99 protein-coding genes and 11 tRNA genes (2 of these 110 running past the window's edge) are annotated in these 115,343 nt (G+C 42.9%); 53 read left to right on the forward strand and 57 right to left on the reverse strand.

The annotated features are described in order from the left end of the window. Together J8M00_RS18660 and J8M00_RS18665 are read left to right on the forward strand one after the other, a co-directional pair. Window positions 1-1,551: the 3' portion of a serine hydrolase gene (locus tag J8M00_RS18660; RefSeq protein WP_211012023.1), read on the forward strand. It extends 12 nt beyond the left edge of the window; only the last 1,551 of its 1,563 coding nucleotides appear in the window; its start codon lies beyond the left edge, outside the window; it ends in the stop codon at window positions 1,549-1,551. Window positions 1,552-1,647: 96 nt separating this feature from the next. Then, window positions 1,648-2,565 (forward strand): histone deacetylase family protein, encoded by a 918-nt coding sequence (locus tag J8M00_RS18665; protein ID WP_211012024.1) that lies wholly within the window; start codon window positions 1,648-1,650, stop codon window positions 2,563-2,565. 5 nt (window positions 2,566-2,570) lie between these two features. Here the strand turns inward: J8M00_RS18665 and J8M00_RS18670 are convergent, their stop codons facing one another. Further along, window positions 2,571-2,873 (reverse strand): hypothetical protein, encoded by a 303-nt coding sequence (locus tag J8M00_RS18670; protein WP_211012025.1) that lies wholly within the window; start codon window positions 2,871-2,873, stop codon window positions 2,571-2,573. Between the two features lie 77 nt (window positions 2,874-2,950). On the opposite strand from J8M00_RS18670, the gene J8M00_RS18675 reads away from it, so the two are divergent. After that, on the forward strand, window positions 2,951-5,467 hold the full coding sequence (locus J8M00_RS18675) for an EAL domain-containing protein (protein ID WP_211012026.1): 2,517 nt from the start codon (window positions 2,951-2,953) through the stop codon (window positions 5,465-5,467). Here the strand turns inward: J8M00_RS18675 and J8M00_RS18680 are convergent. The 12 genes from J8M00_RS18680 to rsmD form a co-directional block, all read right to left on the reverse strand. Next, on the reverse strand, window positions 5,443-6,255 hold the full coding sequence (locus J8M00_RS18680) for a DUF2797 domain-containing protein (RefSeq protein WP_211012027.1): 813 nt from the start codon (window positions 6,253-6,255) through the stop codon (window positions 5,443-5,445). The genes J8M00_RS18675 and J8M00_RS18680 overlap by 25 nt on opposite strands. Window positions 6,256-6,447: 192 nt before the next feature. Beyond that, on the reverse strand, window positions 6,448-7,731 hold the full coding sequence (gene purD / locus J8M00_RS18685; protein ID WP_211012028.1) for a phosphoribosylamine--glycine ligase: 1,284 nt from the start codon (window positions 7,729-7,731) through the stop codon (window positions 6,448-6,450). Between the two features lie 14 nt (window positions 7,732-7,745). Continuing rightward, the gene (locus J8M00_RS18690) at window positions 7,746-8,576 is read right to left on the reverse strand and encodes a class I SAM-dependent methyltransferase (protein WP_211012029.1); all 831 of its coding nucleotides are present in this window, start codon (window positions 8,574-8,576) and stop codon (window positions 7,746-7,748) included. A gap of 101 nt (window positions 8,577-8,677) precedes the next feature. Beyond that, entirely contained in the window at window positions 8,678-10,264 is a 1,587-nt protein-coding gene (purH, locus tag J8M00_RS18695; protein WP_211012030.1) for a bifunctional phosphoribosylaminoimidazolecarboxamide formyltransferase/IMP cyclohydrolase, read from the reverse strand. 259 nt (window positions 10,265-10,523) lie between these two features. Next, complete coding sequence (gene fis / locus J8M00_RS18700) at window positions 10,524-10,814, reverse strand: DNA-binding transcriptional regulator Fis (protein WP_010374122.1); 291 nt, start codon at window positions 10,812-10,814, stop codon at window positions 10,524-10,526. 15 nt (window positions 10,815-10,829) lie between these two features. Next, window positions 10,830-11,801, reverse strand: coding sequence for a tRNA dihydrouridine synthase DusB (dusB, locus tag J8M00_RS18705; protein ID WP_023397466.1), 972 nt, complete (start codon window positions 11,799-11,801; stop codon window positions 10,830-10,832). A gap of 278 nt (window positions 11,802-12,079) precedes the next feature. Next, a complete protein-coding gene (gene prmA / locus J8M00_RS18710) occupies window positions 12,080-12,955 on the reverse strand; it encodes a 50S ribosomal protein L11 methyltransferase (RefSeq protein WP_211012031.1) in 876 nt (291 codons plus the stop codon). A 190-nt stretch (window positions 12,956-13,145) separates the two neighbouring features. Continuing rightward, entirely contained in the window at window positions 13,146-14,987 is a 1,842-nt protein-coding gene (gene rpoD, locus J8M00_RS18715; protein WP_211012032.1) for an RNA polymerase sigma factor RpoD, read from the reverse strand. Window positions 14,988-15,090: 103 nt separating this feature from the next. Beyond that, window positions 15,091-16,848, reverse strand: a complete 1,758-nt coding sequence (gene dnaG / locus J8M00_RS18720) for a DNA primase (RefSeq protein ID WP_211012033.1) — start codon at window positions 16,846-16,848, stop codon at window positions 15,091-15,093. A 76-nt stretch (window positions 16,849-16,924) separates the two neighbouring features. Next, window positions 16,925-17,371, reverse strand: a complete 447-nt coding sequence (locus tag J8M00_RS18725; RefSeq protein WP_211012034.1) for a GatB/YqeY domain-containing protein — start codon at window positions 17,369-17,371, stop codon at window positions 16,925-16,927. Between the two features lie 21 nt (window positions 17,372-17,392). Next, window positions 17,393-17,608, reverse strand: coding sequence for a 30S ribosomal protein S21 (rpsU, locus tag J8M00_RS18730; protein ID WP_010362466.1), 216 nt, complete (start codon window positions 17,606-17,608; stop codon window positions 17,393-17,395). Window positions 17,609-17,772: 164 nt separating this feature from the next. After that, window positions 17,773-18,369 carry a 16S rRNA (guanine(966)-N(2))-methyltransferase RsmD gene (gene rsmD, locus J8M00_RS18735; RefSeq protein WP_211012035.1) on the reverse strand — a complete coding sequence of 199 codons (597 nt, stop codon included), beginning with the start codon at window positions 18,367-18,369 and terminating at the stop codon, window positions 17,773-17,775. A gap of 287 nt (window positions 18,370-18,656) precedes the next feature. Here rsmD and ftsY point away from each other — a divergent pair, with 287 nt between their 5' ends. From ftsY to J8M00_RS18770, 7 genes are all read left to right on the forward strand, one after another. After that, window positions 18,657-20,726: a signal recognition particle-docking protein FtsY gene (gene ftsY / locus J8M00_RS18740; RefSeq protein ID WP_211012036.1), complete on the forward strand. Its 2,070-nt coding sequence runs from the start codon at window positions 18,657-18,659 to the stop codon at window positions 20,724-20,726. A gap of 82 nt (window positions 20,727-20,808) precedes the next feature. Then, entirely contained in the window at window positions 20,809-21,513 is a 705-nt protein-coding gene (gene ftsE / locus J8M00_RS18745) for a cell division ATP-binding protein FtsE (RefSeq protein WP_211012037.1), read from the forward strand. Further along, complete coding sequence (ftsX, locus tag J8M00_RS18750; RefSeq protein ID WP_211012038.1) at window positions 21,510-22,496, forward strand: permease-like cell division protein FtsX; 987 nt, start codon at window positions 21,510-21,512, stop codon at window positions 22,494-22,496. The genes ftsE and ftsX overlap by 4 nt, the downstream gene beginning before the upstream one ends. A 232-nt stretch (window positions 22,497-22,728) precedes the next feature. Beyond that, the gene (gene rpoH, locus J8M00_RS18755) at window positions 22,729-23,592 is read left to right on the forward strand and encodes an RNA polymerase sigma factor RpoH (RefSeq protein WP_211012039.1); all 864 of its coding nucleotides are present in this window, start codon (window positions 22,729-22,731) and stop codon (window positions 23,590-23,592) included. A 133-nt stretch (window positions 23,593-23,725) separates the two neighbouring features. Further along, complete coding sequence (locus tag J8M00_RS18760; protein ID WP_211012040.1) at window positions 23,726-24,430, forward strand: 1-acylglycerol-3-phosphate O-acyltransferase; 705 nt, start codon at window positions 23,726-23,728, stop codon at window positions 24,428-24,430. 5 nt (window positions 24,431-24,435) lie between these two features. After that, on the forward strand, window positions 24,436-24,771 hold the full coding sequence (gene rraB / locus J8M00_RS18765; protein WP_211012041.1) for a ribonuclease E inhibitor RraB: 336 nt from the start codon (window positions 24,436-24,438) through the stop codon (window positions 24,769-24,771). A 152-nt stretch (window positions 24,772-24,923) separates the two neighbouring features. Next, the gene (locus J8M00_RS18770) at window positions 24,924-26,177 is read left to right on the forward strand and encodes an HD-GYP domain-containing protein (RefSeq protein ID WP_211012042.1); all 1,254 of its coding nucleotides are present in this window, start codon (window positions 24,924-24,926) and stop codon (window positions 26,175-26,177) included. Here the strand turns inward: J8M00_RS18770 and J8M00_RS18775 are convergent. After that, window positions 26,137-26,460 (reverse strand): hypothetical protein, encoded by a 324-nt coding sequence (locus J8M00_RS18775; RefSeq protein ID WP_211012043.1) that lies wholly within the window; start codon window positions 26,458-26,460, stop codon window positions 26,137-26,139. The two genes, J8M00_RS18770 and J8M00_RS18775, sit on opposite strands and share 41 nt — an antisense overlap. Window positions 26,461-26,715: 255 nt before the next feature. Between J8M00_RS18775 and J8M00_RS18780 the strand changes: the two genes are divergently transcribed. After that, on the forward strand, window positions 26,716-27,981 hold the full coding sequence (locus J8M00_RS18780; RefSeq protein ID WP_211012044.1) for an outer membrane protein transport protein: 1,266 nt from the start codon (window positions 26,716-26,718) through the stop codon (window positions 27,979-27,981). A 49-nt stretch (window positions 27,982-28,030) separates the two neighbouring features. On the opposite strand, the gene mutS is transcribed toward J8M00_RS18780, so the two are convergent. Continuing rightward, the gene (gene mutS / locus J8M00_RS18785; RefSeq protein WP_211012045.1) at window positions 28,031-30,610 is read right to left on the reverse strand and encodes a DNA mismatch repair protein MutS; all 2,580 of its coding nucleotides are present in this window, start codon (window positions 30,608-30,610) and stop codon (window positions 28,031-28,033) included. 22 nt (window positions 30,611-30,632) lie between these two features. On the opposite strand from mutS, the gene J8M00_RS18790 reads away from it, so the two are divergent. Next, window positions 30,633-31,124, forward strand: a complete 492-nt coding sequence (locus J8M00_RS18790; RefSeq protein ID WP_211012046.1) for a CinA family protein — start codon at window positions 30,633-30,635, stop codon at window positions 31,122-31,124. Between the two features lie 65 nt (window positions 31,125-31,189). Continuing rightward, on the forward strand, window positions 31,190-32,239 hold the full coding sequence (gene recA, locus J8M00_RS18795; protein ID WP_023398896.1) for a recombinase RecA: 1,050 nt from the start codon (window positions 31,190-31,192) through the stop codon (window positions 32,237-32,239). Window positions 32,240-32,346: 107 nt separating this feature from the next. Here recA and trmL read toward each other — a convergent pair whose 3' ends face one another. Continuing rightward, window positions 32,347-32,811: a tRNA (uridine(34)/cytosine(34)/5-carboxymethylaminomethyluridine(34)-2'-O)-methyltransferase TrmL gene (gene trmL, locus J8M00_RS18800; protein ID WP_023398897.1), complete on the reverse strand. Its 465-nt coding sequence runs from the start codon at window positions 32,809-32,811 to the stop codon at window positions 32,347-32,349. A gap of 262 nt (window positions 32,812-33,073) precedes the next feature. On the opposite strand from trmL, the gene J8M00_RS18805 reads away from it, so the two are divergent. Continuing rightward, window positions 33,074-33,970, forward strand: a complete 897-nt coding sequence (locus J8M00_RS18805; RefSeq protein ID WP_284136792.1) for a cation diffusion facilitator family transporter — start codon at window positions 33,074-33,076, stop codon at window positions 33,968-33,970. Here J8M00_RS18805 and J8M00_RS18810 read toward each other — a convergent pair. From J8M00_RS18810 to J8M00_RS18820, 3 genes are read right to left on the reverse strand one after another with little or no spacing between them, the layout of a single operon-like run. After that, on the reverse strand, window positions 33,925-34,881 hold the full coding sequence (locus J8M00_RS18810; RefSeq protein ID WP_211012047.1) for an alpha/beta fold hydrolase: 957 nt from the start codon (window positions 34,879-34,881) through the stop codon (window positions 33,925-33,927). The genes J8M00_RS18805 and J8M00_RS18810 overlap by 46 nt on opposite strands. Continuing rightward, window positions 34,881-36,251 (reverse strand): ATP-binding protein, encoded by a 1,371-nt coding sequence (locus tag J8M00_RS18815; RefSeq protein WP_211012048.1) that lies wholly within the window; start codon window positions 36,249-36,251, stop codon window positions 34,881-34,883. Before J8M00_RS18815 ends, J8M00_RS18810 begins: the two co-directional genes overlap by 1 nt. A 1-nt stretch (window position 36,252) precedes the next feature. Next, the gene (locus tag J8M00_RS18820; protein ID WP_211012049.1) at window positions 36,253-36,939 is read right to left on the reverse strand and encodes a response regulator; all 687 of its coding nucleotides are present in this window, start codon (window positions 36,937-36,939) and stop codon (window positions 36,253-36,255) included. A 302-nt stretch (window positions 36,940-37,241) separates the two neighbouring features. On the opposite strand from J8M00_RS18820, the gene J8M00_RS18825 reads away from it, so the two are divergent. Continuing rightward, on the forward strand, window positions 37,242-37,730 hold the full coding sequence (locus J8M00_RS18825; RefSeq protein WP_211012050.1) for a Spy/CpxP family protein refolding chaperone: 489 nt from the start codon (window positions 37,242-37,244) through the stop codon (window positions 37,728-37,730). A 39-nt stretch (window positions 37,731-37,769) separates the two neighbouring features. Here the strand turns inward: J8M00_RS18825 and J8M00_RS18830 are convergent, their stop codons facing one another. From J8M00_RS18830 to J8M00_RS18855, 6 genes are all read right to left on the reverse strand, one after another. Continuing rightward, on the reverse strand, window positions 37,770-38,843 hold the full coding sequence (locus tag J8M00_RS18830) for a PAS domain-containing protein (protein ID WP_211012051.1): 1,074 nt from the start codon (window positions 38,841-38,843) through the stop codon (window positions 37,770-37,772). Window positions 38,844-39,060: 217 nt separating this feature from the next. Further along, window positions 39,061-40,323: a hypothetical protein gene (locus J8M00_RS18835; RefSeq protein WP_211012052.1), complete on the reverse strand. Its 1,263-nt coding sequence runs from the start codon at window positions 40,321-40,323 to the stop codon at window positions 39,061-39,063. Between the two features lie 314 nt (window positions 40,324-40,637). Next, window positions 40,638-40,874 carry a helix-turn-helix transcriptional regulator gene (locus J8M00_RS18840; protein WP_023398905.1) on the reverse strand — a complete coding sequence of 79 codons (237 nt, stop codon included), beginning with the start codon at window positions 40,872-40,874 and terminating at the stop codon, window positions 40,638-40,640. A 701-nt stretch (window positions 40,875-41,575) separates the two neighbouring features. Beyond that, entirely contained in the window at window positions 41,576-43,441 is a 1,866-nt protein-coding gene (gene dxs, locus J8M00_RS18845) for a 1-deoxy-D-xylulose-5-phosphate synthase (RefSeq protein WP_211012053.1), read from the reverse strand. Window positions 43,442-43,554: 113 nt separating this feature from the next. Then, window positions 43,555-44,442 carry a (2E,6E)-farnesyl diphosphate synthase gene (gene ispA, locus J8M00_RS18850; protein WP_211012054.1) on the reverse strand — a complete coding sequence of 296 codons (888 nt, stop codon included), beginning with the start codon at window positions 44,440-44,442 and terminating at the stop codon, window positions 43,555-43,557. Window positions 44,443-44,446: 4 nt separating this feature from the next. Continuing rightward, a complete protein-coding gene (locus J8M00_RS18855; protein WP_023398908.1) occupies window positions 44,447-44,689 on the reverse strand; it encodes an exodeoxyribonuclease VII small subunit in 243 nt (80 codons plus the stop codon). 246 nt (window positions 44,690-44,935) lie between these two features. On the opposite strand from J8M00_RS18855, the gene pomA reads away from it, so the two are divergent. The 3 genes from pomA to J8M00_RS18870 all read left to right on the forward strand — a co-directional run bounded on the left by pomA (window position 44,936) and on the right by J8M00_RS18870 (window position 47,359). After that, window positions 44,936-45,703 (forward strand): flagellar motor protein PomA, encoded by a 768-nt coding sequence (pomA, locus tag J8M00_RS18860; RefSeq protein WP_023398909.1) that lies wholly within the window; start codon window positions 44,936-44,938, stop codon window positions 45,701-45,703. 3 nt (window positions 45,704-45,706) lie between these two features. Then, on the forward strand, window positions 45,707-46,642 hold the full coding sequence (locus tag J8M00_RS18865; RefSeq protein ID WP_211012055.1) for a flagellar motor protein MotB: 936 nt from the start codon (window positions 45,707-45,709) through the stop codon (window positions 46,640-46,642). Between the two features lie 186 nt (window positions 46,643-46,828). Next, window positions 46,829-47,359 carry a hypothetical protein gene (locus J8M00_RS18870; RefSeq protein ID WP_211012056.1) on the forward strand — a complete coding sequence of 177 codons (531 nt, stop codon included), beginning with the start codon at window positions 46,829-46,831 and terminating at the stop codon, window positions 47,357-47,359. A 49-nt stretch (window positions 47,360-47,408) separates the two neighbouring features. Here the strand turns inward: J8M00_RS18870 and J8M00_RS18875 are convergent, their stop codons facing one another. The 3 genes from J8M00_RS18875 to putA all read right to left on the reverse strand — a co-directional run bounded on the left by J8M00_RS18875 (window position 47,409) and on the right by putA (window position 53,672). Beyond that, a complete protein-coding gene (locus J8M00_RS18875) occupies window positions 47,409-48,284 on the reverse strand; it encodes a hypothetical protein (protein WP_211012057.1) in 876 nt (291 codons plus the stop codon). Between the two features lie 134 nt (window positions 48,285-48,418). Next, a complete protein-coding gene (locus J8M00_RS18880; RefSeq protein ID WP_211012058.1) occupies window positions 48,419-49,618 on the reverse strand; it encodes an aromatic amino acid transport family protein in 1,200 nt (399 codons plus the stop codon). A gap of 250 nt (window positions 49,619-49,868) precedes the next feature. Next, a complete protein-coding gene (gene putA / locus J8M00_RS18885; RefSeq protein ID WP_211012059.1) occupies window positions 49,869-53,672 on the reverse strand; it encodes a bifunctional proline dehydrogenase/L-glutamate gamma-semialdehyde dehydrogenase PutA in 3,804 nt (1,267 codons plus the stop codon). 279 nt (window positions 53,673-53,951) lie between these two features. On the opposite strand from putA, the gene J8M00_RS18890 reads away from it, so the two are divergent. The 7 genes from J8M00_RS18890 (at window position 53,952) to J8M00_RS18920 (ending at window position 62,646) form a co-directional block, all read left to right on the forward strand. Continuing rightward, a complete protein-coding gene (locus J8M00_RS18890; RefSeq protein ID WP_023398915.1) occupies window positions 53,952-54,440 on the forward strand; it encodes a winged helix-turn-helix transcriptional regulator in 489 nt (162 codons plus the stop codon). A 315-nt stretch (window positions 54,441-54,755) separates the two neighbouring features. Beyond that, the gene (locus J8M00_RS18895; RefSeq protein WP_211012060.1) at window positions 54,756-55,082 is read left to right on the forward strand and encodes a 2Fe-2S iron-sulfur cluster-binding protein; all 327 of its coding nucleotides are present in this window, start codon (window positions 54,756-54,758) and stop codon (window positions 55,080-55,082) included. Further along, complete coding sequence (locus J8M00_RS18900) at window positions 55,069-56,472, forward strand: NAD(P)/FAD-dependent oxidoreductase (RefSeq protein ID WP_211012061.1); 1,404 nt, start codon at window positions 55,069-55,071, stop codon at window positions 56,470-56,472. Before J8M00_RS18895 ends, J8M00_RS18900 begins: the two co-directional genes overlap by 14 nt. Further along, complete coding sequence (locus J8M00_RS18905; RefSeq protein ID WP_211012062.1) at window positions 56,459-57,676, forward strand: NAD(P)/FAD-dependent oxidoreductase; 1,218 nt, start codon at window positions 56,459-56,461, stop codon at window positions 57,674-57,676. The genes J8M00_RS18900 and J8M00_RS18905 overlap by 14 nt, the downstream gene beginning before the upstream one ends. 184 nt (window positions 57,677-57,860) lie before the next feature. Next, window positions 57,861-61,094 carry a S41 family peptidase gene (locus J8M00_RS18910; protein WP_211012063.1) on the forward strand — a complete coding sequence of 1,078 codons (3,234 nt, stop codon included), beginning with the start codon at window positions 57,861-57,863 and terminating at the stop codon, window positions 61,092-61,094. 73 nt (window positions 61,095-61,167) lie between these two features. After that, on the forward strand, window positions 61,168-61,911 hold the full coding sequence (locus J8M00_RS18915; protein ID WP_211012064.1) for an SDR family oxidoreductase: 744 nt from the start codon (window positions 61,168-61,170) through the stop codon (window positions 61,909-61,911). A gap of 312 nt (window positions 61,912-62,223) precedes the next feature. Continuing rightward, window positions 62,224-62,646, forward strand: a complete 423-nt coding sequence (locus J8M00_RS18920) for a hypothetical protein (RefSeq protein WP_211012065.1) — start codon at window positions 62,224-62,226, stop codon at window positions 62,644-62,646. Between the two features lie 103 nt (window positions 62,647-62,749). Here the strand turns inward: J8M00_RS18920 and J8M00_RS18925 are convergent, their stop codons facing one another. Continuing rightward, complete coding sequence (locus J8M00_RS18925; protein ID WP_211012066.1) at window positions 62,750-63,133, reverse strand: hypothetical protein; 384 nt, start codon at window positions 63,131-63,133, stop codon at window positions 62,750-62,752. 435 nt (window positions 63,134-63,568) lie between these two features. Between J8M00_RS18925 and J8M00_RS18930 the strand changes: the two genes are divergently transcribed. Continuing rightward, the gene (locus J8M00_RS18930; protein WP_348772560.1) at window positions 63,569-64,375 is read left to right on the forward strand and encodes a DUF4437 domain-containing protein; all 807 of its coding nucleotides are present in this window, start codon (window positions 63,569-63,571) and stop codon (window positions 64,373-64,375) included. 65 nt (window positions 64,376-64,440) lie between these two features. On the opposite strand, the gene J8M00_RS28350 is transcribed toward J8M00_RS18930, so the two are convergent. The 7 genes from J8M00_RS28350 to miaB form a co-directional block, all read right to left on the reverse strand. Beyond that, a complete protein-coding gene (locus tag J8M00_RS28350) occupies window positions 64,441-64,959 on the reverse strand; it encodes a GNAT family N-acetyltransferase (protein WP_211012067.1) in 519 nt (172 codons plus the stop codon). Next, entirely contained in the window at window positions 64,956-65,213 is a 258-nt protein-coding gene (locus J8M00_RS18940) for a hypothetical protein (protein ID WP_211012068.1), read from the reverse strand. The genes J8M00_RS28350 and J8M00_RS18940 overlap by 4 nt, the downstream gene beginning before the upstream one ends. A gap of 199 nt (window positions 65,214-65,412) precedes the next feature. After that, window positions 65,413-66,990, reverse strand: a complete 1,578-nt coding sequence (gene lnt / locus J8M00_RS18945; RefSeq protein WP_211012069.1) for an apolipoprotein N-acyltransferase — start codon at window positions 66,988-66,990, stop codon at window positions 65,413-65,415. After that, a complete protein-coding gene (corC, locus tag J8M00_RS18950; RefSeq protein WP_023398934.1) occupies window positions 66,968-67,846 on the reverse strand; it encodes a CNNM family magnesium/cobalt transport protein CorC in 879 nt (292 codons plus the stop codon). The genes lnt and corC overlap by 23 nt, the downstream gene beginning before the upstream one ends. Before the next feature lie 18 nt (window positions 67,847-67,864). Then, on the reverse strand, window positions 67,865-68,326 hold the full coding sequence (gene ybeY / locus J8M00_RS18955; RefSeq protein ID WP_211012070.1) for an rRNA maturation RNase YbeY: 462 nt from the start codon (window positions 68,324-68,326) through the stop codon (window positions 67,865-67,867). Next, window positions 68,323-69,372 carry a PhoH family protein gene (locus J8M00_RS18960; protein WP_211012071.1) on the reverse strand — a complete coding sequence of 350 codons (1,050 nt, stop codon included), beginning with the start codon at window positions 69,370-69,372 and terminating at the stop codon, window positions 68,323-68,325. The genes ybeY and J8M00_RS18960 overlap by 4 nt, the downstream gene beginning before the upstream one ends. A gap of 54 nt (window positions 69,373-69,426) precedes the next feature. Next, window positions 69,427-70,860, reverse strand: a complete 1,434-nt coding sequence (gene miaB, locus J8M00_RS18965) for a tRNA (N6-isopentenyl adenosine(37)-C2)-methylthiotransferase MiaB (protein ID WP_023398937.1) — start codon at window positions 70,858-70,860, stop codon at window positions 69,427-69,429. A 265-nt stretch (window positions 70,861-71,125) separates the two neighbouring features. Here miaB and J8M00_RS18970 point away from each other — a divergent pair, with 265 nt between their 5' ends. Continuing rightward, on the forward strand, window positions 71,126-72,289 hold the full coding sequence (locus tag J8M00_RS18970) for an FAD-dependent oxidoreductase (protein ID WP_211012072.1): 1,164 nt from the start codon (window positions 71,126-71,128) through the stop codon (window positions 72,287-72,289). Between the two features lie 179 nt (window positions 72,290-72,468). Here J8M00_RS18970 and J8M00_RS18975 read toward each other — a convergent pair. The 17 genes from J8M00_RS18975 to lolB all read right to left on the reverse strand — a co-directional run bounded on the left by J8M00_RS18975 (window position 72,469) and on the right by lolB (window position 78,987). Continuing rightward, a tRNA-Leu gene (locus J8M00_RS18975) sits at window positions 72,469-72,553 on the reverse strand. Between the two features lie 30 nt (window positions 72,554-72,583). Beyond that, window positions 72,584-72,658: transfer RNA gene (locus J8M00_RS18980), tRNA-Gln, on the reverse strand. A 42-nt stretch (window positions 72,659-72,700) separates the two neighbouring features. Beyond that, a tRNA-Leu gene (locus tag J8M00_RS18985) sits at window positions 72,701-72,785 on the reverse strand. Window positions 72,786-72,807: 22 nt separating this feature from the next. Then, a tRNA-Gln gene (locus J8M00_RS18990) sits at window positions 72,808-72,882 on the reverse strand. Window positions 72,883-72,920: 38 nt separating this feature from the next. Further along, window positions 72,921-73,005: transfer RNA gene (locus tag J8M00_RS18995), tRNA-Leu, on the reverse strand. 21 nt (window positions 73,006-73,026) lie between these two features. Beyond that, window positions 73,027-73,101: transfer RNA gene (locus J8M00_RS19000), tRNA-Gln, on the reverse strand. Between the two features lie 38 nt (window positions 73,102-73,139). After that, window positions 73,140-73,224: transfer RNA gene (locus J8M00_RS19005), tRNA-Leu, on the reverse strand. Between the two features lie 23 nt (window positions 73,225-73,247). Next, window positions 73,248-73,324, reverse strand: a tRNA-Met gene (locus tag J8M00_RS19010). 2 nt (window positions 73,325-73,326) lie between these two features. Further along, a tRNA-Gln gene (locus tag J8M00_RS19015) sits at window positions 73,327-73,401 on the reverse strand. 33 nt (window positions 73,402-73,434) lie between these two features. Further along, window positions 73,435-73,519 (reverse strand) — tRNA-Leu (locus tag J8M00_RS19020). Between the two features lie 47 nt (window positions 73,520-73,566). After that, window positions 73,567-73,643, reverse strand: a tRNA-Met gene (locus J8M00_RS19025). A 320-nt stretch (window positions 73,644-73,963) separates the two neighbouring features. Beyond that, window positions 73,964-75,055, reverse strand: a complete 1,092-nt coding sequence (gene ychF, locus J8M00_RS19030) for a redox-regulated ATPase YchF (RefSeq protein ID WP_211012073.1) — start codon at window positions 75,053-75,055, stop codon at window positions 73,964-73,966. A gap of 46 nt (window positions 75,056-75,101) precedes the next feature. Next, window positions 75,102-75,686 carry an aminoacyl-tRNA hydrolase gene (gene pth / locus J8M00_RS19035; RefSeq protein WP_065793051.1) on the reverse strand — a complete coding sequence of 195 codons (585 nt, stop codon included), beginning with the start codon at window positions 75,684-75,686 and terminating at the stop codon, window positions 75,102-75,104. Between the two features lie 19 nt (window positions 75,687-75,705). Further along, entirely contained in the window at window positions 75,706-76,311 is a 606-nt protein-coding gene (locus tag J8M00_RS19040) for a 50S ribosomal protein L25/general stress protein Ctc (RefSeq protein WP_211012074.1), read from the reverse strand. 202 nt (window positions 76,312-76,513) lie between these two features. Next, window positions 76,514-77,461, reverse strand: a complete 948-nt coding sequence (locus J8M00_RS19045; protein WP_023397324.1) for a ribose-phosphate pyrophosphokinase — start codon at window positions 77,459-77,461, stop codon at window positions 76,514-76,516. Window positions 77,462-77,545: 84 nt separating this feature from the next. Next, window positions 77,546-78,400 (reverse strand): 4-(cytidine 5'-diphospho)-2-C-methyl-D-erythritol kinase, encoded by an 855-nt coding sequence (gene ispE, locus J8M00_RS19050; protein WP_211012075.1) that lies wholly within the window; start codon window positions 78,398-78,400, stop codon window positions 77,546-77,548. After that, window positions 78,400-78,987, reverse strand: coding sequence for a lipoprotein insertase outer membrane protein LolB (gene lolB / locus J8M00_RS19055; protein WP_211012076.1), 588 nt, complete (start codon window positions 78,985-78,987; stop codon window positions 78,400-78,402). Before lolB ends, ispE begins: the two co-directional genes overlap by 1 nt. A gap of 83 nt (window positions 78,988-79,070) precedes the next feature. Here lolB and hemA point away from each other — a divergent pair, with 83 nt between their 5' ends. The 18 genes from hemA to J8M00_RS19145 all read left to right on the forward strand — a co-directional run bounded on the left by hemA (window position 79,071) and on the right by J8M00_RS19145 (window position 101,901). Continuing rightward, window positions 79,071-80,327, forward strand: coding sequence for a glutamyl-tRNA reductase (hemA, locus tag J8M00_RS19060; RefSeq protein ID WP_211012077.1), 1,257 nt, complete (start codon window positions 79,071-79,073; stop codon window positions 80,325-80,327). 7 nt (window positions 80,328-80,334) lie between these two features. Next, window positions 80,335-81,420, forward strand: a complete 1,086-nt coding sequence (prfA, locus tag J8M00_RS19065; RefSeq protein WP_023397320.1) for a peptide chain release factor 1 — start codon at window positions 80,335-80,337, stop codon at window positions 81,418-81,420. Continuing rightward, window positions 81,413-82,267, forward strand: coding sequence for a peptide chain release factor N(5)-glutamine methyltransferase (prmC, locus tag J8M00_RS19070; protein ID WP_211012078.1), 855 nt, complete (start codon window positions 81,413-81,415; stop codon window positions 82,265-82,267). The genes prfA and prmC overlap by 8 nt, the downstream gene beginning before the upstream one ends. 62 nt (window positions 82,268-82,329) lie before the next feature. Beyond that, a complete protein-coding gene (locus tag J8M00_RS19075) occupies window positions 82,330-83,877 on the forward strand; it encodes a DUF3369 domain-containing protein (RefSeq protein WP_211012079.1) in 1,548 nt (515 codons plus the stop codon). Window positions 83,878-83,884: 7 nt separating this feature from the next. After that, window positions 83,885-84,259 carry a SirB2 family protein gene (locus J8M00_RS19080; protein ID WP_211012080.1) on the forward strand — a complete coding sequence of 125 codons (375 nt, stop codon included), beginning with the start codon at window positions 83,885-83,887 and terminating at the stop codon, window positions 84,257-84,259. Between the two features lie 141 nt (window positions 84,260-84,400). Beyond that, window positions 84,401-85,204 (forward strand): tetratricopeptide repeat protein, encoded by an 804-nt coding sequence (locus J8M00_RS19085; protein ID WP_211012081.1) that lies wholly within the window; start codon window positions 84,401-84,403, stop codon window positions 85,202-85,204. Window positions 85,205-85,551: 347 nt separating this feature from the next. Next, a complete protein-coding gene (gene kdsA, locus J8M00_RS19090; RefSeq protein WP_211012082.1) occupies window positions 85,552-86,403 on the forward strand; it encodes a 3-deoxy-8-phosphooctulonate synthase in 852 nt (283 codons plus the stop codon). Window positions 86,404-86,495: 92 nt separating this feature from the next. Beyond that, window positions 86,496-87,389 (forward strand): transcriptional regulator GcvA, encoded by an 894-nt coding sequence (locus J8M00_RS19095; RefSeq protein ID WP_211012083.1) that lies wholly within the window; start codon window positions 86,496-86,498, stop codon window positions 87,387-87,389. 15 nt (window positions 87,390-87,404) lie between these two features. Continuing rightward, window positions 87,405-88,046, forward strand: coding sequence for an alpha/beta fold hydrolase (locus J8M00_RS19100; RefSeq protein ID WP_211012084.1), 642 nt, complete (start codon window positions 87,405-87,407; stop codon window positions 88,044-88,046). After that, on the forward strand, window positions 88,039-88,407 hold the full coding sequence (locus tag J8M00_RS19105; RefSeq protein ID WP_211012085.1) for a DUF423 domain-containing protein: 369 nt from the start codon (window positions 88,039-88,041) through the stop codon (window positions 88,405-88,407). Before J8M00_RS19100 ends, J8M00_RS19105 begins: the two co-directional genes overlap by 8 nt. 36 nt (window positions 88,408-88,443) lie before the next feature. Further along, window positions 88,444-89,529 (forward strand): 23S rRNA (cytidine(2498)-2'-O)-methyltransferase RlmM, encoded by a 1,086-nt coding sequence (gene rlmM, locus J8M00_RS19110; RefSeq protein ID WP_211012086.1) that lies wholly within the window; start codon window positions 88,444-88,446, stop codon window positions 89,527-89,529. A 628-nt stretch (window positions 89,530-90,157) separates the two neighbouring features. After that, window positions 90,158-90,508 carry a hypothetical protein gene (locus J8M00_RS19115; RefSeq protein WP_211012087.1) on the forward strand — a complete coding sequence of 117 codons (351 nt, stop codon included), beginning with the start codon at window positions 90,158-90,160 and terminating at the stop codon, window positions 90,506-90,508. A 173-nt stretch (window positions 90,509-90,681) separates the two neighbouring features. Further along, entirely contained in the window at window positions 90,682-97,725 is a 7,044-nt protein-coding gene (locus J8M00_RS19120; RefSeq protein WP_211012088.1) for an FG-GAP-like repeat-containing protein, read from the forward strand. Window positions 97,726-97,739: 14 nt separating this feature from the next. Beyond that, window positions 97,740-98,459, forward strand: a complete 720-nt coding sequence (locus J8M00_RS19125; RefSeq protein ID WP_211012089.1) for an ankyrin repeat domain-containing protein — start codon at window positions 97,740-97,742, stop codon at window positions 98,457-98,459. A gap of 86 nt (window positions 98,460-98,545) precedes the next feature. Beyond that, window positions 98,546-98,845 carry a hypothetical protein gene (locus tag J8M00_RS19130; protein ID WP_211012090.1) on the forward strand — a complete coding sequence of 100 codons (300 nt, stop codon included), beginning with the start codon at window positions 98,546-98,548 and terminating at the stop codon, window positions 98,843-98,845. Window positions 98,846-99,053: 208 nt separating this feature from the next. After that, complete coding sequence (locus J8M00_RS19135; RefSeq protein ID WP_211012091.1) at window positions 99,054-99,401, forward strand: hypothetical protein; 348 nt, start codon at window positions 99,054-99,056, stop codon at window positions 99,399-99,401. Between the two features lie 377 nt (window positions 99,402-99,778). Next, window positions 99,779-101,407 carry an FAD-binding protein gene (locus tag J8M00_RS19140; protein ID WP_211012092.1) on the forward strand — a complete coding sequence of 543 codons (1,629 nt, stop codon included), beginning with the start codon at window positions 99,779-99,781 and terminating at the stop codon, window positions 101,405-101,407. A 221-nt stretch (window positions 101,408-101,628) separates the two neighbouring features. After that, entirely contained in the window at window positions 101,629-101,901 is a 273-nt protein-coding gene (locus J8M00_RS19145) for a hypothetical protein (protein WP_211012093.1), read from the forward strand. Window positions 101,902-101,957: 56 nt separating this feature from the next. Here the strand turns inward: J8M00_RS19145 and J8M00_RS19150 are convergent, their stop codons facing one another. After that, entirely contained in the window at window positions 101,958-103,142 is a 1,185-nt protein-coding gene (locus J8M00_RS19150) for a glycerophosphodiester phosphodiesterase family protein (RefSeq protein WP_247687475.1), read from the reverse strand. Between the two features lie 92 nt (window positions 103,143-103,234). Next, a complete protein-coding gene (gene cysZ / locus J8M00_RS19155; RefSeq protein WP_211012095.1) occupies window positions 103,235-103,960 on the reverse strand; it encodes a sulfate transporter CysZ in 726 nt (241 codons plus the stop codon). 233 nt (window positions 103,961-104,193) lie between these two features. Here cysZ and J8M00_RS19160 point away from each other — a divergent pair, with 233 nt between their 5' ends. Together J8M00_RS19160 and J8M00_RS19165 are read left to right on the forward strand one after the other, a co-directional pair. Beyond that, entirely contained in the window at window positions 104,194-104,466 is a 273-nt protein-coding gene (locus J8M00_RS19160) for a hypothetical protein (RefSeq protein WP_211012096.1), read from the forward strand. Window positions 104,467-104,518: 52 nt separating this feature from the next. Further along, on the forward strand, window positions 104,519-105,106 hold the full coding sequence (locus J8M00_RS19165) for a hypothetical protein (RefSeq protein ID WP_211012097.1): 588 nt from the start codon (window positions 104,519-104,521) through the stop codon (window positions 105,104-105,106). 71 nt (window positions 105,107-105,177) lie between these two features. On the opposite strand, the gene J8M00_RS19170 is transcribed toward J8M00_RS19165, so the two are convergent. Further along, window positions 105,178-105,471 carry a hypothetical protein gene (locus tag J8M00_RS19170; protein WP_211012098.1) on the reverse strand — a complete coding sequence of 98 codons (294 nt, stop codon included), beginning with the start codon at window positions 105,469-105,471 and terminating at the stop codon, window positions 105,178-105,180. Window positions 105,472-105,685: 214 nt separating this feature from the next. Here J8M00_RS19170 and J8M00_RS19175 point away from each other — a divergent pair, with 214 nt between their 5' ends. From J8M00_RS19175 to msrB, 6 genes are all read left to right on the forward strand, one after another. Further along, the gene (locus J8M00_RS19175) at window positions 105,686-106,417 is read left to right on the forward strand and encodes a TrmH family RNA methyltransferase (protein WP_211012099.1); all 732 of its coding nucleotides are present in this window, start codon (window positions 105,686-105,688) and stop codon (window positions 106,415-106,417) included. 43 nt (window positions 106,418-106,460) lie between these two features. Further along, window positions 106,461-109,850 (forward strand): chromosome segregation SMC family protein, encoded by a 3,390-nt coding sequence (locus J8M00_RS19180; RefSeq protein ID WP_211012100.1) that lies wholly within the window; start codon window positions 106,461-106,463, stop codon window positions 109,848-109,850. Window positions 109,851-109,868: 18 nt separating this feature from the next. Continuing rightward, window positions 109,869-110,582 carry a cell division protein ZipA gene (zipA, locus tag J8M00_RS19185; protein WP_211012101.1) on the forward strand — a complete coding sequence of 238 codons (714 nt, stop codon included), beginning with the start codon at window positions 109,869-109,871 and terminating at the stop codon, window positions 110,580-110,582. 99 nt (window positions 110,583-110,681) lie between these two features. After that, window positions 110,682-112,703 carry an NAD-dependent DNA ligase LigA gene (gene ligA / locus J8M00_RS19190; RefSeq protein ID WP_211012102.1) on the forward strand — a complete coding sequence of 674 codons (2,022 nt, stop codon included), beginning with the start codon at window positions 110,682-110,684 and terminating at the stop codon, window positions 112,701-112,703. A 65-nt stretch (window positions 112,704-112,768) separates the two neighbouring features. Continuing rightward, window positions 112,769-113,242, forward strand: a complete 474-nt coding sequence (locus tag J8M00_RS19195) for a DUF2919 family protein (RefSeq protein WP_211012117.1) — start codon at window positions 112,769-112,771, stop codon at window positions 113,240-113,242. A 261-nt stretch (window positions 113,243-113,503) separates the two neighbouring features. After that, window positions 113,504-113,956: a peptide-methionine (R)-S-oxide reductase MsrB gene (gene msrB, locus J8M00_RS19200; protein WP_211012103.1), complete on the forward strand. Its 453-nt coding sequence runs from the start codon at window positions 113,504-113,506 to the stop codon at window positions 113,954-113,956. 40 nt (window positions 113,957-113,996) lie between these two features. Here msrB and J8M00_RS19205 read toward each other — a convergent pair whose 3' ends face one another. After that, a protein-coding gene (locus J8M00_RS19205) for a response regulator (protein WP_211012104.1) crosses the window boundary here: on the reverse strand, window positions 113,997-115,343 show its 3' portion. Its footprint extends 282 nt past the window's final position; 1,347 of the gene's 1,629 nt are visible here — the last part of the coding sequence; the start codon falls outside the window, past its right edge — the gene reads right to left on this strand; the stop codon is at window positions 113,997-113,999.

The raw sequence follows: 115,343 nt of genomic DNA on the forward strand, positions 1-115,343 counted from the left end.
TTTTGGCGCAAAGTATGCTGTGCAACAGCCATGTTGATGAGTAACAGTGTTTTCGCTTTGACTGCGCCACAGCTGGCTGAAGTTGAAAAGTCTGTACAGCAAGCTATGGATGATTTTTCAATTCCCGGTCTTGCGATCGGGATTGTCAATGACGGCAAAGTTGTATTGGCGAAAGGGTATGGCGTTCGGCAATTTGGCAAAAAAGGTCTAGTAGATCAACATACCTTGTTTGGAATAGCTTCAAACAGTAAGGCATTTACTGCAACTGCATTAGCGATGTTAGTAGAAGAAGGTAAATTAAACTGGGGAGATCCAGTAATTAAACATTTGCCTGAATTTAAGTTATATGACCAGCAATTAACTGAACAAATAACCATTCGAGATCTAGTGAGTCATCGTAGTGGACTGGCGCTCGGTGCTGGAGATTTGATGATATGGCCAAATACAGATAAGTCGGTAGAAGACATATTGGCCGGGCTAAAGCATATTAAACCTGTGGCGGCATTGCGCACAGAGTACCATTACAACAATTTGATGTTTGTTGTAGCGGGTGAAATAGTTGCAAGAGTCAGCAATATGAGCTGGCAAGACTTTATTGAAAAACGCATTTTTCCTCAAGTAGGGATAGATAACTCATATGCGGGTTTCTCTCGTATTGGAAACACCAATAATAACTTTGCAACAGGAACAATTAAATACAATGGGCAACTGGAAGAGTTTGTCGGTGACTATCTAGAAGATTTCCGAGGAGCAGGTGCTATTGCGTCCAACGTAACGGATATGGCTAAGTGGTTGCAGACACAGGTCAATGCAGGTAAAACGCCTTTAGGAAAACAGCTGATTGATCCGAATATGCATCAATACTTATGGCATCCCCAAATTATGCGCATACCAAAAGAGTCAGATCGAGAGGCATTTAAACAAGATTTTAAAGGGTATGCGCTGGGCTGGGCTGTAGAGAGCTACTTTGGTTATAAGCGCGTAGGCCATATGGGCGGAATACTTGGTATGGGCTCGCAAGTTGCAATGATCCCAGAAAAAGGCTTAGGGGTTGTCATTTTGTCAAATCAGCACGCTTACCCCGCTATCAAAGCTATTACCAATGAAGTATTCGAACAAGCACTAGGTCTAGAACCTCAAGACTGGGTAGCACAAAGCTATCAGAATTATAAACAACAACGCGAGGCGCTATACAATAATCTTGGTCCCGAAAAGGTGACTAACAAGCAGGCGAGTTTACCTTTGAGCCACTACACAGGTACCCTTCGCAGCCCTTGGTACGGGGATGTGATTGTGGAAGAAATTGCAGGGCAATTACATATTGATTTTACGCATACTAAACTGTTGAAAGGCACATTGAGCCATCATAATGGCAATACATTTGTGGTTAAATGGCATGAGAAGTTATTAGAAGCCGATTCATATATTCACTTCACTATGCATGAGCAACAAGTGAACAGTGCTGATTTGGAGTGGGTAAACCCAGACATTACTGACTTTAGCTTTGACTTCCATAATCTTGGCTTAGTTGCGGTGCCACAAGGTCAATAAGGCAGTACAGGTTACTGGTATATCAAACCAAAGTATCAAAGCATGTCAAACCATGCTTTGATACACTTGGCTTTCAGTTTTTGTAAGGACAGCGATATGCGCACTGCAATAATCTCCCACCCATTGTGCCGCCGACATAAAATGGCGGATGAACACCCTGAATCACCGCAGCGTTTAGATGCGATCTCTGATCGGGTTTTGGCTTCAGGGTTGGACATCGCAGTGGCCCATTTAACTGCACCCAAAGCAGAAACGTCACATTATATGTTGGCACATGATACTGAGCATGTTGAGAGAGTGTTGTCGGCAATTCCCGAACATGGTCTTACGGACTTAGATGGTGATACGGCATTGTGCCGAGAATCGCTCAAAGCTATAGAGCGGGCCGTTGGTGCAGGTATTTTGGCAGTCGATGAAGTACTTGCTGGGCGCCACGATGCTGCTTTTTGCTCAGTGAGACCCCCGGGGCACCATGCAAGTCAGAGCAAATCAGCTGGGTTTTGCGTGTTTAACAACGTCGCAATTGCCGTAAAGTATGCGCAAACTAAAGGGGTTAAGCGCATTGCAATATTGGATATTGACGTGCACCACGGCGATGGCACACAATCGATTGTAAGAGAGGATCCTAACGTCCTCTTTTGCTCTTTGTTCCAATACCCTTTTTATCCAAATTCTGAAATAGAAAATACCGAAACTATCGTCAATTCGCCACTGCCTGTTGCCAGTGACGGCAATGATTTACGAGCATTGTATAGTCAACAATGGCTTCCTAAACTGCGCGCATTTGGCCCTGAGTTGCTCTTTATTAGCGCTGGATTTGATGCGCATTTAGAAGATGATATGGGTGGTCTCAAGTTTGTAGAAAGCGATTACGCATGGTTTACTCAACAGATTGCGCTATTAAGTAAAGAGCTTGATTGCCTTGGTATCATCTCTTATCTCGAGGGCGGCTATGATTTGTCTTCTCTTGGCCGCAGTGTCGAAACACATATCAGAAACTTAGCTGAATCGTAAGCTTTCTAAACAGTTTCCGCCATTAAACTAAATACCTGTTCTATATCGGTAATGTGTATTTTTGCAGTGCAGCAGTGACCTTCAGAAGCGAGCTTTTGTTGCACTAAAGGCGTTAAATTAGAAAAATTGTCCAGTGTTATCGGATCGCCATTGAGCGTACTTGCACTGCCATCCTCAAAAATACATGTGGTTGTTTTTATTTGCTTTTCAGTTAAGTAAAACACACTTTCTTGCAGTGCTTGTGGGCCGTCAACGTACTCTATACTTTGGTCGAATATCAGCACTAATGGGTATGATTTAATCGTCATTATTTGTTCTCAGTCAAAGTTAGCACTAGGTAGCCAAGTATACTCAAGATGGTAGTTAGAATGCGAGGAAAGTGCTTATGATAGGTGACTCACGTCAGCTGAAAATTAAAGACGTGTTTTCGACTAGCTTGTTATCCTGTGATGAATCAACCAGTTTATATGATGCGCTCGTCAATATGCGTCAACATAGCGTAAGTTCCATATTTATCACTCAAGATGGTGAGATAACTGGTATTTGGACAGAATCAGATTGTGTAAAGTTAGATCTTAAACATATTCACCTTACAGAGCTCCCTATAGGTGAGGTTATGACCTCGCCAGTGCATGATATTTTGCTCGATAAAACATTGAGCGAAGCGACCATTAAACTGCATCAACTTGGTATTCGACATTTACTGGTAATTGACTCGAAAAATGAACCAGCGGGTGTGGTTTCACTGTCAGATATAGTTCGCAATCAAGGGTTGGATCACTATCTACACTTTCGCCCCATTGCCGATCATTATGACAGCAATGTCAGTGTATTGGATAGTCAGCAGTGTATCAGCGACGCGATTGAAATTATGCGTAGAGATAAAACAACCGCTGTTTTAGTTCATCACACTGATCTGCAAGAATACGGGATCATTACGCAACGTGATATTGCATACGCGATACTCGATCCGCAATGGCAAATGCCATGTTGGCAGTTGGCGAGTTACCCAATGTTGTCTATGACGCCTGAGGAAAGTTTATTTGATGCTTACCGTATGATGACTGCTAAGTCTATTCGTCACCTTGTTGTCAGAGATACGGTATCAAATGAAGTGATCGGTCTTTTGGCACTGAAAAATGTGCTGACAGAAATTGAAACAGCCTATTGCAGTGAACTTGAGAATGTATTGGCACAGCGAGATATCGCATTACGCAAGTCAGAGAAAAACCTCTACTTAGCGAATCGGATCATTGATGCATCACTCGATGGCATTATGATCACCCGTGGCAGTGGAGAGATCATTCAAATTAACCCAGCTTTTAGTGCTCTGACAGGCTATCAAGACTACGAAGTGATAGGGCAAACTCCGAGCATACTAAGTTCAGGACTCCATGATGAAAACTACTACAACAGAATGTGGGAAGCGCTGAGAGAAAAGGGAGTGTGGCAGGGCGAAATTTGCAATAAAAAGAAAAGTGGGGATATTTATGTCGAGTGGCTCACCATTATTGAAATCAATGATCCCTATAGCGATGAAACGCTATACGCAGCGATATTCAGTGATATTACTGAACGTAAAAATGCAGAAGAAAAAATTGCGCGCCTTGCATATTTTGATGAGCTGACGGGGCTGCCTAATCGACGATTATTTTATGATAGGTTGTCTATGGCATTGGCATCGGCACATCGCGATCAGCATAAAATCAGTGTCATGTTTATCGATTTAGATCGCTTTAAAGAGGTGAACGATACGCTAGGTCATAGTGCCGGTGATAAGCTGCTCACGCAAGTGAGTGAGCGGATCAAAAGTATCCTCAATGAAGGGGATACCTTGGCACGGCTTGGTGGGGATGAATTTGTGGTTTTGCTGACAGAAGTGGTCGATGTGGATTCTGTGGTTAATTTTGCAGATAAGCTGTTATTACAGTTTAATAAGTCATTTGACTTGGGAAACATTTGTGTTGCTGCCACTGCGTCATTGGGCGCATCCATCTATCCAGATGACGGTTTGGATAGTGAGAGCTTATTAAAGCATGCTGATGTGGCTATGTATCGCTCCAAAGAGCTGGGACGAAACTCATTTCAAATGTATAAGGCTTCGATGAATGCACGTTCACTAGAGCGATTATCGATGCAGAGCCGATTTCAAAGTGCACTAGAAAATGGTGAGTTTGAGCTTTATTTTCAGCCTCTAAAATGCCTAGTAAGCAGCCGATTAACCAGTTTAGAGTGTTTATTACGTTGGCATGATCCCAATCTTGGCATGATCTCTCCAGCGCAATTTATCCCACTGGCTGAAGAGTTAGGGTTAATTGTAAAACTGGATGAGTGGGTCATTGATCGTGCCTGTGCACAACTAGCACACTGGAGAAAAGCCAATATTGAAATACGACACTTAGCTATCAATATTTCTGCTCAGCACTTAACACAGGGAGATTTGGTCAGTACTTTACGCTATGCACTGGGTAAATATAACTTGAGTGGAACACAAATAGAGTTAGAGCTTACAGAGTGTAGTTTTGTCAGTAATTTTCAGCGTGCAAAAGCGGTACTGACAGAACTAAAAACAATGGGGGTCAGTATTGCTTTGGACGATTTTGGCACTGGTTATTCAGCTTTAAGTTATTTAACTAAACTACCAATTGATATCTTAAAAATAGATCCAAGTTTTATTGCCAAGATCCCTGATGAATATGGAAACAGCGAAATTGTCAGCGCTATTATTGCGATGGCCAAAGCGCTTAAACTGCACGTTGTCGCTGAGGGAGTAGAAAAGCAGGAACAAATGCGTTTTTTACAAAAGCTAGGTTGTCATGCGATGCAAGGATATTTGTATTGCAAGCCGCTTACTCAAGCGGCTTGGTATGAGTTTTATCAAGCAGAAAAACTGACTTCGTAAGAGGTGAACTTACGAATGTTGATAACCCCATTGTCAAAGATCAAATACTGGCCTTTAATCCCTTTTAAGATCCCGGTCACAGAGGGGTCTTTGTCAAAATTAAATGAACTGATCTTGGTTGGGTAGTCTTCTACTGGGAAGGCTAGATCAACTACCTCTTCATCGAGGCGCTCGATTGCTGTGGCACCAAACAGCTGTGCAAGTTCATCGAGTTTTTCCTGGATCTGAGGGATCAACTCCTGAGCACTTTGCTTCAGATCTAACTCTGGGTTGATACCCTTGAGCATGTTGCGCCAATTGGTTTTGTCGGCAATGAAATTTGCAAGGGCAACTTCCACCAAACCTGATTGAAGACGAGTTTGTACTTTAAAGATTGGCAACGCCTGTGTTGCCCCTTGATCTATCCAGCGGGTTGGGATCTGAGTGTGTCGTGTTATACCGACCTTCAATCCTGATGTATTCGCCAAATAGACATAGTGAGGGATCATACAGTTGGCTTCTCCCCATTCGGGTTCTCTGCAAGTACCTTGATCATAATGACAAGTTTCCGGCTTCATGATGCACATATCGCAGCTTGCGAGTTTTTTCATACACACAAAACAGTGGCCTTGGGAGTAGCTTTTTTTAGTTTTTTTACCACAACTACAACAATATATATTACCCGTGAAAGTCAAAGTTACTTTCTGGCCAAAGTAGTCATTTAAATTAATTAGCTGATCGCCAATGGGTAGCTGATATTGAATTGGGTTTGTGAGGGTGGCTTTAAGTTTACTTAGTGTGCCCTGCATCTTTACGCCCCTAAAGATGATACAAAAGGAGATCCTAGCAAGTCAGCCAAAAAATACCAATGATAAAATAAAAAAATTATATATTTCAATTGTTTGTAATTGATATTGGTTTTTGTTTTTATTTGCGTTATTTAAATAGAAAATAAAAAAAGCGGCTAATTATAAGCCGCTTTTATATGTTGCCTAATTTGCTTATTGCTCACGTGCAATTGCACGATAAGCAATATCAGTGCGGAACTCCACGCCTTCCCAGTGGATATCCTGGACCAGTGCATAAGCGCGTTTTTGCGCTTCTGTTACTGTGTGCCCTAGTGCTGTAGCACAAAGTACACGTCCACCAGCGGTTACAACAGCATCACCTTGCTGTTTAGTGCCAGCATGGAATACCTTCTCGCCTTCTGAGTAATTTACTTGAAGGCCTGAAATTGCATCCCCTTTAGGGTAGCTTGCAGGGTAACCCTTCGCAGCGAGTACAACACCGACAGCAGCTCTTGGATCAAACTGAATCTCCGTTTGATCAAGCTCTTGACGATTTGCAGCTTCAATCAAAGATACAAGATCTGATTGTAAACGAAGCATGATTGGCTGTGTTTCAGGATCACCAAAGCGACAGTTATATTCAATGACCTTTGGTGTACCGTCCGCTGTTATCATCAAACCAGCATATAAGAAGCCTGTATAAGGGTGGCCTTCTGCAGCCATTCCTTCTACCGTAGGGTAGATCACTTCATCCATAATGCGATTGTGGATCTCTTGAGTTACAACAGGCGCAGGCGAGTATGCACCCATACCGCCCGTATTAGGCCCTTGATCACCATTGTATGCACGTTTGTGGTCTTGGCTGGTGGCAAAAGGTAAGACGTTTTTGCCGTCTACCATGACGATAAATGAAGCTTCTTCACCTTCTAAAAATTCTTCAATTACCACGCGGCTGCCGGCATCACCAAATGCATTACCTGCTAGCATGTCACGGATAGCTTCTTCCGCTTCAGCTTCAGTCATTGCTACGATTACGCCTTTACCGGCTGCTAAACCATCTGCTTTGACTACTATGGGGGCACCTTGCGCTTTGACGTATGCGATTGCAGGGTCAATCTCGGTAAAGGTTTGGTAACTCGCGGTTGGGATTTGGTGTCTAGCTAAGAAGTCTTTAGTAAATGACTTTGAGCCTTCAAGTTGTGCTGCTGCCTGAGTTGGGCCAAAAATGGCGAGGTCTTCAGAGCGGAAGCGATCAACAACACCAATCACCAGTGGTGCTTCAGGGCCAACAATCGTCAAAGATACTTTTTGCTCTTTCGCAAATGCAACAAGCGCATCAAGGTCTTCAACGCCAATTGCAACGTTTTCCAATTTTGGTTCTAAAGCAGTACCAGCATTACCAGGTGCTACAAATACAGTTTTTACAGATGGGTTTTGAGCGGCTTTGAACGCAAGTGCGTGTTCACGGCCACCGCTGCCAATGACAAGTACATTCATGGCAAAGTTTCCTATTAAATCTTTTTAAACTTTAAAGTCATTCGGTCGCTTTCCCCAATCGCTTTGTATTGCGCCGACTTTTCATCACCTAGCGCAAGTCTTGGCGGTAGCGTCCAAACACCTCGAGGGTGATTAGCACTATCTAGAGGGTTGGCGTTAATTTCACTGCTTGCTACCAATTCAAAGCCTGCTTTTTTAGCCATTTCGATGACATAGCTTTGCTTCATATAACCTGAACGCTTTTGATCTTCTGTATCACGGTGCTCTGGTAAACGGTGCTCAACCACGCCTAAGATCCCACCAGGCTTAAGCGCCTTATGGAATGCTTTGAATGATTTAAGTACACCTTCGTCACCTGGACGCATATACCAGTTATGTACATTACGGAATGTTAATACCATGTCCGCTGAACCTGCTGGAGCGACATCATGATGCGTCAATGCAGAGAATTCAGTCATTTTGACTTCGCTAAAGCGTGCATCACTTGAAATCTTACCTTTAAATGCGGCCAATGATTTTTTGTAATACTCAACCTCTGAATCGGCCGGGAAGTGTGCTGCGTATAAAGTACCTTGGCCTTTGATTGTTGGCGCTAGGATCTCTGTATACCAACCGCCACCAGGTGCGATTTCAACGACAGTCATATTGGGCTTAAGACCAAAAAACTCCAATGTTTGGACTGGATTACGGTATTTATCACGTGCGCGATTATTCTCAGCGCGTTCACTGCTTTGTGCCGCTTTTGCAATATTTGCATTTGCACTATCAGAGCTCGTTGTACTGCTACAGCCTGTGATTGCAGTGACGATGCCTGCAGCGATTAATGCTTTAATACCTAATTTCATTATTCAGTTCCTTCAAGGTTATTGTGATTGTCTTTTGGTCAGAATACTTTAATTTGGTGCAAACAAAAAGCGCGAAACGTTAAACGTTTCGCGCTTGTCGATTAGTGGCGGAAATGGCGCATTCCGGTGAATACCATTGCCATGCCAGCTTCATCAGCTGCGGCAATAACTTCTTCGTCGCGCATAGAGCCTCCAGGTTGGATCACTGCGGTGATACCAGCCTCCGCAGCAGCGTCGATGCCGTCACGGAATGGGAAGAATGCATCTGATGCCATGACCGAACCTTTCACTTCAAGGTTTTCGTCCGCAGCTTTGATACCCGCGATTTTCGCTGAGTAAACTCGGCTCATTTGGCCTGCGCCTACACCAATTGTCATACCATCTCGAGCATAAACAATAGCATTTGATTTAACGAACTTCGCTACTTTCCAGCAGAATAGCAAGTCTTTTAACTCTTGCTCTGTAGGCTGGCGTTTAGAGACAACTGTTAAGTCACCCAGTGTAACCATACCTTGGTCGCGGTCTTGGATAAGTACACCGCCGTTGACACGCTTGATATCAACACCGGTTGATTTCGCATCCCACTGACCACACTCTAAAAGACGTACATTTTTCTTTTCAGAAACAATCTCAGCAGCTTCTGCAGAAATGCTTGGTGCAATGATGACTTCAACAAACTGACGCTCGATGATAGCTTTGGCTGTCTCAGCATCTAGTTCACGGTTGAAGGCAATGATGCCACCAAACGCTGATGTCGGATCAGTTTTAAAGGCTCTGTCATAAGCACTTAAAATGTCTTTGTCTTCAGCGACGCCGCAAGGGTTAGCATGTTTGACGATAACACACGCAGGTGCTTCGAAGCTTTTCACGCATTCAAGCGCGGCATCTGTGTCTGCAATGTTGTTGTAGGATAACGCTTTACCTTGTAATTGTTTCGCTGTTGCTACAGATGCTTCTTCAATATCATTCTCTACATAGAATGCCGCATCTTGATGTGAGTTTTCACCATAGCGCATATCTTGCTTTTTGGTGAACTGCATATTGATAGTGCGTGGGAACTTAGTTTCTTCGGCAGCTTCCTCTGTGTAATCAGCAACAAGCTTACCGAAGTAGTTTGCGATCATGCCGTCGTATTGCGCCGTGTGCTCATAAGCAGCAATAGCCAGATCAAAACGTGTTTTATACGTTGTTGAGCCTTGGTTTTCTTTGATTTCAGCTAAAACGCGATCATAGTCGCTTGCATTAACCACAATTGTAACGTCTTTGTGGTTTTTAGCTGCGGCACGCACCATTGTTGGGCCACCGATATCAATGTTTTCAATTGCATCTTCTAGGCTGCAGTCAGCTTTTGCAACAGTTTGTGCAAAGGGGTATAAGTTAACTACAACCATATCAATAGCAGAGATACTGTTGTCTGCCATAACTTCTTCATCTTGGCCACGACGCCCCAAGATCCCACCGTGTACTTTAGGGTGGAGAGTTTTCACGCGACCATCCATGATCTCTGGGTGGCCTGTGTAGTCAGATACTTCCGTTACCTGAATGCCGTTGTCGGCTAGGAGTTTACAAGTACCGCCTGTAGAAAGAAGTTCGACGCCTGACTCAGCTAGAGTGCGGGCAAACTCAACGATACCAGTTTTATCTGACACGCTTAATAGTGCGCGACGAATAGGACGATGTATATCCATGATGGTTTTGATTTCCTCAATGATTAGTTAAGGGCTAGCTTAGAAAGGCTGTATTTTAGCTCAACTAGGATGAGAAAACGATGGAAATGATGTTAACGAGATTGAGAAATACTGAACTTTCTATATTGAGGTGGATAAAGTTAGGATTTCAATATTAAAATTGGGCAGGTTGTGACGAATAAAAAGTACTTTCAGTATATCACTGCGTAGGAAAGGGGCTCGAAAACGTCTTGGTAAAGACGTTTTCGAAAAATACGGATTAGTTCATGCCGTACTTTTTAAGCTTCTTACGAAGAGTACCACGGTTGATACCCAGTAAGATTGCAGCACGAGTTTGGTTACCACGTGTGTACGTCATCACTTCTTCTAGTAATGGTGCTTCAAGCTCTGATAAAACTAGCTCATACACATCTTGCACGTCTTGACCATTTAACTGCTTTAAGTAGTGGTGGACAGCTTTTTTAACTGCATCGCGTAGTGGTTGCGGTTTCTCTTGTGACTGAACATGAGCGTTAGTGATAAAAGGAGAAGTCACATTTTGTTCGAACATCTTTATGTCTCTTTCTTAGTTAGCTGCTAGTGTTTCAAAATAGTTTTCTAATGCCTCGATTTGCGCTTTTGGCTCCTCAAGTGCATTGAATACTCGCCTAAATTGACCTTCTTGGTCATGGGACTGCAAGTACCAAGATACATGTTTGCGTGCGATGCGCGCACCCATTGGTTCACCGTAAAACTGATGGAGGTTTACAAGGTGCTCCATCAATATGCCACGCACTTCGGATACTTCCGGTGCAGGCAAGTGTTTTCCAGTTCGCAAATAATAGTCTATCTCTCGGAAAATCCAAGGACGACCTTGGGCGGCTCGACCAATCATGATGGCATCTGCGCCCGTATAATCCAAAACCTGTTTTGCCTTTTCTGGGGACGTTATGTCACCATTTGCAACAACAGGAATAGAAACCGATTGCTTTATCGCTTTGATAGTGTCGTATTCTGCTTCACCTTTATACATGCAAGCACGGGTTCTCCCGTGTACTGCCAGTGATGCAATACGATTGCGCTCGGCTATTTTCGCAATTTCAACACCATTTCGGTTTTCCGGATCCCATCCTGTGCGGATTTTCAAAGTAACAGGTACATCGACTGCGCCAACGACAGCTTGCACTATTTCTTCAACTAGATCTGGATACTGCAATAGTGCAGAACCTGCGAGCTTCTTGTTCACTTTTTTGGCTGGGCAACCCATATTAATATCTATGATTTGCGCGCCATTTTTGACATTGAATTGTGCAGCCTGTGCCATTAGCTCAGGATCTGCTCCTGCAATCTGCACTGAGCGTATTCCCGACTCACCAGAATGATCCATACGGTTCATTGACTTATCAGTTTTCCAAACCTTTGGGTTTGATGACAACATTTCTGATACCGCTAACCCTGCGCCAAGACGCCGACATAACTGTCTAAATGGTCGGTCGGTTATACCCGCCATTGGAGCTACGATTACATTGTTATCAAGTTGGTATGGACCAATACGCACTACTATTCATCTGCCTCATTTCAAGGGGCGCTAAGTTTACGGTTTTTTTTGCAAAAATCAAAGGCTATAAATTGAACATAAGTGTTTTTTTTTTGAACTTTTTGGGTTGACTTTTGGTAACAATATGAAGGGCTACATAAATTGCTGTAAATTTGTTCAAAAAATCTTTTTGGGCTTAATTGGAGTCTGCCGATTGGCTGTAAATAAAGCGTAAAGCCTGTTAAGTTCAGGCCTTACGTGTAATAGATTACTAACTCAGAAGATAGTCGTTACACTTGTTATTGTTTTGTAATTCCGCTAACTCGTGTCCACTCACCCTCTTGCTTTATTGCGTCTAAATCAATATGTGGGGCGTATACGTCTGCGACAGATTGCGCTTGCTCTTCTAAGATACCTGACATGGCGATTGCACCTTTTGGCTTCAAAAAGCCCAGAATAATTTCATGGAGCTCGCGTAGTGGTTGTGCCAAGATATTTGCAACAACAATGTCGGCTTTAAAGTCAGGCTGGTTTTCCGGTAAATAGACTTCTAGCTTGTCAGCGACGCCATTTCGCTCCGCGTTATCTCTGCTTGCTACCAGCGCTTGTGGGTCGATATCTATGCCGATAACACGCTCAGCGCCAAGTTTGATAGCAGCGATACCTAAAATACCTGAGCCACACCCAAAATCGACAACCGTTTTACCGCTTAGATCCTGTGCCTCAAGCCACTTTAGACATAGTGACGTGGTTGCATGTGTGCCTGTACCAAATGCTAACCCAGGATCTAAAAGTACGTTTACTGCGTCAGGTTCCGGTATGTCACGCCAACTAGGACATATCCATAAACGTTCACCAAACTTGATTGGATGGAAGTTATCCATCCACTCTCTTTCCCAGTCTTTATCTTCTAGCTGCTCGACTTTATATTTTGGCGCTTCGGCCATATTGTCAGTTAGGTAGTCAACGACGGATTGCATATCATGGGTCGCTTCAAACAAACCTATCACTGTTGTTTCAGGCCATAAAATGACTTCTCCTGGCTTAGGCTCATAGACAGGGTTATTTTGGCTATCGATGAATGTGACAGATGGGCACCCAATGTCCATCAGCAAATCACTGATCAGGTCTGCCGTTTCTTTGTTAGCATCTATTCGGATTTGGATCCACGCCATAGTGTTGTTCCTATTAAACTTTTATCATCTATTGATTGCGCGCAACATTTCACGGCTATTACACGTGATAAAGAGCGCGACAGATTGCGTGTATATGGACTATAAGCTTATTCCAGCAGTTGTAGGGATACACACATTTTATTCAAATAAAAAGGCCGCATAATGCGGCCTTTTTCTGTATTTATTACTCTTAGCCTTTGACGTCTAAGAAGCTTTTCAGCAGATCAGAACGAGAAGGGTGGCGAAGTTTGCGCAAAGCTTTCGCTTCAATCTGACGAATACGCTCTCGGGTTACATCAAACTGCTTACCAACCTCTTCTAACGTGTGGTCAGTGTTCATATCAATACCAAAACGCATACGAAGTACTTTTGCTTCTCTTGCAGTTAAGCCTGCAAGTACTTCATTGGTGGCACCACGAAGGCTTTCCATTGTTGCAGAGTCAATCGGAGATTCAATGGTTGTATCTTCGATGAAATCACCTAAGTGCGAATCTTCATCATCACCAATAGGTGTCTCCATTGAAATCGGCTCTTTGGCAATTTTTAACACCTTACGGATTTTATCCTCTGGCATCATCATGCGCTCAGCTAATTCCTCAGGACTAGGCTCTCGACCCATTTCCTGTAGCATCTGGCGAGAGATACGATTAAGTTTATTAATCGTTTCAATCATGTGCACTGGTATACGAATGGTTCTAGCTTGGTCTGCAATTGAACGCGTAATGGCTTGTCGGATCCACCAAGTCGCATAAGTTGAGAACTTATAACCACGACGGTATTCAAATTTATCAACCGCTTTCATTAGACCAATGTTACCTTCTTGGATCAGATCCAAGAATTGTAGGCCACGGTTGGTGTATTTTTTAGCGATTGAAATTACAAGACGTAAGTTAGCTTCAACCATTTCCTTTTTCGCACGGCGGGCTTTCGCTTCACCTATGCTCATACGGCGGTTGATGTCTTTGATGCGCTCGACACTCAGACCAGTACTTTCTTCAATGGCTTTAAGTTTATTGACGCAGCGCTCGATTTCAGGCTTAACCTCACGAAGCTTATCTGAATGTTTTTCTCCAGATGCGATTTCTGCATCAATCCAAGCGACATCAGTTTCGTTGTTAGCAAAATGCTTAACGAACGTTTTCTTCGGTAACTTAGCAATCTGAACAGCTTGCTTCATGATGATACGCTCTTGAACACGTACTTTGTCCATCATTTCTCGCATGTTATTAACCATGCGGTCAAACTGCTTAGGTACTAATTTGAATTTACGGAATAGCTCGCCGATTTCTTTGATTGCAGCTTGAGAATCTGGGTGGCTACGACCTTTGTCTTCGAAACATTGACGTGCACTGATATATAAAGAACGTAACTCTTCGAAATGTTCACGGGCAACTTCAGGATCTGGCCCTGATTCACCTTCTTCCGAATCATCGTCTTCATCACCTTCATCGTCTTCGTCGTCTAAGTCTTCTTCACTTAGTTCAGAACCAATATGGGTTGCTGAGATGGTTGCTTCATCATCTTCCAGTGAGTCAAAAAAGCCAGTAACGATGTCGCTTAGGCGCATCTCTTCAGCTTCGTATTTGTCCCACTGTTCAAGTAAATACGTGATTGCTTCAGGGTATTCAGCAACAGAGATCTGTACCTGATTTATTCCCTCTTCAATACGCTTTGCTATTAGTATTTCGCCTTCCCGAGTCAGTAGTTCAACGGTGCCCATTTCACGCATATACATACGTACAGGGTCAGTTGTTCTGCCAATTTCTTTTTCTACCGTTGCTAGCGCAGCTGCCGCCGCTTCTGCTGCATCCTCGTCGGTGGTTGTTTCTTGCATCATCAGCTCATCGGCATCAGGGGCTGCTTCAGAAACCTGAATACCCATATCATTTATCATGCTAATGATATCTTCGACTTGATCCGAATCTATGATGTCTTGTGGAAGGTGATCGTTAACTTCTGCAAAAGTTAAGTAACCTTGCTCTTTACCTTTCTGAATCAGAAGTTTGAGTTGTGACTGAGGAGATTGATCCATAGAGATTTTTGCTTCCACTCTGATAAAGTTTATACAACGGGCGCCAGCTAAAAACAGCGTTATTTTGGTTGACGCAGTGAATAGAACATTATAACACCAAAAATTAATTTTGACCAGTTCTACGAGAGCCTAAAGCTTGTGTTAATAACGCACATTCCAGTCGTTCATCGCTACTTAGGCCTTCTGTTTTGTCTTTAATAAGTAAGGTCTCAAGTCGCAAATTTAAACACTGATCTTCAATAAATTTAAATGTATGTTTAAATTCATCCTCTAAAGCTTCTTCATGAATATTATGCTGCCAAGTAGCTAGCTTTTTTAGAGCCTCATAATCTTGGCCATTTCTAAAAGATTCTAAAATGTGTGCGGTGGTATATTGAGTGTTTTCTAAACATGTCTGTTGTAACCTTAAAAACAACGCCATGCCAGGTAATTGCATATGTGCAAGCTCGGGTAAATAGTCGACGCTTTGCGCAAGCTGGGGGTGTTGTAACAATAAACCGATAGCACGGCGCATCGGTGTTACCTTAAACTTTCGTTCAATGGTATGTTGTTTTTTAGGGGTCGAAAGCTTAGCTGTGAGCTGCTCGCGTGTGCGCCCGATCAATCTTGCTAATGTAGTGAGCAGAGATTCTTGGTAAAATTCACTGGGTATTTTATTGATCAGTGGGATCGCTTCTGCGAGTAACTTGGCTTTTCCTGCATCAGTTGTTAGGTCGCATTGTTCAGATAGTCTATTAAAGAGGACTTTACTGTAATCATCTGCGCTTAATAGCCTTTCTTCGAAACGTACTTTTCCTTCTTTTTGCACCAAAGAATCAGGATCTTCTCCATCGGGTAAAAATACAAACCCAAGTGATTTACCATCTTTGAGATTGGGTAAAGCATGTTCAAGTGCACGCCATGCGGCATCTCGTCCAGCTCTATCACCATCGTAACAGCACACAACTTTATCAGTATTTCGAAACAATGTTTGCATATGCTCAAGGGTTGTCGCAGTACCAAGAGCTGCGACTGCATAGTCAATACCATATTCTGAAAGGGCTACTACATCCATATATCCCTCTACGATAAGCACTTGTTCTAGTTTTTTATGTGCTTGTTTTGCTTCGTAGAAACCGTACAGTTCAAAGCTTTTGTGGAATATTCTGGTTTCTGGTGAGTTCAAATATTTCGGGCCTTGATCTTGACCCATAACTCGACCACCAAATGCGATAACCCGACCTCGTTTGTCACGAATAGGAAACATCAAACGGTCACGGAAAAAGTCGAATTGCCTACCAGGTGTCTTTTCACTTGCCAGTTTTAATTCTACAAGTTGTTGCCGCTGTGACGGGTTGCGTGCAAGCTTACCAATTAAGGCATCCCACTCAGGCGGCGCATAGCCGATTTGAAATTTGCTGACTGTTTGTTCTGAAAGCCCTCGCCCTCTGACATAGTTTTGTACTTGCGCTGCATTACTATGTGTATTTAATTGCTGCTGGTAAAAGCGGGTAGTGTGCATCATCAAGTCATAGTCTGACTTCTTTTCTTCAAAGCTTCGTTGTGGTCCGCCGATCCCTTGTTCTCTCGGGATCTCAAGGTTGTACATACTAGCGAGTTCTTCAATGGCATCAACAAACTCAAGTTTGTCGTACTCCATCAAAAATGAAATGGCATTACCATTCGCACCACAACCAAAGCAATGATAAAACTGCTTATCTCTAGAAACGGTAAATGACGGGGATTTTTCATTGTGAAACGGACAGCAGGCCTGATAATCTTTTCCTGCTTTTTTTAGGCCAACACGACCGTCAATTAATTCGACGATGTCAGTTCTAGCCAATAGGTCATCGATAAACTGTCTTGGAATTTTGCCAGCCATAGTTTTCCTAACGCTTATACGAAGAAACCGAGCACGAGGCTCGGTTTACTAATTTCATACATTTGTATGTGGGTAATTATGCGCTTAATCTTTGTTTAATTAAACCAGAGATTTTGCCCATGTCGGCACGACCTTCCGCTTTCGCTTTGATCATACCCATTACTTTACCCATGTCTTGCATACCAGCTGCGCCTGTGTCAGCGATTGCAGCATCGATCATCTCAAGTACTTCTTCTTCAGACAAAGGCTGAGGTAAGAATGACTCAAGCACTGATATTTCACCAGCTTCGATTTGTGCTAAGTCTTCTCTTCCAGCATCAGTATACTGTGTGAAAGAGTCTTTACGCTGTTTAACCAGTTTAACCAACACCGAGGTGATACCAGCATCATCTAACGTTGTCTGGTTATCAATTTCGCGTTGCTTGACTTCAGCTAGAGCTGCTCTGATAGCCGTAAGACGAGGTTTGTCTTTGGCTTTCATTGCTTCCTTTTGGGCGTCTTTTAGCGTCGCTAATAAGCTCATATGTACAAGACCAAATGTTAATTAGTATAGTTTAACGCGACGTGCGTTTTCACGAGAAAGCTTCTTCATGTGACGCTTTACAGCTGCTGCTTTCTTACGCTTACGCTCTGCAGTTGGCTTCTCATAGTGCTCGCGACGACGAACTTCTGAAAGGATACCTGCTTTTTCACATGAACGCTTGAAACGACGAAGTGCTACGTCAAACGGTTCGTTTTCTCTTACTTTAATTACTGGCATTAAAAATTCACCTACCTAAATAATGAGCTTGGCTCAAATTGACCGAAAAATGGTCAATTGGTTCAAAAATGGTGCGGTATTGTAAGCCGAAGCGAGACCGCGTGTAAAGATCAAATTATAGCGGATCTCAATAATTGTGTCATGTACTAATATCCGTGGGCTATTTAAGATGCTGATATGTCAGTTCGACGAAAAAGCATGCAGCTCACTTGTCCTGCCTTTTTCTCTTTTAGCAACTGCCAGTTAGCTGGAAAATTTGGTTGTGCTTCTTTCTCAAATTCAACATAAATTAGCGAATCATGATTTAGCCACCCAGCGCTTTCGAGCAATTCGCAACAGGGAGAAACAAGGTTCTTTCTAAAAGGAGGATCGAGATAAACAATGTCGAAATTGCGTTGTTGTGAGTTGTTACTCAAATAATCTAATGCATTACTGTTTATGACCTGTGCGTTATCCAACGCAAGTGTTTGTATATTTTGTTTGATTTGGGCTGCGGCAGTTTTGTCCAATTCTATAAAGGTTGCATGATTGGCAAATCGCGAAAGGGATTCAAAACCTAAGCTGCCAGAGCCGGCAAAACAATCAAGAACATCTGCATCTCGGGTGTCAGCCATTAGCCAATTGAATACAGTTTCTTTAACTCGATCGGTCGTAGGCCGAAGGCCTTCAACATCTTTAACTGGTAATTTTCGGCCTTTAAATTTACCGCTAATAATTCGAATGTGGCCATCCGTTCGAGTTTGAGGCTTTCTTTTTTTCATATATTTTCACTATCGAGTTGGTTGTGCTCGATTATAAAGTTTTCATCTACTTGGAACATGATACACTACGCGCATATTATGGCGTTAACTTAGTGATTATAACAATTATCGCAAAGTCTTTTATGTGATTATTAATGTCTTTGTACAAGCCCTAGAGTCTAATAAACACTGGTAATAAGTGCAGCGCAGTCAATGCGACCTGCACAGCGTTGTGCTTTATGGTGGTGATCATAGATACGGTTATGGCGACTAAATCACGATACAAACTTTAATGGTATTAGTTGGTTATGGGAAAGAAAAACAAATTTTTATCTTGGTTGGGATTTGGTAAATCCGACAAAGAACAAGCAGAGCGTGAAGAAGCAGAGCGTTTAGCCAAAGAACAGGCAGAGCGTGAAGAAGCAGAGCGTTTAGCCAAAGAACACGCAGAGCGTGAAGAAGCAGAACGTTTAGCCAAAGAACAGGCAGAGCGTGAAGAAGCAGAACGTTTAGCCAAAGAACAGGCAGAGCGTGAAGAAGCAGAGCGTTTAGCCAAAGAACAGGCAGAGCGTGAAGAAGCAGAGCGTTTAGCCAAAGAGCAGGCAGAGCGTGAAGAAGCAGAGCGTTTAGCCAAAGAAAAAGAACAGGCAGAGCGTGAAGAAGCAGAACGTCTTGCTAAAGAACAAGCTGAACGTGAAGAAGCAGAACGTTTAGCCAAAGAACAAGCAGAGCGTGAAGAAGCAGAACGTTTAGCCAAAGAACAGGCAGAGCGTGAAGAAGCAGAACGTTTAGCCAAAGAACAAGCTGAGCGTGAAGAAGCAGAACGTTTAGCCACAGAACAAACAGTGCATGAAGAAGCAGAACGTTTAGCCAAAGAACAAGCTGAGCGCGAAGAAGCAGAGCGTTTAGCCAAAGAGCAGGCAGAGCGCGAAGAAGCAGAGCGTCTTGCTAAAGAGCAAGCTGAGCGCGAAGAAGCAGCGCGTCTTGCTAAAGAGCAAGCTGAACGCGAAGAAGCAGAGCGTCTCGCTAAAGAGCAAGTTGAGCGTGAAGAAGCAGCGCGTCTTGCTAAAGAGCAAGCTGAACGTGAAGAAGCAGAACGTCTTGCTAAAGAACAAGCTGAACGTGAAGAAGCAGAGCGTTTAGCCAAAGAACAAGCTGAGCGTGAAGAAGCAGAACGTCTTGCTAAAGAGCAAGCTGAGCGCGAAGAAGCAGAGCGTTTAGCCAAAGAACAAGCTGAGCGTGAAGAAGCAGAACGTCTTGCAAAAGAGCAAGCTGAGCGTGAAGAAGCAGAACGTCTTGCTAAAGAGCAAGCTGAACGTGAAGAAGCAGAACGTCTTGCTAAAGAGCAAGCTGAGCGTGAAGAAGCAGAACGTCTTGCTAAAGAGCAAGCTGAGCGTGAAGAAGCAGAGCGTTTAGCCAAAGAGCAGGCAGAAGCAGAAAAACCAAAGAAGAAAGGCTTTTTTGCACGTTTAAAACAAGGTCTTTTGAAAACCAAAGAAAATATTGGCTCTGGCTTTGCGTCGATATTCCGAGGTAAAAAAATTGATGATGATCTGTTCGAGGAACTAGAAACACAGTTACTAACAGCTGATTTGGGCGTTGAAACGACCATGAAGTTGATTGATAACTTGACGGATGCAGCTGATCGCAAGCAATTAAAAGATGGCGATGCGCTATACGAGTTGATGAAAAGTGAAATGGCTGAGATCTTAAAAGATGCAGAGCAACCACTTGAAATTAATTCGGGTAAAAAACCTCACGTCATTCTAATGGTAGGTGTAAATGGAGTCGGTAAAACGACGACCATAGGTAAAATGGCGAAGCAATTCCAATCGCAGGGGAAATCTGTGATGTTGGCTGCTGGTGATACGTTCCGTGCAGCGGCGGTAGAGCAGTTACAAGTTTGGGGTGAGCGAAATGATATCCCTGTAGTCGCACAGCATACTGGTGCCGATAGTGCTTCTGTTGTATTTGATGCCTTTCAAGCCGCACAGGCTCGTAATGTCGATGTACTAATCGCTGATACGGCAGGCCGTCTACAAAATAAAGACAACCTTATGCAAGAGCTTGAAAAAATTGCGCGAGTAATGAAAAAGCTAGATCCTGAAGCGCCTCATGAAGTGATGTTAACAATTGATGCGGGCACCGGACAAAATGCAATTAGCCAAGTTAAACTATTTGATCAGGCTGTTGGTTTGACGGGTATTACCTTGACCAAGCTAGATGGTACAGCTAAAGGTGGGGTTATTTTTGCGGTTGCGGATCAATTTAAGGTGCCAATTCGTTATATTGGTGTCGGTGAAGGAATCGATGATTTGAGAACCTTTAAGAGCGATGACTTTATCGAGGCACTATTTAGCCAAGATGATGAGAAGTAACAGCTAAGAGTTAGAAAGCGCCCACTTAGTCGAGGCGCTTTTTAACTTTAAGGATGGAGCGCATGCATTTTGTAGGTCGCATATGATTAAATTTGAACAAGTAAGCAAAACTTACCCTGGTGGTCACCGAGCTCTAGAAAAAGTAAGTTTCGAGCTTGGCAAGGGTGAGCTGGCCTTTTTAACAGGCCACAGTGGCGCAGGAAAAAGCACGCTACTGAAGTTGATAAGCTTAATGGAGCGCCCCTCTGCAGGAAAAGTATCTATTAACGATGTCGATTTAAACAGTATCTCCAATCGCCAAGTCCCTTTTGTTCGTCGTGATATCGGTATTATCTTTCAAAACCATCGATTACTTGAACGTTATAATGTTTTCGACAACGTTGCTCTACCTCTGGTAATTGAAGGTACACACAGAAAGCATATTACTAAACGTGTTCATGCCGCATTGGACAAAGTTGGGTTATTGGACAAAATAAAGTGTCAACCTAGTACATTGTCTGGAGGAGAGCAGCAACGAGTCGGTATTGCCAGAGCAATTGTAAACTCTCCGCCTTTGCTGCTAGCAGATGAGCCAACAGGTAATTTAGATCCAGAGTTATCAATGGAAATTTTAAGCTTGTTTGAAGATTTTAATCGTCATGGTACATCTGTGCTTATCGCCACCCATGATTTGGGTTTGATTGCCCGTATGAAGTACCGTAGCCTGACACTTGATCATGGTCGCATGCTGCAAGACCCTCTAGCCATTGACCCTCTTAAAGGTGACTTTATCGGGGGGACACTATGAGTTTGTTATTCAAAGGCCGCGGTAACCAAGTTAATAGCCAAGATAAATCTTTGGTTTTAAAGTTGTACTTTTTTGTACTGACCATTTTCCGGCACGGTATACACAGCCTCGGTGAGATGTGGCGCACACCCATGGCCTCTATGATGACGATTTTGGTTTTGGGCTTAAGTTTAACTTTACCGACAACGTTGTATGTAGTGGTAAAAAATGTCCAGAAAGTCAGTAGTGGGTTTCAAGAAGCGGCAGAGATATCTCTGTTTGTAAAAGAAGAGACGAGTGCTCAAGAGACTCAAACATTGGTAAAACGACTAGCGCTTTACCCCGAAGTAGAATCGGTCAGCTTTATTTCTCAATCTCAGGCATTAGAAGAGTTCAAGCAAATCTCGGGCTTTGGCCAAGCGTTAGATTATTTAGAAGAAAACCCCCTGCCCAGTGTGGTATTGGTGACACCAACCAAGCGTCACCGAGGCGCTGAAAGTGCTCAAGTATTATTAGAAAAACTTGAAAGTGAGCGTGAGGTTGAGTTTGGTAAATTAGATATTGAATGGCTTGAACGCTTGAATGCACTGCTTGGCTTATTAAAAGAAAGTGTCTTCACAGTGGGAGTCTTATTGCTAAGTGCTGTGGTGTTGATTATTGGCAATACTATACGCTTATCGATTATGGACAAAAAAGAAGAGATCCAAGTATTGAAGCTTGTCGGGGCAACCAATACCTTTATTCACACTCCTTTTTTATGGACAGGGATATGGTACGGTATTGTTGGAGGATTGGTCGCTTTTATATGTGTTGTTTTGATGTTGTGGTGGCTCGAGTCTGCTGTATCTCTTGTTGTTGGTGTTTACCAAAGTAACTTTGTATTGGAAGGATTAAACCTCTCAGAACTGTCTCTCTTGCTTATGTTAGCTATTTTTCTCGGTTTTATCGGATCCTATCTATCAGTACAAAAATATATCCGAGAGATCGAGCCTGAAAAGGTGTAATTTTTATTGTTTAGCAGACTTGTTTGAAACAAGTCTGCGTTGATTTCCCCGCTACTTGCTACCACGTTAAAAATCAGTGATTATTAACCCTTTAAATATCAATGGTTTATTTGTTCATTTATTGTTAATAATAAAAAGCTTGATCTTTGGTCAAGAAAAGTAGTAGATTGCAGTTAGCACTCTAAGGGTTAGAGTGCTAAAATAGACTAAGAATTTATCACTGAGGTGAAAAATGAGTAAAGACACATATGCAATGGCATTAACAGTAGGACAGCAAAGTGCAAGTATTGAAGGGTATTTGCAGGCTGTTAGCACTATCCCTATGCTGGATGCTGAAAAGGAACACAAGCTTGCAACTCGTCTTCATGAAAATGGTGACTTAGATGCAGCGAAACAGCTCATTATGTCTCACCTCAGATTTGTAGCGCACATCGCAAAAAGTTACTCAGGGTATGGTTTACCACAAGCAGACCTTATTCAAGAAGGTAATATTGGTTTGATGAAAGCGGTAAAACGATTTAATCCTACTGTAGGTGTTAGATTGGTTTCTTTTGCCGTACATTGGATCAAAGCCGAAATCCATGAATATGTACTTAAAAATTGGCGAATTGTGAAAGTTGCTACTACTAAAGCACAGCGCAAGTTATTTTTTAACCTTCGTAAAAACAAAAAGCGTTTGGGTTGGTTCAACCAAGAAGAAGTAAGTACTGTGGCTTCAGAGTTGGGTGTTAGCGAAAAAGAAGTACGTGAAATGGAATCTCGCATGAGCGGGCAGGACATGGGCTTTGATTTAGGCTCTGATGAAGATGAAGGTACGCAAAGCGGCAACTTCTCACCAGTACAATACTTAGCAGATTCGAACAGTGATATTGCTGAAGTGATCGAAGAAGAGCAGTTTCAGCAGCAGTCACAAAATCGCTTGTTGGCAGCAATGAAAACGCTAGATGAGCGCTCTCAAGACATTGTTGCTGCAAGATGGTTAGCCGAAGACAAGGCCACACTACAAGACTTAGCTGATAAATATAGTGTTTCTGCTGAACGCGTTCGCCAGCTAGAGAAGTCAGCAATGAAAAAACTACAGGCTGCTATGAGCTAAGACTCACTAGTAATAATTCTAAGAATACCGCCCCAATAATGGGGCGGTATTTTTTTGTGTCATAAAAAATTGAGCTTACAAGTGTACGCTTATTTGATTATAATACACCGTTCAAGTTATAGGAGCGCTGAGTTTGTTAGCTTTATTACGAATTTTGGCTATGGCCATATTTATTGTTTTTAGTTGTATTTTTGGTTTGGCGCTATGTATTGTCAGGCCGTTTCACCGAAATAACGTGCATATTATCGCCTCTTGGTTCGGCTCTATGGCTAAAGTCATCGGTGTAGATCTGGTGATAGAAAGAGAGCCCGGCGTCGCCAAGGTTGGGCCTGCACTGTATGTGGCAAACCATCAGAACAACTATGATTTGTTCACATTGCCAGCTGTAGTGCCACGCAATACAGTGAGCATGGGTAAAAAAAGTCTGAAGTGGATCCCATTTTTCGGTCAGCTTTATTGGTTATCGGGCAATATTTTAATTGATAGAGCTAACCGCTCAAAAGCTGTTGGTACGTTGGACAAATCAGTTGAGAAGATCAAACAGAAAGGCTTGTCACTGTGGATGTTTCCCGAGGGAACTCGTAGTTATGGCCGCGGGCTTTTACCTTTCAAAACAGGGGCTTTTCATGCAGCCAAGAATGCTCAGGTTCCCATTATTCCAGTCTGTATGAGCTCGACTCAAGATAAAATTAAACTAAACCGCTGGAACAACGGTAAAGTGTATATTTCGATGTTGGCCCCAATTGAGTTATCAGATGATTGCTCTGCAAGAGAGCATGCAAATAGTATTCATGCTAAAATGGCCGATAAAATCGCACAATTAGATAAAGGTGAATAAAGCTGATGGAAAATTGGCAAGAGATCAGTGAAGACATCGTAGAATCACTACTTGAAGATGGTTCTAACCCGGAAAAACTTTACGAAGTAGAGCACCACTTTGTATGTGAGGACTTTGATAAACTGGAAGAGGCGGCTTTAGCGGCCTTTAAGCTCGGTTATGATGTTGAAGAGCCAGCAGAGCTAGAACTTGAAGATGGCGGAAAAATCTGGGGCTTTGATATTGTTGTAGAAGCAGAGCTCAACGCAGAAGTTATCATGGAGGATGTCTCTAAGTTGGTAGCCGTTGCTGAGCAAACTGGCGTTGAATATGATGGTTGGGGTACTTACTTCCAAGATTGATCACGTCTCGCTTTTAGCAAAAGAAAGAAATGGATTTCTCTCTACCTCTATTTACTAATCCTTTATTCTTGTATTTATATCTAGTAGTAGACAATTTAGTCGTAACTATGCATATTATTGCGGTTTGATTAAAAAAGCTTCTCTAAGGAACCATGCACGCAACTATTCCCATCAGTGAACTTGTACCAGGTATGTTTGTAGATAGTGTCCACAAATTAAAATCTGATGCAGAAATTAAATTAAAGTCACGAGGGATGGTGCGTAATTCGGCGATTATTTCCAAGCTTGAGGCTGATGGCGTACTCGAACTTAATATTGATGTTGCCCAAAGCCAAGTACCAGTGCCTGAGCGCTTTATCAGTGCGCATGTTGCCAACGTAGAAGGAAAGCATATAGGGCTGCAGGATGAGGCTGTTCAGGGAGCTGATGAGGAGGTACTATTAACTTCTCATGGCAATCAAGCTTTACCTACAGCAGAGGTGTTTTCAGCTGCATTAAATCAGTTTGAAGTGCAAAACAAAAAACTACAATTGCTTTACGGCAACATCTTAGGTGGTGAAGCGCTGCAGATGCATCTCGTTAATGATATTTGTCAGGAGATCATTGCTTCAGTTACTCAACACAGCAATGTTATGGCGATATTGACGCGACTAAAAGACAAACGGAGCTTTAGTTGGCGTCATATGATCAACAGCACAATTTTGATGACTATATTTGCCAAGTATTTAGGCCTTAAACCACATGTTGTCGAACAAATGGCGATGGCTGCAATGCTACACGATATTGGTAAAAGTAAAGTGCCACAGAGCATTCAAGAGAAAAAGTCACCGCTGACTGAAAACGAAACGCGTCACATGCAAAAGCATGTTGCTTATTCAGTTGCAATGATAAAGGAAGAAAGGGGAGTAACTCCATTGATTATCGACATGGTAGTGAATCACCATGAGCGACTAGATGGCAGCGGTTTCCCAAGAGGGCTGGATGGGGATCGGCTTAGTAAAGCTGCAAGGGTAATGGCAATTGTGGATACTTATGCAACACTCACCACACAACAGCCGGGTAGCAATGCGATAGAGCCTGTCCACGCACTTAGGTTCTTACTCTCAAATAAAAACCAGTTTGATGCTGTGCTTGTGCAAAAATTTATAAAATGTATTGGTATTCATCCGGTGGGCACAATTGTGAAGCTGACCAATGATCGTTTGGGGCTGGTTATGGCTGGCAATGATGCTTTACCGACTTCCCCCGTTGTAAGAGTATTTTACAACGTAAAGCATATGCACCAAGTGACATTGAAAGATTTAGATCTAAGTGCGAGAGATGATGTGAAAATTGTCGCCAATGTTAAACCTCTCGATTATCAAATTAATTTATCCCGTCTGTTGCAAGAGAATTTGCTTGTTTAGCTTGTTTGCAACGCTTTAGCTTTTGCACTTTTGCAGACAACAGCGCACCTGCTAGACAACTAGACATCAATACAATCCAGAGCAATGTGCCTTTTTCGCTATGTAGTGCAAAGCAACAGCAAGCTAGTGCAGCCAAAGCAGCAAGAATAGCGCCCAGCCAATAATGATTAACGGGGTTGTCACATTGTCCTGCTCTTTGACAGGCACAGTAATTTGCTTTGCATAAACAGTACACGCTGACGCCTGAAAACAGCAGCGCTGCCATAATCAATAACACCATCATGGTATTTCTCCTCACATTGATGGCAAAGAGTATATGTGAAACTCGCCTTTGGTTCAATGATATTGAGAATTAGTCTCATTTAATGTTTTCTCTGATGTGATTGAATTGTGGTCTGACTTGTTATTAAAAGTAATTAAAAGTTTTTATTTTGCGCAATCAGCTAGGTAAAAGTGTCAAAGTTGAAGATTTTTAATGTATGTTTCTGTAGTGTGTCGAGCCATTAATTTTATTGCAATTCAAAATTAAGAGGCAAGAATGAACAGAATTATGGTTGCACTATTAGGTGCAGGTGCAATGATCACATCCACGCATAGTTTGGCTGCTGCGTTTCAGTTAGCCGAGCAAAATGTGTCGGGTTTAGGTAGAGCATATGCAGGAGAGGCCAGTGTAGCAGACGATGCATCGGTAGTTTCTCGAAATCCAGCACTAATGAGTAAATTACAAGGAACACAGGTGAGTGTTGCTGCCATGTATGTAAAGCCTGATGTTAGCTTACAGGGCATTAGTACTAATAATGGGGTACCAGCATCAGCGCTGGATAACAACAGCATCGCGCCTAGTGCAACTGTACCGAGTGCGTTTGTCACTACACAGCTCAATGACAAATGGTCGCTAGGTGGTGGTATGTACTCTCAGTTTGGCCTCGCAACAGAGTTTGATGATAACTATGTTGCCGGTCAAATCGCGGGGGAAACGGAAATTGTGACCATTAACTCTGGCATTGCAGCCTCTTATCAAGTAAATGATAAGTGGACCTTGGCACTCGGCCTGAACCATGTTTATGCTGATGCTAAAATCTTAAGAAACTTAGGCGCAAACAGGCTGGGTATTTCAAGTAATACCGAAGTTGTCAATCTTGAAGGAGACGACACAGGGTTTGGCTGGAATGTAGGCGCAGTCTATAACATTGACGCAGACAATCGTTTTGGTTTCCATTATCGAAGTGAAACAGATATCACTTTTAAGGGCACTTTCAGCAATCAGTTACCGGCAGTCGCCCCCTTCAATGGCACGGCTGGAAGGGCTTTATCTGGCAGCGTCGCGATCACGTTGCCGGCTATTGCAGAGGTATCCGGTTCTCATCAGTTAAATAAGCAAACCGCACTGCATTACAGTATTTTGTGGACTGGATGGAATAGCTTTCAGACACTGGCGGCGAATGTTGATAACGTAGGCACAGTGTTTAGCAAAGATGAGAACTTTAGTAATTCACTACGCTACTCGATTGGCACAGATCACCAGTGGAGTGAAGATTTAAAACTGCGAGCGGGTTTTGCGTATGATGAATCACCTGCAGATGAACATCATATGTCTATCTCTATTCCGGATACAGATCGCGTTTGGTATTCGTTTGGTGCTGAATACCAATTGAGTAAAGTTGCGAGTGTAGATATTGGTGTGAGTATTATTCGTGGCAAAACTCAGCGTTTTGTTGAAAAAGACAACTCGGGTAGTGAGTGGGGCTTTAAATCAAAAGGCCATGCATCTGTATTTGGTTTACAGTACAACCACACACTTTAAACACTGAGTTGGTTTGAAATAAAAAGGGCTGCATTTGCGCAGCCTTTTTTTATAGTTTGTCTTTTAATTGATAAAGCAATGCATGCGCTTGCTTTGGTGTAAGATCATCTGGATCGATTGACTCAAGGAAACGTTCAACTTCCGATGGTTCTGGACTCAAAACAAGGTTGTGTTGCTGAGGTGAACTGGCTGGTGTACTGTCTACGACACTTTGATGTTGTTCGAGCAGAGTAAGCTTTTGCTTGGCGAGCTTGATGACTGCTTTTGGTACGCCAGCCAAGCTTGCTACTTGTAATCCAAAGCTTTTGCTCGCTGCGCCATCAAGTACAGTATGTTTAAAAGCAATAGTATCATTGTGTTCTACTGCATCTAAATGAACATTGACTAACCCTGACTGCTGCTCAGCAAGTTCGGTCAACTCAAAGTAGTGAGTTGCGAATAAGGTTTTTGCTGAAATCCTATTTGCTAAATAATCAGCAGTGGCGTATGCAAGCGATAGACCGTCATAAGTACTTGTGCCTCGGCCTATTTCATCCATCAATACTAGAGACTGCTCTGTTGCATTATTTAGAATGGTTGCCGTTTCTGTCATTTCGACCATAAATGTTGAACGGCCGGAAGCCAGATCATCGCTGGCACCAATACGTGTAAAGATACGGTCAACTTGGCCTATTTGAGCGCTGCTTGCAGGTACAAAGCTGCCTATATGAGCCATTAACACGATCAGTGCGGTTTGGCGCATGTAGGTTGATTTACCGCCCATATTTGGACCTGTGATCAACAGCATTTTTCTTTCTTTGCTCAGATGAACAGGGTTTGCGATAAAAGGCTCATTGCTGACGTGTTCCACGACAGGGTGACGACCCGCCTGGATATCAATTCCGTCGGCCGATGTCAGTTCAGGTTTGCAATAGTCTAGTGTCTGGGCGCGCTCAGCTAATGTATTGAGCACGTCTAAATCAGCAAGTGCAGCGGCCATTGTTTGTAACTGTTCTAGATAAGGTGCAATTAACTCGAACAATTGTTCATACAATTGTTTTTCTAAAGCCAGTGCTTTTGACTGGCTACCAAGCACTTTGTCTTCATGCTCTTTTAGCTCAGGAATGATGTAGCGTTCATTATTTTTCAGAGTTTGGCGTCGGATGTACTCAGGCGGCGCGAGATGAGCGCTGGCCTTACCAATCTCAATGTAGAAGCCATGTACCTTGTTATAGCCGATTTTCAGAGTGCTAATGCCGGTGCGTTCGCGCTCGCGCTCTTCAAGTTGATCGAGGACATCAGTCGCGCCTTCACTCAGCGCGCGCCACTCGTCTAACTCGGCATTGTAGCCTGTTGCTATGACACCGCCATCTCTTATTAATACAGGCGGGTTGTCTATGATCGCACGCTCTAATAAATCTTGTAAATGCGGTAGCTCAGGAGATTGGGCCTTGATCTGCTGAATGCGTACATCATTACTCTCGTTGAGAAGTTGATGAAGAGGTGGTAGTGCTTGAAGGGCACTGCGAAGACGAGTTAAGTCTCTCGGCCTAGCATTACATAGAGCAAGCCTTGCAACTACACGTTCAATATCCCCAATTTGGCGTAAAGCATCGTATAATTCCATGCCTAAATGCATATCAATGATGCTTGAAATGGCATTTAGACGACCGTTTAGCTCATCTCTGTCTCTGATCGGCGTATGAATGCGACGTTTGAGCAATCGAGAACCCATAGGGGTGGCAGTTTTATCTAGTACTTGGGCAAGCGTATTGTCGATAGAGCCAGATAAATTTAGAGTCAACTCTAAGTTTTTTCGTGTTGCCGCGTCGAGAATAACGGCGTGCTCATTTTTTTCCAGCGTAATTGCTCTTATGTGGGGCAATGCTGTGCGTTGAGTATCTTTGACGTATTGCATCACGCAGCCAGCCGCAATTAAGCCCGCGGTTGCATTTTCAACACCGAAGCCAATTAAATCTTTGGTTTCGAATTGTTGGCAAAGCAAATGCCTTGCTGTATCTAAATCAAACTCCCAGTCTGGACGACGGCGGCTACCTTTGATCTGCTCAAGTACAATGAGATTTTGGAATGATTCTGGGTATAAAAGCTCGGCCGGTTGCAAACGTTGCAAAGTTGAGACCAGTGCTTCATCTGTAGTGAGCTCGACAATATTAAATCGACCGGAGTTGATATCTAAATAGGCAACACCATATTTGCTTTTGTCTTGCCACACGGCAGCAAGCAGATTGTCTTGACGCTCTTGCAACAGCGCTTCATCGGTGACTGTACCGGGAGTGACAATGCGCACTACTTTACGCTCAACTGGTCCTTTGCTAGTTGCAGGATCACCGACTTGCTCACAAATAGCGACTGACTCGCCCATTTGCACGAGCCGTGCAAGGTAATTTTCAACCGCATGATAAGGTACGCCCGCCATAGGGATAGGGTTTCCACCAGCTTTACCGCGGTGTGTTTGCGAAATGTCGAGTAATTGTGCCGCGCGAACGGCATCATCGAAAAATAATTCGTAGAAATCACCCATACGGTAGAATAGCAGGATCTCTTGATGTTGGGCTTTGATCCTAAGATACTGCTGCATCATAGGTGTTTGTTGCTTTATAGTATGTTCAGAATAAAGATCTAATGACATGCTTCTACCTAAGGTTTTTTGTATGGAAATACACACTAAAATCGCCGCTCTTGCGGCACAATTGGGCGCTATTCTAACGAATAAAAGCTTCGTGATCACTACCGCTGAATCTTGCACGGGTGGTGGAATTAGTTATGCGCTCACAGATACACCTGGAAGCTCTGCCTATATCGATCGCTGCTTTGTGACTTATAGCAATGAAGCTAAGCATGAATTGTTGGGCGTATCACAACAAACGCTAGTTGAGTATGGGGCTGTTAGTGAACAAACAGTTATAGAGATGGCGGCGGGGGCGAGAATAGCTGGTAACGCCGATGTCGCAATATCGGTATCGGGCATTGCTGGGCCGAGTGGCGGCAGTCAAGACAAACCAGTGGGTACTGTATGGTTTGCAGTAGATATACAGGAGAATACACATACATTTATCCAAGTATTTCCCGGAAGTCGAGCAGAAGTTAGATTGCAAGCCATTGAATTTATTTTAGAAAAAATAATTTCTTTAATAAAACAGTAAAAGGCTCTTGATACTGTAATTCTATACAGTATACTTGTTCGCATTACGCTAGATTGGAGAAACAGATGAACGATAACAAACAAAAAGCATTAGATGCTGCATTGTCGCAAATTGAGCGTCAATTTGGTAAAGGATCAATCATGAAGCTGGGTGATAGCCAAGCTTTAGACATCGAGTCAGTATCAACTGGTTCATTGGGACTGGATATTGCTTTGGGTATCGGCGGTCTGCCAACTGGTCGTATTGTTGAAATTTATGGACCTGAATCATCAGGTAAAACAACCTTAACACTGCAAACTATTGCACAAGCGCAAAAAATGGGTAAAACCTGTGCGTTCGTTGATGCAGAACACGCTCTTGACCCTGTATATGCAGAAAAACTGGGTGTTAATGTTGACGAATTATTGGTGTCTCAACCTGATACTGGTGAGCAGGCACTAGAAATTTGTGACATGTTAGTGCGCTCAGGTGCAGTAGATGTGGTCGTCGTTGACTCGGTTGCAGCGCTAACACCAAAAGCAGAAATTGAAGGTGACATGGGTGATTCTCACGTTGGTCTTCAGGCTCGATTAATGTCACAAGCATTGCGTAAGTTGACTGGTAACATTAAGCGTTCAAACACACTTTGTATCTTCATCAACCAAATCCGTATGAAAATTGGTGTGATGTTTGGTAACCCTGAAACAACCACTGGTGGTAACGCACTTAAATTCTATGCATCAGTACGTTTAGATATCCGCCGTATCGGCTCTGTGAAGGAAGGCGATGAGGTTGTAGGTAACGAAACGCGTGTTAAGGTTGTAAAAAACAAGGTTGCACCGCCATTTAAGCAAGCAGAGTTCATCATCATGTATGGTGAAGGCTCTTCAAAGCAAGGTGAATTGATTGATCTTGGTGTTAAGCACAAGTTAGTTGACAAAGCAGGTGCTTGGTTTAGCTACAATGGCAATAAGATTGGCCAAGGTAAAGCTAACTCAATTAAGTTCTTAAAAGAAAACGTAGCGATTGCTGACGAGATTGAAGGCAAGTTACGTGAAATGTTGCTACTTCAAGCGACAATTAAAGATGAAGAAGGCGAAGATAAAGGCCTTGCAGACCTAGAAGATCAGCTATAACACTTCCTATCTAGCGCATTTTCTAGAGTAAAAAGCCGCTTTTAAGCGGCTTTTTCGATCCTCGGTGTTTGTCTATGTTAAACACTGATAAGTCTTTGCTTGCTAGGTTACACTGCGCCGTCAAAGTCGAATTGTCGCCAAGATTCATAGACAAAAACAGATACAGCGTTGGATAAATTCATGCTGCGGCTATCTGGCTTCATTGGAATTCTGAGCCTTTGTTCTTCAGGTAGCGAAAAGATAATTTCCTCAGGCAATCCTCGTGTTTCAGGACCGAATAGTAAGGTATCGCCAGCTTGGTATTTTGGTGCGTGATGGTATGCTTTACCTTTTGTCGTACAGGCAAAAACGCGCTTTGGTTTGCGTTGCTCCAAATAAGCTTCGTACGACGGGTAGCGTTTTACTTCACTGAATTCATGGTAATCCAGTCCTGCGCGTCTTACTCGTTTGTCGTCCCAATCAAATCCCAGCGGCTCAATTAAATGTAATGAGTAGCCTGTATTGGCACATAAACGAATGATATTACCCGTATTTGGTGGGATCTCAGGTTGATATAAAACGATGTCTAACATGATTAACCTCTAACTCAATTTGAGCGCAGTATAGCTTATTGGACGTTGAGCAACTAGGAAATAAAGCCAGTTGTATGAAGCGTTATATTTTGGAGGTCATCAAATATATAGCATAGTCTGTATGTTTGCAGTGTGGTTGCTATTTACCAAAGAGGAGCACTAAATATAGGTAAATCAATGTTTTTTTGATGCAAAGTTTCTATCTAGCGATTAAATTATCGTATGATGAGAAGGTGGTCTTCTGCGTTATTAAGGGGGAAGTGTGGCGCAAAACTATGATGCATTAGTACGTTTTTCCAGCATTTTTACCATTGTAATGGCTGGTGTAATGATTGCTGCAAAAGCTTGGGCGTGGTTGTCTTCGGGCAGCGCAGCCATGTTGGGCTCTTTGACAGACTCGATGTTGGATGTGACGGCATCACTGATGAGCTTTTTTGTTTTAAGCTATGCGCTTCGTCCTGCGGATGACGATCATAGATTTGGCCACGGCAAAGCCGAGGCGCTGGCCGGGCTTGGTCAGGCGGCATTTATTTCCGGCTCAGCATGTTTGCTTGCTTTTCATGGGGTAGAGCGCCTATTTAACCCCGTTGATATCAATCAAAGCTTGTTGGGTGTGTGGGTAAGTTTGTTTGCTATTATGTGCACTTTGTTGGTGGTTGTCGTTCAACATCAAGTGGTCAAACGGACACAATCGCTCGCCATTAAAGCAGATTCAATGCATTACAAAGGGGATATTCTTCTCAACATTGCGGTGTTGATCGCTATGATGCTCAGCCATTATCACATCGGTTGGGCTGATCCTGTATTTGCAATTGGTGTCGCGATATATTTACTGTATAACTGCTGGGGGATTGCGCGTGAAAGTGCTGATCATCTTATGGATAAAGAGCTCCCTGAAAGTGAAAAGGCAGACATTATTGCCATCGCCAACTCCCACGCGGCAGTATATGGCGTTCATAATCTAAGAACGCGGCAAAGTGGTAAAGTAAAGTTTGTACAACTCCATCTTGAACTTGACGATGATATGCCGTTAATGGAAGCGCATCAAATCGCTGACGAAATTGTTGCTCGGATCCAAGCTAATAGCGAAGGCGAAATAGACGTGTTGGTACATCAAGACCCTGTTTCTTTGAGTGTGACTGACTCGGCAAACTCATAACATTGGGTTAAAACAGCCTGACGGATCGCATCTATTTCACACAGGAGTTCATGTTTACCCGGATAAGTTTTTACGAAACACTGCTCTTGCCGTGCTGCAAAGCGGCTATGTGCATCACTATTTACAATGCTGTCATGCTCTGCGCTGGCGATGCTAATTGGGATTGATATTTGTTGTTTGTTAGTGTTTGCTGTTTCCGCCAGTGCAGCATAAAGCCAACCAAAGCTCACCCCCCCCAATTGCAATACATTGCAGGTATCATACAGTGATCTAAATTGTTGATATCGTACGCTGCAGCCTGTGAGTTCATTGTCAGAAAAAGGCTTTGACTGGTAAGGTTGTTGGCCAATAGCAAACTGTTGAGATTGGCCAAGTTTACAAGCAGCATTGGCCACCCACTTTGCAAACCATACCGGATAGGGTGCTGTATTGATTGCAAACATTGGTGCAGATAAAAATGCGCCTTTGGCGGTCGTGTTTGGTGTATGAGCAAGATAATTTCGTACAATAGCGCCACCCATGGAGTGGGCTAAAAATAGCCAATTGTTGGTATAGGGGAGTACTTGTTTAGAAATGATTTGCTCGAGCACTTCTCTATATTGTTTAAAATGATCTATATGGCCTATCTGTCGATTCGCGAGTAATCGGGATGAGAACCCTTGGCCAGGGTGGTCAAAGGTGACGACCCCAATATTATTATTGCCAAGCTCCCACAGCAGTTCTTTATATTTGTAGGCACTTTCGATGCGACCGTTTACCAACAGTAAGGTGTATTTTGCGTGTTTAGGAATTTGACGTAGATAAAATATCTCGCCAAATGGGGTCGTTATATTCCCTTTGGTGCATGATTGCCAATGTTGTTCAATGGCTGATTGATTGTCGATAAGTGAAGTACTGTGACTATAAAACATTAGGGTTGCTGCAATGGAATTGTTAAGGTCACACTCAGACCTTGCTGATTTTTAAACTCAATATGACCATGATGCACTTTTATCGCATGTTGTGCAATTGCCAAGCCCAGTCCAAATCCACCCATTTTACTGCTATCAGGTGTTCTCGATTGAGAGGCTCGATAAAAAGGGATACACAACTTATCTAGCATTTCGTCACTGACACCGGGACCATCATCACAGACATGGATTACCAAATTTTGCTCTTGAATATGGCAGATAATACTTACTTTAGAAGTTGCGTATTTTAATGCGTTGCGAATAATGTTCTCTATCGCCCGATTGAGTAAAATGGCATCGCCATGTATTACCACTTCTGGTAATTCATTGGTGCTCAATAGCTTGCTGAGTTGTTGGCTTTCAAACTCGGCATCGTTAATGATGGGAGTCAGCAAATCAAAAAGAGAGATAGGGTGAGGTTCAAAATGATTGTTCCCTGATTCCAGCTTGGAGAGTTGCAAAATATCACTTAGCATATGCTCTAACAGTTGAGACTCTTTTTCTATTCGCTGTAGGTAACAGTCAAGATCGCCGCTCGCTTTGCCCGCAGCAATACCTGTTGCCATTTGCAAGCGGGTGAGCGGAGAGCGAAGTTCATGTGAAATATCTGCGAGTAAACGTTTTTGGCTGAGCACTTGGGATTCAAGCTGTGACGCCATCGTATCGAAGTCCTTTCCCAATTGCCCCAGCTCATCTTGGCGACGGATATCTACGTTAGCACGTGCATCAAGTTTTCCATGAGCAAGTTTTGCGGCGGCCAATTGTAGTTGCCGGATAGGTTTGAGTAGCCCTCTGGCAAACCAATAACTGAGTAACATACTCGCTAGTAACAATACCAAGAGCTTCAACCATTGTGGCATTAGCCGGACTTTCAAAAATAGGTCACCTTCACGATTGTCTAGCACCATAAATAGCTGGAACTCGTCACCACGAAGTTGAACTTTTAATGGGCCATATGCGCGAAACTTCTCGGTATTGATGACCTTGGGCTCACCATCAATCGCAAAGTTTAAAAGTGCTAAGTCATACTCATACAAGGTTTGTGTACTGACAAGGCTTTTCTCTGCCTCACGGTGTTTTAAGTAAACTTTGGCACGCCTCGCATGTCGCCGATTGGAGATTACATGTTCAATTGATTTTTCTGGCGCTCGCTCAATATGTCGCTTAAGTGACTTTTTAAGGTGGAATAAGTTTTTTAGCATTGGTGGTGAAATATCTTTTGTCGCCAGCATGTCTGGCTGTAACAAACTGATGCTGATCAGCAGCAAAATTGTGCACAGGACAGTCAGCCAGAACCAAAAAAATACTTTAATTGCTAAAAACTTTTTCATATTAAGCCGTTAAAAAAATATACCCAGATCCACGTAAGGTCTTAATAAATGTATGACTACTGTGTTGAGCCAGTTTTTTACGTACATTGCTGACGTGCATATCAACGGAGCGATCGTATGCAACCAATGGACGCCCGAGAACACTTTGACATAGAGTTTGTTTACTGACGACTTCCCCGGCAGCTTTCATCAACTGGTATAACACTTCGTACTCTGTTCCCGTAAGCGAAATAGGATGGTTGTTTAAACAGACCGTTCTTGAAGCCATATCCAATATTAGGCCATGTATTTCTAGTTGAAGATGTGAATTGTTTTGTGTGAGGTGCGCGACGCGGCGAGTGATGGCTTTGATCCTAGCGAGTAACTCTCTGTGATTGAAGGGCTTAGGTATATAATCATCGGCTCCTAGTTCAAGGCCAAAGATACGGTCAAAATCATCGCCTTTTGCAGTCAACATTATCACTGGCGTCATCTTTTGTGCTCTTAGCGCTTTAAGTACTTCAAAACCATCTTTTTTGGGCATCATTACGTCTAACAGTATGACTGCATATTCATTTGTTAACGCACTTTGTAGACCCTGTTCCCCATCATATTTGCACTCGACGGTGAATTGCTCTCCCTCTAGGTATTCGGATAGCAGTTCACAAAGCGATTGGTCATCATCGATGATCAGGACAGAAGTACTCATAAATCTTTTTAACCTATTGTTGGAGTATTCATTTTACTTAACTATAAAAGGCTTCGAATTGAATTTACACTTCTTTACTCATCATGACGGTAAATTGTCAGGTTTAATATTGTTTGCACATTTTTAAGGAAAATAACGGAGGTGAGAAGTCTTGTTAATTACTTTTGACAAAACTTTACGTAGGCTTGACGTTGCTTTTCTTTCGGCTTGCTAAAGTAAACCCTGTCGTTAAACAGGACGCTCTCAATTAAAAGGAGTAAGAGCGACTTATCGCATACCAGCAATCAACCGGAGATACTTTGATGAATAAATTAGCCAGCCTATTACTAGCCAGTTGTATGAGTGTGGGTATGATCCCACTGAGTGCTTTAGCAGGTGACGCAAACGGTCATGAGCTTAAAGCAAAACATCACCATATGAAGCCGTTTGCACATTTAGAAAAGCGACTATTGTCGGAAAAAGCCATACGTCACCTTGCATTGACGCAAGAGCAGCAAACAAAATTAAAGACAGTTTTTACTACTTATAAAGCGCAGCTAGAAGATTTAAAAGAGTCTTACCCAGAGAAACCGCGGCAAGCATTTAAGTCAATCATCGAAGCTGAAACTTTTGATAAAGCACAGGCTCAGTTGTTGCTAGAAACACACTCACCAAAAAAACAGGCATTTATGCTGACTATGCTGGAAGCGAAGCATGCTATCCATCATATTCTCACAGAGGAGCAGCGCGACAAAATTGCGAAAAGAAAACGTAAATTCCTTGCCAGAATGCATCACAAAAACGATCAGTAAAGCCTATTTTTGGCCGAACACAGCTGTTCGGCCAAACTCTTATTTAAGAAACAATAGCAGTTGGTTCCCAGCTGCGATGGTATTGTTTTCACCTTCGAAGATATTGCTCGTATTTTTGCTAATTACGGCTCCATCCAACCACTCGTAAACTTCTTTGTTGAAGGTAACCAACATTTCAACAGGAAAGTCATAGTCAGTTGGAAGTACCATTAGTACATTGGCAACTTCATCTATGATCAGCGCACCATCGTTAAACTCGACGCAAAAGTACAGGTTGTTCGCGACTTCCTTAAACCCGTTGGCAATGTGCTCTAGGCGCTCTTTGCTTTTTCCTTGGGATTGCAATAATCCAAGCTCAACGTCCACTTCTTGAATAGATTCGACCAGTGAAGAAACGTCTTCGTCCTCAATGGGGTTTTCGCGCCAAAAATCATCTGCACTGAGTACGCCTTTGTCTACCTTGTGTCCCAAAGCCCCCATTTCATCTGGGGAAAAGTCGAAAAAGGCATCTTCAAATAAGTCTGCATTTTCGTCAGTTCTCAGCCCACCTGCATAAATTTTTTGATTGTCTTTCAATGATTCTAAGACGTCTTTGCTCTGCGCGTCTTTGTCTTTTTTGGTGGTTGAAAGGTAAAAATCTTTAAAGCTCTCATTACTTTTCTTAACTTGCTTCGCTAGGCGGTGGAAGTTGCTTAAATCCTTTTGCATTGAGATGTAATGAGTGACGTCACCCTGCTCATTTTTAATTTCAGAAATATTCCACTCCACAGGGTACATGCTGCCATCTTTGCGGTAATTAATAGATGCGCCATAAAAAAAACCTTTTTCTTGTAATGCGGGAGTGAGTTTATCTATTACCCGTCGATTACTTTTTGGCCCTTGTAGTATTCGAGGGGATGTTCCTACCAACTCGGCCAGTTCGTATCCGGTATGGCGACAAAATACAGGGTTTGCATAAATGATCCGATAACCTGCACTTGGATCTGCATCGGTAATCACTATTGCGTGATGAGAATGCATTAGGATTTGTTTTAACAACTCCAATGGAGAGCATTCGTTAAGCATTTGACTAAAAAACAGCATTTCTTCCATGTTTTTGGATTGGTGTGGCATGAGCAGGCCTTTATGTGGCTGTACAGTTGGATCTAAGTATTGTCTGGAACAGTCAAAAAGCCAAAAAATAGCAGAAAAACGCACAAAGTTACCCCTCTTCGATAGAAGAAGGGCAACAGCAATAGAGATTTAATTTTTGACAAATCTTGAAAGTAAAGAGGAACTACGAGACCATGGAATGCCGGGCTTTCAAGGTTTTGTCTTGCTATCGTCTATATTATTGGCCTCGTTTGGATTGATATTGGATTGCCGGAAAGCTTTCTAAATGCTGGATAAGCGCGGTTTGCGTACCTGTATTATTTAGGTATAAATCGATGAACTGCAAACTGGTTGAGTTTACGATTTCTGTGACTAGGTAAGGATCTATACTTCCCAAGTATGCTTGGTTTCTATCTTGTGGAAAAACATAGGGGTAGTCAGAAAAATCCCAGTGTAGAGCACCGTCAATTTGCATCATGTAGGTGTCGGCGAGTTGTTGTTTGAATACTACGCTGTGGTCCGCACTTAACGGCAGTTCCGAGTGCATCATTAAATACGGCTTTGTAGAGGGCACGGTCGGCGATAAATTAAAATGGAGTCCGTCAAAATTGATGGCTGCTTTGCATTGATATACCTGTTCGCAAAAGGCAGCTACAGTTGGGCCACCAAATGAGAGTCCAACGGCGGCTAAACGGGATAGGTCAAATTTACCTTTAAAGGTTTGTAGGTGTTCGCCCAGATAATGCATCCCCCAATATTGTCCATATTGTAGGCGAGTCATTTGATCAAGTGCGAAGTGCATATCATCAACCCAAGTGCTGAGTGCTTTTCGATCGCCCTCGGTCCAACTCATCAATTGGTAAACGCGCGCGACTTGTTCATCACTGAGCTCAATACCGGCCAAAGAGTCTAGCTCGGCAACCAATTCATCAAAGTTAACATCTGCTAGTTCACTAATATAGAAGTCATTCGCTCGCGCATCTGGGTCATATGTGGCACTGCGATTGTGGCTTTGGGTGACAAACTGAGCATGGTGTGGGTGGCCTACGCTGACCACAATGTAGCCCTTTTGAGCCAGCTCGATCATTAATATTTCTTTGTCTTCCACAGTAGATTGATAACCGTGCGAGTACATCACAATAGGAAAGGGGCTTGAGTGGTTGGCAAGAGGCGCATTTTTATATAATTCAAAAGGTAATGTTTTTAGATATTGGTGTAATTGCCGATCAAAGTTGGATGGAGTAGCAGTTGAATAAGGGAATTGATCTGTGTGGTAGTGTAGGTAGCTAGTATTTTCCGGCGCAGAGGTCGTGGTTGGGTACCAAATCTTGATCAGTATATCGCGATAGTCTGCATAATTTGGCGTTAACTTTTCCGTACGGCTGTAATCTGTTGCGGTAAAATAAGTCACACCAACTGAGTAGTTTGTTGCAACTGCGTAACCGCTGAAGAGGGTAACGTAAAGCAAATAAAATATGCTTGAGATTGAGTGCTTGAACATAGTAACTTTCCTTATCATGTTGTATCGAAATCTATATTGATAAAAATATTCATTTAAATGCAAGTGCGATTTTGAGGTTGTTTATTGAGCTAACGATAAGGTTTTATTTTTCAGGTATTTGATAAACATGAAACTTTATCAATTTAAAGGGCGTATAAGTGTTAATCGTTTTGGGTGGTTAAGAGAGTAGACGGAGAGACGATAAATATAACAGATGAACTCGGCGATATAAGGAAGCAAACCAATGCACTCCTGAAATAGGTTCTAGCGCATCAGAACCTATTTTCAGAATTAATAGATAGCAGCATAAGCAGTTAAGAGCTTTGGTGGCTTCTTATTTTTGTAATTAACTCGCTGAGATCAATAGAGCAAAATGCACAAATGGCAAAAAATTGATTTAGCTTTGGTTGCCCTACATCTCTTTCCCAGTTTTCATAGGTCTTACGACAAACACCGAGATGTTTTGCCATGATTGCGGTTGTTACCCCTTTTTTCTTACGCAGTGCTCTTAGATCATCACCTGTAATATATCTTGCAAAAAAATCCACCATTTCCTCTTCCTTTTAACACCTATTCCGTTACTCAGTTACAATATTTAAAAGACAACCATGTATGACAAGTGTGATTGGCTCTAATCGGTACTCACTTGGTAACAATCTAAAAGTTGTTCTCTAGCTGTTTAACCAATTCAGCGCACAGAGCTATCCAGCATGCTCAATTACTATTGGCGCATAAACCATGGGCTACAAAGTACTAACTTCGTATATGAGCTGTAATTTTCACAAATTTTTATCACATTAAATTAATACTGTCTATTGTTCATGCAACAATATGAAATGTTTCATAGAGGGCAAATTTTCCCCTAAGAAGCTATTTAATGAGTAGTAAAGTTCACAGTCTCATTTTACTGATTTTATACTTGCAGCATGTTCGTTGCTTTTAAAATGCTCGTTTTATGTTTTGATACTTATGTATCACCATGATTATATTTGTTTTTTAATGATTATATTAATTTTTCACCAGTTTTTTCACAGCCATGGTTTTTTAGGTGATGAGGTAATCACAGAATAAAGAGAAAGCCTTAAAATACATGTCAAAGTCACAATGTCGGGTGTTTATTGTTGTTAATTAGGCATTAATTGAGGGCTGATACGCTTTACAATGTAATTATTTTAGCGCTGTGATGCGGAGAAGGAGCTGGGATTTGGGTTTAAAAGTAGAGTGACAGCTTATGCAGCCACCCTACATCAAATTAACTGGCAATCCAGCTAGTTGCAGTTGCTAGGATCCCTTCGCTGTCGAGGCCCATTTCGCTGTGCATTTGGTCTTGTGTACCGTGTTTGATAAATTCATCAGGAATACCCAAGTGCTTTACCGGGCGCGCAATATTTTGCTGTGCTAAAAACTCACTGACAGCACTGCCTGCTCCGCCTGCGATGGCATTGTCTTCAAGGGTGATGAAGTGCGTATGAGTTTGTGCCAGAGTGGTTATCAAAGACTCATCCAGAGGCTTTACAAAGCGCATATCAATAAGCGTTGCATCCAGTTGCTGTGCAACACTGCGTGCGTTGTCCAGTAATGTCCCAAAGTTTAAGATAGCCAGTTTCTGGCCCTCTCGGATGGTATTCGCCTTACCTATTGGTAATTGGACCATTTCTGGGCTTGGCTCAACGTCACCAGCGGAACCTCTTGGGTAGCGCACTGCTGCGGGTTTATCGAGTAAATGCCCAGTGTAGAGCATTTGTCGACACTCATTGAGATCACTCGGAGCCATAATTACCAAGTTGGGAATACAACGCATAAAGCTTAAGTCGTAAGCACCTTGGTGTGTTTCTCCATCAGCACCAACGATACCAGCTCTATCAATTGCAAATAAAACGGGCAGATCCTGAATTGCCACGTCATGAATCACTTGGTCGTAAGCTCGTTGTAAAAAGCTTGAGTAGATGGCGACAACAGGGTTGAGTCCTTCGCATGCAAAGCCTGCCCCCAACGTAACTGCGTGCTGCTCTGCGATAGCAACATCAAAGTACTGACTTGGGTGTTCTTTAGAAAAGCGTACCATACCAGAGCCTTCGCGCATTGCTGGCGTGATGGCCATTAACTTAGGATCTTGCTCTGCCATATCACAAAGCCAATCACCAAATACCTTGGAGAATGTAGGGGCGCTGGGTTTCTTTTTAGGAAGGCTGTGCACACTTGGATTGAAGTTGGGCACCGCATGGTAACCGATAGGGTCAGCTTCCGCGGGTTGATAACCTTTACCTTTTTGAGTTTTGACATGCAGCAGTTGCGGACCTTTTAGGTTGCGCATATTTCTCAGAGTATCTACCAACATATCGACATCGTGGCCGTCGATAGGGCCGATGTAGTTAAAGCCTAGTTCTTCGAAGAAGGTACCAGGGATCACCATGCCCTTTAGGTGCTCTTCCATTTTACTGGCAAGTTCTTTAACTGGGGGGACGCCTGACAGCAGTTTTTTACCGCCTTCACGTATATTAGTATAAAAACTGCCGGATAAAATACGGGCGAAGTGATTGTTCAATGCACCAACGTTCTCTGAAATAGACATTTCGTTGTCATTCAAGATAACCAGCATATCTGATTTAACATCACCAGCGTGGTTCATCGCTTCAAAAGCCATGCCCGCAGTCATTGCGCCATCGCCTATCACTGCTACAGTCTTTCGGTTTTTCCCTTCTTTTTCAGCAGCAATGGCCATAGCAAGCGCTGCCGAAATCGATGTGCTGGAATGGCCAACACTGAAGGTGTCAAATTCGCTTTCTTCGCGGTATGGGAATGGGTGCAAGCCATCTTTTTGGCGAATGGTATGCATTTGTTCTTTACGACCAGTCAAGATTTTATGTGGGTAGGCTTGATGGCCCACATCCCAAACGAGTCTATCAACTGGGGTGTTGTATACGTAGTGGAGTGCGACGGTAAGTTCAACGGTACCTAAACCTGACGCTAAGTGGCCACTGCTCTGTGATACAGAGTCTAATAAATAGCCTCTCAGCTCTGTACTAAAGTCATTCAGCTTGTGCTGAGGTAACTGTCTTAGCTGTTGAGGCTGATCAACTAATGCCAATAATGGATACTTGCTACTATCAAGAGTCATATTATTTGTAATATCCTTAGCAAACCTTGCCCAATTATATACAAAGCTTGCCGATAGTTTTATAAATTTAAAAGGAACTTGTCATTAAATAGTCATTTAGGTCGGTGCGAATATCAATGATCTCGAGCGATTATATACCTTGCTAATTCTGCAAGTAGGCGCGTATCTGCATCAATGTTATCCAATGCAGCTAGCGCTTGGGTGATAAGCGTTTTCGCTTTCTCTTTTGCCCCTTCCATGCCCAGTAATGCCGGGTAAGTTGACTTATTGTGTTCTAAGTCTGACCCTTGAGGTTTACCGAGAGTGTGTGTATCGCCTTCAATATCAAGAATATCGTCTTGGACCTGAAACGCTAATCCAATAGCTAATCCAAAGTCCTTTAACTGACTACGTGTTAAATCTGTTGTGTTTGGCGCACAAAGTGCCCCTAATTCAATGGCGCAATTAAGCAGTGCACCGGTTTTTAATCTGTGTATGTGTTCAAGTGCTTCAATGCTGATCTGCGTGTTTGTTGCGGCAATATCCAGTGCTTGCCCTCCAACCATACCTTGCAATCCAGAGGCTTGTGCCAATGTTTTAATCATAGCGAGCTGCTGCTGAGCTGGGATATCAAATTGGTGTGATGCAAGTAATTCAAAGGCCAGTGTTTGCAATGAATCTCCGGCCAATATCGCCTGAGCTTCATCAAATGCAATGTGGCAGGTTGGTTTACCACGTCTAAGATCATCGTCATCCATTGCAGGCAAATCATCATGAACCAGAGAATAGCTGTGAATACACTCGACGGCTGCTGCGGCAATATGCAAATCTTCAATATTGGCACCGAGCATTTCGCCTGTGGCGTAAACTAAAAAGGGCCGCAGTCTCTTTCCACCATTACTAATAGAGTAGAGCGCAGCTGCTTTGGCCGTTGGATCAGTATCCAAGTCTTGTTCAAAATAAGCGTTTATGGTTTTTTCAACATCTTGTTTGGCGATGCTTAATCTTTGATGTAATTCCACGCAGTTAATCTACCTGATCGGAAAACTCGCTCGGCGCGCTAGCTTCGTCATTGGCGAGTAAAATATTGACTTTCTGTTCTGCTTGTTGAAGTTTATGGTTAGAGGCCTGAGTGAGCTTAATTCCTCTTTCAAACTGTTTTAGGGATTGCTCTAACGTTAGCTCTCCGTGTTCCATTTCTTGTACAATGGACTCGAGCTCGTTGACAGCTTCTTCAAAGCTCATATTTTCCGGTTTTTTGACTGCCATATTTTTATTCACTCTCAAGCAAAACTTTAGGAAGCCAATTTTATGGGTTATAAAGATTGAGGTCAAAGTATCTGATAGACTTTTTTATTGGCTATCATTGCAAAATTGATCTGATAGTTTGGGTTAATTCTCGCAATTTAAAGGCTTTTTAATATAATTGAATTAAGTTATTGCAAAACCTGCCGATAACTCAACGTATAAGAATAACTGCGTGATATCTCACGAATAAATGCCTTTGGAGGGTGTGTGGATTTAGCAACCGTTATAGGTATCCTAGGTGCTATAGGCCTTATTGTCATGTCTATGGTACTCAGTAGTGATGGGCAACTTGCCATGTTTTACAATACCCCGTCAGTCGTTATTGTATTTGGTGGCTCTATCTTTATTGTGTTGTCTAACTTTACATTGGCGCAGTTTTTAGGCATTGGTAAAGTGGCTGGTAAGGCGTTTATGTTTAAAATAGAAACGCCAGAGGAATTAATTGAAAAAGCAGTAGAACTTGCTGATTCTGCACGTAAGGGTGGGTTTCTCGCGCTAGAAGAGGCTGAAATTCCCAATCCATTTATGAGAAAGGGTGTCGATATGCTGGTCGACGGACACGATGCTGATGTGGTTCGAGCAACGCTACAAAAAGATATTGCACTGACTGCAAATCGCCATGAACTAGGTGCTGGATTATTTAAATCACTCGCTGATATCGCACCCGCGATGGGAATGATCGGTACGCTGATTGGCTTAGTTGCAATGCTATCTAATATGGATGACCCAAAAGCAATCGGACCTGCGATGGCTGTTGCATTATTAACGACCCTATACGGTGCGTTTTTAGCCAACGTTGTGGCTATTCCTATCCAAGTTAAATTAGAACTCAGAAAAGACGAAGAAGAGCGCAATCAGCGACTGATCTTGGATGCAATCTTGGGGATCCAAGATGGTCAAAATCCGAAAGTAATTGAAGGCATTTTGAAAAACTACCTGCCAGAGTCTAAACGTGGTGATGGTGGTGAGGAGTAAATAATGTCAGATGAGAACGAATGTAAATGCCCGCCCCCAGGGTTGCCTGCATGGATGGGGACGTTTGCAGATCTTATGTCTCTGCTTATGTGTTTCTTCGTTCTGCTACTGGCGTTTTCTGAGATGGATGTTCTGAAATTTAAGCAAATTGCGGGTTCTATGAAGTTTGCTTTTGGTGTTCAGAACAAGATAGAAGTTAAAGATATCCCCAAAGGTACAAGTGTCATCGCGATGGAGTTTACACCGGGAAAACCCGAACCGACCCCCATTGAAACCATTCAGCAACAAACAGTAGAAATGACCCAGCAAATGCTAGAGTTCCAAGCCGGTGAAGAGAGCTCGGCTGGTGGACGTCAAGAGCAGCGGGGCAATAAGCGCGGTGGTGAATCAGCCAGTACAGCACAAGAACAATCGATGACGCAAGCGGTTGCTGCCGCGGATCAGGAACAGGTAAACGAACTAGTCAAAAAAATCTCTCAGCAGTTAGAAAAGCAAATCATGGACGGGGCGATAGAATTAGAGTCATTAGGCCAACAAATTATCATTAGGATCCAAGAGAATGGCTCATTCCCGTCGGGCAGTGCTTTTTTACAACCTAAGTTCAAGCCTGTAATACACGATATTGCTGAATTACTTAAAGATGTACCGGGGGAGATAACTGTATCTGGACACACCGACGACTTCCAAGTTTCCAATGAGTTATATTTCAATAATTGGGATCTTTCAGCAACCCGAGCGGTTGCTGTGGCGAGCGAAATGCAAACAGTGAGTGGTTTTGACAAAAATAGAATGGTTGTGGTTGGCCATGCAGATACTCGTCCTTTAGTACCAAATGCCAACGATGTGGACAGAAAGCGCAATCGCCGGGTAGAAATATCAATTTTGCAGGGCAAAGCGAAGGAGTCTGATCCTATTGAAGTTAGAAGGGAAAATAACTAGAAAAGATTGCGTCAAAGCGTAATTTGGGCTACCGTATGATAGCTTTAATTTTCAAAAAACATCAAATTTTAAAGGAGTTTATAATGAATGCATTAAATAAATTCAACAGATTTCCAGGTGGTAACGGCAACGGTAATGATACCGGAGAGACAGAACCGAAGTAACTGATAAAATTAAGGTAAAGCGGTGTCTCTAGGCGAATATTTAGATAGTGCTGAGTTTGCTCTAAAATACTTAAACGCTATACTTGAAGTTTCATATATACTGGCTTTCATTTCAGTGTTCATCTATATCCTGAATAAAGATAAGATGGCATTGAGGTATTCGTGCTTGTGCTCGGCATTTTACATCATTGGTTTTTTTACTTTTCATCCATTAATTGAGCACGATCCTGACCGAGTTTATAGGTATATTGTTTGGGCACTGAATGACATTATCTTTATCGCAATAGTCGCCTATTGGGCACTACGAGATAAGATGTATATGTGGCAAAGTATTATGGTGCAACTCGTTGTTTTACCAGCTCCATTGTTACAATTATTCAGGCTTGTTGATATTCATCTAATGGATGCAAGTTATTCTGCTTATTTTTACCGTACTGTATTACCGATCGTTAATTTTATGACAGTAATGCTGTGTTTTGCTCCGCTGGTGATGTATTTTGGCAAGCGGGCTAAGCAATTGACTTGGCTTCAAGGTAAAGAGAAAGAGGGATAGAAACTTAGTCTCTCTTTTAATCCCTCCCGCAACATTTATACCTCTGTTTTTATAATTCCAGCTGATCGACCCTCAATGTTGCATTGCTCGCAGCGAAGCTCAATATTCCCGCAACTTTAACAGTGCTTTTATTGCCAAACTGATCCGGCAATATTACATTGGTTAAATCAAATTTGCAGTTTTCTAAGCCAATATCTTGGTTAACCCCTACTGATAGACAGTGTGTTTCTCTTTCTAACCCAACTTGTTTTTCTTCACAAAAAGCAGGGTCCAATTTATTTACTGCGTTCGATGCGACTGACTGTACTCGGAGAGTGAGATCCAGTGTGGAACTGTTACATGTGAGCTTAACAGCCGTTGTATTGGTATTCTGGTTGCCAAATGTGATCAGGTTATTGTCTTGATCTCGATAATGAATCGTCAGTTGAGCAGCATCAAAGGGCTGGCTAATAGTGTCAGGTTGACCTTTATTGCGCCAATCCGCCAAAGATGTAAAGTCAGGTAGGGGCGTGTTAAAAATTAGCTCAGGCGCGTAGTAATATAACTCTCCTTGCTTGAAGCTGCTGTTGCTTGCTCCTTGCCAAGTTTCAGCACTGGTAGAACCAAAGGCCGCGGCGGCTAACATACATGGAGCCTTTTCGGATGACAGTGTATGAGTGGCACCTAAAGAGTGTTTATCGGCATAGAGTCTGAATTCTGGTTTAGGTTGTAATGCTTCGCTTTCTGCATGCCAAAACACACTAGAAAACTCAAATTGATTGAGCGAACGTTCGGCTGTGAAGTTTGCGCCACAGTCACTATTTTGTTGTTGTGTTGTCGGTGTATTTGGCTCTGCAGTGTTATCTTTTTGTAGCGGTGTGTCACTTTCACCGCCGCATGCGCTCAGTAGCAATAATGGCACGCAAGCCATTGTAACCCTAATCATAATTTACTCCTTGGTAACTGAGTCAATTATATTCATATCAGGGAGGTTAAAGCGATACTTGAATTGTAAAAAGTGGTAATGCATTCCTACATTTTTGATATGGATTAGGCTGAGAGCCTAATCCATTTTTGCATTTACCCTAGGGCAGGGATCACGCCAAACATTTGCAGGCCTTGCGCTGAAATAATTAATACGCCACATAGACCCGCACATATTAATCCCAGATTGCCACCTTGTACTTGATAACCTGAGTTTTGTACTTTTCGTTGTTGCCAAACCATGGCGACAGGTAAAAAAACGGCTAAAACGACTAAGGCTATCGCAGCGTAACCTAAGGCCATGATAAAGCCTTCTGGGTAGAAGAGTGCAAACCCCAGCGGTGGAGTGAATGTGATCAGTGCGGTTTTTACTCTATCTAACCCTGAATTTTGTTGCTTGAATGCGTCGGCAAAAAAGTCAAATAATCCAAGGCTTACACCTAAAAATGAAGTGGCGAGTGCGAGATCAGCAAAGATAGTCACAAAGGTATGCACTTGGCTATTGTGTGCAATGTTCGAAATCGCGGCGACAAAACCAGGCAAACCAGCACTTTGTAGTAACGCTTCTTGTGCCATGACTCCTTGACTTAACAACTGCCAAAAAACGTAGATAGTTAATGGCAGTGCGGCACCGGCAATCATGACTCGGCGTAAGGTTTTTATGTCTAAACCAACGTATTTGACAATCGATGGAATAGAGCCATGAAAGCCAAATGAAGTAAAAATAACTGGAATAGCAGATAGGATAAGGCCTTGCTCCATTGGCATGTTGAGTAGGTGTTGACCATGGACATAAGGAGTAAGAACAAAGAATAAGCTTGCCAAAACAATGATTTTAATTGTGAATAGTATTCTGTTCAACTTATCAACGGTGCTGGTACCTAGCGCGACGATTGTGGCAACCAGTAGTGCTAAAACAATAGAGCCAACTTGCGGCGCAATCTCCATCCCTGTAAAGCTACTGAGCTTGTCTTGTAGCTGAGAGCCTCCACCTGCGATATAGGCTGCGCATAAAGCGTAAAACAGGAATACCATTGAGAAGTTTGCAATGTATTGGCCTTTTTTACCGAGAATTTGCTTTGCTAAGGTGTTCAGTGTCGCTTCTTTATTTGCAAATTGATGCACTTCTAGCATGAGCAGGGCGGTGTAGGTCATCAGCAACCAAGTTGCAATGATCAATATTAGCGAGGTTGAAAACCCAAGTCCTGCTGATGCAATTGGCAGCGCCAGCATACCTGCGCCAATTGTCGTACCTGCGACAATGAGCATACTACCTAGCGTTTTATTATTAAGCACAAATTGCCCCTATATTTGTGAGAGAAACAGGCACAATATACTGGACTGAGAAAAATTGAAATAGTTTTGCTGCAAATCAAAATGAAAGTTTGTAATTTGTGTTTTACAAAAGTTAACTCACTTTACAAGGGTGATGTTAACTTGTTGATTTTATGTGTGGTAAATAATGAGCTGAGAAGGCTGGGTTTTCTCTAGAGACAAAAAAGCCAGCTTGCGCTGGCTTTTTTAAAGAGGCTACTTAGTGCCAAAGTTAGGCATCGTCTTCTACCAATGTCATCAGTGAGGTGTTGCCACCTGATGCAGTTGTGTCGATACTGATGGTTTTTTCAGTTACGAGGCGCCCTAGTAGCGTATCGTAGTACTCAGCACTGATCACAGGCAAGATGGCACCACTGCGGGCAGCAAGTTGGGTGCTTACATAGCCTTTGCGCTCACAACCATTACCAACGACGGCACCCGCAAGGTGCTCATGGGCCAAGATTGCTGGTAGCTGATTTAGTTTAGCAACTTGAAGTACGCCCTCAGCAATTCCACTATTTAGTAGTTTTTCTCTAAACGCGATCGCTTCTTCATGAAATAAGTCAGATACGACGGTGATAACAGTGTTACCTGCTGCTAAAGCAGTGATCACAGAAAGCACCCAGAAGTTGAAAGAGGTGTCTTTATCTGCATAACAAACCACACAGCCACGCGATTCGTAGCGCAATGTATTTGACTCACCTGTTGGGCCTGGTAATTCAATTACGGTATCTAGACGCTTTTCAACACGGATAAGCTGCTCACGCGCATCAGCTAATGTCTTATTCAAATCATCAGCAAGGGTATCTAAGATCTCGACTTTCGCAAGTTTAGCCAGTAGCTGACGCACCGCTGATACACGATCGTTTAGTGGCATTGCACGCCAAGCCTTCTCGTCACGTTTTGATAGCGACATCATGCGTGATACTTGCTCTTGCGCACCTTGGTAAGCCGTGATCTCTTCGTTATCTATTTTAAGATTAGTCGCCTGAATGTTTTGCTCTGCTTGGTTTTCTTTTACCAAACGGGCAATGTAGTTTGGACCACCTGCTTTTGGACCTGTACCAGAAAGGCCACGACCCCCAAACGGCTGTACCCCAACAACAGCACCAATCATATTACGGTTTACGTAGATGTTACCCGCACGAGATAGCTTAGCGAGGTATTCTGCACGCTCTTCGATACGTGTATGGATACCCATTGTAAGACCAAAGCCTGTGCTGTTTACTTGATCGATCACATTATCTATATCACTGCCCTTAAAGCGGATCACGTGAACACATGGACCGAATACTTCTTTTTTCAGCACTGAAAGGTCACTGATCTCATATAAGCGTGGTGCAAAGAAAAAGTGACCGTTATCGCCCATATCAGGTAGTGAACACTCATAATGTAGTGTTGCATTACCTTTTAGGTATTCAACGTGCTCATTCAGTGCATTCAAGGCTTTCTGGTCAATCACTGGACCCACATCAGTAGACAGGTGTGCAGGATCGCCAATGTGCAACTCTTGCATTGCGCCTTTGATCATGTTGATCACTTTGTCTGCGATCTCTTCTTGTACAAACAGTACACGTAGTGCAGAACAACGCTGACCGGCACTTTGGAAACCGGAAGAGATAACATCATCAACAACTTGCTCAGGCAGTGCTGTTGAGTCAACGATCATACAGTTTTGACCACCTGTCTCTGCAATTAGAGGGACTTGATCACCGCCGCGCTCAGCAAGCGTTTGCGAAATACGCGTTCCCGTCTCTGTAGAGCCTGTGAACATCACCGTTTGGACACGTGTATCTGGCACGATGTGCTTACCAACTTCACTACCACGTGCAATAACAGGCTGTACGATGCCTTTCGGTAAACCTACTTCTTCCATTAGCTCAATAGTGCGAAGGGCAACCAAGGATGTTTGCTCTGCCGGTTTTGCGATAACCGTGTTACCTGTAACGATAGCCGCAGCAACCTGTCCAAGGAAGATTGCCAGAGGGAAGTTCCAAGGGCTGATACATAAGATCACACCGCGTGGGCTAAAGCGCTCATCCAGTGCAAGTTCTTCTGCTTTTGCTGCGTAGTAGCGGCAAAAATCAACGGCTTCACGTACTTCATCGATGCCATCTTGGGTGATTTTACCCGCTTCTTTGATACACATCGCGATAAGTTCATCACGATGACGCTCAAGTGCATCACCTGTACGTCGCAGAATTTCTGCACGCTCGCTTACTGGCGTCTGTGACCAAGTTGCAAAAGCGGCTTCTGCGCTAGCAACAAGCTGCTGCATTTCTTGCGCGTCTTGGTGGCGGATAGAGCCAACTACTTCGCTGTGGTTTGCTGGGTTTAATACCGCTTCGTGACCTTCAGGCACATCTGCTGCTGTGATCAGGTTTTCATCAACCCACTTTTGTAAGTTGTCACGCATTGGCGTGATGTGGTTGATGTTGGTTAAATCTAACCCTTTAGAGTTGTTGCGCTCTTCGCCGTATAGATCGATAGGCAAAGTGATCTGCATGTTGCGCTTGTGCTTAACTCGTTGGATCTTTTCAACCGGATCTTCAAGTAGTGACTCAACAGGCATAGACTCATCAACAATCGCGTTTACGAATGACGAGTTTGCGCCATTTTCAAGGAGACGACGAACAAGGTAAGCAAGTAGGTCTTCGTGCTGACCAACCGGTGCGTATACGCGACACTGCACTTTGTCTTCTGTTACTACTTGGTTGTACAGTGAGTCACCCATGCCGTGCAGACACTGGAACTCGAAGTTATTGAATTCACCATTGGCAAGTTCAAGGATAGTTGCAGCTGAATAGGCGTTGTGCGTTGCAAACTGAGGGAAAATCACTTCACGTGCGTTCATGAGTTTGATAGCACATGCTTTATAAGAGACGTCAGTCGTTGCTTTACGCGTAAATACCGGGAAGTCTTCAAGACCATCAGTTTGCGTCAGTTTGACTTCAGTATCCCAGTAAGCACCTTTTACAAGACGAACCATCATCTTGCGACCAACGCGACGACATAGCGCTTCAAGCCAGTCAATAACCCAAATAGCACGTTTTTGATATGCCTGTACAGCAAGACCAAAGCCATTCCAGTTGCCCAGTGCGTCATCTGAGAATACCGCTTCGATGATATCTAAAGAGATATCCAAACGATCCGCTTCTTCAGCATCTACCGTGAAATTAATGTCATATTGCTTTGCAGCAAGCGCCAATTCTTTAAGCTTAGGCACAAGCTCAGCAATCACACGGTCACGGTGCGTAAACTCATAACGAGGGTGGATAGCGGATAGTTTTACAGAAATACCCGGGCTCTTAATTGGACCACGGCCGTTAGCTGCTTTACCAATGACGTGAATAGCTGTCATATAGCTGTTGAAGTAACGCTCGGCATCAGCCATTGTGCGCGCGCCTTCACCTAGCATATCGTATGAGTATGCGTAACCTGTTGCTTCTTTCTCTTTGGCGCGTTCAAGTGCAGCTTCAATCGTGGTGCCCATAACAAATTGTTGGCCCATAATTTTCATTGCATACTGCACTGATTTACGAATAGCTGGCTCACCAATGCGACCCATGGTGCGCTTTAGTAAACCAAATTGCTCTTCTTTATTTTTGTCCGCGTAGTTAACCATTTTACCAGTTAACAATAGGCCCCAGCTTGATGCATTTACAAATAGTGAATCACTATTCCCTAAGTGCGAGCTCCAGTCACCCTTGCTAAGTTTATCGCGAATTAACATGTCCTGTGTTTGTGCATCAGGCACACGTAAAAGTGCTTCTGCTAAACACATCAGTACAACACCTTCTTCAGAAGATAGAGAGTACTCTTCTAGTAGTGCGTCTACACCGCCTTGACCGTGTTGGTCTTTACGGATATTTAATACCATCTGACGAGCACGTTCCCATGCGCGAGTACGGGCAGAAACACCGACCTCAGCCAATGGTAAAATGTGATCGATAACAGTTTCTTCATCAATGCGGTAGAAGTCACGGATCTTTTGACGGATCGGACACTGGGTTGTTAAGTCGCCTTGAAATAGCATAGGTTAAACCCTCTATTGAAAACCTAAATACTACAGAAAGCACAGTCTTAGACTGTAGTCGCTTTCTTGCATCGTTATACAGAAACGAATGCTGCGTAATTATGCGGTGGTTAAATTTTAGTCCCTTTATTACCAGATACAAAAAGTTCATCTGAAAAAGGAACAGCTATAAGAATTTCCGAGCATTGTATAGAAAGAGCAGCAGAATGTGCTGTCTTATTTTTATGAATTACGGTAAATTTGCGTTTTATTAGACCTTATCTCAGCATTTTATACTGTATGACGACTTCAATAAAAACCCGCGTTTTAGATCGGATCGACCAAGCCATTTTGGATGAACTGCAAAAAAATGGCCGTATTTCAAATGTTAACCTAGCAAAAGCAGTTAATTTAAGTCCCAGCCCTTGTCTTGATCGCGTAAAAAAATTGGAGTCAGAAGGGTATATAGAAGGATATACAGCGAGACTAAATGCACAAAAACTTGGGCAACAGCTCGTTGCACATGTCGAAATTACTTTGAAAAGCTCGACCGAGTCAGTATTTGAAACATTCAAGCAGCATGTTGTAGAAATACCTCATGTTGTGGCATGCGATATGGTGGCTGGTGGGTTTGATTATTTATTGAAAATCCGAGTGTCGGATATGCGACAGTATCGAGAAGTGCTTGGACAAATTGTGGAAATTCCAGGTGTTGGTACAAATCACACTTATATGGTGATAGAACACGTTAAGGAAGATAGTGGTGTCACAATATTACCAAAAGGTTAATTCTAATCTTTAAATACGGCTTGATTTTGGCTGGGGGGTTACTCTGAAGTCGGGTTCTAATAAATTTAGTGATAGAAGGGTAATTTATTTTTATATTTGTTTTAAGTTACTAATATGATGAAAAAATACTAACTATTTAAAATCTTTTGGATCACGTTTTTTTGGAAAAATATATTACATGGCATTACAGATAGACCCTTTCTATCGCTTTCTTAATTTAGATCAACAAATATTTAACCGTTGTAAAAAATAGGTTTTTATTGGCAGTTTTTTACCCTAGGCTGAATTGACATTTGGCAATGCAAAGGTAAAAAAATGACATCAGCGACGCGTACAAAGGATATTACGCCCTTAGACTCTATTACATTTAAAGTTTTCATAGATGAGCAGCCAATAACTGCGTGTGAAGGTGAAACCGTCTTATCGGTGTTACAAGCGGCAGACATGAAGCGTATTTGTGAGAATGACCGCAAAGTGGTATCTGGAGCATATTGTGCTATGGGTGTGTGCCACTGCTGCCACATTAAGGTCAACAAGCGCTATAAACAAAGAGCTTGTCAAACACTTGTCGAACCAAATATGCAAGTCGAAACCTTGAGTAATCGCTTTAAAGATAAGGGGTTAAACCATGGAAAAGTCTAACCCAGTTGTCATTGTTGGTGGCGGGCCATCAGGTACTGCCGCAGCAGCATTACTCGGAAAATATCGGATCCCATCAATCATAATTGATGAAGCGCCTAAGATTGGTGGCGTAATATATCGTGGGCCATTACGTAAAACGGCCACATTGCCCCACTTAGATGACAACTTGCAACGCGCGATGAGTGCGCTGCGTCGACGTTACGAAAATTATAAGTCATTTATCGAATTAAAGTTACAAACACGGGTTTTAGGGCCGGAGGGAAAGCAGTCATTATTGTTAAATGAAGGCGGCGGACTGACAACACAAAAGTACGATGAGCTTATACTAGCGACGGGTTGTCATGAGCGCAGTATCCCATTTCCTGGCTGGCAATTACCGGGGGTAATGCTACTTGGAGGTGTTCAATTACAGATTAAAAGCGGGCTGGTAAAACCGGGCACAAAAATGGCGCTAGTAGGTACTGGACCACTGTTGCCACTTGTTGCTTGTCAATTACACAAAGCAGGTGTCAATGTTATCGGTGTATACGAAGCAAGTGCATTTAATAAACTGGCTAAAGAAGCCGTCGCTTTGTTGAACAAACCAAAACTAACGCTGAGTGGCCTCAGCATGATGAGCTATCTAAAAAAACATCAGATACCGTTTTATTATGGCTATGGCGTGGTCAATGCACAGGGCGATGCGCATTTAGAGCGTGTTACTGTTGCTCCTTATGATCAATATTGGCGAGCAGATCTTAGCCAGGCAAAATCAATAGAGGTTGATGCAATTGGCGTTGGCTATGGGTTTGTAGCCCGTACTCAGCTCGCTATGTTGTTGGGGTTAGAGCATACGTATACGAAGGTAAGCGGTTACATTCCCGTACTTAGCAGTGAGTTCGAAAGTAACCAAACAAAGACATATGTTGTAGGGGATAGCACCGGATTGCTGGGCGCTGATGCAGCAATTTGCGAAGGCCAAATTGCTGCATTGAACATCGTAAAGCAGCGCGGAATATTGAGCGCTACTGAAGCGAAAAAAGAACAAGCAAAAATAGCGCGTAAACATGCCAGAATAAAACGTTTTAGATTTGGCTTTGATCGTTTTAGTGAGCGTCAATCTGGTTTGCTTGAGTTAGCGCAAGATGACACTGTGGTCTGTCGCTGCGAGCAAGCTACAAAGAGACAACTTGAACAAGCAATTTCAGAGGGCGTTAAAGATCTGACGACACTGAAAATGCGCACTCGAATAGGCATGGGTGACTGCCAAGGTAAAACATGTAGTAGCTTTGCGCTCGATTTGCTACATCAAGCGGGCCATAACAAAGATACCGGTGTGATAAAGCCACGCTTTCCGCTCGACCCTATCCCTTTTACTTTTATGGAAGAATCATTAAATGAACAAGTATGATGTCATTATTGCTGGCGGTGGTGCTGTAGGGGCTGCATGTGCTTATTTTTTGAGTCGTGATACGGATTTAAAAATAGCCTTAGTTGATATAAAAAAAGCAGGCAATGCGTCGCGCGCTTCGGCTGGTGGGTTGTGGGCTATTGGTGAATCAGTTGGGTTAGGGTGCGGAGTTATATTTTTTAAGACGTTGTCTAAATTACACAGTGAAGCGCAGGGAGAGGAGATCCCAACCATGCGCCCACATCAATTGCCGGACTGCTTTTTTGAATTTGCGCTCAAATCCAATGCCATGTACCCAGAGTTATATGAGGAGTTACGTAATAAACACAGTGTTGATTTTAAGTTTGAGCGTACCGGCCTTAAATTCATCATGTATAACCGTGAAGATGAGTTGTACGCCGATCAAATCGTCAGTGGTATTCCTCATTTGCGCGATCAGATCCGTTGGCTTGATGCCAAGCAACTTAAAGAAGAAGAGCCTTTTGTGACACCTGACGCCATCGGTGCTATAGACTTCATTTGCGATCACCAAGTAAACCCTTATCGTTTAGTTGAATCGTATACAGAGGCCGCTAGACAAAATGGCGTGGAGCTTTTTTTAAATACCGAAATTCAACAGGTACTCAGAGAGGGTAAGCGTGTCGTCGGTATTCAGACTGCTTCAGGTGAGCTGCGTTGCGACACCTTGGTAAATGCAACAGGCGCTTGGGCAAATTCGCTATTTAAACAAGCAACGGGACGCGATATGCCCGTTTATCCTGTAAAAGGACAAATCGTATTATCTGAACGTATGCCTAAAATTATGAATGGCTGTATCAGTACGAGTGATTGTTATATTGCGCAAAAAGACAATGGGGAGATACTCATAGGTTCCTCTACTGAGGAAAAGGGGTTCGACACCACCAATAGCTTAGACAAAATTCAGGAGTTGTCTCGAGGGGCTATGAAGTGCCTACCCATTTTAAACGAGTCAAATATCAAACGTTGTTGGGCGGGTCTTAGGCCGGGCACGCCGGATGAGTTGCCAATCTTAGGTAAGGTGCCGGGGGTAGAGGGATACCTCAATGCTTGTGGTCACTTTAGAACCGGTATTTTAACTTCTGCGATTACAGGTAAATTGATCACAGAATTAGTCACAGAGCAACCGACTTCCATTGACTTGACACCTTTTAGCGTCGCACGTTTTTTTGACGAACCAGCCTAATCCATAGCACCTCAAATATAGTTGGCTCGCGGTGAATACTTCGAGCCATATATTCACCAATTTACATTATGTGACAATTATTATGCTCTAATTGATGGATATTTTTGTGCTTTTTGTCGCATCAGCCTGACTTTATGAGTGAAATTGTTATCATGTAACAGTCAAATATATATACGAGATAATAATGAAAATTAAGCACTTGTTTGCAGCGATGGCTGCTGTGCTTGGGCCTCTTGCCAGCCCTATGGCGAGCGCCTACAGCACTGAAGATACCCGTTTATTACGCTTTCCTGATATTCACAAAGAACACGTAACTTTTGTTTACTCTGGCGATATTTACGTGGCCAATACCAACACAGGTAAAAGTACACGTTTGACGGATCACATTGGTTTTGAGACGTTCCCTAAGTTTTCACCTGATGGTGAAAAAATTGCATTTGCGGCGGAGTACAATGGTAGTCGTCAGATCTACGTTATTAATCGTGATGGTTCAGGCTTAAAACAGCTTACTTACTACAACGATGTCGGCCCGATGCCACCGCGTGGTGGTTTTGATTATCGTGTTTTAGACTGGACGCCAGATGGCAAACACGTAGTGTTCCGTGCTAACCGCACGCCATGGGGTAAACGTATGGGTCGCCCTTATATGGTACCAGTTGAAGGTGGTTTAGAGCAGCCGCTTGCGATCCCGGAAGGTGGTGGTGGTATGTTATCTGGTGACGGCAGCAAATTTGTATACACGCCTATTGACCGTGAATTCCGCACTTGGAAGCGCTCGCGCGGTGGTCGTGCGCAAGATGTATGGGTATATGATTTAGAAAAAAATACTTCCAAGCAACTGACAACACACCGAGCAACAGATCAGCAGCCAACTTGGGTAAACGACAGCATTTACTTTGTATCTGATAGAGATTACACACTGAACCTTTACAAATATCGTGAAGGTAAAAAGCCAGTTAAAATGACTGATCACAAAGAGTTTGATGTATTGTGGCCATCAGCGGGACCAGACTCAATTGTGTATGAAAACGGTGGTTATTTATATCGCTTCAATGAAGCAAATAAAATGACGGAAAAGCTGACAATTAATGTTGATGGCGTACGAAAATCAGCACTGCCTTACACTAAAAATGTCAGTAAATTCATCGACTCAATGGACGTTTCTCACGATGGTAAGCGCGCTGTATTTACCGCTCGTGGTGAGATTTTCTCTGTGCCTGTTAAAAATGGGCCCACGCGTAACTTATCACACACGCCAGTAGGCCGTGAAATTGCCGCGACTTGGTCACCAAACGCCCGCTATATTGCTTATTTGAGCGATGTAACTGGTGAATATGAGATTTACCTGAAAGATCGCGCAAATAATAATGCTGTAAAACAACTGACAGACAACGGCACAATTTGGCGATTTGATCCAATTTGGTCACCGGACAACAGTAAGCTTTTGTTTGCTGACAAAGACCATATCGTATGGTGGTTAGATGTCGAAAGTGGCAAATTACACCAAGTAGATCGCGGCCTTCACGACGATGATGGGATCACGCAATATACATGGTCACCAAATAGTAAAGACATCGTTTTTGTTAAAAACAATGAAAACCGCTACTCATCACTTTGGCATTACAATGTCGATAGCAAAAAGCTAAACCGTTTAACGGATGACATGACCTCAGAAGCTAACCCGACGTTCTCTGATGATGGCCAATATATTTATTTCACGTCAGAGCGCGATTATAACTTAGCATTTAGCTCATACGAATTTGCCTACCTATTTAACCGTGCAACACGTATTTACTCGGTTGCGGTGAATGACAGCATTAAGCCAATTAATGCGCCGCAAAGTGATGAAACATCGATAGTGAGTGATGAAGAGTCGAATAAGGACAAAGCTGAATCAGATACTCATATTCAAGTAGATGGTTTTATGGCGCGGGTTGTTTCACTACCAGCACCTGCGGGTAACTATCGTGACCTGACAGGTGTTAAAGGCGGCGTTCTTACGCTAAGTGGTGGCGCACTTAAGTTGGTTGAAAACAAGGCTGACGGCAAAATCAGTACGGTTGCTAAAGGTGTCAGCGAGTATAAAGTCTCGGCAAATCGCAAACATGTTATTGCACGCGCGGGCGCTAAGTATAGTGTGATCAAGCCACAGGCAAAGCAGGATTTAAAAGCGAATCAGCTAGATCTTAGCAAGATGAATTTGAAGATCGATCCGCGTGTAGAGTGGTCGCAAATGTATACAGAAGGTTGGCGCACTCTACGTGACTGGTTCTACGACGAAAACCATCATGGACAAGATTGGGATGCACTGCTGAAGCGTTACCAGCCTATGGCCGATGCAGCAGCACATCGCACAGATATTGATTATGTGCTGAGTGAAATTGCTGGTGAAATCAATGCTGGCCACATTTATGTTCAGTCTGGTGATGAGCCAAAAGGCGAGCGTAAAAAACATGGCCTACTTGGTGCTGAAGTGGCAAGCCACCGCTCAGGTTTCGTGACGATTAAGCACATCTTTAAAGGTGAGAACTGGCATGAAGATTTCCGTTCTCCGTTAAACGAAACAGGTGTGCGCGCCAGCGAAGGTGACTTCATTTTGGCTGTGAATGGTCGCAATGTGAATGAAGTCAGTAACTTCTATGAACTATTGGAAAATACTCAGGGCGAACAAGTTGAGCTTATTTTGAGTAAGTCACCTAGCTTTGATGACAGCTGGAAAATCACGGTTAAGCCTGTTAAGAGCGAAACCGGTTTACGTTACTTACAATGGGTTGAATCGCGTAAAGCTTATGTTGAGCAATTATCAGGTGGTCGCATTGGGTATGTACATTTGCCAAATACAGCCTACGAAGGTAACCGTTCGATGTTCAAGAACTTTATGCCACAAACAACCAAAGAGGCGATGATCATTGATGACCGTTACAATGGTGGTGGCTTTATTCCTGAACATGTGATCACTTGGCTAGCGCGTAAGCCGCTTAACTATTGGAAGCGCCGTGGTGTTACACCAACAAAAACGCCACAATTTGCGCATGATGGACCAAAAGCTATGTTGATCAATGGCTATTCAAGTTCAGGCGGCGATGCTATTCCTTATTACTTCCGCCAAGCTGGGTTAGGAAAGTTAATTGGTACGCGTACATGGGGTGGCCTAATTGGTATCTCTGGCAACCCAAGACTTGTAGATGGTGGTCAGGTGATCGCTGCGACGTTCCGTATTCTGGATAATGACGGTAACTGGATCATTGAAAATGAAGGGGTAGTGCCTGACATTGAAGTGATAGACCGCCCTGAACTTATTCAGGCAGGTAAAGATCCATCAGTTGAACGCGCAGTTAAAGAGCTATTAAAAGAGCTTGAAGACAACCCTAAAAAGAAACTAACCGTGCCACCGGCACCGACAAAGTTTATTGACTAGGGTAGTTTAGTGAGTTTATAGACTAGGTAATTATAAAAGGGGCATAGCCCCTTTTTTTGTTTAAGGAGAACAAATGAAAGTTGTATTGATCACCGGGGGGAGTCGTGGCATTGGCGCTGCGAGTGCAAAGAGTTTAGCGGCTGAAGGGTATGCTGTTGCCATTAACTATAAATCAAATCACCAAGCTGCTGAGCAGGTAAAAAAAGAGATCCTGTCTGCTGGTGGTAAAGCAGAACTTTTTCAGGCTGATGTGAGTGATGAGCGGCAAGTCGTTGATATGTTCAAAGCGATTCAAATGCGTTTGGGGTTAGTAACGCATCTTGTCAATAACGCGGGGGTGTTGCAAACACAAATGCGCGTAGAAGACATGAGCGCCGAGCGCATTAATTGGATGTTGATGCAAAATGTCACGCCGTATTTTATTTGTGCCCGCGAGGCAATAAAGCATATACGTCAGTCTAAACAAGTAAACAGGTGTGCAATTGTGAATGTGTCTTCTGCGGCGTCTTATCTTGGTGGAGCAAACGAATATGTTGATTACGCTGCTGCAAAAGGGGCAATAGATAGCTTTACCACAGGTTTGTCGTTAGAGCTTGCCCCAGAGGGCATTCGTGTGAACTGTGTACGCCCCGGCTGTATCTATACTGATATACATGCCGATGGTGGTGAGCCTGGCAGAGTCGATAGAGTTGCTGAATTATTGCCAATGAAGCGAGGTGGTACAGCACAAGAAGTCGCAAACGCTGTAGTATGGTTATTAAGCGATGGAGCTTCCTATGCGACAGGCACATTTATCGATTTAGCAGGTGGAAAATAACAGGGCTTTTAAGCCCTTTTGTACCAGCGCTGATAAAACAGTGGCGCGTTAAGATTGTGAATTACCACCCAAGAAAATGTTCAACCAGATGTGAGTGATGAGCTTTTTAGTATCGGCGTATATGTTTTAAGACATTAACAGTTAGATTCTGTGGTTGGTTTCTCGCTGTTATATAAAGCAGTCGTGCTGTTCAGTTGTATGAAGGGGAGAGTGTTAGGCACATTATGACGACCTTGGAACTTATCTATCCAATTACTTGTGACTGAGCTAGTATCGGTTGGTATGAGTTTATCAGTTGAGAGAAGATTAGAGATGCTTCCAAAAGTAAAAGTTTCCAAGTCGGTCGTCGCGTCGTTATACATTCTGCCTATTTCAGTATTGGCTTTTTTACTCTTGCTGGTGTTCGTCCCTATTGAGCATAAAGTGGGATACTATATAACATTATTTTTTGCTTTATTTTCGATGGTGAATTGTATTTATAGTGTTGTATGCTCCTTTTTTATTCTCAGAGCTTATCACTCCGTAGCAAATGCTCGGCACCGTGCATTTGATTATTTAGTACTATGTATATTGAATGTGTTTGCTGGTTATCACTTTTGGAGAAAGATAAAAAGGAAAGAACAAGCTGATGAGATAGAAATCGATTTGCAGTGGAAGTTCAGTGTACTAGACGTCTTTTATATTGCATGGGTTTTTATTGCTATCGTGAGCAGTAAGCTGATGTACGGTGCGTAGCCATCAAACCTATTAGTTAGCCAAGCCGATTTTTTATCAGTGAATTGATAGTCAGAAAATGTACCAAACAAGCCGCATTGTGCGGCTTGTACATAAACTACGGTTAGAATGTTGCGTAGTTTGCTTGAATGTAGATGTTATTGCCCTCGTGATCACCACAAATACCTGAGAATTGAAGCGGTGTATTGGTATTTTTTGAATGCATGGCCAGGTCAAACATACGTTCTGCACCTGGCGAGCTTGCAGGAATATAAGCATAAATTGCAGATGGACAACCCGGTGCTTCCCAAGTTGTATTTACACCGCTTTGTGCAGTTTCATTACTGTCAAATGAAGCAAAGTAATAATATGCATTGCCATGGAATACTTCAACGCGTACTTCCTTGACGACTTTATCTGCAGTTACAACAGTCGCAGCTCCCGGTTGAGCTGCTTGAGCGAAACCTGAAGATAGAACAAGTGACGCGACTAATGCTAATTTTTTCATATTAATATCCTTTGTTTTTTTGATTTTAAATCCGCTGGTTATTATATTTAAAAAATGCATTTTTTAAATGGTGGCGTGGTTTTAAATGATATATTTAATTTATTTATTTATTAATTAATTTATTTTCTTCTTTTAAAGTTGTTTTTATAAATTTATTAATTTGTTTCTTACTTTTAAAGGAGTTTTTATAAATTTTTTATTGTTTATGATTTCGATGAAAATCTAAAATGAGCCCATAGAGCTAGGTGGTGTTATCGACATTTTTAACCATGTTTGTTCAAGTTCGTCTATCCGTTTACAAGAACTCTCCAATTATCAATAAAATCTTAATTATGTTTCTTTATTTATGGTTATTATCAAGTTTAGTGATGGGAATTACTCTTGAGTTTGGAGGAAGCCAATGTGCTCTCATCAGCTCAAAACATAGGAGAAAGCGTGGTAAATCGTTGTAAGTTAATTTTAGTTGGTCTGTTTTTATTCAATAGTCATATTGCAAGTAGTAAAGAGCCAGACATACGCGCTATAGAGCAGCTCCAATGGACGCCGTTAAACCCATTACGTGGAGATGCGAGCCCTCGAGCCGCAGACTTGTGGGGAAACCGCCAAAAAGGCGGTGCCACTGGTTTTTTAGTAAAGTTTAAACCAGGGTTTACTTCACCTCCACACATTCATAATGTGAGCTATCGAGGCATTGTTATCAAAGGCCTTGTACATAATGATGATCCTGAAGCTCGTGATATGTGGCTTTCAGTAGGCTCTTTTTGGACACAGCCAGCGGGAGATGCACATATTACTGCGGCAAAAGATCAAGTTAATATCGCTTACATTGAAATTGATAGCGGTCCATATCTAGTACACCCAAAAGAGCAAGCATTTGACAATGGTGAGCAGGCAATGAATGTCGCCTCATCAAACTTAGTTTGGCTTAATGCGAGTGATATAAAATGGACAGACACCAAGTACAATGTGCAACGCGCATTTTTATGGGGTGATACTTCTGTTGGTAATTTAAATGGTAGCCTAATTAAATTACCAGTTGGCTTTTCAGGGAAACTAGTAAGTGAGGGGGACACCTTTCATGCAGTGGTCATTAGCGGGCAAATAAGGTATGAATCGCAAAGCGTTTCACTTAAAGTCGGCAGTTACTTTGGGCAGAGCAAAGTGCATCGTGTCAAGGTAATACAAGATACCCAAATTTATATACGCACCAATAGTAAAATCCACATTGTAGAAGACAAATAATAAAGGCCGACAAAAACGAAGTTCCTTCGCCCTTATCAAAGAGGGCGAAGATTGATTCCTTATGATTATAATTTCAGGTGCTTGTAATAATAACTTGTACTATGAAATCGTCCTTCCTGATCAGATACATAATTGGGGATCTGCCCCACTTTAGTGTAACCGGAGGCCTGATAAAATAGCTCAGCATTGTCTCCACTTTGCGTGTCTAATACGAGAAGCTGAATACCTTGCTTCAAAGCTTGTGACTCTACATAAGCCATTAATTTAGTTGCATACCCTTTTCGATGGGCGCGGGGCTGGACTAAGAGTTTTTCTACTTCTGCGCGATGGCGACCGTTTTGCTTGTGGCAGAGTGCCAGCTGCACAGTGGCTTGCACTTCATTGTTATCATACAAGATGTATAAAAGTCTTAGCTTGTTCTCCAGCTCTCTATTAACAGATTGCCAGTACTTAGTAAGAATGTTTGACTCAGACGCTTTGTAAAACCCAAGTGAAGCGCCACTATCAATACAGCAACCTAAAAGCTCTGTGAGCGCGTTTTGGTTGCTGGTAGAGAGGTGAGTGAGATGTTCTACGGTGATCACTTAACAACCTTACTTTCTAATATTGCGATATGGGAATCAAGTTCGCAAAGCTGCTGAAACAGTTTAATGCGTTTCAATTGTAGTTGTGTAAGCTGTTTTGATTGGGTTGTGTTATATGCCCTTACAGCCTTGTATAGGCGCTGTTGTGAAATGTGACAAGACTTGGCACTTTCGCTAATACTAAAGCCTTTTTCATTTACCATGTGTAGAGCACGGTGCAAATTGGCTGGTGGTTTTAAGGCGTTGATGTCCATGTTAGAACCCTTATTCACTTGATAGAGCAAATCAGGAAAGAAAGAATAATGCCAATATTTAAGTCTTTATTAATCAATCTGTTATATTTTTTGGCGGTCTAGGAGTGAGCCAAAAAGGTGCTTATGTCTCTAAAGTTGCACCAAGATGGTGGAGGGCATTTGACAAAAAGCTTATTCGGGTTGCTATATACTGGGCAAATTAGAAAAATGCTTTTTCCATTTTTGAAGTGAAATAGCTTTTGGCATTACTCAATAAAACGAGAATTAGGAGTAACCCAACAAACAGCCAAACAGGCGTATGACCGTGCTTACTAAAAAAGCTATGGCCGGATATCAGTTTTAATTCTGTACTTAGTATATCACTGGTAAATTGCGGGATCGTAATCTGCTGGTTTGAGATTGGGTCGTAGACGCCACTTATTCCATTGTTGGTCACCCTGACAAGAGGTCTTTGTAGTTCCTGTGCACGCATTCTTGCAATTTGCATATGCTGGTGTGGGCCATGAGAATCTCCAAACCACGCATCATTACTCACAGTAAATAAGATATCAGACGCTTGGGTGTAGTTTCCTCGTACAAGCTCACTAAATGCTATTTCGTAGCAAATAGCTGGTAAAACATGTATTCCATTGGCGACTAGGTTATTTTGCACAGCGTCACCGCGAGAAAAAGAAGACATTGGCAGATCAAAAAGAGGTGCAAGTGGTCTAAGCAAATCTTCAAAAGGAACAAATTCGCCAATTGGCAATAACTGATGTTTTTGGTATCGATTACGGTGGAGATAGCGATACTGCCCTTCACTGTCATCACGTTGCTTTTTCCCCAAGACAATGAGGGTGTTGTACACATTGCGAGTATCAAACTGGTAATCAGGAATACCTGTAATTAAGGCGGTATTGTTAAACGCGGCAGCTTTGTCCAAATTAATCAGATAATCAAAAGCATAATCTTCTATTTCAGGGATAGCGGCTTCTGGCCAAACAACCAAGTCAGCATCCGTCCAATTTGGACGAGTCATATCTTGGTATTTTGACATAGTAGGCCAAAACTGTTCGGGCTCCCAGCGCAAGCTTTGGGCAATATTTCCCTGCACTAACAGGGTTTTGAGCTGTTGGCCACTATAACGTGTATCTGAAGTTTGTGTAGTGAGCAAATACAGTAGTGCGATAGGAAGTAAAGTGGCGGCAGCGGCTTTGTAGCGCTGATAACGTATTAACCAGTAAAGTGCGTAGCTCAATGCGACACATATTAAGGTCAGTCCAAACTCTCCTATCCAAGGAGCGAGAGTTTTAAGCGGTGAGTCTGTAAGCGTATAGCCAAAGCTAAGCCATGGAAAGCCGGTTAATAAGCTCCCTCTTAGATACTCTGTGATTGCAAACCCGCTGATAAGGAGCGCTAGTTTTTGCCAATGTTGTTTGCCGTAGCGGGCTGCAAAGGCAAATGCCAAAGCTGGATAAATTGCTAAATAGGCACACAGTAAGGCCATTGCTAAAATGGAAGCAAAAATAGGTAAGCCGCCAAATTGTGCAATAGACACATGGACCCAGCTAATACCTATAGCAAACCACCCAAAACCAAATAGAAAACCGTACTTAGCCGCTTGTTTTGGAGTCGGTTGATCAGTAACGTAAATGGCAATGGCAAGGCACAATAAGACTAATGGCCAAATGCCAAATGGGGCATATGCAAAGGTTAATGCACAGCCTGCGCTTAACGCAAGCCATGCATACTTATCTTTTACGAGTGAGATAAGCTTATTCAGCGGTGTCTTCAACATGCTCTGTTTTCGGAACAGTGACCTGAAGTTGTAGTATACGACGGTTATCTGAGTTTGTTACTTTAAACTGCAGCGGCTCGACATCAATGATTTCACCTTTGCTCGGCATATGGCCAAATGCGTGTAAGATGATCCCACCTATGGTGTCTGCTTCTTGTGTATCATATTCAGTTTTAAAGTACTCATTAAACTCATCAAGAGGTGTTAATGCCTGTACATTAAATACGTGTTTTGAGAGCTGGCGAATATCTTGTTGCTCATCTTCGTCATCATGCTCATCTTCTATTTCACCGACGATGGTTTCGAGAATATCTTCAATGGTAACAAGACCGGAGACGCCGCCATATTCATCAATGACAATTGCCATATGGTAGCGCTTTTGTCTAAATTCGTTGAGTAAAGTGTCTACACGTTTACTTTCGGGGACTACAATTGCCGGACGTAAATACTCTTTGATAGCTGGTAGCGTACCATTGCGCTTTAAAATTAAAGGCAATAAATCTTTTGCTAGCAAAATACCTTCTACATGGTCTTTGTCTTCGCATACTACTGGAAAGCGAGAGTGACTTGATTCAACCATGGCTGGAAGTTGCGACTCTAAGTCTTGCTCCACATCAAGGGTTATCATTTGAGATCGAGGTATCATAATGTCACGTACTTTGAGCTCTGAAACGCTCAATACACCTTCCATCATGTCTTTGGTCTCAGGGTCGATAAGTGCTCGTTCTTGAGCATCAGCAATGACTTCTACCAACTCTTCTTTATTTTGGGGTTCCCCTTGCAGCATCTGAGTGATGCGTCCCAGCCAGTTTCTGCTAGAAGAACCCTGGCTACTTTGCGAGTTATCGTCGCTCATTGTAGTTCTTTACTCCAATTAATTAATATCATCACGATAAGGGTCAGCTATTCCCAAATCGGCTAAAAATTCTTTTTCAAGACTTTCCATTTCCATGGCGTCTTGTTCATTTATATGGTCAAAGCCCAATAAATGCAAGCACCCATGTATGACCATGTGAGCAAAATGATCGTGGAAAGATTTCTCCTGCTCCTGTGCCTCACGAAAAACCACCTGAGGACAGATAATTAAGTCACCAACCAAGGGCAATTCAATACCTGGTGGCGCTTCAAATGGGAAAGACAAAACATTGGTCGGTTTGTCTTTGCCACGGTATTGGCTGTTTAACTCTTGGCTCTCAGCTTCGTCGGCAATACGTATTGTGACTTCCGCGTATTCTCTATACGGTAGAAGTGCTTTTTCGGCCCAGTTTTGAAACTGTGCCTCATTGGGCAGATTGCCAAACTCGCAGGCCAGCTGCAAATCTACATCAACACTCATGATTCAGGACCCTGTTGTTCAGTAGTTTGTTGTCTTGCTTTTTGCTTTGCGACTTTTTCTTGACGCTCTTGCTCTTCTTTTGCTTCATATGCTTCCACAATTCGTGCCACAACTGGGTGACGAACTACATCGTGTGATTTAAAGAAGTTAAATGATATCTCATCGACATTGCTGAGTACTTCAATGGCATGACGCAGACCTGAACGTGCGCCCCTCGGTAAGTCAACCTGAGTAATATCACCTGTAATAACGGCTTTTGAATTAAAACCGATACGAGTTAAGAACATTTTCATTTGTTCAGTTGTGGTATTTTGGCTCTCATCTAGGATGATAAAGGCATCGTTCAATGTTCTACCGCGCATGTATGCAAGTGGTGCTACTTCTATGACATTTTTTTCAATTAAGCGTTCAACTTTTTCGAAACCAAGCATTTCAAATAAGGCGTCATAAAGAGGGCGCAAGTAGGGGTCAATTTTCTGAGTTAAATCACCAGGTAAAAAGCCCAGTTTCTCTCCCGCTTCTACGGCAGGCCGAGTAAGGAGAATACGTCTTATTTCTTGTCTTTCTAACGCATCTACAGCGGCAGCGACTGCGAGGTAGGTTTTACCGGTACCTGCAGGGCCAATACCAAAGCTAATGTCATGGGTTAGGATATTGGCGACGTATTGACTTTGATTTGGGTTACGCGGTTTGACGACACCGCGTCGAGTTTTAATAAAGACCTCTTTTTCCCAAACGTTAGGCGCATCTTGTTCTAGGCAATTTGCTTCGGTAATTGCCAAATGCACGTTGTCAGGCTCAATGTCTTTGGATTTGCCTTTTACTGGCTGAGTATCAACATACAGAGACTTTATAATGTCCACAGCGGCTTTGGCTGTGACTTGATTGCCTGTGACTTTAAACCAATTGTCTCTATGTGCGACTTCGACACCTAGACGGCGTTCAATTTGTTTTAGATTATCGTCAAAAGGACCACAAAGAGAAGAGAGGCGGTTATTGTCGGCAGGTTCTAGATAAAACTCAATATTCTTTACTTGATTGCTCAAAATGACTTCCTAAGATTGAATGCGCCAGCAAAGTGCTGGCGCAAAACAGATGTTCTATGGTGTAAAGGTTGCAACACCAATCTCATTGGCTTCAGGTTCTGAAGGCGCTCTGCTTAAGATATCTGACGGTGCAACATCACGGCGCAAGTCCATTTCAGACTCAGTACGAATTAACTCGCCACGTAGTGAGTTAGGTAGCGCCTCTGTAATACGTACGTCAACGAATTGACCGATCACTGAATGTGGGCCTTCAAAGTTCACAACACGGTTGTTCTCTGTACGCCCGCGCAGTTCCATTGGGTTCTTTTTCGAAGGACCTTCAACCAAAATACGTTGCTCAGTATCAAACATCTTACGGCTGATATCTTGTGCCATTTGGTTGATACGGTTTTGTAAAAGATACAGACGCTCTTTCTTTTCTTGCTCAGGTACATCATCAGGCAAGTCTGCCGCTGGGGTTCCTGGACGCGCTGAGTAAATGAAGCTGAAGCTCATATCAAAGCCAATCGCGTTGATAAGGTTCATTGTTTCTTCAAAGTCAGCTTTGCTTTCGCCAGGGAAACCAATGATGAAATCTGAACTCATACTTAGGTTTGGACGGATCTTACGCAGTTTACGGATAGTTGACTTGTACTCAAGCGCGGTGTGGCCTCGCTTCATTAGGTTAAGTACGCGGTCTGAGCCACTTTGTACAGGTAGATGCAGGTGATCTACTAGCTCAGGCACATCTTTATAAGCTTCGATGATGTCTGGCGTAAACTCAACTGGGTGAGAAGTCGTATAACGGATGCGGTCAATACCATCAATGGCTGCGACGTAACGCAATAGATCTGAGAAGTAGCATACTTCACCGTCATGCATCTCACCGCGAAATGCATTTACGTTTTGACCCAAAAGGTTTACTTCACGTACGCCTTGCTCTGCAAGCTGAGCAACTTCTAAAATAACATCATCAAGAGGACGACTTACCTCTTCACCACGTGTGTAAGGAACTACGCAGAATGTACAATATTTAGAACAGCCTTCCATGATCGATACAAATGCACTAGGGCCTTCAGCTTTCGGTTCTGGTAGGCGGTCAAATTTTTCGATTTCAGGGAAAGAAATGTCAACGACAGAACCTTCTTTGCTCTGAACCTGCTTAATCATTTCAGGTAGACGGTGAAGTGTCTGAGGACCGAATACGATATCAACAAAAGGTGCACGTTGACGGATTGTGTCACCTTCTTGAGAAGCTACGCAGCCACCCACACCGATAACCAAATCAGGATTATCTTCTTTTAATAGTTTCCAACGACCCAATTGGTGAAATACTTTCTCTTGTGCCTTCTCTCGAATTGAACACGTATTGAGTAGGATCACATCCGCCTGTTCAGCTTCCTCTGTCAGCTGATAGCCATTGGTGGCATCAAGCAGATCCGCCATTTTCTGGGAGTCATATTCATTCATTTGACAGCCCCAGGTTTTGATATGCAATTTTTTACCCATTGAAATAAAGCCTCGTTTTCAATTCGATGATCAGCACAACGTCTTGCCAGTTAATAAAATACCCCTACAACTGGCAAACACTTACTAAAATAGCTTAAAAAGAGGCGTATTTTATCTGACCTATAGTCACTAGCCAAGTATAGATTTCATCTTTCAAAGTAGGGATCAAGGACGGTTGTAATTATTCGACTACAATCATGCAAAGAGATCTTTTTCTCACTAATTAAGATACAATGTAAATACACCAGCTAATTTAGGCAAATTTATGAAAAATAACGTGTTGATAGTCGGTGGCGGCATGGTTGGCGCAGCTGCGGCAGTGGAGCTTGCCCGTCAAGGATGTCAGGTCACCGTGATTGAAAATAACCCCATAGACCCGATAGCGATACTCGAAGGTGAGCAAGTAGATATTCGCGTATCGGCGATCAACCGTTTTTCGGAAGCATTGTTAGATAAACTCGGTGCCATGCCATTGATACGCCAAAGTCGTAATGCGCCTTATCATCAATTAGAAGCATATGAGCATGGTAGTGAGCATCTTCTGTTTGATAGAGAAGAGGTATCGACATCTCATTTGGGCCACTTGGTTGAAAACAGCATAATTCAAGCTTCTTTATGGACGCAGTTTGAAGAAAACAATATCAAAGTGGTGACGGTAAAAGATGCGCCAGTAGCCGTTGAGCAACATATTAGTAGCATTGATTTGGTTTATCCTGAGCAACGCTTTAGTGCTGATTTAGTGATTGCTGCAGATGGCGGACGCTCTGCACTGCGTAGCCTTGCGGGTATCGGTGTGACGGGATGGCAGTACCAGCAGCACTGTATGGGGATCTTGATAAAGGTCGATGGCCCACAACAAGTAAAAACCTGGCAGGAGTTTAAACCCACAGGTCCGATTGCGTTTTTGCCTATGCAAGCGCCGTATGCCAATCTGATCTGGTATCACCATGGCTCCGAGTTAAAACGCTTAAAAGCTCTAACTAATGACGGGTTAAAACAAGAGATCATAGAACACTTTTTTGATTTGCCGGGTGATTTTACCGTTGAACAAAGTGCGGTATTTCCACTCGCACGTCAGCATGCCAATCAATACAGTAAAGGACGTTTAGTGTTAGTTGGTGATGCAGCCCATACGATTAATCCGCTTGCGGGGCAGGGCGTTAATCTTGGCTTTAAGGATGTGGCGGCGCTAGGCGGATGTTTACAGGGATTTGATGATGTTGGAGAGCTTGCTAGATTGCATCAATACGAAAAAATGCGCCGTAAAGATAATTTATTGATGATGAGCATGATGGATGCCTGTTATTTCGGCTTTTCAAATGAGATTAAGCCGTTAAAGTCGCTGCGTAGTCTTGCGTTAAAAATGGCGAATAAAGCTGGGCCAATTAAGCGGGAAGTCCTCAAACATGCGATGGGTGGCAGTTTTTAAACTGTGCCAAACAACCCAGTGTAAAAAAGGGAGCAGCAGGCTTCCTTTTTTTATTTCAAAATAAAGCGTAAAAATTGTCTTCGATGAAGAGTCTAAGTATGGATAAAAATAAAATAAAGAAATTGTTGGAATATTAAGAAAGATTTTTTTGATGAAGTATTTTGGAGAGTATTTAAACATGGTGCGGAAGGAGAGACTTGAACTCTCACATCCGAAGATACTGGAACCTAAATCCAGCGCGTCTACCAATTCCGCCACTTCCGCAATGTTTAATAATTATCTATAGAAGATAATTGGCTGGAGTACCAGGATTTGAACCTGGGAATGGCGGGATCAAAACCCGCTGCCTTACCGCTTGGCGATACTCCAACGATGGTAGTTAAAGTTATTTTAGTTCAAACTTTAAGAACATGGTGCGGAAGGAGAGACTTGAACTCTCACATCCGAAGATACTGGAACCTAAATCCAGCGCGTCTACCAATTCCGCCACTTCCGCATAGTGTTATCTCATAAAGAGATGGCTGGAGTACCAGGATTTGAACCTGGGAATGGCGGGATCAAAACCCGCTGCCTTACCGCTTGGCGATACTCCAACAAAGGTAGTTGATTATTTTAGTTCTTATCGAGAACTTGGTGCGGAAAGAGAGACTTGAACTCTCACATCCGAAGATACTGGAACCTAAATCCAGCGCGTCTACCAATTCCGCCACTTCCGCATATTCTATCTCATAAAGAGATGGCTGGAGTACCAGGATTTGAACCTGGGAATGGCGGGATCAAAACCCGCTGCCTTACCGCTTGGCGATACTCCAACAAAGGTAGTTGATTATTTTAGTTCTTATCGAGAACTTGGTGCGGAAAGAGAGACTTGAACTCTCACATCCGAAGATACTGGAACCTAAATCCAGCGCGTCTACCAATTCCGCCACTTCCGCATGTATTTTCTTTTTTAAGAAAATGGTGGCTATGCCCTGATTTGAACAGGGGACCCCATCATTATGAGTGATGTGCTCTAACCAGCTGAGCTACATAGCCATTGGCTGGAGTACCAGGATTTGAACCTGGGAATGGCGGGATCAAAACCCGCTGCCTTACCGCTTGGCGATACTCCAACGAAACGATTATTTTAGTTCTTATCGAGAACATGGTGCGGAAGGAGAGACTTGAACTCTCACATCCGAAGATACTGGAACCTAAATCCAGCGCGTCTACCAATTCCGCCACTCCCGCACATTAGGGTAGTTAGTTTTAAAGTTGCTAATCAACTTGAAAAAGCATGGTGGCTATGCCCTGATTTGAACAGGGGACCCCATCATTATGAGTGATGTGCTCTAACCAGCTGAGCTACATAGCCATCTCTTTTTCGTTCATCACCATCGCTGGTGCGGGGCGTATTATGCGTATATGCCCCCATGCCGTCAACACCTTTTTTCGAAAAAATTTCGTATCACAGATTGTTTGCAGATAAATTAAGCGAAACGGCCTGTTTTTATACCAAAACAAAAAGGAAAGTACAATTATCGACAACAACCAAGGTTAAAAAATATAGGCATGCTTTGTACCTTTTAAGGTAAAAAACGCAATAGGGGCGTTTTTGATATAGATAAAAGCGTCGAGCGGACACAAAAAAAGCCCTGAATAAGGGCTTTTTTAGTCATTGTATAAGAGATGTCATTAAACGTTGAACAAGAAGTTCATCACGTCGCCATCTTTTACGATGTAATCTTTACCTTCTTGACGCATTTTACCCGCGTCTTTTGCACCGCTTTCACCTTGGTATTCAATGTAGTCATCAAAACCAATAGTCTGTGCACGAATAAAACCACGTTCAAAGTCAGTGTGAATTTTACCAGCAGCTTGCGGTGCCGTTGCGCCAACAGGAATGGTCCATGCGCGCACTTCTTTTACACCCGCAGTAAAGTAGGTTTGTAATTTAAGAAGTTCGTAACCGCCGCGGATCACTAAGTTAAGACCTGGCTCTTCAAGACCAAGATCAGCCATGAACTCAAGCTTGTCTTCTTCTTCAAGTTCTGACAGCTCTGATTCAATCGCAGCACATACTGGGATCACAACCGCGTCTTCAGCAGCTGCAATTTCACGCACCTTATCTAAGAATGGATTATTTTCAAAACCATCTTCAGGTACGTTGGCGATATACATTGTCGGTTTGATCGTTAAGAAGTTAAGCGGCTTGATAGCAGCAAGTTCTTCTTTAGTTAGCTCTAAAGAGCGCAGTGTTAGGCCTTCATCAAGGTGTGCTTTAACTTTTTCTAGTACGTCGTTTTGGAATTTAGCTTCTTTATCGCCGCCTTTTGCTTTTTTAGCATTACGTTGAGCCGCACGATCTGCCGCTTCCATATCAGCTAAAACAAGTTCAGTATTAATAACGTCAATATCATCCGCAGGGTTTACTTGACCCGAAACGTGTACGATATTTTCATCTTCAAAGCAACGAACAACGTGACCAATGGCATCAGTTTCACGAATGTTTGCTAGGAACTGGTTACCAAGGCCTTCACCTTTTGATGCACCTTTTACCAGACCGGCAATATCAACAAACTCCATCGTTGTTGCGATGGTTTTTTGTGGATTAACAATCGCAGCCAATTGGTCTAGACGAGGATCCGGAACGGCAACAACGCCTGTGTTTGGTTCGATTGTACAAAACGGAAAGTTTGCGGCTTCGATCCCCGCTTTAGTTAATGCATTAAATAGGGTTGATTTACCAACGTTTGGTAAACCCACAATGCCACATTTAAAACCCATAATTTTGAACCTTCAGTTAATCAAATTGTTGCCGTATAAAAATACTTTACGGCTTAAATGAATGTAGTCTGTTTTGTGCTTTTAACACACCGTCTTTCGCTAGAATCTCCATGCAACGAACTGCTTCATCAACGACCGCATCAATTTTTTCTTGGTCAGCTTTCGGTGCTTTACCTAATACCCAGCCCGTGACTTTGTCTCGGTGACCCGGGTGACCAATGCCTATTCGCAAGCGCATAAATTCTTTGTTATTGCCAAGCTTAGAAATAATGTCTTTCAAGCCATTATGTCCGCCATGACCACCGCCTTTTTTTATTTTGGCGATGCCTGGGTCCATATCCATTTCGTCATGTGCAACGAGGATGTTTTCAGCTGGAATTTTAAAAAAGTTTGCAAGGCTTGAGACTGCTTTGCCACTTAAATTCATATAAGTGGTGGGAATAAGCAATTTAAATTCTTGGTTATTGATGAGTACTTTGCCTGTAAGGCCATGGTACTTTGAGTCAGGTTTGAGAATGCAATTGTAGCGTTTTGCCAGTTCTTCTACGAACCACGCACCGGCATTGTGACGAGTGTTTGCATATTCGGGGCCTGGATTAGCCAGGCCCACAAGCATTTGAATATTATTCAAGGTGTTAACACCTTAAAAATTACTCAGCAGCTTCTTCAGCTTCTTCAGAAGCAGCGCCTTTAGGAGCGTTTAAAGTAACAACAGCTTGGTCGTGGTCCGCACCTTTAGCTAGTTCTACTGAAACAACACCTGCAGGTAGTGCAACGTCAGATAGGTGTACAGTTGCACCTACAGCGATTGCAGCAACATCAACTTCTACGAACTCAGGAAGTTGAGCTGGTAGACATGTGATTTCGATTTCTGTTACGTGGTGAGCAACAGTGTTACCGCCTTTAGTAGCAGCTTCTTCGTTGATGAAGTGTACTGGTACTTTAGTGTGGATCTTCTGAGAAGCATCAACACGTTGGAAGTCTAAGTGAGTGATCTTAGGCTTGTACGGGTGACGCTGGATGTCTTTAACGATAGCTTCAACAGACTCACCGCCAATGTTTAGCGTAAGGATGTGAGTGTAGAAACCTTCGTCTTCTTGCATGTGGATCACTTTGTTGTGATCTAGAGTAAGAGAAACAACTTCTTTGCCCGCACCGTAAAGGATTGCAGGAACTTTATCAGCGCGACGTAGGCGGCGGCTCGCACCAGTACCTAATTCTACGCGTACTTCAGCGTCTAAAACGTATTGTGACATAACTGTCTCCAAAATATATAAAGTTAATAATGTCAGAAAACTCGCGACCAAATTTTCTGGCGTATACCTATCAAGCTGACAAATTTTGTCTGCCCAGTAGGTAAAAAAGGCGCGCTAATATAGCACTATCATGGCTAGATTAAAACCATTAGAGCAATAAAAAAGCACCAAACGGTGCTTTTTTATTTAATCTTGCAATGAATTAGTGTTCAAACATTGCCGAGATTGATTCTTCGTTGCTGATACGGCGAATAGTTTCTGCCATCATGTCAGCTAAGGTTAACACTTTAACCTTATCAATTGCGCGAAGCTCGTCAGACAACGGAATAGAGTCTGTTACGATCACTTCGTCGATAACTGAGTTACGTAAGTTCTCAGCAGCATTACCAGATAATACTGGGTGAGTAGCGTAAGCAAATACGCGCTTAGCGCCATGCTCTTTTAATGCTGCAGCGGCCTTACATAAAGTGCCACCTGTATCGATCATATCATCAACAATGATGCAGTCACGGCCTTCAACGTCACCGATGATGTGCATAACTTGTGACACGTTTGCTTGAGGACGACGCTTGTCGATGATAGCAAGGTCTTTGTCGTCAAGTAGCTTTGCAATAGCACGCGCACGTACTACGCCACCAATGTCAGGTGATACAACGACGACATCATCAAAGTCACGCTCTTTCATGTCTTCGATAAGTACTGGGCTACCAAATACGTTATCTACTGGCACATCGAAGAAACCTTGGATTTGTTCTGCATGTAGATCCACAGTTAAAACGCGGTCAACACCTACACTTGATAGGAAGTCTGCTACCACTTTTGCAGTGATAGGCACACGTGCTGAACGAACGCGGCGGTCTTGACGTGCATAACCAAAATATGGGATCACTGCGGTAATACGGCCCGCAGAGGCACGACGAAGCGCATCAACCATAACGATAAGTTCCATTAGGTTATCGTTTGTTGGCGCACAAGTTGATTGAATAATAAAGACGTCTGAACCACGTACATTTTCATTGATTTGAACGCTGATCTCACCGTCACTAAAACGGCCTACAACGGCATCACCTAACTCAATAAATAAACGTTTTGCAACTTTTTGAGCTAGCTCGGGTGTTGCGTTACCAGCGAAGAGCTTCATGTCGGGCACGGTAGGGTTCCTCAGGCACTGAATTTTTGGACTAACATGCAAAGACTAAAATAGCACAGTCAATACAGGCTAACTTAAACTAATTTACTTCTCTTTGTTTAGCCACGTAGCTAATTGCTTGTGAGTGATCGACTCACGTGCACTTTTGGCTACAAAGCCTTGCCAAGATGACGGCATTTCCTGGAGTACACGCAGTGCTGTTTGCTCGTCATCAAAAACTGCAAAACAACAACTTCCAGTTCCAGTCATTCTTGACGGCGCATATTTTAGCAACCACGTCAGGGTCTTTTCAACCTCAGGGTAAAGCTTTTTAACTAACTCTTCGCAGTCATTTCGTGTCTCGGCCATTTTCCAAGGGGTTTTTAGTTTCGGTGTACTGCGTGGTAAGTCTGGATCAGTGAATACTTTCACTGTGCTAACATGAACGCCTGGAGCGATAACTAAATACCATTTTTCCGGGTATTCAAATGGAGTCAATTCTTCTCCAACACCTTGGGCTAGCGCGGTTTTACCATGAATAAACACGGGGACATCTGCGCCTAATTTTAACCCTAATTCAGCCAAGTCTTGAATAGAGAGTGAGCAACCCCAGAGTGTATTTAAAGCAAGCAAGGTTGTCGCAGCATCAGATGAGCCACCACCAACACCTCCGCCCATCGGTAAGTGTTTCGTTAAATGTACGTTTACCCCTTTTTTCACCTTTCTATATGGAAGCAATGCGTTTGCAGCTTTAAAAATGAGGTTGTCTTCTTTGTTAATGCCAGCCACATCACCGCAGATGAAAATCTCATTTTGGTCGATTAACTCAAATCTCAGCTCATCGCCAAAGTCGAGCATTGTGAAGAGACTTTCAAGTTCGTGGTAGCCATCGGCTCTGCGATCATTAATATGTAAAAAAAGATTGAGTTTGGCCGGGGCTGTTAGGGTGAGTTTATTCATTAGGAGTCGAACTGCCATGCGTTAATTTGAATCTTTATCGTAATGTCTTGATGGGACAATGTCAGTCTTGCGGGCAGGGACAAACCATCGAAATTACGGTACCGTTGATACTTTATGGTCCATATTTTGCCCTGCTCATCTTGCCAACTAGCTTGTTTAACTCGGCCTGTGCTATCCAATTGGAAGTCATTTTCAAAGCGAGTCGCAGTAAACCAACTTGGCGCTTGCTTGATTGGCAACTGCCAGCCACTAACACGATGAATTAGAGGACCACTCTCTGGTCCTGTATATGACTTGCCATCGATGACTAGCTCACTATACTCTGCAAGCTCGGTCATTTTTAATATTTGCGTGCCAATGAAGCTCGTGAGTGTGAGTGCTTGTTTGTTATTAGTATACTGCCAATTAAAATTCACAGACTGGCGATCATCAGGTGCAATAAAAGCAATTTTGCCACGGGCCTGCCATTTGTTGTACTCAACAAGGGTATTTAGAGCCGATTGTCCCTGTACTGGGTGCTTGGGTGATTGCGCACAGCCACCTAGAAACAAAAAAAACATGAGCAAAATCAAATGAAATTGTTTCAAATGAGGTTCCTTACTTTCCATATTCGATTGATTTTTGGTAAAATTGGCCGCTTTAAAGCAGGGCTTGGGCAACACTGGCATTTATGACCATCATCGCACTTGGTATTAATCACAAAACCGCTTCCGTTGAATTACGTGAAAAAGTCGCATTTTCACCAGAGCAATTGTCTCGTGCTTTGGAGCAGCTCAATCGGTTATCAGAGTTTCATGAATCAGTGATTGTGTCTACCTGTAACCGTACCGAAATCTATTGTAGCCTCGACAATGATAATTCCCAAGCGCTTCTCGGTTGGCTGGCAGATTTCCATGATATTTCGCAGCAAGAGTTAGCGGATAATGTTTATATTCATCAAAATCAAGATGCGGTAAACCATTTAATGCGAGTTGCATGCGGTTTGGATTCATTGGTGTTAGGTGAACCGCAAATTCTTGGCCAGATAAAGCAAGCTTATAACAGCTCGAAGCATCATCATGTGATCCAGCCCATGTTTGAGCGCTTATTTCAAAAAACCTTCTCAGTTGCAAAGCAGGTACGTACTGAAACTGAGATTGGTGCCAGTGCGGTATCCGTTGCTTATGCTGCGGTGAATCTAGCAAAACATATCTATGGTAAGCTCGATAAAACAAAGGTCTTGTTGATCGGGGCAGGTGAAACCATAGAGTTAGTTGCCAAGCACCTCTCTCAACATCACCCACAGCACATTACCGTTGCAAACCGAACAATTGAGCGTGCTAAAAATCTAGCCGAGGAAATTGGCGGAGATGTCATTTCTCTTGCTCAGTTACCAGATGAATTACAGCATGCTGATATCGTGATAAGCTCTACAGCAAGTACTTTACCGATAATTGGTAAAGGGGTGGTAGAACAAGCGTTAAAGCAAAGAAAGTATCGTCCTATGTTGTTTGTTGATATTGCAGTGCCAAGGGATATTGAAAGCCAAGTCAATGAACTCGATGCTGCTTATTTATATACGGTTGATGACTTACAAGCCATCGTTAATGAAAACATCGCAAGTCGCGAACAGGCGGCAACACAAGCGCAGGCGATCATTGATGATAAAACCAGAGAGTTTGCAGATTGGCAGCGCTCTTTAAAATCGGTTGATGTGATCCGTCAGTACAGGACATCAGCACAGGAAATAAAATTAGAGCTCGTGGAAAAGGCTGTAAATCAGCTACAATCGGGTAAAGATTCAGAAAAAGTCTTGCTTGAGTTGGCTAATAAGCTCACAAACCGACTTACTCACGCCCCTACACACGCTATCCAAAAGGCAGCAAAAGATGGGGATACAGAGCAGTTAATATTGCTTAAGCAGGCATTAGGTATTGAACAGGAATAATATATAGATGAAAGAGTCTGTCTATCGTAAGTTAGAAACCCTAGTTGAGCGTCATGAAGAAGTTGAAGCAATGCTAGGCGATCCAGAAGTGATTGGCGATCAGAACCGCTTTCGCGCACTTTCTAAAGAGTACTCAGAGCTTGAAGATGTTGTAAAAACATTTACTGCTTATCAGCAAGCACAAGAAGATGTCGCTACAGCAGAAGAAATGTTGAAGGATTCAGATCCTGATATGCGTGAAATGGCGCAAGAAGAATATAAAGAAGCAAAAGCGGCGATTGTTGAGTTAGAAGATCAACTACAAGTGTTGATGCTGCCAAAAGATCCAAAAGACGACAACAATGTCTACTTGGAAGTACGAGCTGGTACGGGTGGTGATGAGGCGGCTATTTTCGCAGGTGACTTATTCCGTATGTACAGTCGCTACGCTGAAACGCAAAAGTGGCAAGTAGAGGTGGTAAGCGCTAACGAAGGTGAGCACGGCGGTTATAAAGAAGTCATTGCCAATATCAAAGGTGATGGTGTGTATGGCAAGTTGAAGTTTGAGTCAGGCGCACATCGTGTACAACGAGTTCCTGAGACTGAATCACAAGGTCGTGTTCATACCTCCGCATGTACTGTTGCTGTTATGGCCGAAATTCCAGAGGCAGAAGCAATAGAAATCAACCCTTCAGACCTCAAAGTAGATACATTTAGAGCGTCAGGTGCCGGTGGTCAGCACGTCAACAAAACAGACTCTGCTATTCGTATTACGCACATTCCAACCGGTGTTGTAGTTGAGTGTCAGGATGAGCGTTCTCAGCATAAAAACCGCGCGAAAGCGCTTTCAGTATTGGGGGCACGACTACAGCAAGCTGAAGATGAGAAGCGCCAAGCTGCAGAAGCCAGCGAGCGCCGCAATCTAGTTGGTAGTGGTGACCGCTCTGAGCGTATTCGCACCTATAATTATCCGCAAGGTCGTATTACAGATCATCGTATCAACTTAACGTTGTATCGCTTAAATGAAGTGGTCAGTGGTGAACTGGGCGCGATCATTGATCCACTTCTTATTGAACACCAAGCAGATTTACTTGCTGCGATGGGTGATGACTAAGGTGACCCTGCTGTCCAATGCCCAAGCAATTGCTTGGGCAACGAATCAATTGTTCGAGCACTCAGATTCTCCCAAACTCGACGCAGAGGTACTGCTACTGCATATCCTCGACAAGCCTAGAAGTTACTTATTTACATGGCCTGAAGCCGAACTAACAGAACAACATCAACAATTATTTAAAGAATATATTGCACGGCGATTGCAAGGCGAGCCTGTTGCGCATATTACAGGTGAAAGAGAGTTTTGGAGCTTATCGTTTTATGTTAACAACAGCACGTTAATCCCCAGACCAGATACAGAGACTTTGGTTGAATATGCTCTTGGCTTGGCATTACCTGAACAAGCAAAAGTGCTCGATTTGGGCACTGGTACAGGCGCAATTGCTTTATCTTTGGCGTCTGAAATGCCCAATTGGCAAGTATGGGCGGTCGATTATTCTCATGATGCAGTAGCGCTTGCAGTGCGAAATCAACACAGGCACGGCTTAAATAATGTGACTATTGCGCAAAGTGATTGGTTCTCTAATGTACCTGAGCAGCTTTATGACCTTATAGTCAGCAACCCTCCCTATATCGAATGTGATGACGTTCATTTAAAACAGGGAGATGTCCGCTTTGAGCCTTTGTCAGCGCTGGTTGCACCAGAAAATGGTTATGCTGATATTCGCCATATAGCTTCGCAGGCTAGAAAATACCTACGCCCAGAAGGATTTATTTTGGTCGAACATGGGTTTGAACAAGGTTGCGGTGTCAGAGAGATTTTTGCACAAATGGACTATCGCAATATACTTACAATAAAAGATATGGCAGGCTGTGATAGAGTAACTTTGGCACAAATGCCTCAGTGATGCGTTGAATGCATTAATATTTTTAATTACAGCCCGCGTCAAACAAGCGTTAAGGACTCTCTATGGATGATTTTTTGTTTTCAGATGAGCCAACCGATGTCATCGAAACGGAACAAAGTGGCACTTGGAAAGTCATTATTGTCGATGACGAACCTGAAGTACATGCAGTCACAAAACTTGCATTGAGTGATTTTGAGTTTCAAAAGAAAAAGCTGGAATTCCTCAGTGCTTATTCTGGTGAAGAAGCAAAGCAAGTGGTTGTTGAGCACCCAGATGCAGCCATTGTGTTGCTGGATGTGGTGATGGAAACTGACGATGCAGGTCTAAAAGTCGCGCAGTTTATTCGGGAAACGGCAAAAAATAACAATATTCGAATTATTCTTAGAACGGGGCAGCCTGGACAAGCCCCCGAGCGACAAGTGATCGTTAACTATGATATTAATGATTACAAATCTAAAACAGAATTGACTGCGCAAAAACTGTTTACAGTAGTGATGTCTAGTTTGCGTTCCTACCGAGATATTTTGTCTATCGATCAATCTCGTCAAGGACTTGAGAAAATCATTACCGCTTCACGCGATATTTTTGCAACACACTCAATCGAGCAATTTATCGAAGGCGTTATGCAGCAACTGACCTCGCTGCTCGGTACAGTTGATGAAGCCATGTATGCAACCTCCCTAGTTGCCAGCAATGAACCTGACACATGCAGTGAAGAACTCGTTGTATTTACTGGGCGAGGAGAGTTTGCAAAATGTGAAGGTAAGCCGATTGAAGATGTTCTCAACGAAGAGCAAATTCAAGCGTGTAAAAAAGCCCTCAATGAGAAAAGCATCGTATACAAAGACAACTATTTATTCTCATATTGCTCAAGTGAGTATAATCATGCATCTATGTTGTTTGTGTCTGGGATCCCTGAGTTTTTAACTGATACGCAAAAGCATTTAATCGAAATTTTCTCTCAGAATGTGCAGTTGGCATACGAAAATGTGCAGTTGCAAGCTGAAATTGAAGATACACAGCAAGAGCTAGTTTACCGCCTCAGTGAAGCATTAGAAATGCACTCGACTGAATCCGGCAATCATGTAAAACGTGTTGCATATATTTGCCATGCACTTGCTGTGGGCTATGGGCTTGGAAATAGAGAAGCAGATCTCGTTCGGATAGCGTCACCTTTACATGATGTTGGCAAAGTTGGCATTCCTGACGCCATATTAAATAAACCTGCAAAGCTTGATGACGAAGAATGGACCGTGATGCAAAGCCACGCCAAGAAAGGGTATCAATTACTACGAGACTCGAAGCGGGAAATAGTGAATGCAGGGGCTATCATTGCTAGAGATCATCATGAGAAGTGGGATGGCAGTGGTTACCCAAAAGGCACTAAAGGTGAAGATATTCATGTGTTTGGACGTATTGTTGCCTTAGCTGATGTATATGATGCACTGCGTCATCGTCGCTGCTATAAAGAAGCATGGGAGCTACCTGATGTCATTAAAGAAATTAATAATCAAAGCGGAAAGCACTTTGACCCGAAATTGGTTAATGTTTTTAATGAGATCATAGATGAGCTAGAAGATATCTTGGTGCGTTACCCAGATAAAGTGTGAGGTTGATGTGGATTATATTGCTTTAAAACATACTCATATGATTTTTGCCCTGTTGAGTATCATATTGTTCTATACGCGTTCAGTGTCCCGTTTAGCAACCGGCAAATTGGCAAAACAAAAGGTGTTGTTTATTACCAGTCATGGTGTTGATACCTTGTTGCTTATATCAGCTGTGTATTTGGCAATCACGTTAGGAATGAAACCTAGCTCACAACCTTGGTTAATGGAAAAAATTATCCTTGTTGTGGGCTATATAGCACTGGGCTTCGTGATTGCGAAGTCAAAAAGTAAAGCAAAACAAATCCCTGCGTTGCTTGGGGCGACAGGTGCTTTACTAGCGATTGGCTATTTAGCTTCGACTAAGAGCGCATTTATTCTTTAATCTATTGCCAGAAAACCTACTACAGCTCGGCGTGTTCGAATTATCAGCGAGTTAAGCGAGCGATAAATTTCCCCTTGGGAATGGGCTAAAAAGTGTTACACTACCGCCTTATTACTTTCACATGGGTTAGCAGTACAGTCTATGACGGATACTTGGTTTGATGAACAGCAAGAATTAGGTATGGATTATGCCGTGCCTGCATTACTTCGTAGCATTTATGCTGAACAACGTTGGGATGCGCAAGCCGACACCGAACAAACGCTGTGCCAATTGGCTGAGCTAGAGTTGGCTGTTGACGAAATGTGTGTAAAGGAAAAAGACGTACATAAGCGTGTAGACTTGTTGCTTGATACTTTTTATACCAAGTGGCTGTTTAGCGGAACTGGGCAGAAAGTGCCTGAGTACTTACTCAACAATATCGGTTACGTGCTAAAAATGCGCAGTGGCACTAGCACTGCGTTGGCAATTTTACTTGCGCATCTTCTTGAGCGTGCCAACTTTAATGCGACTGTTGCACTAATGCAAAATGAAGTCATGGTGCATGTGGCATTAAGTAGTGAAGAAGGCTACATCATAGATCCGGCTTCTGGTCAGCAGTCTTGGTACGTTACCCCCGAAAATGATGGCGAAAAAGATCAAGAGCCAATGGAGTTGATCATAGGGGATGAAGCCTTCAAACTTTATCTAGCACAACAAAAATGGTCTTTTATTGCTGCTGAAAAATTTAGCCACGCATTGAGCTGTGTTGAGTTACTGATGGAACTATTAGGCGATGACCCTTACGAGAGACGCGACAGAGGATATTTGCTCAATCAACTTAACTGCCCAAAAATGGCCAAAGATGATTTACAGTTTTTTGTAGATGAATGCCCTGATGACCCCACCATTGAGATCATACAGAATCAAATAGAAGAGCTTGCCGACCACAATAATATATTGCACTGATGTGTGTTGGCCCTGCCAGCACAACGCTTGGATGTATGGCCGTTGAAAATACGCAAGTAAAATACCGATCATCGACTAACCGCGAGTAGTCAAACTAAATGCAAGATTATATGCTCTAAACACTTTAATCAAAGTTATTGGTTAGGCTGAGTGCTCTTAGGTATAAATTAACGAGTGATTTCATTCCCGTATTGCCAAACTAAGATGTGTACTCAGCGTTTTTGCCATAATGGCACTATGCTTGATTTTATCAATCGCAGATTTGCCCTCAAAGAGAATAAAAAATACAGTGTACTAGGTAGCAGGGCATATTGATTGTTCTTCACCTGTTTAAATTGGATTGAAATATGAATACACAGATTATTAAAGTTGGAAACATCGAAGTTGCGAACGACAAACCCTTTGTTTTGTTCGGTGGCATGAATGTGCTTGAATCACGTGATCTCGCAATGCAAATTGCAGAGCACTACGTTGAAGTCACTTCAAAGCTAAACATCCCATATGTATTTAAAGCTTCTTTCGATAAGGCTAATCGCTCTTCAATTAATTCGTACCGCGGTCCGGGCATGGAAGAAGGACTTAAGATTTTTGAGGAGATCAAACGTACTTTTAATGTTCCGGTGATCACCGATGTTCATGAGCCATTCCAAGCTGCACCCGTTGCAGAAGTTGCGGATGTAATCCAATTACCCGCCTTTTTGGCGCGCCAAACTGATCTAGTTGTGTCTATGGCAAAAACAGGTGCAGTGATCAATGTTAAAAAGCCACAATTCTTGGCGCCTCATGAGATGCGTCACATCATTAAAAAAATTAATGAAGCGGGCAATGAGCAAGTAATTTTGTGTGAACGCGGAAGCAGTTTTGGTTACAACAACCTTGTGGTTGATATGTTAGGTATGGATGACATGAAACATATGGCGCCAGTGATTTTCGATGCGACACATGCGCTGCAGCGCCCAGGTGGCCGTGCTGATTCAGCAGATGGCCGAAGAGCACAGGCGGCAGAACTTGCACGCAGTGGTATGGCGTTAGGCCTTGCTGGTTTATTTATTGAGGCGCACCCTGATCCAAATGTTGCCAAATGTGACGGTCCGTGCGCGCTGCCTTTAAATAAATTGGAAGGCTACTTGAAGCAAATGAAAGCGGTTGATGAGTTAATCAAGAGTTTTGATGCGCTTGATACCAGCGCGAGCGTTTAATTTGCCTAGTTAGGCCGGGCAGTGACCATAGGATGGTGGTTGCCCCAAAATACAACAACATAAAATATAACAACATGTAAAGGCGTCCTGCTATGGCAAGAAGGTTACCACCACTGAATGCTTTAAAAGCGTTTGAAGCAGCAGCCAGGCACTTGAGTTTTACCAAAGCCGCTGAAGAACTATTCGTAACGCAGGCGGCTATCAGCCACCAAATAAAAACGCTTGAAGAACACTTGGGATTAAAGTTGTTCCTCAGAAAAAACCGCTCCTTGCTACTGACAGAAGAAGGGCAAGGCTATTTTTTAGACATAAAAGATATATTTTCGCAGCTTATTGATGCAACTGAAAAGCTGCTTGCTCGGGGCGCAAAAGGTTCACTCACGGTGAGTTTAACGCCGAGCTTTGCAATTCAATGGCTGGTGCCAAGATTAAGCAAATTTAACGAATTGTTTCCGGATATCGATGTGCGGATTAAAGCCCAAGATCAGGATGAAAACTCGCTAACTGATGATGTCGATGTGGCAATTTATTATGGTCGTGGTAACTGGAATGGTGTGCAAACCCACAAATTACACACTGAGTACTTAGTGCCTTTGTGTAGCCCTTTGTTACTCAATGGTCCAAAGCCTCTCGACCAGCCAAGTGATTTGGCTAATCATAACTTATTGCACGATACGACGCGTCGCTCTTGGAAGGCATGGCTTAAAACTGCCGGTGTGCGCAATGTGCCTGCGAATACAGGGCCTATTTTTAGCCATTCATCCATGGTGCTACAGGCTGCTGTGCATGGTCAAGGCATAGCATTGGGCAACAGTGTACTGGCAAAACCTGATCTTGATGCAGGCCGTCTGGTTATCCCATTCAGTCACAGCTTAGAAAGTAAAAACGCTTACTATCTGGTCTGTCGGGAGTCGCAAGCGGAGCTTGGAAAAATCGTGTCGTTTAAAGATTGGATGCTCAGTATGGTTGAGCAAGAACAAATATAACAAGGTACTTTAACTATGAGTAATAAGGTTGTCGTTGAATGGCACAAGGCCCAGAACCCTGTGGCACAGTTTGTATTTGCCCATGGTGCTGGTGCCGGGAGTGATTCAGACTTTATGCAGGATATGGCGGCCAAGCTTGCTGAGCAAGGTATTGATGTTGCGCTGTTTGACTTTGAGTACATGGAAACAGCCAAAGCGTTAAATAAGAAGCGACCACCTGATAGAGCGCCCAAACTGCTTGCTCGTTTTGAGCAAGTATTGTCCCAAATTGATAGTAAACTACCGCTATTCATTGGCGGAAAATCCATGGGAGGGCGCATGGCTTCTATGCTGGTGTGTGAATCGGATTCGCCTATTAAAGGTGTGATTGCATTTGGCTATCCATTTCACCCGCCCGGTAAGCCCGAAAAGCTGAGAACAGAGCACATGGGTGACATCCCGTGTCCATTTTTGATACTGCAAGGTGAGCGAGATACATTTGGTAATAAAGCAGAGGTAACTGCATTGCAATTGGATGCAACGCCAGAGTATTTTTGGTTACCAGATGGGGATCATTCTCTTAAGCCCCGTAAAGCAAGTGGCTTAACTGAAATGCAGAATCGCGATGCCGCAGCACAAAAAACAGTGCAATTTATTCGAGATATTTGCCATGGCTAAACTATTTTTATTAGCAGGCAGTGTGTTTTGTATGCTGTCAGTGGCGCTAGGTGCCTTTGCAGCCCATGGCTTAAAGCACCACGTGAGTGAGTATGCAGTTGGCATATTTAAAACGGCTGCCGAATACCAAATGACACATGGTTTGGCGCTCGTTGCAGTGGCACTGTTGATGAAGTGGGGCATGCGGCTTAAGTGGGCAGGCCATGCATTTATCGCTGGTATTGTACTGTTTAGTGGCAGTTTGTACTTATTGGCGCTAACTGGCGCAAAGTGGTTGGGCCCTATCACTCCCATCGGTGGAACGTGTTTTATTATTGGTTGGCTGATACTCATAGTAAAGGCTGCTAAGCAACCTCTTTAATTTTGGAAACTCTTTAACTTTGGAAGTATTGAAACAATGTCGAGTGTAGTAATTTATTGCCGTAGTGGTTTTGAAAGTGATGCAGCTGCCGAAATTAACCATCACGCTATGCAGCAAGGTGTTGCTGGTTATGTAAAAGCTAAACCAAATACTGGATTTGTGACGTTTGAATGTTACGCAAGAGAAGATGCGGAGCGGTTGGTTAAACAAATCGACTTCAAAAGTCTTGTTTTTGCTAGGCAGTGGTTCACGGGAACTTTGCTGACGAATATGCCATTGGAAGATCGCGTAGGCGAAATAAAACAGTGCGTGACAGATTTCCCGCTGTGTGGCGACTTGCGAGTAGAAACTCCTGACACCAATGAAGGCAAAGAGCTATCCAAATTTTGCAAAAAAATCTCGACGCCATTAGCCAAATCGCTTGAGAAGCAAAATAAGTTGACGCGCGGTGTAAAGCCGCAAAAGCCTGTTCTGCATATTTTGTTTTTAGCCAATGATACTGCATACGTAGGGTACTCATTTAGTGACAATAACTCACCGTTTTTTATGGGGATCCCTAGGCTAAAAATGCCGGCTGATGGGCCAAGCCGCTCGACCTTAAAATTAGATGAAGCATTTAACGTATTCTTGACCAAAGAGCAGGCGGAAGAGCGCGCTCGCCCAGGTATGAGAGGGGTTGATCTAGGGGCTTGCCCTGGCGGCTGGACTTACCAACTGGTCAGGCGAGGTATGTTTGTGGCAGCCATTGATAACGGTCCAATGAATGACAAGCTGATGGAAAGTGGCCAGGTTAAGCACTTTAGGGAAGATGGTTTTAAATACCGCCCTGAAAAGCGCAATATAGATTGGCTGGTATGTGATATGGTCGAAAAGCCAAGTAAAGTGACACAACTGATGATCGACTGGATAGTCAATGGTTTTGCCAGGGAACTCATATTCAACCTGAAACTGCCAATGAAAAAGCGTTTTGATAGCGTGTATGAATGTTTGCAGCTGATTGAAGATGAACTTGCACATTATAATGTCGGTTACAAATTGCAAGCGAAGCACCTATACCATGATCGCGAAGAAGTTACTGTGCATATTCAGGTCTTAAAAGTCCCTCAGAATTTGTATAGTTAATTTTTATTTGGCGTAATTACATGGATGTAAATGCCTGTGTCTTGTTGTTTATCGCCATCATTACTGATGTCGCAGTTTTGAAGGTAAACGCCCATCGTCTTTAAGTAACTCACTTTCTTGTTAATTTGCTATCCCATTAATTTTCATTACGTAAGAGTCTGAATGTTATAAAAATCACTTCGAAATCAGCATCAAACGTGACCTTTTATCATCTAGGCACAGTCATATTTATGTTTCAGAATATATTCAGCAGATTGAGACGGCATGATTTTTACTTCTATATAAGAGCTGTAAATATATTAGTTTTAAATTGAGGAATTTTTTATTTTCATTGCGCACTTTATTATATGAAGGCATTTATTTTTAAAAAGTGAATCAAGAGGCTGAAAATGACGAGCTCACAGCCATGTTTTACGATTGTATACAGTTGAGAATGTTCAACTCTAGTCCGGGCAAGCGCCCAAAAATTTAAAACAACTAATTTATATTAACTTTTGTTGTTTGACTTGTTTAATGCTGAGTAACAAATTTTACGCATTTTTTGTATTTTTTATACGCAAAATTACGTCTTTATGATAGTGTTTGAGTGAAAACTCAACAATATAAAAACATAATAAAGGATAAAATTATGAAAACTGCTTGTACTATGTTCACTATCGCCCTTCTTTTTGGTTCTTCTTCTGCACTTGCTAGCTGTAATAAATACAGTTGTGAAGGCGTATCCAATGTCGTCTTTTCTTCGGTTATCGCCGATAGCGATGCAGTGAAAATTAAATTTCATGAGGGCACGAACGCGACGTTAAGTTGTAATCTTGATGCTGATAATGCAGCCGTATTAGATCAAAAAAGCCCAAATTTCCGCAATATGCAATCTATGTTGTTAACTGCCATCGCAGCAAATTTACCTGTTGGTCTGCAATTTGATAAAGCATCTTCAGGTTGTGCTGTGCAATCGGTAGAAGTCAAAGTCGTAGAATAACTTTTCTTAACGAACTACTCGCAACGAGCAACCAAGTGTAATTTATTTTGAGTATAACTTTGGCTTTTTAGCTTAAGTTAGCAGTTACTTCTTTATGTTACGAAGTACTTTATTTGCTCTGTGATCAATGCCTATTCATGGCTTAGATATACAACAAGAAAAGTGAATTCTGTATGTTAAAGAAACAAGGATTATTGGCCCTACCTCTTGGGCTATTGAGTTGCTGGGTTCATGCCAGTCCAGTTACTCCTACTAACAATGTATGGCAAGATAGCAGCGGAAATCTTTATTATCAGCAACCAGTTAAACAAGTAACAACCGCTGATGAAGCGCCCGTCAGTATCCGGGTTTTTGAGTCTCACCCATATGTTCGTATTGTTCAAACAGCGAACGGATTCGAACTAGAAGGTATTTCAAAGTCTGAGTTCGCAGCACAACATAGCGAAATGGATGTGGTGGGCAAACGACTGCGCAGCGACTTCGATGGAGATGGCCAAGCAGATGCACTGATCCAGACTGACCTTGGTCATGAGTTGTTGGTGTCACGCAATACGGTTAAACCTTATCGCATAGGGATTAATATCCGAGACTTTGGTCAGCAAATGGAAGTGCGGGACTTCAACTACGATTTTCGTGCTGATATTGTCGATAAGAGCAATGATAAAGTGCACTACGCACAATCAACCGGATTGAGTCATGCTATCAATACCAATGATTATGTCGGCTCTTTACCTGCTCAAAGCAATGTTTCGCCTGGAGGCGAGTTTACCTACAATATTCCGATCACCTTAGGCGAAGCGACTGGCGGATTGAAACCAAATGTATCGCTGAGCTACGCATCTAACCCTCGCAATGGTCACGTCGGGGTCGGTTTTAATATCGATGGGCTCAGTGCCATCACTCGATGTGAAAAAAATATGGAGACAGATGGTGTTGCTGGATCCGTGAATCTAGATCAGAATGATCGCTTTTGTCTAGATGGACAGCGTCTGATTGTAAAATCAGGCCGCACCTATGGCAGCAACAACTCAGAATACCGAACTAGGCAGAATACTGGGCAAAAGATCATTGCGCACACTTCTAGCACAGTTACAGGCCCTTATGCGTTTACTGTATACGATACACAGGGAAATAAACTGACTTATGGTAAACATGGCTCTGCACAGGATGCGTTAATCAAGGCCAGTAATAACCGAGGTTATACCTGGGCGTTAAAGCGCGTCGAAGATGCGTCTGGTAATTACTATACTTATAACTACACCAAAGTGAACGGCAGTCTTGAGTTTTATCCCACATCTATCAAGTATTCAGGTCACGGCAGTGGCGCAACCCGCAATGAGGTTCGCTTCAACTGGGAAGATCGACTCGATAAGCGTAGACTCGCCTATTTAAAAAACAATAAGATCACGCTGACTAAACGCCTTAAAAATATAGAGTCTTATTATTCCGGTCGGTTGCTACGCCGTTATAATCTGACTTATGGCTATGCTGGCACCGGTGTAACGGAAAGCGTACTGAAAAAAGTGCAAGCATGTTCAAGTAACAATAAATGTTTGTCACCAACTGTATTCAACTGGAATTCAAGGGGCTCTGTGAGGTTAGGTCGAGATATTGGCCGTGATTACTCAAGAAACAGCCGCTATAAAGCGCATCAGTTTATGGACTTCAATGGTGATGGATTAACTGATATTGCCTATGTGCGCAACGATAGAGGTAGCTCATCAGACCATTTATATATGATCCCAAACAATGGTCGCGGATTTGGCGATGAGCGTCGGTTTCATGATCTTGCCAACAAGACATTCCGCAGAACATGGAAAATAGTCGATTATGATAAAGATGGTAAGGATGACATTCTTTATTTATCTGGCAGTAATCAGCATTGGAAGTTGATGCGCCATACATCTGCGATGAACTTTTCATTTACGTCTTTAACCTCCATTAGTAAGCCGACGAATGATGAAAATACGCGATTTTTGGATATCGATGCCGATGGTTATCCCGAACTACTACATTTTGTTGGCAATAAATTATCTTACCAAAAAGGCACTAAAACGGGCCTAGCTAGCGGTGCTGCTAAACCAATCAAGTTCAATTTAAATGCGCCAAGCGGTTCAACGGCTTCGATGATGTCCTATGACAAGGATGATAATACGTTTCCTGCGATGGACTTTAATGGCGATGGCCGCGCAGACTTTTTAGCCAAAGTCAGAGTGTCTACCTACAATGATGATCCTTTCCCACCGTGCGATCGTCCATGGGCATGTGAAGATCCCAGAATTGTACAGCCACAACTGCAAGCGGGCGCATCAATAAAACAAGCGGATGATAATCAGGCTTTGATACCTGTTTCGCCTAAGCAATTGAACCCAGTTGATATGAGCAAATCGCCAGCGATTGAAACCCAGCAGTTGATGCAGCAACAAAGTGGACTTATTACTCCACAAGGTTACAGCCATAGCTATAGCTGGAAAATTCTTGTGTCGCAGGGCAGTGATACGTTTGCAGAGTTTGTTACTGTTTCGTCAACATATAATATTAAGGATATTCAAGCTGTCGAACTAAATGGCGATGGTCTGGCGGATATTCTCTATCGAAATAACAGCGATAATTGGTATGCCAGAATAAATAATGGACATGGGTTCAACAGTGCCGTTTACTTATTCAAGTATAACAAAGCAGCCTTAAAAACATTTGATATCAACGGTGATGGTACAGCAGAGGTCTATAGAGAAGACCACGGAGATCACTTTTATTTCTTTAATGGCAGTGGCTTTACGGCGAGAAAACTGACATCACAGGGATCAAATTTTGATTTCACCACTTTTATGGATGTTACTGGGGACGGCACGCCTGATAAATTAGTCTTTTCTGGGCGTATGGGCTTGTACCAAAACAGTGATAGTCCAGCTACTTTGCTCTCTTCGGTGACAGATGGATTTGGTGTTAAAACATCAGTCTCCTATTCTACGCTTAATAATCGCAGTGTATATGTACCGGACTATGATGCGAGGCACAAAAACTGGGGTAACGGCAGAGTAACAGACATAAAGAAAGGTGCTCGTGTTGTTAGCTTATTACGTAAAGGAGAGGATTTATTTACCTATAAATATTATGGTGCTAAAGCACAAGTCGGTCGTGGCATGCTCGGCTTTAGACAAGTTGTCATTGAGAGTCGAAATGCAGGCACTAAAGTTGTTAGTACATATCGCCAAGATGGGGATTATAGAGGCGCTGTGTCTAAAGTGCAGACATATGTAAAATTTGGTAGCGATACAAGCTCAGGCGGAGGCGGAAATCCCCCCCCACCACCGATAGATCCGTGCGATGAAATTCCTGAGATGTGTAACTGTAACTGGGAGCCTGGCAAACGCTGTGAGATCCCAAGAACAATTCCCGTCGATGAGCTGATAGCTTCTCCGTTAACGGCCATGAGCCGCTCTGAGTTAAGTATCCAAAGTGCCTCATCAAGCAGTGTTTGGCGATTGAAATCAGAAGTCACGAATACTCATGGTAATAAGAGAGATACAGGCTTTAAAGCTGGTAGCGCCACTTATCCATATATGGTTTATCCAAGTCGCTCAGTGACAAAGACCTATAATACGGATACCAGTAGCCAGACGCTTATTGCGACAAAAACCGAGCAATTAACCATAGATAGCTTTGGTAACCCGGTATCGAAAAAAAGTACTATTGACAGTAAAAATGGCTATGCGCACACGTCTGAAACACATACCTACTCGTACAGTAAATACGGTGGTAGATTGACGAAAAAGCAGGCGACAAAGCGTTATTTAAATCGCCTTAATGGCAGCAATCGAGGTAATTATCAAAATACGCAAACGGTAAACTATGCCTACGACAGCAAAGGGCGAATGATCAAAACAACCGCAGACAATGGCGTGGTCACGAGCTACACGCTGAATAGCTATGGTATGGTCACCAAAGAAACTGTATCGTCCCCAGGTTTACCCAATAAGGTATTGACGAAATACTATGACAGCACGAACCGTCATCTGACGGGGGAATCCAATAGCTTGGGTCACAGAAGTACCATCGGATATGACAGCTTGGGTCGCAAGTATTATGTGCAAACAGCCAATGGTCAGCGCACTTATAGTACTTATAACCAACTTGGACGAGTGACGGGAGAAGTATCTACACCGGCAAATAATACCAGTATCTCAGGCAGTCAAGCACTGAGTACGAGTAAGGTACAGTATTGGTGTAAATCGATAAACCACTGTCCGTCAAACGCAACCTACTACGAAGAAACTACCGTAGAAGGGGCGCCTGACTCCAGAGTCTATTTTGATAAATATGGGCGTGAAATTCGCAAAGGCAGTGTGTCCCTAAGTGGCACTTATGTATACACAGACTTTACTTATGATACGAAGGGTCGTAAATATCGCGAGTCTCTACCATATTTTGCTGGTGGCACAATACGTTGGACAGTTTATCAATACGATAAACAAAACCGTGTGATTAAAATTACCAAGGCTGACGGTTCTGTCTGGAAAACCGAATACAACGGTGAAGCGGTGACAAACGTTAACCCCTTAGGACGCCGTAATACTCAGGTTAAAAATGCCATGGGACTGTTGGTTAAAGTCACTGATGCAAACAACAAGTCTGCCGATTATCAATATGATGAAAATGGTAAGTCTCGAAACCTCAAAGGGCCAAAGGGGAACCAAATTCAAATATCGTATGATAAATACGGCAACAAAACTCGCGTGGTTGATCCTGATAAAGGTACAATAAACTACACTTATAACAAGTATCATCAGTTGACGAAAGAAACGGACAGCAACGGCAATGTGATGACATATAAGTATGATGTATTGGGTCGTATTACTGAATCTGTACGTAAAAAAGGCACTACTTTAGAGCATCATACGGTCACCAGTTATGACAGTGGCAGCTATGCAAAAGGCCAAGTTTTTACAGTTAACGATAAGGTGTCTGGGTTTACTGAACGTTATTACTACGATGCATTTAGCCGCAGTCGTGAAAAGCAGACGGTGATTGAAGGCGATACCTATAAGGAGAAGTGGGAATACAATAACTCAGGCCAGCTGACCAAGGAGATCGACGCATCTGGAAAGAGTGTTATCTATACATATAATGCTCATAAGCACTTAGCCTCTTTGAAAGACAGTCAGACCAATTCTGTGGTTTGGCGAGCTGTTACTGTGGATGCGTTTGGCAATCTAACCAAAGAACAACTCGGTAGTCGCATTGTACGAAACAAAGGTTTTGACGCTGAGACTGGTCTATTGACGAGTATGACAACAACGGGTAGTGGCACTTTGCAAAACTTGCGATATGACTGGGATAACCTAGGGAATTTGAATTATCGACAAGATTTAGCGATTGGCAAAAAAGAAACTTTTGCCTATGACACACTTAACCGGGTGACACGCAGTACGATATCCGGCGTTGCGACAACTGATATCCGCTACAATGAGTTGGGTAACATAACTTACAAGACTGGGGTAGGTAACTACCATTACCAATCAAGTAGACCCCATGCAGTCACTGAGGTCACAGGAGCCCGTGCGAACAAGTATCAATATGATGCTTCGGGTAATATGGTCAAAGACAATGACAGAGTACTAAGTTACAACACCTTCCATAAACCAACTTATATAGAGAAAGGGGATTACTGGGTTGAGTTTGAATACTCAGGTAATGGTAAACGCTTTAGACGCCTTGAGTTTGGTGGTGAGAAAGGTGCATTGATCCCGATTTTGAATGGAGACATAACCAAATTTATACCTGTTGCTCAGGAAACTCGGTATGTCGGAAAAGTTGAGTTTATCCGATATGGAGGTTCAAGTGCTTGGGTGAGCAAACGCTATATTGCCGGTAAGGTGTTGGTAACGACCGTCAATAACCAAGCAACCACTCGCTATATCTTGGATGATCACCTAGGGTCGACACATGTGATTGCAGACAGCAATGGCCGTTCGGTTCAAGTCATGAGTTTTGATGTGTTTGGTGCGCGTCGAGATGCTAAAACTTGGGCACGGGACTTCAGTGATACCAGCAAGTTTACCAGTATGATCACTCTGCGCGGCTTCACTGGCCATGAGCAAATTGATGAGGTAGGCCTTGTTCATATGGGGGGACGGATCTACGACCCAATTCTTGGTCGATTCTTACAAGCCGATCCTATGGTTCAGGCTCCTGAAAATATTCAAAGTCTTAACCGTTATTCATACGTAGTTAATAACCCTCTCAATAAAACAGATCCGAGTGGATATATTTGGGTGACGTTGGCAATCACCGCACTTAAAGCTATTGCTGCTAGCTCAGCGGTAAGTGCTGCGGTGGCAACAGCGATTAGCTATGCGTTGACTGCTTATACTTATTATGGCTACGCGCAATTTGCGATCAGTGTGAACAACGCCATTAAAGGAGGTGGAACGGCGATGGCCAACTTCTTAGGTGGGTTGAGTAAGAGCTTGGCAAAACAGTGGTTACAGGGCAAAGTCATGGATGCGACAGGCATGACGCAAGCAATTGAAGAGATTGACAAGAAGTTCTCTTTGAAAGTAACGCCGAGTGCGATTGCTGATTTACCAAAAATTGAGGCGGCTTCTTGTGTGTATGAGGACTTTGCCCAGTGTCAGGGGACGGACCACTACAAGCGCCTTTCAGATCAGGAACTTCAAGCAATGGACTTAGATCCGAAAGACTTTAATACGGAAAGCAGTATGAATGCGGCTCTGTTTAAAGATGATCAGGGTAAATACTTGTTGGTTTACCGAGGCACTGCGGAATTGCTACCTGATGTTGGTGCAGACATTACTCAAGCATTTGGTATTGAAACCACACAATACAATGAAGCAATGGATCTGGCACAGGTGGTGGTAGACAAGCTCGGTAATAACGTCGAGTTTGCCGGGCACTCGCTTGGTGGAGGACTTGCTGCCGCAGCGTCAATGTTTACTGGTAATCCAGCGACCACGATAAACGCGGCGGGTGTACATGATCGAACCATGACCCGCAAGGGGGTGGATATGTCGACCGTTGATCCGTCCAAGATCAAAGCGTACTACAACACCACTGACCTACTGCACATTGGGCAATTATTACCCTTCTTGCCGTCTGCCAATGGTAAGCAAATTGCATTGACACCATTGAGCTCACACGGCGTTGTTGGGGCATGTTCGTCTATGGGGGGCAAACCTTGCGACTATTCCGACTAGTTATAGTTGCGCTAATGTTTCTGCAGACCGGGTGCTTACAACTCGGTCATGCAGTAACGGGCGGCATTTATAGTATTTTACCGGAACAAGAATATACGGACCAATTGTGCTTAAAGCTCGCTCGAGCAGCATTAAATGGGAATTTGAAACGCTTAAATAAGCTGCTTGCTACGCCGAATCACCAGGTGAATTGCCAAGGGAAGACGGGGTTTACCCCTTTATACTTTGCTTTAAAAGGCAGGCAAATCAACACCTATACAAGACTACTTGAAGCGGGGGCTGATCCTAATATTCCATTCGGTGAAAGGGGTAACAATGTTACGTTTCTTGCAAGCTGGATAGGGATTGAATACTTACGGCCTGCTGCTGAACATGGTGCTGACTTTAACCAAAGAGATGCCTTTGGCAGAACACCAGTTTATAAAATCATTAGCTCAGATACGAACGAGGCATTTTTGCTAGCACTGAGCAAAGGGTTTGATGTCAACAATGTTGATAACTCTGGAGGCACGCCTATTGTAAGAGCCCTTGGTTCATATAAGTTTTTTATGGCTTGGAAGTTATTAGAGAATGGGGCCGATATAAATTTGAATCCACTCTCTAATGTAGGAGATGCATGCTTCCAGTTAAATAGAGCTATTGGGCGAAAACATGAATTGACTCAGTCAGCGCAATTAGAGATTGAACGATACCATCAGCGTTTGATGGAGGCGGCTAATTGTGACGCTAAATAGGGAGTGTTTTGTGCAGTACAGCACTCTCGTCGTATTTTGATAACTCAATAATATATAAAAATTTATTCGATATTTAAGGACAAAAAATGAAAAAGGTAATCGCACTTTGTTTGACACTCCTAAGCAGTGAAGCGGCCCTTGCTTACAATGCTAATCCGAGTGTGGAGATTAAAAATATTAGAGTTAGACCTACTGTTGCGTATGTATTATTTGAAGGGTGTAGTAGATATGCGAGAATTAACTTATCGAATGATTATTACAAATCTATGTTTTCCGTCGCTATGATGGCTGCGGCGTCTAATAAAAAGGTTGCAGTTGAATTCCAAGAAAATAAAAGCTGTGCATCAACAGAACCTCATATTAACTTTATAGATATAAAAATATAATCATATTCTAATGTTTTCCTAGTTATAAAGTTGGTTTGTCAGTTTATCCTGATAAGCCAATTTTATATTTCCTTCCTTTGATTTCAATTCATGCACTTTCTAGAAAGAGGTTTGCTGATTTCTTAATATTACTATATTCATAAGGTGTTTTGTTTTTTTTGGAGCTCGTATATAATTCGATTTTACTTTATAAGTTAAGGATACAAAATTGAATAAGTTATTGTTTTTGGTGTTATTACTTGGGGCTTCTATTCAATCGGCGTTTGCATCAAGTACAGAGTTATCGATAGGAACGCAAATTACAGAATTGAACGTTTATTCTAGACTTGGTAATGGTGATGTTTACGTCAAATTAAATATCAATGGCAACTATTGTAAACATGGCTACTTTATTAACAAGAATAGCGCGGGTTATGAATCTATACTTAGCAGTTTGTTGAGCGCATACCATGCACAATCTAATATAAAAATCTTTGGTTTTACTGGTCAAGCGCATCATTGGAGTGGAAATACAGGCCCAACTTGCGAAATTTACTCAGTTCAGCTTAAGCATTAAACAAGAATTTGTTAGTAGAAGCTAAAGTAGTTTAAAGGCTCATACAGATTAAATAAATTTTGCAGGTGCACTATCGTTTTATGTGCCTGCATTTTCGGTCAGTAACGAAACTTAACCTTTTTTATCCCGACCTCCTTTCCTCGTAAAGAAATATTTTGATACACATCTTATGTAAGTGCTTACTATTTCTGTATTTAAAGATACATCGATTTGTAAAATATACTAAGGCACTCTTTCTCTAGTTCTTTAGTCTAATTAATATACAGAACCTGTCCTTTTTATTGCTACATTGAAGCTGTCATACGAACAAGCGCACCGAATTAGGATAGTGGTTTAGCGCCGTATGGCTAATAACAATAACATGTAAGGACAGTATTATGGATAACAAAGAAAAAAACTTAGTTTCACAATCAACAGAGCAAACGTCTCGACGTAGTTTCTTGAAAAAGTCACTGGCTGTGGGTGGCGCTGTCGGCGCTGCACCGTTAGCTTTGCAGTCTTCGGCTGCTCATGCGCGGGGGGAGTACGGGCAGTATCACAAAGTATTTGGCAATGACCCGCGCTATATTTCAATGCTATTAGGTTCCAACATGCGCTTCTTAAGTCAGCCAACATACATTGGCGCGTGTAGTTCAGCTCATGAAGTTTATATGGCGGCAAGAGACGCGATCACGCAAGGAAAGCGCATCACAGTGCGGGCGGGCGGTCATTGTTATGAGGGGTTTGTGGACAATGATAATGGCGTTGTAATTGATATCAGTAATATGGATCGAATTTACAAGGATGGCGATTATTATGTGGTTGAAGCGGGTGCTAACTTAGGCCATACCTACAAAACCTTATTTAAGGAGTTTGGTAAAATAATTCCAGCGGGTTCGTGTTTTGGTGTGGGGATTGGTGGTCATGTTTGCGGTGGTGGATTTGGTGTGCACTCGAGACAATTCGGATTGTCGAGCGACTATTTAGCCGGTGTTGAATTAGTGGCGTTTAACGAATGGGGCGGTCAGGCCACTTATCCTCGCAAATATTTCAAAGGGCAATCGGCGCAGGCTGATGAAATCGTATGGGCGCATCAAGGTGGTGGCGGTGGTAATTTTGGCATTGTTACAAAATACTTTTTCAAAGATCTACCAGATGTGCCAGCCTTTATACATGCACAAGAAATATCGATCCCATGGGCGAGTTTAGATTATGCTCAGTTTGCAGCTTTACTAAAAAACTATGGTGAATTCTGGACTAAAAATAATGGTCCAGAAAGCCGCTTCAATGCATTGCATTCATCCATGTCTGTACCTAACTCTGTTGGAGGAAGTGGCGATATACGTATGCAATTGTTTAGTAGTGGCAACCCGGGCTTAATTGATGAGTTTTTGGATGCTGTTTTCTCTGCATCTCAATTAGCGCAGGCAAAAATAGGCTTGCGTACGACCGACCATATGGGGTTACAAAGTCAAGAAGATGCACCGCCGAGGCCTACACCGCCAGGCAGTTATTTCAGCTTACCATGGTGGTACGGAACACAATATGCGGCAGGTCCGTTAATCGGTGCAAGAGGGAAAAACAAATCAGCTTATATGAATAAACCGTTTCCTGAATCACAGATACGTACGTTATGGAATGAGCTACGAAATGGCGACTATTTAAGCCCTGGAGGCTTGGTACAAATTTCCTCTTACGGCGGTCAAATTAATGCATTATCTTCTTCAGATACGGCAGTCTCGCACCGAAGCTCTGTAATGAAGTTACAATATCAAACTTATTGGTTTGAACCTGCTCAAGACCCTTACCATATTGGCTGGATGAATGGCCTATACCTGAAAATGTATGGTGAAACGGGACCTGCTCCAGATGGCACTATGGACGGCTGTTACGTGAACTATGCAGATACCGATATTTCCAATTGGCAATACCTGTATTACAAGGATAACTACCCAAGGTTGCAGCAAGTCAAACGTTTGTTGGATCCGAAAAATCGTTTGAACCATGCTCAGTCGATAGAGCTATAGCCCTCGCGCTTTAAAATCAAGATTAAGGTAAATACCGAGTGGTATTTACCTTATGATTCTAATAGGAAAGTCTAATTTTTTGGTTTTTAAAATAATATCAACGGTTTAAAAAGTGGGTGAATTTATTATTCTCTCTAATGTTTTGTTTTTACGCAGGTTTTTAAGTTGCTCGATTGAAATTGATTCGTAGTATGTGAGGCGATTTTAATAAGGAGTATGAGATGTTAAACCTTAAAAAACGTAAACTAAAAACCTTGTCTCAAGATGCTGCGATTATCCCATCAAAGATGACCAAGCAAATTGGTGGTGCACACGTAAGTGTATCGTCAGATACTTATACAACGACCCACCCAGATGCATACAACTTGACCGATAAGGCAACAATTATCCAAACTGGACCAACAGATCCTGCTACTGGGCCGTTCACTGGCACTTTAACAGGACCAAGCACAATTACCGGCCCAGGCACAAGTGGACCAAGTATTTATATTTAAGTGCTACTGAATAGGTACGATGTGTCGTATTGACAACACATCGTACAAGATTGAAATTAATAGAGGTTCATACAATTGGCGTAAAATGTCGTTGTAGCGGGCCAATCACTAAACACCCCTTTAACGCCAACTTGTTTAGTCAATACATCCAGCACTGTATAAACATCGCCTTCGTTTTTAATAGCATCATTGATCCCTTGATAGTACCATCCACCACCTTGAGAGATCAGCCCTGAGCGCTCAAGAGTCCATGTGATTATATCAAGATTGGCAGCTTTTGCTGCGATTGCGTATCGTGAAGGTACCAGCTTGCCTGCTTCATCGAGTGTTAACAGCACCCATAAAGGGGGGGCGATAACATTAACACCACTGGCTTTGATTTCATCCATGTTTGGATGCCAAGTTTGTGCATTGTTTGGGTCGAAGTTGGGGTCGGAATAGCGACCATCTAAATACACACCACGCTTACCGTAGCGAGTATTGTGGCGCCAATACTGAACATCTTCAATATTGAAAGATTGTGGCAAAACTTTACGGGGAGAGACTCGAGCGGCGCGATATTCATCAACCATCTTTTGGGCGTAATCTTGTTGTGTCATCCCTTGATACGGCATTGCAACTGCAGGAGCCTTTAACTCAGGCGTCATTTTTACTCGTAGAGATTGAAATAACTCGATACTCTGTGCATGGGTCATCAATGTGCCAGTTGCAGAGTAAAGATCAGTGCGCCAGTTGGCTGTGCCTTTTACATATTCTTGCGGTGTACTCGCATCGGGGTTTGCGCCATCCATTTTGCCTTTGAGCTGCATAAACTCGTCAAGCGTTAAATCCGACGTACAGCATTTCGCGCTTGCTGGTGTGCCAGTGTTGGGATCTGCTGGGGTAAAAGGCTGACTACATTTAGCTGCCAATTCAGGGCGTAGTAAAATGTCAGTGCTGGTATGTAAATCACATTGGGCATGGCGGCAAACTAACTCTTTATCCTTAGTAAATGTAACATCACACTCCAATACGCCGGCGCCCATTCGTGCCGCTGCGATATAAGATTCTTTTGTATGTTCAGGGAATTGAGTGGGCGCGCCACGGTGTCCGATAGAAAACTGAGATTTAAAAAAGGGTCTGTTTACACACCGAGAGAGCTTGGATTTAAGTGCACTTGGTGCCATTTGGTCTAGTAAATAAAACGGTCTTGGCCCAAGTTGTGCAGAAGCACTGGCGCTGGCACTGCCTAGCAGTGCCATAGTGAATACGACTTTAGTTAAAATGTTCATAACGTCCCAGTATGGATTTTTTTAACTATTATCGGTATGAAATATGACGTTTTTACGAGTTGTTATCGGTAATTGCTTCGGTAATTTTCTACCCATAATTTAGTGGCGCCACAGACAGCAGCAGGCATAACGATCAGGTTTACAAATGGGATGGCTGTGAGTACAAATACCGCAAAACCAAACCCATATGAAAGGCCTTGCTTGCCTTTTAGATCTTGCTTCATTTGACTAAAGCTGATCTTATGATTGTCAAACGGGTAGTCATTATACTGTACGTTGTACATCCAGCAGGTAAAGAGGATCCAAAGGATTTGTCCAATAATAGGCAGCATCCATAACATTAAAAAGAAAATGATTGCCCTAGGTAGGTAATAGCATAACTTAGTCCACTCCCGCCCCATCATCCGAGGAACGTCCTTTAGTAGGTCTGTAAAACCATCATCATTAATGGGTTGGCCTGTGAGATGGAGCTCTACTTTTTCCGATAGCAAACCATTAAACGGCGCCGCAATAAAATTGGTAATAACAGTAAATACCATACTGTAACTGAATAGAATAATTAAGATAGCTAGGGGCCATAGCAGCCATTCTAGCCAACTAAGCCATGTAGGTAGTGCGTTATTTAGATATTCAAACCCTTGTGTTAACCAGTCAAATAGAAAAAACAGCGATCCGCCAAATAACAGAATATTGATAAATAACGGGATAAAAACAAAGCGTTTGAGTCCTTTTTGGCCAAGCATGGAAAAGCCCGCTATAAAGTACTCCATCCCTTTTGTAATTTGCATCGTTAAGCTCTAAATTGGGAACAGTTGAAGTCTATTATAATCGTTAATTGCATTTTAGTGCGTGATTTTTTGATCTCTATCATTGCAAAAGAAAGTCTTTAAATTCATGGCCTAGAGAGGGAATGTCACACTCTCTTACAATTAACTTAGGTATGGGATCAGGGGTTACCCCTTGTAAACACCTAGGTGAGTCCATACACTAATTGATAGATCATCTAGGAGTGAAAAACAGCATGCGTGTCTTTCAGTTATTGTTTGCAGTTAGCTTAGCGACGTTACTTTGTGTAACGGCGGCAGGCGTGCATGCAGCTGAAGAAAGGCAGCAAATTGTCGAGCTTATTGCAGATCTCGATTTGCAATACTTAGATGTGGATCTTGATGAAGCTTTGCCGTTATCAAGTGTCAAAAGTTCATTGTGTACCACAGATGTTGTTGGCTCAACTTCTTGGTCTTTCCTTGGTTCTGCTCAAAGTGCGACGCGAATTCGCGCACCCCCTGTTCAATAATCCCCTTATAAAACACCATAATTAATTTAACTTAATCATCGTGAGGTGGATCATGAGCTATTATCATGCACTTAAAACTGCGGCTGTGAATACAGGCGCTGTAACAAACAATACCGTTAATGTGGCTACGGCCAATACTCGAGCGTTTGAGCAATTACCTGCGGAGCAATTTCTTCGCCCTTTACCAACGATATACATAGATCTAGATGCGACCCTAGATGAAGCTGCTTTGGTATTAAACAAAACACATCAAGCCGCAGCACTTGTCATATCAACAACTGGCGAGCCAATCGGATTAATTTCTTCTGCTTTATTAGGTAGCCGAAATGTCCTTGAAAAGGCACAGACAATGGGCTTAACTCGGAATGATTTAAGCGTTGCGGATATGATGATCGCGATATCGTCACTGCGTCAAATATCAACTGCTCAGGTTGTTGAAGCCCAAGTTGGAGACATTAAAGCAACGATTGAAGCGGATGGTTTAACTTATTTATTTGTACAAAATAGCCAACAAAAAGCAGTTGGTTATTTTGATGTAATTGATTTAGTCAAAAATAGTAATGGCGTGATCACAGCACTTAAACCGTGTCATGATTTTAAAGATGTAGTCGCGCAAATACTGCACAATAAAGAAATGTAACAGTTCCCCCAAAGTTAATGTAAATTAAACCCAAGGCATCTTTATGATGCCTTTTTTAGTGCTTGAGTTTATTAAGGTAGCTTTACATTGTGGTGTTTTGCGTACCAATAAAACAAAGGCAGCTCTATGATTGTGAAACTGACCAATGTAAACCAAGCCCAATTTACCTCAAAAAAGAACAAGGTAAATTCGACCCCCGTGGCAAAGTACTCCGAGCCTACAATTGCGAGCGAAAGCATTGAAGCAATAAAATCTTGCGTAGACACCTTTTTAAAGTCGTTACCTGCATATTTGGGTGAGATAATGAAATAGGTTATTGCAAGAATAACGATATTTAGCAGGATAACATGAAGCTCTGCGGACATAACTGCGTCTCAAATTGGGTTAGATAGGAGTGATTTCAATACGCATCACTTTTTATTTTGTTGCTATTGTAATCACAACTGAATGCGAGTGCAAAGCGCACTGACTAGGGGATCGCTAATATTTGTCGTTCGCCTTAGCGCCGAAAGCAGCAATTCCGCTGCACTTTGTCCTATATTGTGTATATACTTCGCTTCCTAACCAAATGAGGTGTGTATGCTGTCTAAAAATCAACAAAAACTTATTCGCGCTCTTGCACAAAAAAAATACCGTAAACAACATGGTCTGTACTTAGTTCAAGGCGAAAAGAATGTCTTGGAATTACTGCAAGCGAAGGTGGAAGTACAACAGATTTTTGCCACACCTCAATTTATTCTTAGTCATGAAAATACCTTGAGGCATTGCCAAGTTACCGAATGTGATGAACAGTCACTCAGCAAAGTCAGTACGTTAGTGAGTAACAATGCGGCCATTGCGATTGTACCAATTGCTGATCAAAAAGAAATAGATAAAAGTGGCTTCGTATTAGCGCTTGACGGTGTATCCGACCCCGGTAACTTAGGCACGATTATTCGTCTTGCTGATTGGTATGGGTTAAAGCAAGTGGTGGTTAGTGAAGACTGTGCAGACCATTTAAACCCAAAAGTGATCAGCGCAACAATGGGATCGTTTGTACGGGTAGATGTGATCAGAGCGGATCTAGAACAACTATTAAGTCATTATAACGGGCCTATATATGGGGCGTACCTTGAGGGACAAAGTGTACATCAAACCCCATTTGCTGAGCGCGGACTACTCGTTATGGGCAGTGAGTCTCATGGGATCCGAGAAAAAGCCGGTCAGTATATCAATCAACCCATTACTATTCCGGCATATGGTCAAGCAGAGTCTCTCAATGTGGCTATGGCGACAGGCATCATTCTTGATAATTTTCGCCGCTCAATTTAATGTACGATTGTTGCAGCAATAATCAATATATATAGCTTTCTCTATGCGCTTAAGTCACATAAAACTAGCAGGCTTCAAGTCTTTTGTTGAACCCACTAAGATCCCTTTTCCCGATCAAATGACGTGTGTGGTTGGGCCAAATGGATGTGGCAAATCTAACGTCATTGATGCTGTGCGCTGGGTACTAGGTGAAAGCTCTGCAAAAAACTTACGTGGCGATGCAATGACGGACGTCATTTTTAATGGTTCGACTCAGCGAAAAGCGATTTCTCAAGCATCTGTTGAGCTGATGTTTGACAATACACAGGGCACATTGCCTGGATCGCTGGCTGATCGTAACCAAATCGCGATTAAACGCCTCGTGACTCGAGATGGACAGTCATTATACTTTTTAAATGGTAGTAAATGTCGTCGTCGCGATATTACCGATATATTTCTAGGGACGGGTCTCGGGCCTCGCAGTTATGCGATTATTGAACAGGGAATGATCTCTCGTCTAATCGAGAGTAAACCTCATGAATTAAGAGTCTTTTTAGAAGAAGCGGCGGGTGTTTCTAAATATAAGGAGCGCAGGCGTGAAACTCAGACACGTATTAAGAGCACGCGAGACAATTTAGAACGTTTGCTCGATATGCGCAAAGAGTTGCAATCACAGCTTGACCGATTGGCGCAACAAGCCGAAGCAGCAAAAAAATATAAAGATCTTAAAGCGAAAGAGCGGACTCTTAAAGGACAACTTGCCGTTATTAAATGGCAGGACTTTAATGACAAGCTGAAGCAAAAAGTAAAGCAGATAGCAAAGCTTGATGAGCAGCTACAGTTTTTAGATCAGGCTCACGGTGGGCAAAGTGATGTGATTGCTAGCTTTGAGCACAAAGTAGTGCATTTAAACGACGCGCTGAGTGTATTGCAGCAAGAACAACATAAAACCCATACTGCACTCACTCGTGCTGAGCAGCAAAAGATCCACCTCACAGAAAAGCGCATTGAGCTCAATGAGGCTCAAGTTAAGTGTCAGGCTGAACACGCTAATGCACAATCACTTTTGACACAGCAGCAAGCCACTTGTGAGTTACACAAACAAAAGAGTGAGGAAGCTGCTGAGCGCCTAACACTCCAAGAAGCGGTATTAGAAGAGCGAGAAGCGCTTTATGAACAGCAGCATCAAGCCAATAGTGACATTGAAGGTCTTGTCAATGAGTTGACTGAGCGTGTTGCTATGGCTAAAGAGCAACACGCATCAAGCAATATTACTTTGCAACAGGCAAAACAAACGCACCTTCATTTACAAGATAACCTTTCAGGTTTGGTAGCAGATGAACAGGCACTCACGACACAAAACAATAGTGACTTATTGAGTGAGGAGCAGGCCAAACAGCATGCACTGGTTAAAGAGATGGCTAGTTTGCAAAGTCAGGCTCAAAAGCTGGTTGAGCAGCGACTAAAGAGCGAGGCGCAGTTGCACCAAAGTGAAGAGGTGGTGAAAGGCGCGCAGCAGCAATTATTACAGTGCACAGCCGAGCGAGATACCTTAATTTCCCTGCTAGATGTGGATAAAGAGTCACAGGCTCCATCGTTTTTAGCTCAGTTAAAAGTCATTGAAGGCTATGCACAAATCGTAGAGTGCGCGCTACTTGGGCTTAACTCTCTGTCGATTAGCGAAGTCCCCAATGGAGCGGGTTTATGGGCGCATACTCAAACAAGTGACTCTGACAGTGTTGCACAGTTTATAGAGTCAGGTGTTTTCCCAAGCTTTTTAAACCATGTTAAGTGGTTAGGAAAACATCGACAATTTACCGTGACCCCACATTATATTTTTGCCGTTGATGATGAAGGCTGCTTGTATGGGGAAAACTTCAAAATGCCGACGTCAGAAGGCGGTGGGAATCAACTGGCAAATTATCAAAAACTTGATAACTTAAATACGAGTTTGCCAGCCCAACAAAAAGCATTAGAAGAAGCACAGCAACAGTTAAGCTCAAATGCGACCAAACATGCCGAACTTGAAAATGTGATAGAGCAGAACAAACAAGCTGTTCACACCGTTGCACAGCAGGTTGCAGCAAATAAAAGTCGTCTTGAGGTTTTAGAGTTGCAGCAGCGAGGGTGGCAGAGTCAAGCAGATAAGTTGGCCGCTGAGATAGCTAAAACTCGTCAAGAAATGACGGCGACACAAGAGTTGATTGAGCAGCGTGAATTAAATCATTTGCAAACTACTCAGCAGTTAGAAGTGGCTCAGCAAAATTTAGAAGAGAAGCGTGAGCAGGTTGAAGCACATAGGCATCAGATACAAAATGCGCTGACAGGAAAAAGCCAAGCACAAGAACAAGTACACCTTGCAAAAATGGCGTTACAGCAAGCACAGAGTGATCAGCAAATAAGCGCGACAAAATCAGTGCATTTAAGCGAAAGTTTACAACTGTCTGAGGCTGCATTAGAAGCAAATTCTGAACAGCAAGTTTTACTAGAAGAGCCGCTGTCAGAGACGCAATCTCAAATTTCAACGTTGTTAAATACCCACCGAGAACAGCAACAAAAATTGACGCATTTGGAACAACAAGTTTCAGAGGCAAAGCAACAGCTTGCTGACAAGCAAAATAGTGTGCAGGACGCGCAATCACACAGTCTTAAACTCAAAGAGCAAAAACAACAGCTACAATTACAAGAGCAAAGCTTGTTGGTAAAAGCGCAAGCGGCGCTAGAGCCGTTAATTGAGCTAAAGCAGACCTTAAAAGGAATGCTTGCGACGCTTGATGAAAAAGTGAGTGTCGGAGTATATCAGAGCCAATTGACAGCAACCGCACAAAAGTTGTCGGTATTAGGCGCTGTTAATTTAGCTGCAATTGAAGAGTTTGATGAAGCTCAGTCGCGTAAAACATACTTGGATGAACAGCTTAACGACTTAACGGCAGCGCTTGAAACTCTTGAAAATGCGATTAAAAAAATAGATAGAGAGACAAAAACGCGCTTTAGAGCCACTTTTGATCAGGTCAACCGAGATCTCGCTGAGTTATTTCCAAAAGTATTTGGTGGCGGAAATGCGTATTTAGAGCTCACCAGTGATGATTTGTTAGAAAGTGGTGTTACTATAATGGCAAGACCACCAGGCAAGAAAAACTCGACAATTCATCTGTTAAGTGGTGGAGAAAAAGCGTTGACCGCATTATCATTGGTATTTTCTATCTTCAGATTAAATCCGGCGCCGTTTTGTATGTTGGACGAAGTAGATGCACCGTTAGACGATGCCAATGTTGGACGTTTTTGCCGCCTCGTTGAGGAGATGTCTCAAACGGTGCAATTTATTTATATTAGCCACAACAAAGTGGCTATGGAGATGGCCGCAAGGCTGACGGGGGTAACTATGGCAGAACCGGGTGTTTCTCGCGTAGTTGCTGTAGATATAGAACAAGCAGTGCAGATGGCACATACATAATAAAAGTAAAGGTGAACAATGGCCACAGAGTTAAGATGGGCATTAATCGTGATCAGCGCACTGATCATAGGTGGACTACTGATACATGGGCTATGGTCTGTAAGAAAAAAAGAAGACAAAGAGGATCGTAGACAAAATTTGCCAGCAGCAAATGAGCATAGCAAACCCTCTGAACCTGAACTAAATGATATGAGCTTTACGGCTGTAGAAGAGGAGCAGCATTCGCACTCTGTGGATGCGTCAGATATACAAGCTGACTCTCAGCCATCTTTGCAAGAAGAGCAAGCACAAACAGATCAGAGCGCAGGGCCTGCTGTGGAGCCTCAGGATTTTATCATTCTGCACATACAAATGCCGGAAGGCCTAGCAATGGAAGGCTCAAAATTATTACCGAGTGTACTCAGTTTGGGCTTTAAATTCTCTGAGGAGGGCTTTTTTAATCGCCATTTAGAGTCATCAGGCAATGGACCTGTGTTATTTAGACTTGTGAATATGTATAACCCTGGTACGTTCGATATCGACAATATGGAGCAATTTAGCACAGCTGGTGTCAGTCTATTTATGACATTACCTTGTGAAGGTGACAGCATGGCGGCATTCAATATGTTGCACGGTGCGGCGAAAAAATTATCAGATGAGTTCGGTGCACAAGTGCTAGATAGTAAGCGTGAGCCACTGACGGTAGATACCATCAGAACGTATGTTGAAAAAGTACGTGAGTTTGCAGCCTAGTTCTACGGTGTAAGCTGTCTCGTATCTCAAATGGAATGGTTAAAGATAGAGTAAGCCACTGGCACAGGTCGGTGGCTTTTGTTTTATTAAGAGGTTGAAATGTCCGAATCTATCAGCAATAGAATCAATGAATTAAAAGCACAAGTGGAAGAGCACAATTACAAATATTATGTGCAAGATATGCCCACCGTGCCAGATGCCGAATATGATAGGTTAATGCGAGAGCTAGTTGATTTAGAAACAGGGCACCCGGAGCTACTTACGGCTGACTCCCCCTCACAAAAAGTGGGTGGCGCAGCACTGAGTAAGTTTGATCAAGTAACTCACAAGGTCCCAATGCTGTCGTTGGATAATGCGTTTGATGAGGCCGAGTTTAATGCTTTCAACCGTCGCATCAAAGAACGCTTGTTAGAATCTGGTGAGCTAACCTTCTGTTGTGAACCAAAATTAGATGGTCTCGCGGTGTCAATTTTGTATCGTGACGGTGTATTAGTGCAAGCGGCCACGCGTGGAGACGGACAAGTTGGCGAAAATATCACTGAAAATGTGAAAACGATCCGTAATATTCCATTGCGTTTGAGGGGCGACAACATCCCTGCGGAAGTTGAAGTACGTGGTGAAGTGTTTATGGACAAAGCAGGTTTTGAGCGCCTCAATGAAACTGCTTTGGCCAAAGACGAGAAAACCTTTGCTAATCCAAGAAATGCAGCAGCGGGTAGCTTACGTCAGCTTGATTCAAAAATTACCGCCAAGCGACCCTTGATGTTTTATGCCTATTCAATGGGAACGGTTGAAGGAGCACAGCTGGCAGAGACACACTATGGCCAACTAGAGCAGCTTAAGCTTTGGGGCTTGCCTATGTGCCCTGAAACCAAACGTGTTAATGGCGTTGCACAGGCGCTGGCATACTATCAGGATATTCTTAACCGCCGCGATGCATTAAGTTATGAAATTGATGGCGTTGTTATTAAGGTAGATAATAAACAGCAACAGTCTCAATTAGGCTTTGTGGCGCGGGCACCACGCTGGGCGATTGCATTTAAATTTCCAGCACAAGAAGAGATCACTCAATTGCTCGACGTTGAATTTCAAGTCGGGCGTACGGGCGCTATTACACCGGTAGCAAGACTAGAGCCTGTATTTGTTGGAGGTGTCACAGTATCTAATGCAACACTGCATAATCAAGATGAAATTGACCGCCTAAGCATTAAAGTAAAAGATCACGTGATTATCCGACGCGCAGGAGACGTCATTCCACAAATTACGCAAGTGGTGTTAGACAAGCGCCCAAGTAATGCATTTGATATCGAGTTTCCAAACACTTGCCCGGTATGTGACTCGCATGTAGATCGCGTCGAAGGGGAAGCAGTGGCTCGCTGTACAGGTGGGTTGGTATGCCAAGCGCAAAGAAAAGAGGCGATAAAACACTTTTCATCCAGAAAAGCCTTAGATATTGATGGGTTAGGAGATAAAATCGTTGAGCAGCTGGTGGATAGAGAGCTTATCAAAACCCCCGCAGAGTTGTTTAAATTACGTCAAGGGCACTTTGAGTCTCTAGAACGTATGGGACCTAAGTCTGCTAAAAACCTAGTGAATGCACTAGAGGCAGGCAAACAGACCACTTTAGCTAAATTCCTATATGCATTAGGGATAAGAGAGGTGGGTGAAGCGACCGCACAAAACTTGGCAAACCATTACTTAACCCTTGAAAATGTCATGAATGCCTCCATTGAGAGTTTACAAGAAGTGAGTGATGTCGGTGTGATTGTCGCGCAACATATTCATGCCTTTTTTGGTGAGCAACACAACCAGCAAGTTGTATCCGAATTGTTGGGAGTTGGGGTGCATTGGTCAGATATTGAAGCGCCATCAGAACAGGCTCAGCCGTTAGCTGGGTTGACTTATGTTTTGACCGGTACCTTGAATGAGCTCAATCGCAATGATGCAAAAGCGCGATTGCAAGCTTTGGGGGCAAAGGTTGCTGGTAGTGTATCGAAAAATACTCATGCTTTGGTTGCGGGTGAGAAAGCAGGTTCAAAGCTGACTAAAGCGCAAGACCTAGGTATCGAGATTATGGATGAAGCGGCCTTAATCGCACTCTTTGAGCAGCACCAAGCATAATAAAATATCTGTCTCACAGAGACAGCTAAACGCAGTTTTTATTTGGGGGCAAAGTGAGTAAATTGATAGGGCGATTTGGGCCTGAATATTGGGATAAGTATGGTGTGTATCGCACGCCACTTGGGTTCAATTTAACTTTATTTGTATTGCTTCGCCCCTTTCTTGTATGGCTGATGTCAGCACTTACTTGGCGCCCAGACTTGGATATTATGAGTTTGTTTTTTCCTTCAAAAAACGACTTTTTAGTGGCTATTTCCATTGCCGCTATTGCATTAATACCGACTGTTTTATATTCAATGCGGCGGCCCAGTAGTGCGCAAAAATGGGGCAGGGTGTGGCGCTACATGCGTTGGCCTCTATTGCTCACGGCCGTTCTAGATTTGACTTGGCTGCTCTCACAGGCTGCAAGCAATCACTTCCAGTTTTCATTTTATCTTGCCGCGCAAATTGTATTGGTTTCATGGGTAATTTTGTACCTAATCAACAGCCGTTATTTAACGTGTTTTTTTGGTGACTGGCCTGAACCTGACCCAAAATAACTTGACGTGAATGCCCGCAAAAGCCTAAATGATACTGAGGTATTTTGTCTATCTGCTCAAACCTTATGAATGGTTAATTTGTCATGCACTGTGCCTAACAAGGTGCGTAGCTCCAGATTCATTTTATTAGCGCTGTGGCGCACATTGTCCTAGTTGTGTCATGAATTGGATATATGCTCAAAAGCTACTGCGCTGAGATAGATAAGATAGTTATTATTGGCGGCAAATAATAAAAATCAAATGAATATTGGGAAAATCAACATGTTACTTTGGCAAGATATACTGACTTGGGCGAAAGAGGGTAACCCAACTCCACCGCGAAAAGTGGAGAAAAGCATCATGCAATGGCAGGCTTTACTTGAACCTTCTGTATTTCACATTACTCGTAATAAAGGGACTGAGAGGCCGTTCAGTTCTGAGTCTTGTAGTTTATTTGAACCTGGGCAATACGAGTGTGCTTGTTGTGGTGAATTACTATTTGACGCACAAGAAAAGTTTGAAAGTGGTTCAGGGTGGCCCTCGTTTACGCAACCAGCAAAGCCTAATGCTATCGCCTACCATTTAGATAACACACATGGTATGGATAGAGTAGAAATAGTTTGCAATGTATGTGACGCACACCTAGGGCATGTTTTTCCTGATGGGCCTAAACCGAGTGGGTTGCGCTATTGCGTTAATGCACTTGCGATGGTCAAACATGAAACAGTGAGTTAAGCACCCCAAGATGCAATAGGTGATCTGAGACATCAGATGCCTATTGCGCAAGTCCCATTTCTTTCATTTGCGCTAACAGTTTATCAAATCGGGTTAGTTGCTCTGAATCAAGATCAGCACTTTGTAGCACTTTAAGGCACTTTTTGGCTAGGTTGGTGTTGAACGTAATGCCTTTTTTCCCCGTTGCATCCGCTAAGCATTGCAGCAGGTTGAGCGCAATGCTGGCATTTTTAGGCATGACTCTAAATGCCTGAGAAAATGCTTCTAATGCAACATCAAGCTCGCCTTTATTGAATTGTTTAACTGCGTGGTTATTCAACTCTTTAGGACCCATGGTGATGTCTTTTCGTTCATCATGTTGCTGTTGTAAATATCGCATCATGACAGGGTCTTCATGGTTTTGATGCCGCTCACAGTGATCAATGATCTGGCCAAAGAGTGCTTGAGCTTTATGCTGAAAGCCTAGTTCATGAAATGCTTTGGCTTTATCAAGTGCAGCATCCACTGAGCGGATCTGAGGCTCATCATCTAATTGCTCCATGAGCTGACGTGCTTTTTTATGCTCATCTTTGAGGTAGTGTAATCGCGCGTGAAGCACATCCATTTGAGTTTGATTAATGGCATGTGGGAACTGTTTTTTAAGATCGTTTAAATATTGCTGCGTTTGCCTAGTGATCTTATTTATTTGTTCGTGCTGATCGGTGGCTAAGGCAAAGTCGATACCTGCCCGAGCGGCATTTAGATACACCTCTGGACTATCATGAATAGAGTATCGAGCAAAACTCGCAATTTCTTTTTGGGCATTGTAGCTACACTCGTAATCGTGATTAATCATGGCAACGGTACTCAACGATTTTTGCCGTGATAGGTTGCGAGGGGCTATTTGCGAGGCTTCATGGAGTGCTTTTTGTGCATGTTCAAACTGGTTTAATTTAATTTCTAAACGACCGAGCAGATCAAGTGCGGCAAGTCTGGTTTCACTTTTTTCAATTAAGCCTTTTAATAGCTTTTGTGCCGTGAGATCTTCATTATTTGCGATTAACGCTTCAACTAAACCGAGCTTGGCCCAAGTGAATTTTTGTAACTCTAGTGCCGACTTATAAAATTGCTTCGCCTCTTCAAAGTGCTTTAGTTTGAGCAACATTTCGCCTTTGAGCTTAAGTAGCATAACTGAGTAGCTAGTTTGCTGACTATCTAACTCGGCATTAATAAACTTGAGCGCTTTGGAGTAGTTTTCGTCATCGATGAGCGTATATAACTTTTTGAGACTCTGCTTTCTTTTTAGCACTCGCTCTATTCTTGACTGCAAATCTTTGATGGTGAAAGGCTTAACCAAAAAGTCATCGGGTTGAAGCTCCACAACACTGTGAACTAGTTCAGGGCTTGT

Origin of the sequence: Pseudoalteromonas luteoviolacea (genome assembly GCF_018100925.1) — a bacterium.
Taxonomy (GTDB): Bacteria; Pseudomonadota; Gammaproteobacteria; order Enterobacterales; family Alteromonadaceae; genus Pseudoalteromonas; species Pseudoalteromonas obscura.

Bases quoted from the DNA above. Each gene is read 5' to 3' on its own strand.
- J8M00_RS18665 (WP_211012024.1), top strand. From the start codon at position 1,648: ATGCGCACTGCAATAATCTCCCACCCATTGTGCCGCCGACATAAAATG.
- J8M00_RS18670 (WP_211012025.1), bottom strand. From the start codon at position 2,873: ATGACGATTAAATCATACCCATTAGTGCTGATATTCGACCAAAGTATA.
- J8M00_RS18675 (WP_211012026.1), top strand. From the start codon at position 2,951: ATGATAGGTGACTCACGTCAGCTGAAAATTAAAGACGTGTTTTCGACT.
- J8M00_RS18680 (WP_211012027.1), bottom strand. From the start codon at position 6,255: ATGCAGGGCACACTAAGTAAACTTAAAGCCACCCTCACAAACCCAATT.
- purD (WP_211012028.1), bottom strand. From the start codon at position 7,731: ATGAATGTACTTGTCATTGGCAGCGGTGGCCGTGAACACGCACTTGCG.
- J8M00_RS18690 (WP_211012029.1), bottom strand. From the start codon at position 8,576: ATGAAATTAGGTATTAAAGCATTAATCGCTGCAGGCATCGTCACTGCA.
- purH (WP_211012030.1), bottom strand. From the start codon at position 10,264: ATGGATATACATCGTCCTATTCGTCGCGCACTATTAAGCGTGTCAGAT.
- fis (WP_010374122.1), bottom strand. From the start codon at position 10,814: ATGTTCGAACAAAATGTGACTTCTCCTTTTATCACTAACGCTCATGTT.
- prmA (WP_211012031.1), bottom strand. From the start codon at position 12,955: ATGGCGTGGATCCAAATCCGAATAGATGCTAACAAAGAAACGGCAGAC.
- rpoD (WP_211012032.1), bottom strand. From the start codon at position 14,987: ATGGATCAATCTCCTCAGTCACAACTCAAACTTCTGATTCAGAAAGGT.
- dnaG (WP_211012033.1), bottom strand. From the start codon at position 16,848: ATGGCTGGCAAAATTCCAAGACAGTTTATCGATGACCTATTGGCTAGA.
- J8M00_RS18725 (WP_211012034.1), bottom strand. From the start codon at position 17,371: ATGAGCTTATTAGCGACGCTAAAAGACGCCCAAAAGGAAGCAATGAAA.
- rpsU (WP_010362466.1), bottom strand. From the start codon at position 17,608: ATGCCAGTAATTAAAGTAAGAGAAAACGAACCGTTTGACGTAGCACTT.
- rsmD (WP_211012035.1), bottom strand. From the start codon at position 18,369: ATGAAAAAAAGAAAGCCTCAAACTCGAACGGATGGCCACATTCGAATT.
- ftsY (WP_211012036.1), top strand. From the start codon at position 18,657: ATGGGAAAGAAAAACAAATTTTTATCTTGGTTGGGATTTGGTAAATCC.
- ftsE (WP_211012037.1), top strand. From the start codon at position 20,809: ATGATTAAATTTGAACAAGTAAGCAAAACTTACCCTGGTGGTCACCGA.
- ftsX (WP_211012038.1), top strand. From the start codon at position 21,510: ATGAGTTTGTTATTCAAAGGCCGCGGTAACCAAGTTAATAGCCAAGAT.
- rpoH (WP_211012039.1), top strand. From the start codon at position 22,729: ATGAGTAAAGACACATATGCAATGGCATTAACAGTAGGACAGCAAAGT.
- rraB (WP_211012041.1), top strand. From the start codon at position 24,436: ATGGAAAATTGGCAAGAGATCAGTGAAGACATCGTAGAATCACTACTT.
- J8M00_RS18770 (WP_211012042.1), top strand. From the start codon at position 24,924: ATGCACGCAACTATTCCCATCAGTGAACTTGTACCAGGTATGTTTGTA.
- J8M00_RS18775 (WP_211012043.1), bottom strand. From the start codon at position 26,460: ATGATGGTGTTATTGATTATGGCAGCGCTGCTGTTTTCAGGCGTCAGC.
- J8M00_RS18780 (WP_211012044.1), top strand. From the start codon at position 26,716: ATGAACAGAATTATGGTTGCACTATTAGGTGCAGGTGCAATGATCACA.
- mutS (WP_211012045.1), bottom strand. From the start codon at position 30,610: ATGTCATTAGATCTTTATTCTGAACATACTATAAAGCAACAAACACCT.
- J8M00_RS18790 (WP_211012046.1), top strand. From the start codon at position 30,633: ATGGAAATACACACTAAAATCGCCGCTCTTGCGGCACAATTGGGCGCT.
- recA (WP_023398896.1), top strand. From the start codon at position 31,190: ATGAACGATAACAAACAAAAAGCATTAGATGCTGCATTGTCGCAAATT.
- trmL (WP_023398897.1), bottom strand. From the start codon at position 32,811: ATGTTAGACATCGTTTTATATCAACCTGAGATCCCACCAAATACGGGT.
- J8M00_RS18810 (WP_211012047.1), bottom strand. From the start codon at position 34,881: ATGTTTTATAGTCACAGTACTTCACTTATCGACAATCAATCAGCCATT.
- J8M00_RS18815 (WP_211012048.1), bottom strand. From the start codon at position 36,251: ATGAAAAAGTTTTTAGCAATTAAAGTATTTTTTTGGTTCTGGCTGACT.
- J8M00_RS18820 (WP_211012049.1), bottom strand. From the start codon at position 36,939: ATGAGTACTTCTGTCCTGATCATCGATGATGACCAATCGCTTTGTGAA.
- J8M00_RS18825 (WP_211012050.1), top strand. From the start codon at position 37,242: ATGAATAAATTAGCCAGCCTATTACTAGCCAGTTGTATGAGTGTGGGT.
- J8M00_RS18830 (WP_211012051.1), bottom strand. From the start codon at position 38,843: ATGCCACACCAATCCAAAAACATGGAAGAAATGCTGTTTTTTAGTCAA.
- J8M00_RS18835 (WP_211012052.1), bottom strand. From the start codon at position 40,323: ATGTTCAAGCACTCAATCTCAAGCATATTTTATTTGCTTTACGTTACC.
- J8M00_RS18840 (WP_023398905.1), bottom strand. From the start codon at position 40,874: ATGGTGGATTTTTTTGCAAGATATATTACAGGTGATGATCTAAGAGCA.
- dxs (WP_211012053.1), bottom strand. From the start codon at position 43,441: ATGACTCTTGATAGTAGCAAGTATCCATTATTGGCATTAGTTGATCAG.
- J8M00_RS18855 (WP_023398908.1), bottom strand. From the start codon at position 44,689: ATGGCAGTCAAAAAACCGGAAAATATGAGCTTTGAAGAAGCTGTCAAC.
- J8M00_RS18865 (WP_211012055.1), top strand. From the start codon at position 45,707: ATGTCAGATGAGAACGAATGTAAATGCCCGCCCCCAGGGTTGCCTGCA.
- J8M00_RS18875 (WP_211012057.1), bottom strand. From the start codon at position 48,284: ATGATTAGGGTTACAATGGCTTGCGTGCCATTATTGCTACTGAGCGCA.
- putA (WP_211012059.1), bottom strand. From the start codon at position 53,672: ATGCTATTTCAAGGCGACTTAACAACCCAGTGTCCGATCCGTCAAAAG.
- J8M00_RS18890 (WP_023398915.1), top strand. From the start codon at position 53,952: ATGACGACTTCAATAAAAACCCGCGTTTTAGATCGGATCGACCAAGCC.
- J8M00_RS18895 (WP_211012060.1), top strand. From the start codon at position 54,756: ATGACATCAGCGACGCGTACAAAGGATATTACGCCCTTAGACTCTATT.
- J8M00_RS18900 (WP_211012061.1), top strand. From the start codon at position 55,069: ATGGAAAAGTCTAACCCAGTTGTCATTGTTGGTGGCGGGCCATCAGGT.
- J8M00_RS18905 (WP_211012062.1), top strand. From the start codon at position 56,459: ATGAACAAGTATGATGTCATTATTGCTGGCGGTGGTGCTGTAGGGGCT.
- J8M00_RS18910 (WP_211012063.1), top strand. From the start codon at position 57,861: ATGAAAATTAAGCACTTGTTTGCAGCGATGGCTGCTGTGCTTGGGCCT.
- J8M00_RS18915 (WP_211012064.1), top strand. From the start codon at position 61,168: ATGAAAGTTGTATTGATCACCGGGGGGAGTCGTGGCATTGGCGCTGCG.
- J8M00_RS18920 (WP_211012065.1), top strand. From the start codon at position 62,224: ATGCTTCCAAAAGTAAAAGTTTCCAAGTCGGTCGTCGCGTCGTTATAC.
- J8M00_RS18925 (WP_211012066.1), bottom strand. From the start codon at position 63,133: ATGAAAAAATTAGCATTAGTCGCGTCACTTGTTCTATCTTCAGGTTTC.
- J8M00_RS18940 (WP_211012068.1), bottom strand. From the start codon at position 65,213: ATGGACATCAACGCCTTAAAACCACCAGCCAATTTGCACCGTGCTCTA.
- lnt (WP_211012069.1), bottom strand. From the start codon at position 66,990: ATGTTGAAGACACCGCTGAATAAGCTTATCTCACTCGTAAAAGATAAG.
- corC (WP_023398934.1), bottom strand. From the start codon at position 67,846: ATGAGCGACGATAACTCGCAAAGTAGCCAGGGTTCTTCTAGCAGAAAC.
- ybeY (WP_211012070.1), bottom strand. From the start codon at position 68,326: ATGAGTGTTGATGTAGATTTGCAGCTGGCCTGCGAGTTTGGCAATCTG.
- miaB (WP_023398937.1), bottom strand. From the start codon at position 70,860: ATGGGTAAAAAATTGCATATCAAAACCTGGGGCTGTCAAATGAATGAA.
- J8M00_RS18970 (WP_211012072.1), top strand. From the start codon at position 71,126: ATGAAAAATAACGTGTTGATAGTCGGTGGCGGCATGGTTGGCGCAGCT.
- ychF (WP_211012073.1), bottom strand. From the start codon at position 75,055: ATGGGTTTTAAATGTGGCATTGTGGGTTTACCAAACGTTGGTAAATCA.
- J8M00_RS19040 (WP_211012074.1), bottom strand. From the start codon at position 76,311: ATGTCACAATACGTTTTAGACGCTGAAGTACGCGTAGAATTAGGTACT.
- ispE (WP_211012075.1), bottom strand. From the start codon at position 78,400: ATGAATAAACTCACCCTAACAGCCCCGGCCAAACTCAATCTTTTTTTA.
- hemA (WP_211012077.1), top strand. From the start codon at position 79,071: ATGACCATCATCGCACTTGGTATTAATCACAAAACCGCTTCCGTTGAA.
- prfA (WP_023397320.1), top strand. From the start codon at position 80,335: ATGAAAGAGTCTGTCTATCGTAAGTTAGAAACCCTAGTTGAGCGTCAT.
- prmC (WP_211012078.1), top strand. From the start codon at position 81,413: ATGACTAAGGTGACCCTGCTGTCCAATGCCCAAGCAATTGCTTGGGCA.
- J8M00_RS19075 (WP_211012079.1), top strand. From the start codon at position 82,330: ATGGATGATTTTTTGTTTTCAGATGAGCCAACCGATGTCATCGAAACG.
- J8M00_RS19085 (WP_211012081.1), top strand. From the start codon at position 84,401: ATGACGGATACTTGGTTTGATGAACAGCAAGAATTAGGTATGGATTAT.
- kdsA (WP_211012082.1), top strand. From the start codon at position 85,552: ATGAATACACAGATTATTAAAGTTGGAAACATCGAAGTTGCGAACGAC.
- J8M00_RS19095 (WP_211012083.1), top strand. From the start codon at position 86,496: ATGGCAAGAAGGTTACCACCACTGAATGCTTTAAAAGCGTTTGAAGCA.
- J8M00_RS19100 (WP_211012084.1), top strand. From the start codon at position 87,405: ATGAGTAATAAGGTTGTCGTTGAATGGCACAAGGCCCAGAACCCTGTG.
- J8M00_RS19105 (WP_211012085.1), top strand. From the start codon at position 88,039: ATGGCTAAACTATTTTTATTAGCAGGCAGTGTGTTTTGTATGCTGTCA.
- rlmM (WP_211012086.1), top strand. From the start codon at position 88,444: ATGTCGAGTGTAGTAATTTATTGCCGTAGTGGTTTTGAAAGTGATGCA.
- J8M00_RS19115 (WP_211012087.1), top strand. From the start codon at position 90,158: ATGAAAACTGCTTGTACTATGTTCACTATCGCCCTTCTTTTTGGTTCT.
- J8M00_RS19120 (WP_211012088.1), top strand. From the start codon at position 90,682: ATGTTAAAGAAACAAGGATTATTGGCCCTACCTCTTGGGCTATTGAGT.
- J8M00_RS19125 (WP_211012089.1), top strand. From the start codon at position 97,740: ATGTTTCTGCAGACCGGGTGCTTACAACTCGGTCATGCAGTAACGGGC.
- J8M00_RS19130 (WP_211012090.1), top strand. From the start codon at position 98,546: ATGAAAAAGGTAATCGCACTTTGTTTGACACTCCTAAGCAGTGAAGCG.
- J8M00_RS19140 (WP_211012092.1), top strand. From the start codon at position 99,779: ATGGATAACAAAGAAAAAAACTTAGTTTCACAATCAACAGAGCAAACG.
- J8M00_RS19145 (WP_211012093.1), top strand. From the start codon at position 101,629: ATGTTAAACCTTAAAAAACGTAAACTAAAAACCTTGTCTCAAGATGCT.
- J8M00_RS19150 (WP_247687475.1), bottom strand. From the start codon at position 103,142: ATGGCACTGCTAGGCAGTGCCAGCGCCAGTGCTTCTGCACAACTTGGG.
- cysZ (WP_211012095.1), bottom strand. From the start codon at position 103,960: ATGCAAATTACAAAAGGGATGGAGTACTTTATAGCGGGCTTTTCCATG.
- J8M00_RS19160 (WP_211012096.1), top strand. From the start codon at position 104,194: ATGCGTGTCTTTCAGTTATTGTTTGCAGTTAGCTTAGCGACGTTACTT.
- J8M00_RS19165 (WP_211012097.1), top strand. From the start codon at position 104,519: ATGAGCTATTATCATGCACTTAAAACTGCGGCTGTGAATACAGGCGCT.
- J8M00_RS19170 (WP_211012098.1), bottom strand. From the start codon at position 105,471: ATGTCCGCAGAGCTTCATGTTATCCTGCTAAATATCGTTATTCTTGCA.
- J8M00_RS19175 (WP_211012099.1), top strand. From the start codon at position 105,686: ATGCTGTCTAAAAATCAACAAAAACTTATTCGCGCTCTTGCACAAAAA.
- J8M00_RS19180 (WP_211012100.1), top strand. From the start codon at position 106,461: ATGCGCTTAAGTCACATAAAACTAGCAGGCTTCAAGTCTTTTGTTGAA.
- zipA (WP_211012101.1), top strand. From the start codon at position 109,869: ATGGCCACAGAGTTAAGATGGGCATTAATCGTGATCAGCGCACTGATC.
- ligA (WP_211012102.1), top strand. From the start codon at position 110,682: ATGTCCGAATCTATCAGCAATAGAATCAATGAATTAAAAGCACAAGTG.
- msrB (WP_211012103.1), top strand. From the start codon at position 113,504: ATGTTACTTTGGCAAGATATACTGACTTGGGCGAAAGAGGGTAACCCA.